Here is a 115,343-nt window from a genome sequence, read left to right as displayed (position 1 = left end):
CGTCTTCATACGGTCGCTGGCGTCGGAGACGCGCTTCTGGACGATGCCGGTCTGGGATTGGACCTGCGCGATGCCGCTCAGCGCTTCGCCAACCAGCACCTGCGAGTGGTCGACGATGCTGTCCTTTGCCGCCCGGCTGATATTGGTGGACATCAGGCTGGAGACCAAGGCCGCCGCCATGGCGAGCTTCCTGACGCCGTCGCTGTTGGCGCCGGTCGAGGTCTCGGTGGTTTCGTTGAGCGCGATGCGGCTGACGATCTGCTGGTCGGTGGCATTCGACATGTTGGTCTGCCAGCCCGCGCCGAGGAACTGCGGCGTGACATCGTTGGTGATGAAATCGTCCATTTGGGCCGCGGTGATGTTGGCTGCGGCCGGGTCATTGGGCGTGAAGCCGAATTTGGCGACGAAGGAGGCGTCGAAGGCAGCCTTGGCGGGAGAACCGGGGGCCGTGAAATCGTTGATGGGCTTGACGTCGGTGTTGGTGCCAGCGAACAGATATTCGCCGTTAACGCTGGTGTTGAGGATCGACGTAAGCTGCTGGATAGTTGTCTGGCCGGTCGATTGGGTCAGGCTGTCGGAGTTGTCGCCCGACGATGCGGTGGTCAGGCTGGACAGGAAAGTCTGCGCGACGTTGGAGAGCTGGCCGAGCGAGGTCTGGGTCGATGAGAGCCGGGCGGCCACCAGTCCGTTGGAATCGACAATGACGTTGAGCCGGTCGAGGTCGCGCGAAAAGGTGACGGACTGGGCGGTGCGCCCACCAAGTGCCAGACCGACATCGGCGACCTTGCCGGTCGAGGACTCCTTCGTGGCTTTGACGAGATCGGCTTGCATGCGCATCTGCTGATAGCGCATGGCATTCGTGAGGGCAGCAGAGGAGACAAAGGTCATGGCTTATCCCACCGCGTTCAACAGGGCCGTCATCATGTCGTCGACGGTCTTCATCATCCGGGCGGATGCCTGATAGGTGTGCTCGAGATCGAGCATCAGCGACATCTCTTGATCGACATTGACGCCGGTTGCGTTGGACAAGGCATCGGCACTGCGCTGTGCCAGGGCTTCCTTGGCGTCGGCGGCGGTCGAAGCCTGCTGACGAACGCCCTGCAACCAGCCGATCGAATTGGCGGCGTAGTCGGCAACGCTGGAGGTTGCCGAAATCCCGGCCGAGGAATCGAACGTCATCGGCTTGTCGAGCTGGTCGCCATAGGCGACCAGAAGGTTGGAGTATGAAGCTCCGCCAGTGTTGGCGACGTAAGCGGCGCCATTGGCGCCGCCGTCGCGCAGCAATGTCGGGTTGCCGCCGGTGCTGGGATCCATCGCGGCATTGATCTTGATCGTTCCAGCAAGGCCATCGACGAGCGTGCCCGCGGCTGGCACCGCCGGTGCGCCCGACCAGGTGAACAGGCCCGCCGCGTTGGGCATCGACGGTGCGGTTTCGGCAAAGGCGGTGATCAGGCCGCGCGCGGTTTCGTCGAGCTGGCTCTGCATGGTCGAGGCGATGCCGTCGCGCAATTGCAGCATACCGGCAATCGTGCCGCTGGCGGTTGTGTTGCCGCCGCTGCCCGCCGAGACCGGCACATTGTCGATATAGACCGTGTTGCCAGTCGAACCCGCGGCATAGCCCGAAGATGGGGCGAAGCTGACGGTACGTGGGATCGTCTCGAACAATGTCGTGCCGTCGCCCGTAGTGATGACCATGTCATTGTCGCCACGCGTGAAGGTCGATACCGGAATGTAATTGGCGATCTTCTTCAACAATGCGTCGCGTTGGTCGAGCGCATCTGAAACGTCGGTACCGGAACGGGTTCCGGACATGACCGCCGTGTTGGCATCCTGGAACTGGTTGAGCAGCGAGTTGAGATCTTTGACGGCGGTATCGATCTGGCCGTCGGTCTGGGTACGAAAATCCTGAATGGCCTTGGAGCCTTCATTCAGGGACCGCACGACCTGTCTGGCCGCGTCGATGACGCTCGAGCCCAGATTCTGGTTGGACGGCGAGGTGGCGTATAGCTGCAGCGCCTGCTGCAGATTGGCGATGGCGGTCGAAGGTGAGGAGGCGTTGTCGACGCCATTCACTGAAACGTCGAGCTGATCCATGCCGCTGTAGAGCGCATTCTGGCCGGCGTAGGCGGACAAAGCGCCGAGGTTCTGGCGAAACAGCAGGTCGTTGGCCGCACGCTGGACATCAACCGAACGCGCGCCGGGCGTCGTGCTGGTGACGAGCGCGATGCGGCGCGAATAGTTCGGATTGTCGGCGTCTGCCACGTTGCGCGTGACGACGCTTGTCTGCCGCGAGGTGGCCAGAAGCGCCGATTGGGCGATGCTCAGTGCAGAGGAAAGCGACATGCTGGTCTTTCACGGGCGGAGCCCGGTTTATCTCTTCAGGTTGACGAGGACGTCCATCAGATCGGAACCGGTCTGGAAGACTTTGGAATTGGCGGTGTAACTGCGCTGAGCCGCGATCATGTCGGTCAATTCCTCCGCGATATCGACGTTGGAATTTTCGAGCGCGCCGGAAATGATCGAACCAAGCTTGCCTTCATTGGCAAAACCGACACGGATGGCACCGGAGTCGGTGCCTTGGGCGTAGACATTGCCAGGCAGCGCCTTGAGCTGGTCGGGGCTCTGCACGTCGGCCAGCGGAATTTTGTAGAGCGGCTTGGAGGTGCCGTCCTTGTACTGGGCGTAGATGGTGCCGTCCTTGCTGATCTGCACCTTGTCGATGGTGCTCGGCGCGTTGCCGTTCACCTGGGCGTCGGAAACGGTGAAACCGGTGCCGAGCTGTGTGAGCGCCGACAGATCGAGATCGAGGCTGGCGCCGCCCGGCACTGTGAACGAAACGTCGGTGGGGGTGCCGCTAAGCTTGCCGGTGGTGGTATCGAAGGTCAGGTTGGCCGTGCCCAGTGCACCGCCGCCAGCGTAGGGGAAGCCAGTTCCGGCCGTCGCCTTCGATTGGTCGAAGACCGCCACCTGCCAGGTGCCGGCGCCGGTGTTGGTGAAATAGACGTCGAGCAGCCTCTTGTTGCCGAGATTGTCATAGGCAACCATCGACGATTTCGAGGTGTACTGCGCGCCTGCGGTGTTGGTGGTGGGCAGGTTGCCGGCGGCGACCGGTGTCGCACCTGCCGGCAGATTGCCACTGAAATTGCCCTGGGTGCTCGGCGTCGCGGTCAGTCCCTGGTCGGAGATGACAACCGGCTCGAGACCTTCGAAGCCGTTCACGGTCGCTGCCGGCGTGCCGTTGGCGTAACTGTAGGCCATCAGCTGGAAACCGGCGGCATTGACCAGCCGGCCCTGTGCATCGGGAACGAAGGCGCCGGCGCGGGTCAGGAAGGGCGTGCCGCTCGGGTCCTGGACGACAAAGAAGCCATCGCCGCTGACGGCAAGGTCGGAGACCGAGGTCGTGTATTGAAGTACGCCCGGATCGCTGACCGCCTGGCGGATCGTGGTGGTGACGCCGCCGGAATTATAGGCGCCGCCGGTCGACGGCATGATCAGCGTCGAAAATTCGGCCGAGGACCGCTTGTAGCCGGTGGTGTCGGAGTTGGCGATGTTGTCGGCCGTCGTCGACAGGCGGTTTGCCTGGGCGTTCATGCCGGAAACGCCAGTCCGCATCATTCCGTAGAGGCTCATCGAGATGTCTCCGCAATATCCTTGCCACTGGCTTCGAGGCTAGGCCTCCTGTCTTGCGCGAGGCTGGCGCGGTGCCGCATCAGAACACCAGCCGGTAGCCGAGGAAGCGCTTGGAATCGATCGGGTCGGTGCCCAGCTTCTCGCGCAGTTTCTTGCGCAGTTTGCTGATGTGGCTTTCCACCACGTTCTCCTCGACCTCTTCGTCGAAAATGCCGTAGATGGCGTTGAACACCTGGGTCTTGGTGACGCGGCGGCCGCGATTGCTCGCCAGATATTCCAGGATGCGGCGCTCGCGGCGTGGCAAGGGCAGCGGCTGGCCGTCGATCTCGGGATCGCGGCCGTCCATGAAGATGCGCATGGCACCGATCTCGGTATAGGCGACGTCCTCGCTGGCGCGTCGGCGGATGGCGGTGATGCGGGCCAGGATTTCGCGGATGTGCACCGGCTTGCGGATGACGTCGTCGACGCCGCTCTCGAATAACCGCAGCGTGTTTTCCAGCGAATGTTGCTCGCTGAGCGCAATGACCGGAGCTCCGGTGCGGTCGCGGATCTGGCGCGGCGAGATCGCGCCGTCGCGACAGTCGCCGATCAGGAAGGCCCGGACCGATCGCAGATCGGTGTCGGCGGCCGAGTTGACCCACTCGCCGAATTCGCCCGGTGCGAAACCGGCGCAGGCAATCCCCTCGCGGTCGAAAAGTGAATTATAGCCCTCTGTCACGAGCTCTCGCTCGTCAACGATAACGATCATCGGCCCCGCCTCCGAATCAGCACATTTGCCCCGTGGGGAAAGGCGTATCCGCTGGCGAGAATCCTGAACAACCGTCATTTCTTGTAACTAGTTTCTTGGGAGTCTGGAATCGGAGCGGTTGCATTAGCGCGCCGCCAGATATGTTTGTGAGCCCAGGTCGGATGGACCGCTTCGCATCCAGGGAGTTGAGGTATTAGAAGCAGAAAATGCGCTTATGGGTTGCAGAAGGCGCGAGCGTTCGTGGTCCATTTGCCGAAGCCGGTGGCCACCATGTTGGCGATCACCCTGCAGACATAGACCTTCTGCGCCGGATCGTTGTCGGGACCGGCATGATAGCGGGCGACGGCCATCGACCAGGTCACATGGCGGGCATGGAGGCTGGCCAGGAAGCTTGCCGCGTAGTCGACGTTCTGGCGTGGGTCGAGCATGTCCTCGACGCTGCGGAAATGCGAGGCATGGTAGTGATGGTTGATCTGCATGCAGCCCAGATCGATCAGCGTCTTGCCCTCGCGCTGGGCGTTGGCGAAGGCGGCAAGCGCTTCGGCCCGGCTTCTCGGGAAGACTGCTTTTCCCTCTATGTTCAAGGCATTAGGCTGAAGACTGCCCTTGTTGCCGGTTTCCGTCAATCCGACGGCATAGAGGATGCCGGCGGGTACGCCATAGCGGTCGGCGGCACGCAGGATCTCGGGTTCGCAAGGATTGGTGGCGGCGCCGGCGCTGCTCGCGAGGCTAGATAAATATATCGCCAGCGCGCTCGCGAGAAGGCGAAGCGGCGCGGCCGTGTGCTTGCGCTTCATCATGGTTACCCCTTGCGGATTGCTGACCCGACTGCTGGCCGCCGGCTCCATTATTGCCGCCGCCGGAATTTCCGGGCTGGAAGGATGATGGATCGCGGCCGGGTGCAGCGCTCACGGAGGCGGTTGTATCCGTCCTGGTTGTAGAGGGAATTGCGACCGAGGGTTGCATGATGGTGAGCTTATCAACCTCGAAGCCCAGCCCGCGCAGCGACTTGACGATCGCCTCGCTGTCGCTGGAAAGCCGGCGATAGGCATCGTGTGTTTCGGGCTTCAATTCAATCGACAGTTGTTCTCCGGAGAGCCGAAGATGAGCCGTGACCATGCCCAGTTCGGCCGGGTGAAGTTCGATCTTCAACACATGTGTCGGAACCGCAACAGAGCCCGTCAGTTGAGCGGTCGCGGAAGCCGTGGAAAGCGTCTTGTTCGGGCCCCCATCGGCTGAAATGGCGCCGATCACGTTGAGGGCTGCCTGGCTCATCGGTGCCTGCGGCGGCGCGGGAAAGCTGCGTTCGGAAACGACGTCGATGCGTGCCGCCGCCGACTGCTGTTTTCCCGGCTCGGACCGCAATGAGGACTGAAGGTCGGCGATGGATTTCAGCTGTGGCGCCGCCTGTTCCGTCTCCATGCCTGGCACCTCCGCGGGCGCCTCGGGCAGCGGGCCGGCCACGATGGCATTGTCGTGTTTCGGCGCGCCGGCGGCATCGCGGACGAGCCTGCCGTCGAGTTTCGTCAACGGCCCGTCGACGAGCGATACCCGCTCAGGCTCGGATATGGGTTCAAGACCGTCACGCCCCGCAGCGGATTTCTGTCGATAGGCCTTCGACGGAAGCTGTCCATCGATAGCAGAGCCCTGTCCTGTTTCGCTCGCGCTCGAGTCGGCCGACTTGGTCGATGTCGAGAAATGGCGCAGGTCATGAAACGCCATCAGCAGCGGCAGATGCCCGTCGAGCGGCGTTGCGCCCGGATCGGCGGCGGGCGCTTCGGCATCGGCATCCTTGTCCGTCCCGGCGTCCTTGCCGTCCTTCATGGATTTCGCGGCAGACGATCCGCTCGGCGTGGCCCTTGCCTTGCCGGCGGGCATCGGCTTGTCCTCGCCTGCCTTTGCCGCAAGCTCCGCGGCAAGCCTGGTCCACCGCGGATCGCGGGAGCCCGCCTCGGCCGGTGGCTGCTTCTCCGAATGGGCAGGGCTCGCGCCGCCGTGCACCATCTCTCCGAAACCGGTGTCGTCCTTCTTTCCGGACGCGGCCGGCTGCTCGGCCGTGCGCACGGCGGTGAATCCTTGCAGAGCCGGGCCGAGGCTGGGGGTCATTTCGGGGCGGCTCCAAGCATCTGGTCGATCAGGTCTAGCTGTCGACGGGTTTTCGTCATGGCGGCGTCGGTCGGGTCTGTCGTGTCGGCGCTGGCCGAGGCCGCCGGTGCCGGCAGGACGGTCGCCGTATCGGTTGCGGGCGTGGATGCGTTCGGCGCAGCCGCTGCTGTGTCCAGGGATGGCGCTACGGCGGTCTGTTCAGGGACGGCGCCCTCGACAGGTGGCAATCCGGCGGCATCGGTGGCCGCAACCTCGGGTTCGGGCGATGGCACAACCGCGGCGGGCGCCGGATTTGCGGCCGGAGGGGAGGCAGGCGGCGCCACCACTTCACCGGCGATGGTCTGGGCCGCGTCGAGCAAGGCGCGGTCGCCGTCCGACAACCTGCTGCGGTCGATCTTGCCCAGTTTGGCACGCACGTCCTCGATGGTATCGGAGGTCACCGTGGACAGGCTGGAATAGAGCAGGGCGCGCGGATCGCCCTGATTGGTGTTGCCGTCGCGACCCTGCTCGGCCCTTGCCGAGGCGAAGGCCGACAAGTCGCTCATGCCGTCAATCGCGGCGCGGCGGGCGATGCGCAGATAGATCACCTTCTCGCGCTCGGGATCCATCATCGAGGTGATGTCGGCAAGCTTGTCCTGGCTGATCGACATGTGCAGGGCGATGACGCCGGAGACGAAGGAGTCGGCGAACTGGCTGGCGTAAGGCGAATAGAGATAGCGCTCGACATACTGGGTGGAGGCAAGCGCGAACCGTGCCGCGTCGCCTTGCGTCACGGCAATGCCGACCGAGCGCCGCAACGCCGCTTCCTCGACCAGAGTGCCGGGGCTGAGCAGCTTGGCCTCGTCGAACAGCGTGAGTGCGGTCGCCGGCTGGTCCGTGGCAAGCAGCGAGCCTTTGACCAAGGCGAGGAACGCGCCGAGATCGCCTGGCAGAGCCATCGGATCGATCGGCCTCAGGGCTTCGATCGCCTCGCCGGGCCGGCCGTTCAGGTAGTCGATCACACCTTTGGCCATGGCAAGGTTGCGCGGATCGGAGGCGGCGCGCGACACGGCCGCCTCGACGGTTACCGGATTGCCGCCGCTCATGCCGTAGACCAGGAGCGCGCGAAAATTCCTGGGATCCTTGAAATCCTCGGCATCGGCCGCGCGCAACCGCGCATCGGTCATCTCGAGCAGCTTGGCCTGCATCGGCATCGCGGCGTGATCGCCGGCCGCGATACGGTCCTGGACGAGCTGCAATGAGCGCACCAGTTGATAGGGCTGCAGCGTATCCTGGGCAAAGCCCGCCGACGGATATGCCGTGGCCAGCAGCAACAGGCCCATCAGGCGGCTGGTCAGCGCCGCCCGCTTCATCCGCCGGTCGCCATCAGGATCTCGATGCGGCGGTTGGCCGCCGACATTGGGTCTGCCGGATCCTTGGGCTGGCGATCCGCGAAGCCGGCAACCTCCGTGATGCGGCGTTCATCGACGCCGCCGCGCACGAGCATGTAATAGGCGGAGTGCGCGCGCGCCGTCGACAGCCGCCAATTGTCGTAGCTGGCGCTGCGAAAGGGGCGCGCATCGGTGTGGCCGTTGATGCTGATGGTGCCCTTCTGGCTGTTGAGGATGTGGCCGATCTTTTCCATCGCCAGCACCAGCTCGCGGCTCGGCACCGCCGACCCGACCTCGAACATGCCGAAGTCGAGCTGGTCGGTGATGGAGATGACGACACCCTTGTCGGTGGCTTCGACCGAGACACCGTCATGCAGCTTGTCACCGGGCTTGAAGGCATCGGCGAGCTGCTGCTTGACGTCGGCAGCCGCCTTCAGCGCGGCGGTGGTCGGAGCCTTGTCCGCCGCCTCGGTTTTTGCGGCCTCCTGCTTTGCGACCGCATCAGCGGCCTTGTTGTCTCCAGCGTCGGCGTTGCCCGCCTTGGTATCCCCCGCCTTGGCATCGCCGGCCTTGGCATCGCCCGTCTTGGCATCGCCCGTCTTGACCATTGTCGCGGCGGTATTCCTGCCATCTCCGGCCAGGGGCTCGAGCGGTGCGTCCTTGACCGGCGGTGCGGGCGGCACGGCCTTGACCTTGGCGACCCGAGTCTCGGCCGCCTTGTCGCCGGACTTGAGCGGGTCGCCCTCGATCTTGGGCCGCTGGGCGCTCGCCTCGGCGCCGGGCGCGGCGACCTGCTGCGACCAGAAGTCCGGCTCGAAGGGATCGCGGTAGGACGCGCCGCCCGAGGCACCCGTCGCCGGGCCGGAATTCTGCGCGCCGCCATCGCCCTTCTGGCTGACATTCTGCATGACGCCGGTATCCGTGGCGATCTCCGAGAGCACCGCATAGGGGTCGGCGAAAAGATGCTCGTCGGATTGTGGCGACTGCTGCGGCTCCTGGTTTTCCTGCATGCGGTTGGATGAGCCCGCGGCGCCGCTGCCGTCCTGCCCGGCCTTGGCTGTCGCTTCCTGCGGGTCGTCGGCCATCAGCCCGACCGAGCGCGGCCCATTGCCGAGATCCTGGAGGCCCTTGCGGCTCGACTCACGGTCGACCAGCTTGACGGGATTGAAGTAGCTGGCGACGGCGGCCTTGGTCTGTTCGTTGGCGGCATTGATCAGCCACATGACCAGGAAGAAGCACATCATCGCGGTCATGAAATCGGCGAAGGCGATCTTCCAGACGCCGCCATGGTGACCTTCGTCGTGGTCGTCATGCCCGCGCCGCACGATGATGATCTCGTGCCTGCCATGATCGGCATCGGCGACGCTCATGACAGCACCTCGGAAAGTGTTGCCGACCATTCGGCCATGCGCGTCTCGAACACGGCCTCGTCGATGGTGACCGTCAGGTCGAAGCCGGGCGCCTCGATGAAGTCGAGATTTTCGGCACGCGGCCCAAGCGATGCCTTCAGCGTTTCGAACAGCGAGAGCGGCCCGCGGACCGTGATGCGCACGGCTTCGCCATCGCCGACGGCTTCGCGGACCGCGCCGGCGAGCGCTTCAAGCGAGCGCTTCCGCAGATCGTCGCTGACCACGCCGCCGATGATGCGGGCGACCGTGGCGCCGACAAGATCCGTCACGCGCGCCTCCATGGCGTCGAGCCGCGACGAGACCGCCTTGCCGACATCGCCACCGAAGCTGTCGAGAAAGGCCTTCGCTTCCTCGGCATTGGCCCGGCGTTCCGCTTCCAGCGCTGCTTCATGTGTCGCGGCAAGCCGTTCGCCGAGCGCTGCCTCCGCCTGGAAAACCGCTTCGGCGATCAGCGTGCCGATATCGGCCGGCGGTGCCGCCTCGGGTTTGTGCTCGGTGGCGGCCTGGGGCTGGCTGGCGCGTTGCGCGCGCGTGCCGAAATCAGGGAGAAGATCGAAGAGGGCTGCGGAGGGCATGGTCTACGCCGCGACTTCCTGGGCCGCCCATTTGCGCAGGATCTGCGCGGTGCGTTCCTCGTTGATGTCGACCATGCGGGCAAGCCGCTCCTGCGGGGCCGGCCTGATCTTCTGACGCAGATCGTCGAGCGGGGTGGCGCCGGCACGCGTGCCGGGCAGGGCGCCAATGGCGGCACCCGCATCGGCGGAAGCGGCTGCCTCCGGCGTCGGCAGAGAGCGCTGGACTTCATCGAAATTGGGGCCTGCTATGGCAGGCGTCGCCCTGGCCGTCAACGCGGCCGCCATCGGCCGCAGGCCAAAAAAGGCGACCAGGAACACCACGACGATGAAGGCGCCAGCATTGATCAGCGTGCCGGCGTGCTGGCCGATGGAATCGAGCATTCCCGCCTGGGGCACCGCCTCGCCGTCCAGCCCGTCGATGAACTCGACGGCCGAGACGTCGATGACGTCGCCGCGCTTGTCGTCGAAGCCGGTGGCGGAGCTCACCATCTTCTGGATTTCGGCGACGCGCTTGGCGATCTGCTCCGGTGTCGCATCCTTGCCCAGGATCGTCTTCAGCCGATCCTGGTTGACGACGACGGCAATCGACATCTTGGTCACTGAATAGCCGTTGGAGACGGTGGCGATCTTCTTGGAATTGATCTCGTAATTGGTGATCTCCTCCTTGCGGTCGTTGGCCGAGGAGGTCTGCGGACCCTCGGTGCTGGTCGCCTGGGTTTCGGGCAGGTTCTGCTCGACGCTGGCGGGAGTTGAAGCCTGCTTCTGGTTGCTGTTCTCATTGGCGCGCACCGATTGCACCGAGCGCTCGACGCGGGAATTCGGGTCGAAGATTGTCTCTTCCGTCTGACGGGTGTCGGTGTTGACCTCGGCCTTGACGCTGGCGCGGAAATTGTCCGGGCCGAGATAGGGTGTCAGAGCGCGGCGGATGTTGTCACCGATCTGCGCCTCCACGGTCTGCTCGATGCCGAGCGTGCGGGCGGCACTGGTATTGGAGGGATCATCACCCGCGGCCAGCAGATTGCCGTTGGAATCGAGCACCGTCACCTTGTCGGCCGACAGGCCAGGCACGGCAGCGGCGACGAGGTGGCGGATCGACATGGCGCTCTTCTCCGCGTCGATGCCGGCATAGCGGATGACGACCGAGGCGGAGGGCTGCTGTTCGTCGCGGCGGAAATTGGCGCGCTCGGACATGACGATGTGGACGCGCGCCGCCTTGATGCCGGCGATGGACTGGATGGTGCGGGCGATCTCGCCTTCCAGCGCACGCACGCGGGTGATCTGCTGCATGAAGGAGGTGAGGCCCATCGCGCCGACATTGTCGAACAGCTCATAGCCGGCATTGGCGCTGGTCGGCAGGCCCTTCTCGGCAAGCAGCATGCGCGCCTGCGCCGTGGTGCCGGCCGGCACCAGTACGGAGGTTCCGTCGGCGCCGACGTCGAAGCCGATGCCGGCTTCGCCCAATACTAGGCCGATCTGGTTCACGTCGGAGCGGTCGAGCCCGACATAGAGCGTGTCGTAGGCCGGGCGGTTGAGGTAGACCGAGGCAATGCCGATGACGCCCATCACCAGGACAGCGATGCCCGCCAGCATGGCGAGGCGCCTGACGCCAAAGCCGCGGAGATTCGAGATGATGCTCTGGATCTGTTCCGGCACGATTGAGCGACTCCCAGCATGACTGTCCGCCGGAACACTAATCCTCGAAGCTTGTGCGAAAATGAAATCGGGCCGCGCTTGCGACGCGGCCCGTGAATTGGAAATCGACGTATCCGTCGGCTAAGGTTGAATTAGCCGTTCTTGAACAGCGACAGGATCGACTGCGAGGAGCTGTTGGCGATCGACAGCGACTGGATGCCGAGCTGCTGCTGCACCTGCAGCGCCTGGAGGCGGGTTGATTCCTTGTTCATGTCGGCATCGACGAGCTGGCCGACGCCGCGGTCGATGGAGTCCATCAGGCTCTGCGTGAAGGTCTTCTGCAGGTCGATGCTGCTCTTGGCTGAACCGAGGATGGTGGCGGAGTCGGTCAACTGGCTCATGACCTTGTCGATTTTGCCGACCATCTGGGTGATGATGTCGTCGGTCACGCCGGCCGCCGTGATATCGAGATTGTAAGCGGAAACATTGTCGATCCTGGGAACCACCGCACCGGCCGCGGTCTGGCCGGCGGTGTTGGCGGCAATGTCCGTGCCGCCGCCGGCGATTGCGGCCGCATAAGCGGTATCATACAGGTTCTGGGCGGCCGCCGTGGAATAGACCGAGGTCTGGCGATCGAGCGTGCCCTGGTTCTTGACGGCGGTGGAGAGACCGGAATCGAACAGCTTGGTGCTCTCGACATCGATGTCGATCGTGCCGAGCGAAATGGCGCCCGAGGAGGAGCGATTGAAGGACGAGACGATCTTGGCGTTGGCCTGGACGCCATCATTGGCGGCGGCGACCTGTGTCGATGTCACCGAAAGGTAATTAGAACCCGAAAAGGTGGCGGCATCGGCAAAGGACTTCATCTGCGCCTGGAGGGCCGTGATTTCGGTCTGTGTCTTCGCCTTGGCAGCAGCTGTCTGGCCAATGGTGGAGAGCAACTTGGTCTTGATCTTGCCGATCGTGTCCAGCGCATTGTTCATGCCGGTATAAGCGGTATCGACTTTCGAGGCGCCGAGGCCGAGCGCGTCCTGCACGGTCGAGAGCGCCTGGTTGTCGGAGCGCATCGTCGTGGCGATCGACCAGTAGGCCGCGTTGTCGGATGCTTCGGAGACCCTGTAGCCCGTCGAGATGCGGGCCTGTGTCTGCTCAAGCGACTTGTTGGTGGCGTTGAGGCTCTGAAGTGCAGTCAACGCCGCAGCGTTCGTCATGATGCTCGCCAAGAAACTCGCTCCTTTTTTCCAGACCGGTCTTTCTCAAAAACCGGCGTTGCCCTCGCGAGCCGCTCGACCCGCCCGTGGATTGCCGCCGCCCCGATCGGACCGATTCGGTAATCCGTTGTAAGTCATTGGTTAACCATGACTAGCGCGTTATGGTTAACGGCCTGTTAAAAGCCGACTTTAGAGGGTTAAGGAACGAGAGTTGCGCGGGGCTGGAGCAAACGCGAAACGGACCGCGCTTCTGGCGCGGCCCGTTTGCCTGGTTTGGTCGGTCGAGAGCGATCAGCCGCGGAAGAGCGACAGGATCGACTGCGAGGAGCCGTTGGCGATCGACAACGCCTGGACGCCGAGCTGCTGCTGAACCTGCAGGGCCTGGAGGCGGGTCGATTCCTTGTTCATGTCGGCATCGACGAGCTGGCCGACGCCGCGATCGATGGAGTCCATCAGGCTCGAGGTGAAGGTCTTCTGCAGGTCGATGGAGCTCTTGGCGGCGCCAAGCTTGGTGGCGGCGGTCGTCATGCCCTTGAGCGCGGCATCGACGACGTTCATCATCTGCTGGATCTGGGTATCGCTGGCAGCAGTGGTGCCCGAGAAGATGGCCAGAGAGGCGACCGAATAGGTATCGGTGGCCGCAGCGGCCGCGCCCAGGGTCGGGTTCGATGCCGTGGTAACCGCGGCGCCGGTGGTGCCGAGACGAGCCGTGTCGAGGATGCCCTTCGCAGTCGGGGCAGCACCGGCGTCATAGAGCTTGATGCTTTCCACATTGACGTCGATCGTCGAGATCGAAACCGCGCCGGCGGCGCTGCGGTTGAAGGCCGAAACGACCTTCACGTCGGCCGCCGTGCCCGAAGCGGTGGACACCGACAGCATATTGGTGCCGGAGAAGGTGGCGCCATCGGCATAGGCCTGCAGCTGCTTCTGCAGAGCGGCGATTTCGACCTGGGTCTTTTCCTTGGAAGCATCCGTCTGGCCGTAGGATGCGGTCAGCTTCTGCTGGATCTGGTTAATGGTGGTGATCGCGCTGTTCATGCCGGTGTAGGCGGTGTCGACCTTGGAGGCGCCGAGGCCGAGCGCGTCCGAGACGGTGGACATGGCCTGGTTGTCGGAGCGCATCGTGGTGGCGATCGACCAGTAGGCGGCGTTGTCCGAAGCCTGGGAGACGCGATAGCCCGTCGAGATGCGGGACTGGGTGGTGTCGAGGCTCTTCTGGGTGGCGTTCAAGCTCTGCAGCGCGGTCAACGCTGCGGCGTTGGTCATGATACTGGCCATGGCTACTCGTACCTTGTTTTTACAGGTGTTTTTTGCATACCGGTTTGTCCGGTATGACGGAGCGGCATCATGCCAATGACCGTTGCGTTTGGGTCACCCGCCATCTGCGAGCGACTATGGCGGCGAGTCCCTACCAAAGGACTAAATCGGACGGTTAATCGAAAATAATTCGGAGAAAATTCGATGATGCTCGCGCCGCCCGGTTCCTCGGCGCGCGCGGTGCCTGATGCCGGGCGCGGGCGCTCAGGTGAAAGAGCGCACCAGGCTGCCGACGAGCAGGTTCCAGCCGTCGATCAGGACGAAGAACAGGATCTTGAACGGCAGCGACACGACCGTGGGCGGCAGCATCATCATGCCCATCGCCATGGTGATGGTGGCGACGATCAGATCGATGACCAGGAATGGCAGCACGATCAGAAAGCCGATCTCGAAGCCGCGCCGGATTTCGGAGATCATGAAGGCGGGCACCAGGATGCGCAGGTCGACGGTCTCCTTGGCAACGACCTGGCCGCGCTCGCGCGCGAGATCGGCGAAAAGATCGAAGTCCTTGTCGCGCACATTGTGCAGCATGAAGGTGCGGAACGGATCGGAAATCTTCTCGAAGGCCTCGGTCTGGCTGATCTGGTTGTCCATCAGCGGCTTGACGCCGGTATTCCAGGCCTGATCGAAGGTCGGCGCCATGACATAGAAGGTCATGAACAGCGACAGCGAAATGAGGATGAGGTTCGCCGGCGTCGATTGCAGGCCAATGCCGGCACGCAGGATCGAGAAGGCGATAACGAAGCGGGTGAAGCTCGTCACCATGATCAGCAGCCCCGGCGCCACCGACAAGACGGTAAGCAGGCCGAACATCTGGATGATGTAGCCGACGGTGGTGCCATCGGCCTTGCCGATGGCACCAAGGTCCAGTTGCTGGGCCGCCGCGACGGAGGTGGCGGCACCGATCAGTACCGCGGCAAGAAGGAATTTTCTCATTCGAGCAGCAATGTCCTGATAAGAACCTGTTTGACGTGCCCCTGGCTGCGGATCGAGGCGCGGTCGTCGAGATCGGCCTTCAGATGCTGGTAGCCGCTGGCGCCTTCGATCTGGTGCGTCTTCAGGGTACGTACGAAAGCCAGAAGATCCTGTTGAATGTTCTCCGCCATGGCCGGCGGCTGCGGCGCGTCATAGACCACGGATACTTCCATCCTGATCCAGGTATCCGCGGGCGAGGCGATGTTGGTGGTGATCGGCGCCAGTGCGACAAGCGTCGGGCCCGTGCCAGGCTGTTGTGCGGCGGCGGGCTGGGCGACCTTGCCCTCATTTTCAGGCGCAACCGGCACCGGTGGTGGTGCATCGACGCCTTTAAGGTAGCCGCCTGACATCCAGCCCATGCCGATGGCGGCGGCAGTCACCACGAGCAGCATGGCGCCCTGGATGGCAAGGGAAGGACCCTTGCGAGGCTGAACCTGTTCGACATCGGCCATGGCGCTTTGCTCTCCAATCCCCAGAATGCCAAGAACTAGAACGGAAGTACCTGGTCGAGGACCTGCTGGCCGTAGGCCGGCTGCTGGACCTCGCTGACGCGACCGCGGCCGCCATAGGAGATCCGCGCCTCGGCAATGCGTTCATAGGAGATGGTGTTCTCCGCGCCGATGTCAGACGGGCGCACCATGCCGGCGATGGTGAGCACCCTGAGTTCGTAGTTGACGCGCACTTCTTGTGAACCCCTGATCATCAAATTGCCGTTGGGAAGGACCTCGGTGACGACGGCGGCGACGTTGAGCTCGAGGTTCTCCGAGCGCTTGATTTCGCCATCGGCGTTGGTTTCGGTGCTGGAACTCAAGCCGGCGTCGCCCTTGCCGCTCGTGCTGCTGCCTTCCCATCCGAGCGTGACGTCATAGCCCAGCTTACGCGCGGCAGTGCGGCTCCTGTCGTTCTGGTTCTTGAAATTGGCCTTGTCGTTGAGCTTGATCCTGACGGTCAGGATGTCGCCTTCGCGCAGCGCCCTGGGATCGGTGAACAGCCGGCTCTGGCGATCGTCCCACAGAGAGAACTTCTTGACCGGCGTGGCGGGCGGCTGAGGATAGCTGTAGGGCGCTGCCCCGTCGCTGCCGATGCCCGATCCGACCGGCGACAGCGCCGGTTCCCTGCCGATCTCCTTGAAGTTGGTTCCACAGCCGGACAAGGCTGCCACCGCGCACAGGATGAGCATTCTGCGGATCATGACGGATCTACCCTTCGGGCTGCGCTGGCCATGATGCCGGTGAGCGTCGCCGCCGCCTTCTGGTCCATTTCGTTGAGGATGACGCCCGCCTTGCGTGAATCGAGCTTCATCAGGATGGCCGCGGCCAGGTCTGCGTTGACGATCGCCAAGCGTTCGGCCGCCGCATCGGGCTTCATGCCGGCATAGATCTTGACGACGCCGTCCTCGGCCCGGGCCAGGAACACTTCGCGCCGCTTCAGCCAGGTCTCGTATTCGGCTTTCTTTGTGTCCAGAGCTTTCATGCGCTCGTCGATGCCGGCCTGGAGCTGTTTCAACTCCTCGGCCTGCAAGGCATAGCGGCGGTCGCGAGCGGCGTCGGCGATATTGGAGCAGAAGCGCTCGATCTCGCTTTGGTCCGGCGCTTTCTGCCGCGTCAATTGCGGCGGCGCGACCACGGGCTGCGCACCGGGCAGAACCTGGCGCACGGTATCGTCCGCGTGTGCGCCACCAAAAACAGGCATGGCCGTGAGGGCGGCCGCAAACAGGAAGGTGCGGGAGCGGCGTCTTTCACGGGACGAGAGGGAGGAGATCATCGGCATCGCCTATTGGAGAACCAGATCGGCTTGCAGGGCGCCGGCCGACTTGATGCCTTGCAGGATGGCAATGATGCCGTCCGGCTTGACGCCGAGACGGTTGAGGCCGGAAACAAGGGTTTGCAGGTCGGGCCCGTCGAGCACGGCGACGCGGGCATCGGGCCGGCTGGCATCGATTGCGGTGAACGGCTCGATGGCGGTCTCGCCCTTGGAGAAGGGTTCGGGCTGCACGACGCGCGGCGCTTCCGTGATGCGCACCGTCAGCGTGCCGTGGCTGATGGCGACACGCGAGATCTTGACGTCGCTGCCGATGACGATGGTCCCGGTGCGCTCGTCGATAACGACGCGGGCCGGCGTGTCGGACTCGACCACCAGATTCTCGATCTCGGCATAGAAGCGGGCCGCCGAAACGCTCTTCGGCCGCCTGATCTGCACGGTTCGGGAATCGCGCTCTGCCGCTACACGCATGCCGAAGCGCTGGGCGGTGTAGTCGTTGATCGCGTCGGCGATGCGGATAGCGGTCGAAAAATCGGGATTGCGCAATTGCAGCGTCAGCGTCGACTGGTCGTCGAACTCGGCCTTCACCTGCCGCTCGACTATGGCCCCGTTCGGCACGCGGCCGGCGGTCGGCACGCCTTGCGTCAACTGCTCGGCCTGGCCTTTAGCGATGAAACCGGAAACGATGACCGCGCCCTGGCCGACGGCGTAGATCTCCCCGTCCGCCGCCTTCAGCGGCGTCATGATCAGCGTGCCACCGGCAAGCGAGGAGGCGTCGCCCATCGAGGAGACGTCGATGTCGATGCGGGCGCCGGACTGCACATAGGGCGGCATGTTGGCGGTGACGATGACGGCGGCGACGTTCTTGGCGCGTGCGCTGCCGCCTTCGGTGGCGATGCCGAGATTTTCGAGCATGGCGCGGATCGACTGTTCGGTGAACGGCGAATTGCGCAGGCTGTCGCCGGATCCGGCCAGCCCGATGACGAGGCCGTAGCCGACGAGCTGGTTGTCGCGCGAGCTCTGCAGCTGGGCAATGTCCTTGATGCGCGAAGCGACCTGGCCTGGTGGCAGCGAACTTGGCCCGGGCGAAACGCGGAACATGCGTGTGGTGGTGGCCGGATCATATTCCGGATCGTCGTAGACACCGCCATTCCTGGCGGCGAGCTCGCGTTTGGCCTTGGACGTCAGGCCATCGGCCAGCGCCGGCTGCAGGCCAAGTGCCGCCGCGAGCAGAAGGGCAAATGGGCGCATCATGAAGCGCCGACCTGAATTCTGCCGTCGGCCATCACCGTGCCGGAGAGGATCTTGCCGCTGTCGCTGTTGCGAACCTTGATGAAGTCGCCGGCCGAGCCCGGCTGCAAGGTCACGGCGGTGGCCGTTATCGTCAGCCCGCCGGCGACGAAGAAGACCTGCACGGCGGCACCCTGCTCGACCAGCCAGGCCTCACGGATGGCGGCTGAAGGAATGTAGCGGCCCGGCAGCAGCGTGCGCTTGGCGATCTTGCCCTGGAGTTCCTCGGAACGGGTCGCCACCGCATCCGGCTTTTGCTTGCCCGGGATGAGGGTCACCTGCTTCAGGGCGCCGAGTTCGATCGTCTCGCCGGGATAGATGACACGGTTGGGGATCAGCACGACCTCGCCGGCAGGCTGGTTGCTGGCGATCTGGGTGGCTGACTGGCTCGTCGATTGGCTGGCCGATTCCTGGGCGAAAGCCGGCATGCCGCCGGCCACCAGCGCAAGGGTCAGCGCGGCGCGGCGGAATGCGGAGCAGGAGATCGGCATGGCCATCATCCGTTACCTGATGTTCTTTGAGACGACGGAGGCCATGTCGTCGGCGGCCTGGATGACCTTGGAGTTCATCTCATAGGCGCGCTGCGCCGAGATCAGTTCGGTGATCTCCTTGACCGGATCGACGTTGGAAGCCTCAAGATAGCCTTGCTGGATGGTGGCGAAGCCGGGATCGCCGGGCACGCCGGCATTGGCCGGGCCGGAGGCGGTCGTTTCCTGGAACAGATTGTCGCCGAGTGGTGCCAATCCCGCCTCGTTGGCGAAGTTGACGATCTGAAGCTGGCCGAGAGTTTGCAGGTTGGTCTGGCCGTCGATACGGGCAAAGACCTGACCGGTCTTGTTGACGATCACCTCGACCGCATCGGTCGGCACGGTGATGGCCGGAATGACATTGGCCCCGTCGACCGTCACCAGCTGGCCGGTGGCGTTGGTGTTGAAGGCGCCGGCGCGCGTATAGAGCGTACCGCCATCGGCACCCTCGATCTGGAACCAGCCCCTGCCGGTGAGCGCCATGTCGAAGCTGTTGCCGGTGCTGGTCAGCTCGCCCTGTGTGTGGACGTTGCGCACGGCGGTCGTCTTGACGCCGAGACCGATCGAAACGCCTTCCGGTACCAGCGAGGCGTTGGAACGGTTCGGCACACCTTGCGTGCGGTCGACCTGGTAGAGCAGGTCGGAGAATTCGGCGCGGGCGCGCTTGTAGCCGGTGGTGTTGATGTTGGCGATGTTGTTGGCGATGACTTCCAGATTGGTCTGCTGGGCATTCATGCCGGTGGCGGCGATGGCGAGTGCTTTCATGGCCTGCTCCTCAGATGCCCATGCGACTGACTTCGAGATAGGCCGAGACCACCTTGTCGCGGATGGCGACGGCGGTCTGCAGCGCCTGCTGGGCGCTCATCACGGCATCGACCACCTGGCGGGTGTCGGCGTCGCCCTTGAGCGCCTGGAGCGACACCTGCTCGGCATTCTGCATGGTGCTGACGGTCTTGGAGGCAGCCTGGCTCACCGCTTCGGCGAAGGAGGTGCCAAGGTTGCCGGCTGTCGCGGGCGCGACACCGCCCTGAAGCAGGTCGGTGGCTGTGTCGCCCAGTCCAGGCTTCAGGTTGAGCGCGCCGATGCCGTTGACGATCATTGGTTCCTCATCAGGTCGATGGTCATTGAAATGAGGTCGCGCGCCTGCTTCACCACTTGCAGGTTGGCCTCGTAGGAGCGGTTGGCCTCGGTCATGTCGGCCATTTCGATCAGCACGTTCACATTGGGCATCTTGACGTAGCCCTTGTCGTCGGCAGCCTCGTTGCCGGGCTGAAATTCGACGGGAAAGTTGCTCGGGTCGCGGTCGATCGAATTCACTTCAACCGTCGAGCTGCCGGAAGCCCGGTCGAGTTCGGAGACGAAGCTGATGGTCTTGCGGCGATACGGGTCGGCGCCCGGCGTGGTGCCTGTCGACTGGGCGTTGGCGAGGTTTTCCGAGACCACGCGCAGGCGCTCGGACTGGGCGCCGAGGCCTGATGCTGCGACTTTGAGGGCTGCGGTCAGTGCGTCCATGATCAGCTCTTCACCGCCATCATCATCATTGAGTGGAATGCCTTGACGATGGCCGTGTTGAGTTCGAAGGAGCGGCGTACCTCGCCGGCCTTGAGAAGCTGGTCTTCAAGCACGACCGTGTTCTTGGACGGCATGATCACGCCGTCGTCTTCCTGCGGCTTGATGGTGAAGCCGGCATTGGTGGCAGCACTGCCGAGATGGCCGGGCTCGGTGATCTGGAGCGACACCGCGGTGCGGTCGAGCACCTTCTCGAACGGCTCGACATCATTTGCCGTGTAGCCCGGCGTGTTGGCATTGGCGATGTTGCCGGCGACCGCCGACTGACGCACGGACAGCCACTGCGCTTGCTTGGCGGCGAGATCGAAAAGGGAAACAGGCTCCATGGGAATCTCCGGGCATATGCCCAAAGACTAGGCCGCCAGTCTTGCGCGGACCTTGCGGACGGTCGCTAGAAAATGACGGCGAAAAGCATGAAGCGGCTTTTGGACGGCATCTTGCTCCGTCTCTTGAATTGGATCCAGCTCTGGCCAAAGCCGAACCGCCTTACCGGGAAAGCTCGATCACCTGGTTGGCGCTGGTGAGCATGACCCATTTGCCGTTGCGCTGTTCGATCGCCGATACCTTGCTGGAATCCGGCAGCGTCGAACCCCGCTGGACCATCCACAGGCCGGTGTCGTCCTCGATCATGGCGCGGCCGTTGGCGACATGGACCATGCGGAACTTCGCGATATCGGCGGGAAAGGGTTGGTCGCCAGGTGGGTCCGCTTTGGAATCGTCCTGCACCGTGCCGGTGGCAAGCAGGTCGACGCTGGTGTTGGGAACGTCCTTGGCGGTCAGCGGCGCGCTGCGTGCGGCGACCACACCGCCGCCCGCGCGTCCCGAATTGGTGCCGGTGCCGCCGAACTTGATCGCCTGCACGCCGAACTGGTCCTGGTTGAAGAAAATGTACCAGGGAAACAGGGCGCAGGTCAGGCCGAGCGTGATGCCGAGCGCGGCGATGACGACGTCGCTGCGACGGTCAGCCTTCTTTCTCAATTTTGGAAATTGCGCCTTTGGCGGTTGCGGCCATTCGGTGGCGGCGAACAGGCCATCGATCAGCGATTCGCGGCTGGCCTGCGCCATCTCGGGAGTATCGACGCCGGGAACCACATGCGTTGAGGAAAGGGCGGTCCGACCCAGAACAGGTTCGGATCTGGGGAGAGCCGGTTTGACGGCCCTGGCCAAAACAGCCGCGGTCCGGGCGGCCATGGCGCCGGCGGTGTTTGCCTTGGCGCCCCTGGCCTCCTCCGCTCGAGCCTGCTCCGCGGCGTTCGCCTCGGCGATCATCTCGTTCAGGAGGCGCTCGGTGTACTGGCGTTCAGTCTCCTGGTTCGGCATTCTGTTTTCCCTTGAGATAGCGGGCAAGGTCGGAGAACGGATCGGCGGACGGACGGTCCCTGGGCGATTGCGTCAGCGCCTCATAGATCAGGGGCACCTGGCGCACGGCCATGTCGAGTTCGGCGTCGACGCCGCCCTGATAGGCGCCGAGCAGGCGGATGTCGCGCGTGTCCTCGAAGCGGGAGATCATCGACTTCAGCCGCGTCACCAGGGCTCGCTGCTCGACGCTCCAGGCCTTGCCCGCAAGTCGCGATATGGACGACAGTGGATTGACGGGCGGATAGCGGCCCTGTTCGGCGATCGCGCGGTCGAGCACGACATGGCCGTCGAGGATGCCGCGCACGGAATCGGCGACCGGATCATTGTGATCATCGCCATCGACCAGCACGGAAATGATGGCGGTTATAGAGCCTTTACCTTCGGCTCCGGGTCCGGCGCGTTCGAGCAGCTTGGGCAATTCGGTGAAGACCGAGGCGGGATAGCCGCGGGCGACCGGCGGCTCGCCCGTGCCGGTCGCCACCTCGCGCAGCGCGTGGGCGAAGCGGGTGATCGAATCCAGCACCAAAAGCACGCGGTGGCCCTGGTCGCGGAAATGCTCTGCCACGCGCATGGCGGTGTCGGGCGCGCGCCGGCGCATCATGGCGCTCTCGTCGCTTGTGGCGACGACGGCGACGGTCTTGGCCATGCTGTCGCCGATCGTATCCTCGAGGAATTCACGGACCTCGCGGCCGCGTTCACCGATCAGCGCCACGACGACCGTGTCGAACGCATCGGCGCCGGCGAGCATGGCAAGCAACGTCGACTTGCCGACGCCAGAGCCGGCGAAGACACCCATCCGCTGGCCGAAGCAGAGCGGCGTGAAGATGTCGATGACCTTGACGCCGGTCATGAAGGTTGTGCCGACACGCTGCCGCGCCATGGCGCCGGGCGTCGCGGCGGTCGCCGACATGTCGTCGCCCCTGATCAGAGGCGGACCACCATCGATCGCCCGGGTGAGCGCGTCGATGGCGCGGCCGCGCCACGAGGCATGCGGCGCCACCGCGAGCGGACCCCTGCGGAACACGGCATCGCCGATGCCGGCGTCGGCGCTGCGTTCGAAGGGTGCTATCACAACCTCGTCCCGGCTGATCTTGACAATCTCGCCGCGGCGCGCGCCGGCCTGGCCGCGCTGCTCGACGATGTCGCCCAGCCTGGTGAAATCGGAAAGGCCGCGCACCTTGTAGTGCGTGGGTGTGACTTCGGTGACGAGACCGCCGCGCTTGACCAGCCCGTCGCCGTCGCCGAAGCGCCTGATAATCCGCTCCAACCCGGCAAGCCTATCCTTCGGCGCCGGCTGGAGCTGTCTTTCGGGTGCGCGGATGGATGGTTGCTCCGACGACATGCTACGACTTCGAGCCGAGCGTCTTTATCGCCTCGTCGGTGGAAGAATCGGTCTGCCGCATCAGCGCGGCGGTGTTCTCGAAGGCCCGCTGAACCATGATCAGCCGGGTCATTTCCAGCACCGGATTGACGTTGGATTCCTCGACGAAACCTTGCGCTATGCCGACATCGGAACGGTCGGTGACTGGTTCGGGCGTGCGTGCGGGCACAATGCCGGAATTGCCGTAGCGAACGAAATTCTGGCCCGGATCGAAATTGTAGAGGCCGATCGAGCCGACGAGCTGTTCGTTCTGGCGCAGCGAGCCGTCGGCGCCGGCCTTGGGCGGGCCGTTACGGGGATCGAGCTGGATCGGCGCCCCGCCGGCGTCGAGCACCGGATGGCCCTCGACCGACATCAGCTCGCCATTCTCGTTCATCGAGAAGCGGCCGTCGCGGGTCATGACGGTGCCTGCCGGCGTGTCGATGGCGAACCAGGCGTCGCCCTGGATGGCGAAATCGAACGGGTTGCCGGTTTCCGTCATGGCACCGTGAGCCCCCGACAGATAGGTCTTGCCGGAGGAAGCGAACGATACCGACTTCTGCCCTGCACCCGACACCACGTCCTCGAACTTCACGCCGGTGGCGCGAAAGCCGACGGTGCTGGCGTTGGCGACATTGTCGGCGATCGTATCGAGCCGTCGCTCGAGGGCCATCTGGGCGGAGAGGGCGACGTAGAGACTGTCTCGCATGATCAGAATTTCAGTTTCTGCATGGCCATCATCAGGTCGGTGGAGATGCCCGATGTGACCGGTTTGGCGAAGAGCACGCTGATCGATGTCACGGCCGTCGAGGTCGGATTGTTGATCTCGTACATGCTGGTGAAGCGGGTCAGGAACTTGTTGAGTTTCACGGGATCCGTGAAATCCGAGATGTCGAGCTTCTGCTCGAACAGTTGCGCCTGCTTGTCGATGTCGGCGGTGGCGAAGGAATCGGGCAGCCCCAGCGCGGTGCGCACCACGCTGGCCAGCGCGGTGTCGGCCAGCACGTCGTACCAACTGGTGATGTCAGGAGCCTTGCGCTGGAAATAGAGCGCCAGCCGCACACCCTCATTGGTCTGGCCGGCATCTTCCTCCAGCGTCTGGCGCATGTAGCTGTCGACAGTCGGTTGCTGCGCCGGATTGATGGTGGTGGCGTTCTCGCCGTACTGCTCGAAGTTGAAAGCCGAGGCCAGTGCCGCGTAAGCCGGATTCGTCTGTTTGTTGGCGACGCTGTCGGGATCGCGCACTCCGCCTTGCAGGACCTGCTTGATGAGGTCCTTGTCCTCGGTCGCCGAATCGAGACCGAACGCCGCCAGGGCATAGGTGTAAAGCCGGCTGTTGCCCATCAGATCGTCGACGGACTTCACCTTGGTGATGTTGGCGAGATAATACGTCGTCTCGCCCTTCACATAGTCTGAATTCGGATCGAGGCCTGCGATTTGCGCCTGCGTGGCATAGTTCTTCGTCACCAGTTGCTGGGCCTTGTTGTAGATCGTCGCGTCGGCGCCGTTGGCAGCGAAGTTGAAGGCCCTGACGAACGCGGCGTAGCGCTTGTCGGTCAGCTTGTTCGCGAAACTGTCGGGATTGGTGACGCCTTCCTTGAGCGCCTTGATCATGAACGCCTTGGCGTAGTCCATGTTCTCCAGCCCGTAGGCCTTCATGGCATATTTGAACAAGCGGTCGTTCTTGACGAAATCGTCGATCGATTTCACCTTGGTGATGTTGGCGAGGTAATATTGGGTATCGCGATCGACCGTCGGCTGCTGCTCGATGCGGTCGATCGACTTGTTGATGTCTCTGGTGATCAACTGGTAGCTGGTATAGGTACTGAGCAAGGACGCGCCTCCGGCCGAAGCTATGCCAGCACAATAAGCTCACTTCCTTGCGCGAAACTGAATCGCCAACTTTCGGTTCCATGGCGGCTCCGATTCAAGCCTCACACAAGGCACAGGGACTATCCATTCTCCGACGTGAAATGCGGAAGGACCGGTCGTGGGCATTCTGATTGGACTTGTGGTGACGCTTGGCTGCGTCCTTGGCGGCTTCATGGCCATGGGCGGGCATCTGCACGTGCTGGTGCAGCCATGGGAAGCCGTGGTCATCTGCGGTGCCGCGCTCGGCACTTTCCTGGTCGCCAATCCGATGAAGACGGTCAAGGATACCGGCAAAGGCATACTGGAGGCCTTCAAACAGGCTGTGCCGAAGGAGCAGGACTATCTGGAAACCCTTGGCGTTCTGCACAGCCTGATGCGCGAGTTACGCTCCAAGTCGCGCAGCGAGGTCGAGGCGCATATCGACAATCCGGAGGAATCGGCGATCTTTCAGGCCTTTCCGACCGTGCTCAAGAACCACGATTTGATGAATTTCATCTGCGACTACTGCCGCATCATCATCATCGGCAACGCCCGCTCGCATGAAATCGAGGCGCTGATGGACGAGGAAATCCAGACCATCAAGTCCGACAAGATGAAGGCCTATCACGCGCTGGTCGCGGTTGGCGACGGCCTGCCGGCGCTCGGCATCGTCGCCGCCGTGCTCGGCGTGGTCAAGGCGATGGGTGCGCTTGACCAGTCGCCGGAAATCCTCGGCGGCCTGATCGGCGCTGCGCTGGTCGGCACTTTCCTCGGCATCTTCCTGTCCTACGCGGTGGTCGGACCTGTCGCCACCAAGATCAAGACGGTGCGCGAGAAGAAGAACCGCCTCTACATCATCGTCAAGCAGACGCTGCTCGCCTACATGAACGGCGCGCTGCCGCAGGTGGCGATCGAGTTCGGCCGCAAGACTATCTCCTCCTATGAGCGGCCGAGCATCGACGCCGTCGAACAGAGCACGATGAACACCGGCAGCGCCGAGAAGAAGGCCGCCTGAGCGATGCACGACAGACCGGTGCCAAAACTGTCATGACCAGTCCGGGCAGCCCCTCGCAAGCGCGTTCGTTGATCATCGAGCGTCTGGTCGGCGACAGCGGCGAGGCCGATCAGGTCATAGACGCCGGACGTGCCATGGCCGAACGCGCCGTGCCGCTGCTGCAGAAGGCGATCTCGGGCGAGCTCGGCATTCCCGTAATCGTCGACCTCAAAACCGTCGAGGTCAGCCGCGTCTCGGAGGCGCGCTCGCGCGCCGGCGACAATTTCGCCATGACCGTCGTCGGCTCTCCGGCGTCCTCGGACGCGATGACCCTCGTCATCGACGCTCCCGCGATAGCGATCATGGTCTCGACGCTGTTCGGCGGCGATCCGGACATGCCGGTGTCGCCGATCGAGCGCGACCTGTCGTCGATCGAGGCCGATGTCTCGACCATGGTGTTCCAGGAGGTTGCGCAGGCTCTGAACGGATCGGGACGTCGCTCGCTCGAACTGCGGCTGCCGGCGCCGCGGGCCATGTCGGGCATCGAGGCCAGGCGACACGTGTTGCGCGACGGCGCCGCGATCCGCATCGTCCTCGGCATCTCGACGCCGGTCGACAGCGGCTCGATCACGGTGACGATGCCGCAGCGTATCGTGCTGGCCGGCCGCGACGGTACGGCAAGCGTCAGCGACGACGATCACAGCACCAGCTGGCGGGCACGCTTTTCGGAAGAGGTGATGCGCTCGACCGTGGCGCTCGAAGCCACCATGCCGCTGGCACGGCTGACGCTCGGAGACCTCGCCAATCTCGAAGTAGGCCAGGTCATCGACTTCGAAGAAACGGCGCAATCGCGCGCCCGCCTCGGCGCGCGCGGCCAGACGCTGTTCGTATGCGAGTTCGGCAAACTGGGGCAGAATTACACCGTCCGAATCAGGCATCCTTTCGATGCCGGGCAGGACTTTATCGACGGGCTCATGCCGGCTGGTGCCGGGCGCGCCTGAGCATTTGGAGACGACGCATGGCCAAGACCAAGATAGAACCAGAGCTCGACCAGCCGGACGAGCAGCTCGATCGCGCCATCGAGGAATTGCGCGGGGTCCTGCACGAAGAAGAGCAACGCCCTGATGCAGCGTTCAGGGCCGGCGCGGCAGCCAATTCGAGCGTCATCATGAACATCCCAGTCGATGTTCAGATCATTCTCGGCAGCACCGAGATGGCGGTTGCCGATCTGATGGCGCTGCAGAAGGGGTCGACGGTCGCGCTCAACCGGCGCATCGGCGAGCCGGTCGATGTGGTGGTGAACGGCCGCAAAATAGCGCGCGGCGAGATCACCGTGCTCGAAAGCGACCCTTCGCGCTTCGGCATCAGGCTGACCGAAATCATCGCCGGCACGAAGGGCGCCTAGACATGGCTGGCGGGGCTTGCCGATGGCAGCGGAGGCGAAAGGCATGACAACGCCGCTGACGACCCTGACGCGCGCACAAAAGGCGGCAGCCATACTGGTGGCGATGGGCAAACCGTCCGCCAGCCGCCTGTTGAAATTCTTCAAGCAGGAAGAGCTGAAGGCGCTGATCGAGGGCGCCCGGCTGCTCAGGACCATTCCGCAAAGCGATCTCGAGCGCATCGTCGCCGAATTCGAGGCCGAGTTCACCGAGGGCGCGGGCCTGCTCGATTCCGCCGACAGGATGGACACCATCCTCAACGAGTCTCTCTCGCCCGAAGAGATGAACGCCATCATGGGCAACAAGAAGCCCGAGGCGGCTCCCGAAGGGCCACCGCCGATCTGGCCCGATCTCGAAAAGCTGGAGCCCTCGCGGCTGGGCGCGTTCCTCGCGGGCGAACATCCGCAGACGGCGGCCATGGTGCTGTCGAAATTGGCGCCACAAGCGGCGGCGAGCGTGCTTTTGACGCTGACGAAGCCGATGCGCGGCGAAATCATCAAGCGCATGGTGACGATGGCCAATGTTCCGGCCGCCGCCACCAGGATCGTCGAGAACCGGCTGCGCGCCAGCGTGCTGTCGGACACCACGACCAAGGATACTTCGGCCGGGCAGGCGCGCGTCGCCAGCGTGCTCAACGAGCTGGAAAAGCCCCTGCTCGATGAGGTCATGCAAGATCTCGAAGCCGCCGGCACGCCCGACCTCGACGGTGTTCGGGCCCGGCTGTTCGCTTTCGACGATTTGCCGCTGCTCACCCAGAAGGCGCGCGTGCTTTTGTTCGACGGGCTATCGACCGAGCTTGTCACGCTGGCGCTGCGCGGCACGTCGGCGGCACTGGCCGAAGCGGTGCTGTCGGCGATCGGCGCCCGCTCCCGGCGCATGATCGAGGCCGAACTCGGGCAAGGGTCGGAGGGTGTGCCCGCCGCCGACATCATGGCGGCACGCAAGACGATCGTGACGACGACGATCCGGCTGTCGCGCGAAGGCGCCTTCGAACTTCCCTCGACGCAGAACGCCGCCTAAGGCATGTCCGACGCCGTCGACAAGGACTCGAAAACCGAAGAGGCGACGGAAAAGAAGATCCGCGATACCATCGAACAGGGCAAATTGCCCCATTCGAGGGAGACCGCGATCCTGGCCTCCTTTGTCGCCATACTGGTGTTCACGGTCTTTTATGCCAAGGACGCCATCATCGAGCTCGGCATGTTCCTGTCGATGTTCCTCGAGAAGCCCGAAGCCTGGCCGATGGACACCGAGACCGATGTCATCGCGCTCTACAAGCTCGTCATGCTGGAAGTGGGCAGCGCCATACTCAGCCTGCTGGTGCTGCTCACCGTTGCCGGCATCGGCGCCTCGGTGCTGCAGAATATGCCGCAACTCGTCGGCGAGCGGATCAGACCGCAGATGTCACGCATCTCGATCGTCAAGGGCTGGAACCGGATGTTCGGCGCCCAGGGCTGGGTCGAGTTCCTGAAGTCCCTCGCAAAAATCGGCTTTGCCATCGCCGTGCTCACCTTCACGCTGTCGGAGGATCACCGCAAGCTGCTTGCCGGGATGATCACCAATCCGGTCGCTTTCGGCCTCGTCATCCGCGGCATCGCCATCGACATACTGGTGGCGATCGTCTTCGTCATGGGACTGATCGCGGCGATCGACATCGTCTGGTCGCGCTTCCACTGGAAGCAGGACCTGCGCATGAGCAAGCAGGAGGTCAAGGACGAGTTCAAGCAGTCCGAGGGCGATCCGATCGTCAAGTCGCGGCTGCGCTCGCTGGCGCGAGACCGGGCGCGCAAGCGGATGATGACGGCGGTGCCGCGCGCGACGCTTGTTATCGCCAACCCGACCCACTTCTCGATCGCGCTGAAATATGTGCGCGACGAGGACTCGGCGCCGCTCGTAGTGGCCAAGGGGCAGGATCTCGTGGCGCTGAAAATCCGCGAGATCGCCAAGGAGCATAACATCCCGATCTTCGAGGACGTGGCGCTCGCCCGCTCCATGTACAAGCAAGTTTCGGTCGATAATGTGATCCCGTCGCAATTCTACCAGGCCGTCGCCGAACTGGTGCGGATCGTCTACTCGAAAAAGGCTGAGCGCAGACAGATTTCATGAACCGTCAACCGCACGCAAAATCCCGCGAGATCATCGTCGCCAGCGCCATCGAGCAGGTGGTGGTGGAACTCAGGCTGATCGACGTCGCCGACTATATCGCTTTCATCCGGCTGGAGCACTTCGCCTGCCTGTCGGATCTGGTCGATTCAGCGGCGGAGCTGTTCTTCATGCCTGGTACGCTGCGGCTCGGCCATGGCGGCGAGGCGCATGTCGACTGGAGCGGCAGCCCGCGCATCGTGCTCGACCTGGAGCTCAGGCCACCCGGCGTGACCGTCTATTTCCAACTGACGCTGAACGAGACCGGCAACACGGTCGTGGTCAATTACGTGTCGTTTGAAAAACCGGGCGAAGACCCCCAGCACAATACGGCGCTGCTGGAGGCGGTGATCGAACAGGCTCGTATCCGCAAGGTCGAACCGCTGGCGTTTTAAAGCGCTTCGGTCAGCCGATAGCGGCTACTCGATAAGCCCCAGCCGCAGCGCCTTGGCGACCGCCTGGTTGCGGTTGACGGCGTTGAGCTTCTGGGTCGACTGGGTGAGATACTGGTTGGCGGTGTGCACCGACAGTTTCAGGAGCCGCGCGATCTCCTCGCTGGTGTTGCCATTGGCGGTCAGCTTCAGGCATTCGAGCTCGCGCTTGGAGATCGACCGCATTCTGCCGACATCGCCCGGACGCATCCGCGCGACGGCGGCGAACAGCGAAAAGCAGCGAGCGTGGATTTCGTAGAGCGCATCCTGCGGCAGCGCGATCTCCGATCCCAGGAAGACGACAAGGCCGCATTGGCCGCGATCGGCATGGACGGGAAAGGCAATGCCACTCGATCCGGGTGTCAGCGGCGCCATCTGCCCGGTCCAGGCCAGATTGCCGAACATGTCGGCCATCGCCGCCACGCCATCATCCGTCCACCAGCGCGGCTCGGTCGAAATCCGGCTATGGCGAACGATCTCCTCGCCATTGGCGCCTGAAATGAATTTCGACGCCACCGCGACGCTGGGATAATCGGAATCAAAGCACGGGACCAGCCGGGCGCGCTCCGGCGACGGGCTGACGAAGAACAGGCCGAAGGCCGAGGCGTTAATGTCGACTGATATCCAGCGGCAGCGGCGCACCGCATCGGGAATGGTGACGGCGTGATGTGTTTCGGATCCCAGCGAGAAGGCGCCGAAAGGGCTGCGCTGCTCGTTGAAAAGGGCTTCCGCTGCGTCCTTGATCTCGGCGTGTTTCAAATGATGCCACTCCTGATCGCCGTGGCGATGGCCATCGCACGGTTGCTGGCCGCGAATTTCTGGATGGCGTGGGTGATGTAGCTGTTGACGGTGTTTGAGGAGACGCCGAGGATGACGGCCACCTCGTCGGTGGTCTTGCCTTCCGAGACCCAGAACAGGCATTCGCGCTCACGGTCCGACAGCGGATCCTGCATGGCCGCGGCGGCGATCAACTGCGGAATGTGCGAGAGCGCGTAGCAGCATTTCAGTTGCGCCTTCATCAGCGCTGGCGGGTCGATCCGGCCGGCGGCCACCGCCGAGAACAAGGCGAACAGGCGCTGACGGCCGACATTCAGCCGCAGTGAATAGATCTCGGCATGGCCGAGCACGTCGAGCAGCCGGGCCTCTTCACCCGAGACCAGCCCGTCGGCATCCGGCGCCTGGGCCGCCACCAACGGTGTCGGACGGATACCGGGTGCGGCGGTGAGTGGTCCCTGGGCGAGGCCGGCGATCAGCCGCTTGCCGATCAGCTCGATGGCGTCGAAGATCCAGTTCGAGGAGACGATACGCGCATCGTTGCGGTCCTGGTCATGGACGATGGCGACCAGCATGTAGCTGTCGGCGCCGATCTCGGCGGTCAGCTCCATGAAGAAGCTGGTGAGATCACCGCGCGACGTCAGGCGCGAGCCCAATGTATCGGATTGAAGAGGCGCGGCGGGACTGCTCATCTGCTGCTTTTGGCCGGAATCGATGCTGATGTCCGGTTGCTGGAGAGTCAGCCGCCGAACCCGAAAACGCATTACTTTTACGAGACACACACGAGGCGCGGGGCCGCGCCCAATCAGACGGAATCCATTCAGGGAACGCGAAAACATCCGCGTCTGGCGCCGGAGAAGTCCGGAACGTGAGACTTTGGGTGGTCGCCGCGCCCCCCGCGGACCGGCTGATTCGGGTCTAATCTACCCGCAGATGAATCCGACATCAAACGCGATTTGACAAAATCGAATCTGGGGGACTCTGCTTGCGACTCAGGGGAGCTTTCGAAGCCATTGAGGGGCGAAAATACCGGGACTGTGCGCGTAGGCCATATCAGCGTCCGGCCCGTTGCGGTAGCTTCGCTCGTGCCGAAGGGGTGGGCACCCCCGGCAGTCGAGCGCAAGGTCGGCAGCGCGGAATGCGGTTATCCGCTGCGGCGCTACTCGGGTCTTGGCAAGGTTGGTTTCGGGGGAAACAATGAGCGATTCATTTCGGGAAGTTACTTCAATCTCGTGGTTCGGGCGGATCAAGCGCGCGGTCGGCGGGGTTATCTTCGGCCTGCTGTTGATCGTGCTGATGGTGATTGGGCTGTTCTGGAACGAAGGCCGTGCGGTGCAGACGGCGCGCTCGCTGGCCGAGGGCTCTGGTGCCGTGGTCTCGGTGGAGGCTGATAGTTCCGATGCCGCCAATGAAGGGAAACTGGTGCATGTCAGCGGGCCAGTGACGGCGGACAGCAGCTTGGCGGATCCGGATTTCGGCATCACGGCGCAAGGGCTGCGCCTGTCGCGCGGCGTCGAGATGTATCAGTGGAAGGAAGAATCCAAATCGGAAACCACCAAGAAGCTTGGCGGAGGCGAGGAGACGGAGACGACCTACAGCTATTCGAAGGTGTGGGACAACAACCAGATCGACTCGTCGGATTTCAAGAAGCCCGACGGCCATCAGAATCCGCCGATGGCGATCCACAGCCATGCCTTTCAGATTCCACAGGGCAAGCTTGGCGCTTTCGATCTCGATACGCCGGTGCTGGATCGCATCGACGGCGACAAGGGTCTTTCGTTGTCGGCCAGCCAGTCAGCCGCGATCAAGGCCGCCTACACCGGAACGAAGCCGCTCAGCATCCTCGATGGGAAGATCTATCTCGGCAGCGACAACACGACGCCCGCGCTAGGCGACTACCGTATCGGCTACGAGTTGGCGCCGCTCGGCGTGGTCAGCATCGTGGCGCGCCAGGCCGGCAGCCGATTCGAGCCCTACCAGACGCAGGCGGGCGATGCGCTGCTGATGGTCGACACCGGCTCGGTGCCGGCCGACAAGATGTTCGCCGAGGCGGTCAGCGCCAACACGCTGATTACCTGGCTGCTGCGCGTTGCCGGCCTTTTATTGCTGACCATCGGCTTTGCGCTGTTCCTCAGCCCGATCAGCGTGATCCTCGACGTGATTCCGTTCCTTGGCAGCATGGCGCGGATGGGAACCGGCATCATCGCCTTCTTCCTGGCGATCCTGGTCGGCGCCACGACAATCGCGATTGCCTGGTTCTGGTATCGGCCGGTTCTGGCAGCGGCCATCCTGGCGGTCGGCGTCGTCGCGGCTGCGGCGGTCTATTATCTCGGACGATCACGCGGGGCAGCCACGCCAATGGCCGCGCCGAGCACCGGCATCGCAACGTAGCTTGCAAAAAGGGCGGCCACGCCGCCCTTTTACTGTCTGTCGTTGCTCGCCTGGATTTGCTGGCAGGCTTACCGATCCTCGAAGCCGGTCAGCACGCCGACGGCGTTGATGCCGATCTCCTCGACGGCATAGCCGCCTTCCTGGACGAACAGCGTCGGCAGGCCGAGTTTGGCGATGCGCCGGCCGATCTTCGGATAGTCGGGGCTTTTCAGCTTGAACTGGCTGATCGGGTCCTTCTCGAAGGTGTCGACGCCGAGCGAGACGACGACGATGTCAGGCGCGTATGCGGCGAGCCTGGCGCAGGCATCCTCGAGTGAGGCATTCCAGGTATCCCAACCGGTGCCGAAGGGCATGGGATAGTTGATGTTGAAACCTTCGCCCGCGCCCGCGCCGCGCTCATCGGAATGGCCGAGGAAGAAGGGGTACTCGACCATCGGATCGCCGTGCAGGTTGAGAACCTGCACGTCGGCGCGGTCATAGAATATCTCCTGCGTACCATTGCCGTGGTGATAATCGACGTCGAGGATCGAGACACGTTTGGCGCCCTGGTCACGGAACCATTGCGCGGCGACCGCGGCGTTGTTGATGTAGCAATAGCCGCCCATGAAGCCGGCGCCGGCATGGTGGCCGGGCGGACGGCAGAGCGCGAAGGCCGATCTCTCGCCGTCCTTGACCAGGCCGGCTGCGGTCAGCGCCACGTCAAAGGACGATTTGATCGCGGTCCAGGTGCCCTCGACGAAGGTGGCGCCGCCGTCGAAGGAATAGTAGCCGAGCAGGGCATCGATGCGCTTGGGCGGCACGTCGCCGCGCAGGCCGCGCGTCGGCCAGGTGAAGGGCATGGCCGAGCCCGTGAAGCCGGATTCCACCCATTGCGGCCAGACGGTCGGCAGGAAGTCGATGTAGTCGGCCCTGTGGACGCGCTTGGCGGAGGCAAGGTCGTGCTCGACCGGTGCTATGATCGGGCCGAGCTTCTCGCTTTCGACCCGCGCCTTGATGAACTCCGCGCGCGAGGGCTTTTCAAAGCCGGGCACGATGGCTGAGGTAACCAGTTCCATTTGGCCGGCATGGCCGGCGTGAAGCGGCGAATAGACAGTCTTCATGAAATTCCTCTCAAAGTGCGCAACTAAGGCAATTCCGGGATAGGTGGGAAGCGGTTTTCCGTCCGGAATTGCGTTGAACCCGGTCAGCCAAGATTGAGATAGGGGCTCAGCAGAGCAAGCCACATGGTTTCGACATCGTCCTCGATGAGGTCGAATGTCCTGCGGTCCTTCTTCAACCCCACGAGCCTGCAGGCATGCCCGACCTCCATCATCACCACCCCGAGCCGGCTGGCGATCTTGCCTTCGAGTGCCGGGTTCACATGCTGCAGCCATGCGGCATAAAGGGCGATGATCTGGTCGTCATATTCGTTCTGGATCGGCCGCAGGTCCGCATTGCCTGAAATGGCCTCGATCACCGGCATCAGGGTGGCGTTTTCGAGATAGAGCTTCGATGTGTCGATGAAGAGCTTGCGCACTTCCCGCCGGAACTCTTCGCGGTTGGTGGGCGGGGCGACCTTGATGCGCCTAGCGATCACCTCGGGAAAGGATGACAGCCAGCGCCGGGCGAGATCCAGAAGAATGGCTTCCTTGTTGGGAAAGTACTGGTAGATCGAACCGACCGACAGCCCCGCGCGCTGTGCGATGGCGAGCGTCGTCGGCGTCTTGGTTCCTTGCTCCCGCGTCAGGATCAGCGCCGCGTCGAGAATCCTGTCGACGACCTTGCTGGACCGTTGTTGCCGCGGCTGCTTGCGCGGCTCGAGCGCTATCCTGGTTTTGCGGTCGAGACTGCGCTTCACTGCTTGATGCCCTCGTTCCCGCCTGGTCCCAACACAAGCGAAGCGCTTCTGTCCACAATACATTCTAAATCCGGCATGTTGACAAACGCGAATAATCAGTCGCATTCTTTATCCACGCTGTCTCTTGGGATAACAAGGGGAATTTCGAAGACAGCGCACTGGCATCATTCGTTGTCCGATAGCGCCGCCGTGGTGCGCAGGTCGTTGGACGCGAGCTTTGCCGGTCTCAGTCAGTCGTCAAAAAAACGCGGAGTCGCGATGTCGGTCACGGGTGCGGGTGGTAGTGCGGATCTGATTGTCGTCAACGGTCGCGTGCTGACCATGGACGGTGACAATCCCGCCGCCGAGGCCGTTGCCGTCAAGGACGGCGCCATCATCGCCATCGGCAGCCGCACCTCCATCGAAGAGTTCAAGGGATCGGGTACCAAGGTCATCGACGCGCTTGGCGGATCGGTCCTGCCCGGCTTCATCGAAGCCCACATGCATCTGTTTTCGGGCGCCGCCGAACTTGCCCATCTGCAACTGGCCGGCGTGCATGGGTTCGAGGCGCTGCAGAAGGCGATCCGCGACTATGCAGCGACGCACCCCCACGCGCGGATGCTGGTCGGGCAGAGCGTCGACTACACCGTGCTCGACGACGAGCGGGTGACGCGTCATCATCTCGATGCGATCCTGCCGGATCGGCCTTTTGTCATGGCCGCGCCCGACCACCATACGATGTGGGCCAATACCAAGGCTCTTGAAATGGCCGGCATCCTCAATGGACGCACGCTTGGTCCGGGCAATGAGATTGTCATGGGCGACGACGGCCTGGCAGCGGGTGAACTGCGCGAGGGCGAGGCCTTCGGCCCGGTTCTCGACCTTGCCGGCGAAGGCCGCGTGCGGCTGGGCCTGGCGACCGGCGGCGAGCCCGACCCGATGCCTTCGGCCGCCGAACGCGCCGCCGACCGCGATATCATGCGGCGCGGGCTTGCCTGGTGCGCGCGCCACGGCATCACCTCGATCCAGAACATGGACGGCAATCTCTACCAGCTCGAACTGCTGGCCGAGATCGAGGCCGGGGAAGGCCTGCCCTGCCGCGTGCAGATCCCTTTCCACTACAAAAATTTCATGACGCTCGACATGCTCGACAAGGCATCCGTGATGGCCGAGCGCTATAACAGCGAGTGGCTGTCATCGGGCATGGTCAAAGTGTTCTACGACGGAGTGCTCGATTCCTGGACGGCTGTCATGGTCGAGCCCTATGCCGATCGGCCCGACTGGGTCGGCGAGCCGCTGTTCACGCCGCAGCAGTTCATCGATCTGGCTATCGCCGTCGACAGGCGCGGGCTGCAGATCGCGGTGCATTCGATCGGTGACGGCGCGGTGCGTGCCGTGCTCGACGGCTACGAGGCAGCGCAAAAAGCCAATGGCAAGCGTGACAGCCGGCATCGCGTCGAGCATATCGAGGTCACCACCACCGCGGATGTGCCGCGTTTTGCGGAACTCGGCGTCATCGCTTCCATGCAGCCGCCGCATCCGCCCGGCGCCATGGATTTTCCGCTGGAGCCGACCGTGTCGCGCATCGGCCCGGCCCGCTGGCCGCTGAGCTATGCCTGGCGGACCTTGAAGAACGCCGGCGCCCACGTCGTGTTCGCCTCGGACTGGCCGGTGTCGCCGATCGATCCGATCCTGGGCATCCAGGCGGCAGTGCTGCGCAAACCGTGGGCAGAAAGCGACCCGGACCAGCGCTTCTCGCTGCATGAATCGATCGCAGCTTACACGGTCGAGGGCGCCTATGCCGAATTCGCCGAGCACCGCAAAGGCATGCTGAAATCAGGCTATATGGCGGATCTGGTGGTGCTGTCGGCCGATATCGAGAAGACGGCGCCGGCCGATCTGCACAAGCTGCGGCCGGTGACGACGATCTGCGGCGGCAAGATCACCTATCAGGCCCGATAATGGCATGAGGCTTGCTGGCTGAAAGACCGACTGAACTGTGATTCAATGCCGGGCTTGCCAACCTACCGGCCGTGTGGTCACATCCAACAGGGGACAAGCTCCGCCAGCAAGAGCGGGGTCAACAGTGAGGCGTAATCGTGCCGGACAAACCGGATCGGAATGCGATTGAGGTAGTAAACGTCAGCAAAATTTTCGGATCGGGTGAGGGGCAGGTCGCTGCCCTCGACAAGGTTTCGGTGTCCATCCGCGAGAACGAGTTCTTCACGCTGCTGGGACCATCCGGCTGCGGCAAGACCACCTTGCTGCGGCTGATCGCCGGCTTCGACTTTCCAACCGCCGGCGAGATCCTGCTCTACGGCCAGGACATCGCGCCATTGCCGCCCTTCAAGCGGCCGGTCAACACCGTTTTCCAGTCCTACGCGCTGTTCCCGCACATGACGGTCGCCGACAATATCGGCTTTGGCCTGGAAATGCTGGGCAAGCCGAAGGCCGAGATCAAGGCGCGCGTCACCGAGATGCTGAAGCTGGTCAAGATGGAAGCGCTGGCCGGCCGCCGCACCGGCCAGATTTCGGGCGGCCAGCAGCAGCGCGTGGCGCTGGCAAGGGCATTGGCGCCGCAGCCGAAAGTGCTGTTGCTCGACGAACCGCTCTCGGCGCTCGACTACAAGCTGCGCAAGGAGATGCAGATCGAGTTGAAGCGGCTGCAGAACGAAACCGGCATCACCTTCATCTTCGTCACTCATGACCAGGAAGAAGCGCTGACGATGTCGGACCGCATCGCGGTGATGTCGTCGGGCAAGATCCTGCAGGTCGGCTCGCCCTGGGACATCTACGACAAGCCGGCGGAACGCTTCGTGGCCGACTTCATCGGCGAAACCAATTTCCTCACCGCCGCCATTTCAGGCGCCGGCAATGGCAAAGTGCGCGCGACACTCAAATCCGGTGCGGTCATCGATGCCACCGTCGCCGAAGGCTTCCAGCCGAAGGAAAACGCCACCGTGGTGGTGAGGCCCGAGCATGCCAAGTTGTCGAAGGACAAGGGCGACCTGTCGGGCACGGTCGAGAACATCGTCTATTTCGGCACCGACACGCATATCCATGTCCATCTCGACAGCGGCGAGGCCTTCACCGTGCGCCAGCAGAACACGCGCAGCGCCGGCTGCGGTTTCGAGCGCGGCGACAAGGTTGGCATCATGATCGGCAACGATGCCGCGCAAGTGCTGAGGGACTGATGGCGACCGCGGAAGAAGTCGCCAAGGCAGCGGAACGGCGCGATGTCCGTGACCGCTGGCTTCTGTCAGCGCCGGCGCTGCTGGTCATTCTGTTTGCCGCGACCGGCCCGCTGCTGATCGTGCTGGTCTATTCGTTCCTCACCCCCGGCGCCTATGGCGACGTGAAATGGCAGTTCTCATCCGACGCCTGGACATCGGTCTTCCTGGAACGCGATATTTTCGACGACACGCTGTCGCTCGCGGCGGCGCATGTCACCATCGTCTGGCGCTCGATCAAGCTTGCGGTGGTGACGACGCTCGCCACCTTGGCGCTCGGTTTCCCGACGGCCTATTTCATGGCGACGCGCAGCGAAAAGACCAGGGATCTCTGGCTGTTCCTGATCACCATCCCGTTCTGGACGAACCTTTTGATCCGCACCTTCGCCGTGCTGCAGATCATCCGCAACGAAGGCATTGTAAACACGATCCTGCTCAAGCTCGGCATCGTCTCGGCGCCGGTCCAGATGCTCTACACCGACACGGCGATCCTGATCGGCATGGCCTATGTCTACCTGCCGCTGATGGTGCTGCCGATCTATGCCAGCATGGAGAAGCTCGACTTCCGGCTGGTCGAGGCTGGCTATGACCTTTACGCGACACGCTTCAAGGTGCTGCGGAAGATCATTTTCCCGCTGGTCAAACCCGGCGTCATCGCCGGCTCGATCCTGGTCTTCATTCCGGCACTGGGCGCCTACGTGACGCCGAGCGTGCTTGGCGGCGGCAAGAACATGATGCTGTCCAACCTGATCGAATTGCAGTTCGGACAGGGCCGCAACTGGCCGCTGGGCTCGGCGCTGTCGATAACGGTGATGATCATAGTCATGGTGGCGCTGCTTGCCTATGTGCGCAATGCCGGCAAGTCGGGGATGCGGCATGGCTAAGAACTTTTCCATCAAGCATCAGACCGGCTTCACAGCGATCGCGGCGACCTGCTTTGTCATCCTCTATCTGCCCATCATCGTGCTGGTCATCTACGCCTTCAACGCGGCGAGCTCGACATCCGAATGGGGTGGCTTTTCGCTGAAATGGTTCCAATCGGCATACCAGAACACGCAGGTCATCGACGCGACGCTGCGTTCGTTCCAGATCGGCTCCATCGCGGCGGTGCTGTCGACCATCTTCGCCACCATGGCCGCGCTAGCCACCACACGCACGGCGTCCTATCCCGGCCTCACCTTCAAATACGCGGCGATCAACCAGCCGCTGATGGTGCCCGAGATCGTCACCGGCGTGGCGCTGCTGATCTTCTTCTCGCGCATCAAGATCTTCACCGGCTATTCCGGTATCGGCTACCTGGTCGCCGCGCATACGGCGTTCTGCATTCCCTTTGCCTACCTGCCGATACGGGCGCGGCTGGAGAATATGGACCTGACGCTGGAACGCGCCGCGGCCGACCTCTACGCCCCGCCGTGGAAAACCTTTCGTCGCATCACGCTGCCGCTTTTGTGGCCCGGTATCCTGGCCGGACTGATGCTGGCCTTCGTCATCTCGCTCGATGACGTCGTCATCACCGAGTTCGTCAAATCGGGCGGCCAGGACACGCTGCCCACCTACATGCTCGGCCAGATCCGCCGCGGCATAACGCCCGAGATCAACGCGATATCGACCGCCTTCCTGCTGCTTTCGGTCGCGATCGTCACGTTGTTTTTCTTCGTCAGCAGGAAACGAGACTGAAACCGATAATGGGAGTTAAAACCATGAACTGGAAGACAACAGCGAGCGCCATAGGGTTGGCGCTGCTCGCTTCGACGGGCATTGCCCGCGCCGATGGCGAACTGAACATCTACAATTGGGGCAACTATACCAGCCCCGACGTGATCAAGAAGTTCGAGGCCAAATACAACATCAAGGTGACCATCACCGATTACGATTCCAACGACACCGCGCTGGCCAAGGTTCGCCAGGGTGGCACCGGCTTCGACATCGCGGTGCCTTCGCAGACCTACGTGCCGATCTGGATCAAGGAAGGCCTCGTCCAGGAGACCGACCCGGGCCAGATGGAGAACGCCAAGAACATTGCGCCCGAATGGGCCAATCCTGACTTCGATCCAGGCCGCAAATACACTGTTCCGTGGGCTTGGGGCACGATCGGCGTCGTCGTCAACACCGACGCCTACAAGGGCCCGACCAATAGCTGGGGCATCATCTTCAATACGCCTGACGAGTTGAAGGGCAAGGTCAACGTCGTTCCCGAGATGAATGACGTCATCTTCGCGGCGATCAAGTATCTCGGTGGCCAGCAATGCACCGACGACAAGGCGGTTCTGAAGAAGGTGCGCGATACGCTTGTCGCGGCCAAGCCGAATTGGATCTCGATGGAATACAACACCATCGAGAAGATGGGCGCCGGCGACTTCAAGGCAACCAGCGACTGGAACGGTTCGGCCCTGCGCCAGCGGCTGGCCAACCCTGCCATCCACTTCAACTATCCGAAGGAAGGCTATGGCCTGTGGAGCGACAACGTCGTCGTTCTCAAGGAGGCCAAGAACGTCGAGAACGCCAAGCTGTTCCAGAACTTCATCATGGATCCGGAAAATGCGGCGGGTCTCTCGGCCTTCCACCGCTACGCCAATGCCATCGCCGGTTCGGACAAGTACATGCCGGCCGACATGAAGGACGCGCCGGAAGTCGTCATTCCGGCGGACGCCAAGCCGCTTGGCGAACTGCAGAAGATGTGCGCTCCGGAAATCCAGGACATTTACACCAAGATCTGGACCGAACTGCAGAAATAGTCACAGACACAAGGGCCCGGCGGCACATGCCGCCGGGTCTTTTCTTTTCCGGGAATGGCCCTTCATGACATCCTACCGCAACAGCGATCCGCGGCCGCCGATCATGCAGGGTTCGCCGCCCGCCATGGTGCCCCCCAAGCTCGACTGGGACAGGGCGCCCTGGAACCGCTGGGCTTTCCAGCACATCAGGGAAATTCTGCCGACCGTCGAAGTCTGGCGCGGCGCTGGCCATCGCCACCGTCTCGAACGCGCCGAGGTCGATCTCGACGGGTTGGCGGTCGAGGACAGCGGGGGCAGGCCTTCGACGCTCGCCGGTCTGCTCGACGAGACCTATACGGACGGCCTCCTGGTGCTCAAGGACGGCAGGATAGCCTATGAGCGCTATTTCAACGGCATGGACGAGCGCACGCTGCATCTGTCGCAGTCGATGGCGAAGTCTGTCACCGGCTCGGTGTTCGGCATATTGGCGGGGCGCGGCCTGATCGATCCGGCGAAGCTAGTGACGGACTACCTGCCGGAACTGAGCGCGACCGGCTGGGCCGGCGCCAGCGTCCAGCATGTGCTCGACATGACCACCGGCGTGCGGTTCTCAGAGGAATACACCGACCGCTATTCCGACATCGGCCAGGTCGATGTCGCCACCGGCTGGAAGCCGGTGCCGCCGGGCAGCAATCCGGATTTTCGCTGGCCCTCGCACATGTTCGAGCTGATCCTGGGCTTGAAAGAGACGGTGCGCCCGCATGGGGCTGCGTTCGAATATCGCTCGATCGAGACGGACGTGCTCGCCTTCATCATGGAACGGGTGACGGGCAAGCGGCTGGCGCAGCTGGTTTCCGAGGAACTCTGGCAAAAGCTCGGTGCCGACGAAAGCGCCTGCTTCACCGTCGACAGCGCCGGCTATGCGCTCGCCGATGGCGGCTTCAACGCGACGCTGCGCGACTACGCCCGCTTCGGCCAGCTGATCCTCGACAATGGCGGCGGCATCGTGCCGGCCGACTGGATCGAGGCGACGCGCACTGGCAAGCATGGTCCGGATTTCTCCGCCAGCCTGCCCGAGGGCAGCTACCGCAACCAGTTCTGGATCGAGGATCCCAGCTCGCGCGCCCTGATGTGCCGGGGCGTGTTTGGACAGTTGATTCATATCGACTGGAACACAGGAATGGTGGTGGTGAAGCTGTCGACCTACCCGGATTTCAGCAACATGGCCTATTCCGTGGCAACGCTGAAGGCCGTGCACGCCATCGCAGCGGCGCTTAGCTGAGCTTCAAGAACAATGGACTGGTAGGAAACGCGATGGCCGGCAAGACCGCGTTCGAGACACGGTACGGATTCGGCCGTAACGAGGTGCTGCTCGCCAACTGGCGCGTGGCCCCGTTCAACCGGTGGTCATTCCAGAACCTCGGCGAACTGGTGCCGACGGCACGCGTGGCAGCGGCGCCGGGCGTCATCGAGGCTCCTGTGCGGGACTTGGGCGGCTTGCTCGGGGAAAAGGTCACGGTCGCGAGCGCGCCGGAGACGGTGGCCGAGTTTCTCGTCCGCTCCAGCACCGACGCATTGACGGTGATGAAAGGCGGCAAGATCATTGGCGACTGGTTCGCGCCGCATATGGAGTTCGGCGCGCGTCACATCATCTTCTCGATCAGCAAGTCGGTGACGGCGATCGTCGCCGGCATACTGGAAGGCGAGGGGGTGTTCGACCCTGAAGCGCCGGTGACGCGCTACATCCCCGAAGCCGCCGGCTCGGCCTATGGCGATGCAAGCGTGCGTAATGTGCTCGACATGAGCGTCAGCCTCGATTTCGAGGAGGCCTATCTCGATCCGGAAAGCGCCTTCGCCCGCTATCGCCGCGCGACGCTGTGGAACCCCGGCGGCGGCACCGAAAGCCTGCGCGAATTCATCCTGACCCTGCAGCGGCTTGCCGAGCCGCATGGCCAGACCTTCCGCTACCGTTCGCCCAATTCCGACCTGCTCGGCCTTCTCCTGGAACGCGCTTCAGGGCAGCGCTTCTGCGACCTGATGCGCGAAAAACTGTGGCTGCCGCTTGGCGCCGTCAGTGAGGCCTCCGTCGGTGTCGACATGGAAGGCACGGCACGCACCGCAGGCGGCATTTCGGTGACGCCGCGTGACCTGGCGCGCATCGGCGAGATGATGCGGCAAGGCGGCAAGGCCAATGGCCGCCGCATCGTGCCCGAGGCCTGGGTGCGCGACACCACCAGCACCGGCGGCAGCTCGGAAGCCTGGCAGCGCGGTGCCATGCTGCCGCTGTTCCCGAAAGGCCGTTACCGCAATAAATGGTATCAGACCGGTTTCGAAAATGGCGCCTATTGCGGCATCGGAATTCATGGGCAATGGCTTTATGTCGATCCCGGGACCGAAGTGGTCATCGCCAAGATGTCGTCGCAGCCGGAGCCGGTCGACGATGCACTGGACCTCGAAATCGTTGCCTTTTTCGAAGTGCTGAGCCGCATGGCCTGACCAGCCCGGACAATCCAATCTTCCGCGCTTTCCTGTGGACCTCCGCTGCCGTTGAAAACGCGGTGGTTGGCGGACCTGATCTCTGCGCCTATGGTCGCCGCTCTTTTCGACGAGAGTGGGAACGACATGGCATCCGACATCAAGCGCATCGCAGCCATCATCGCAGCCGAAATCAAGGCGCGGCCCGAACAGGCGGCCGCGGCGATCGGACTGCTCGATGAGGGGGCGACGGTGCCATTCGTGGCACGCTACCGCAAGGAGGTGACCGGCGGGCTGGACGACACGCAGCTGCGCGACCTTGCCGAGCGTCTCGTCTATCTGCGCGAACTCGACGCCCGCCGCGACACCATCCTGGGTTCGATCCGCGAGCAGGGCAAGCTTACGCCAGACCTCGAAGCGAAGATCGGGGCGGTGGCTACCAAGGCGGAACTCGAAGACATCTACCTACCCTACAAGCCGAAGCGCCGCACCAAGGCCGAGATTGCCAGGGAGCGCGGGCTGGGGCCGCTCGCCGAAGCCATTCTCAACGACCGCTCGTTGGTGCCCGCGGAAGTCGCGCTCGCCTATGTCACCGAAGAGGTGGCCGACACCAAGGCGGCGCTCGATGGCGCGCGCGACATCCTGTCGGAGCAGTTCGCGGAAAATGCCGATCTGGTGGGCAAGCTGCGTGGCTACATGAAGGAGCGCGCCTTCCTGCGCGCCAGGGTGGTCGACGGCAAGCAGGAGGCCGGCGCGAAATTCTCGGACTATTTCGACCATGTCGAGCGTTGGTCCACGGCGCCAAGTCACCGCGCGCTGGCCATGCTGCGCGGCCGCAATGAAGAGGTGCTGTCGCTCGATATCGAGGTCGACGCCGACGATGCCTCACCGGTGAAGCCGGTCGAGCGGATGATCGCCAATGCCTACGCCATCGGCGCCAGCCTGCCGGGCGACCGCTGGCTGATGGAGGTCGCCGGCTGGACCTGGCGGATAAAACTGTCGTTGCACCTCACGCTCGATCTGATGCGCGACCTGCGCGAGCGGGCCGAGGAAGAGGCGATCCATGTCTTTGCCCGAAACCTGAAGGATTTGCTGCTGGCGGCTCCCGCCGGCTCGCGGCCGACGATGGGGCTCGATCCCGGCATCCGCACCGGCGTGAAGGTTGCGGTGGTCGACGGCACCGGCAAGCTGCTGGCGACGACGACGGTCTATCCGTTCCCGCCGCGGAACGATGTGCGCGGCACGCAGGCCGAGCTTGCCGCGCTGATCCGCCAGCACAAGGTCGAGCTGATCTCGATCGGCAACGGCACCGGTAGCCGCGAAACGGAGAAGCTGGTGGCGGACATGCTGTCGGACATGCCAGCGGGTTCAGGCCCGAAGCCGCTCAAGGTTATCGTCAGCGAGGCGGGTGCCTCGGTCTATTCGGCCTCGGCGACGGCGGCGGCGGAATTTCCCGGCCTCGACGTGTCGCTGCGCGGCGCGGTGTCGATTGCGCGGCGCCTGCAGGATCCGCTAGCCGAATTGGTCAAGATCGAGCCGAAATCCATCGGTGTCGGTCAGTATCAGCACGATGTCGACCAATACCGGCTCGGCCGTTCGCTGGAGGCTGTCGTCGAGGACGCCGTCAACGCGGTCGGTGTCGACCTCAATACCGCCTCGGCGCCCTTGCTGGCGCGCGTTTCGGGCCTCGGGGCGTCGCTTGCCGAGGCGATCGTCGCGCATCGCGATGCGACCGGCCCGTTCGCCAGCCGCAAGGACCTGCTGAAGGTGGCGCGGCTTGGGCCGCGCGCGTTCGAACAGTCCGCCGGCTTCCTGCGCATTGCCAATGGCAGTGAGCCGCTCGATGCCTCGTCGGTGCATCCGGAAGCCTATGGGGTGGCTAAGAAGATCGTCGCCGCCTGCGGCCGCGATGTGCGTTCGCTGATGGGCGACAGCGCCGCGCTGAAGGCGCTCGACCCGCGCGTCTTCGTCGACGAGCGGTTCGGCCTGCCGACGGTGCGCGATATTCTTGCCGAGCTGGAAAAGCCCGGCCGCGACCCGCGCCCCGGCTTCAAGACCGCGACCTTCGCCGATGGCATCGACGACATCAAGGATTTGAAGCCCGGCATGCTGCTGGAAGGCACCGTTACCAACGTGGCGGCGTTTGGCGCCTTCGTCGATATTGGCGTCCACCAGGACGGGCTGGTGCATGTCTCGCAACTGGCCGACCGTTTTATCAAGGACGCGCATGAGGTGGTCAAGGCCGGCGACGTGGTGAAGGTGCGCGTCGTCGATGTCGACATCAAGCGCAAGCGCATCGCGCTCTCTATGCGTAGGGATGCCGGTGAGGGCGGCGCGCCGAGGAGCGGGCCGCGCGACAATGGCGGCGGCAGGCCGGCGCCACGCTCGCCGGCGCCGCAGCGCCAGCCCGAGCGGCCGGCACAGCAAGGTGCGTTCGGCGCTGCGCTGGCGGACGCACTGAAGCGGAAATAGCTACCACGCCAGAACAGCCGGCTCCTTCTCGAGCTGGCCTAGCAGCCAATCTCGAAAGCTGGCAACCGGTGGATAGCCGCGCTTGTCGTGGGGAATGACGAGGTAATAGGCGCTGCGGCTTTGCATCGGCTGGCCGGGTGCTGGCACAAGCTGGCCGCGCTGTAATTCGCCAGCGATGAGGAGCAGCGGCAACAGCGCCACGCCGAGCCCCGCCATGCAAGCCTGGGCGGCGGTGCCGAACTGCTCGAACTGCATGCCCGGCCCGGTCGGCGCGCTCAGTCCCTGATGCTCGAACCATTCCGTCCAGGCGCCGGGGCGCGTCGTCATATGCAGCAGCGGCAAACGACCGATGTCGGCCGGCGTGGCGATGGCGCGGCCGGCGAGGAACTCGGGCGACACCACCGGTGCCACCGTCTCACGCACCAGCAGTGTCGAGTCGGCGTCCGGCCAGTCCGGCAGGCCGTAGTGGATGGCTGCATCCAACCTCTCCCTGGCGAAGTCGAACCGGCCGACGCGCGTGACGAAGTTGATGGTGATGTCGGGATTGCTTTCGACGAAATTGGGGATCATCGGCATCAGCCAGCGCGTGCCGAAGGTCGGCAATATGGCCAGGTTCAGGATGCCGCTATGCCGATTGCTCATCAATCCAAGCGCTGCGTCGCGCAATTGGCCAAGCGCCGAACGTACCGCCTCGGCGTAGATTTCGCCTGCCGTCGACAGGCGGACGTTGCGGCTGTCGCGCTCGAACAATCGGCGGCCGAACTGATCTTCCAGCAAGCTGATCTGCCGGCTGACGGCGCCCTGGGTTAGATCCAGTTCCTGGGCGGCAGCGGTGAAACTGCCAAGCCGGGCCACCGCCTCGAAGGCGGCAAGGGCGCTGATGTTGGGTAAAAGGCGACGCTGGACACTCATGATCCATTCCTAACGCTCATTGATCGGTGAAGCAATTTCGTTTGATTTTTTCAGGCCACGGGCCGATAAGCCGGGCTTCACCCTTCTGAGGATCAAGCCATGGCCGCCGACAAGAATGCATTCGTCTGGGAAGACCCGTTCCTGATCGAGGGCCAGCTCTCGGAAGACGAACGCATGGTGCGCGACGGCGCGGCGGCCTTTGCCGCCGACAAGCTCGCGCCGCGCATCGAGGAGGCGTATCTCAACGAGACTTTCGACACGGCGATCTTCCGCGAGATGGGCGAGGCTGGCCTGCTCGGCATCAACATCCCGGAGGAGTTCGGTGGCCTCGGCGCCAACTATGTGACCTACGGGCTGGTGGCGCGGGAAGTCGAACGCGTCGATTCCGGCTATCGCTCGATGATGTCGGTGCAATCATCGCTGGTGATGTATCCAATCTACGCCTATGGCTCGGATGAACAACGCAAGAAGTACCTGCCGAAGCTCGCCAGCGGCGAATGGATTGGCTGCTTCGGCCTGACCGAGCCGGATGCCGGCTCCGACCCCGGCGGCATGAAGACGCGCGCGGAAAAGACCGCCAGCGGCTATAAGCTGACCGGCTCCAAGATGTGGATTTCCAATGCGCCGGTCGCCGACGTGTTCGTCGTCTGGGCGAAGTTGAAGGGCGAGAACGGCGAGGACGAGATCCGCGGTTTCGTGCTGGAAAAAGGCATGAAGGGGCTGTCGGCGCCGAAGATTGGGGGCAAGCTGTCGCTGCGGGCGTCGATCACCGGTGAAGTGGTGATGGAAGGCGTCGAGGTCGGCGAGGAAGCATTGCTGCCCAACGCCAAGGGGCTCGGCGGACCGTTCGGTTGCCTCAACCGGGCCCGCTACGGCATTTCCTGGGGCTCGATGGGCGCGGCGGAAGATTGCTGGCATCGCGCTCGCCAGTATGGCCTCGACCGCAAGCAGTTCGGCAAGCCGCTGGCCGGCACGCAGCTCTACCAGAAGAAGCTCGCCGATATGCAGACCGAGATCGCTTTGGGGCTGCAGGCTTCGTTGCGCGTCGGGCGTCTGCTCGATGAAGGCAAAATGGCGCCGGAAATGATCTCGATCGTCAAGCGCAACAATTGCGGCAAGGCGCTCGACATCGCCCGCCAGGCCCGCGACATGCATGGCGGCAACGGTATCCAGATCGGCTACCACGTCATGCGCCACGCGCAGAATTTGGAGACCGTCAACACCTATGAGGGCACGCATGACGTGCACGCGCTGATCCTGGGACGGGCGCAGACGGGGATACAGGCGTTCTTCTGACCGTTCGATAGCCGTTTAATTTAGGTGCACCGCAACATCCGCTTGGAGAATGGCGGCCGGATGTGTCAGGGTTCAGCGAAATCGTCTGAAACGCTGAATTCCGGGGCCCCATGGCAATTCTGGCAGCCGTCTACCACCTGACCCACTACAAATACGACCGGCCGGTGGTTCTGGGTCCCCAGGTGATCAGGCTTCAGCCAGCACCGCATTCCCGCACCAAGGTGTTGAGCCATTCGCTCAAAGTCGAGCCGGCGAACCACTTCGTCAATCTGCAGCAAGACCCCTACGGCAACTTCCTCGCCCGTTTTGTCTTTCCCGAGCCGGTGACGGAGCTGAAGATCGAGGTCGATCTCGTCGCCGACATGACGGTCTACAATCCGTTCGACTTCTTCGTCGAACCGTCGGCGGAGGCGTTCCCGTTCGATTATCCCGAGGAAATCAGGGCTGATCTGGCCATCTACCGGGCACCGGAGCCGGCGGGGCCGCTTCTCTCAGCTTTCCTGGAAACCGTCGACCGCAGCGCGCCGAACACGGTCAATTTCCTCGTCGACCTCAATGCGCGTCTGCAGCGCGAGATCGCCTACATCGTGCGCATGGAGACCGGCGTCTTCTCACCGGAGGAAACGCTGGCGGCGGCCAAGGGCTCCTGCCGGGATTCGAGTTGGCTTCTGGTGCAGATCCTGCGCAATCTCGGCGTCGCCGCGCGCTTCGTCTCGGGCTATCTGATCCAGCTCAAGCCCGACCTGGTCGCGCTGGACGGGCCGGCCGGCACATCAGTCGATTTCACCGACCTGCATGCCTGGTGCGAGGTCTATCTTCCCGGTGCCGGCTGGATCGGTTTCGACCCGACTTCCGGCCTGCTCACCGGCGAGAGCCATGTGCCGCTGGCCGCCACGCCGCATTTCCGCAATGCGGCACCCATTTCAGGCATGGCGAGCTTTGCCAATGTCGAGTTCGGCTTCGAGATGCGGGTCGACCGCATCGCCGAGCATCCGCGCATCACCAAGCCGTTCTCGGATGAAAGCTGGCAAGCGCTCGACGCGCTCGGCAACAAGGTCGATGCCGCGCTCGCGGCCGGGGATGTGCGGCTGACCATGGGCGGCGAACCGACCTTCGTGTCGATCGACGATTTCGAGGCCGCCGAGTGGAACACCGCCGCCGTCGGGCCGAGCAAGCGTGAAAAGGCCGACGCGCTGATCCGCCGCCTGCGCGAGCGCTTCGCGCCCGGCGGCTTTCTGCATTACGGCCAGGGCAAATGGTATCCCGGTGAAAGCCTGCCGCGCTGGACCTTCTCACTCTTTTGGCGCGCCGACGGCGAGCCGGTGTGGAGCGATCCGTCGCTGATCGCGCCGGAGAAAAGCTCGGCTGATGTCGGGCCGAAACAGGCCGAAAGCCTGCTGACGGCGATCGCCGGCGAGCTCGGCATCGACACGTCCATGGTCAGTGAAGCCTATGAGGATCCGGCCGAATGGCTGCTCAAGGAAGGCAAGCTGCCCGAGAATGTCGACCCGTCCAACTCCAAGCTGGAAAACCCCGAGGAACGCAGCCGCATGGCGCGCGTCTTCGAGCGCGGGCTGACCAAGCCGTCCGGCTATGTGCTGCCAGTGCAGCGCTGGAACAGCCAGGCGTCCGATCCGCGCTGGCGTTCGGAGAGGTGGACGACGCGGCGCGGCCGGCTGTTCCTGGTGCCGGGCGATTCCCCGGTCGGCTACCGCTTGCCGCTGGGAACGCTTCCTCATGTGCCGCCCGCGCAGTTCCCCTACATCGTGCCTGTCGATCCGTCGCTGCCGCGTGGCCCGCTGCCCGTGCGGGAAGCAATCTTGCCTGCGGCGGCTCCGGCCGAACTGGAAGGTGCCGACGAAATGGCCCGCCGCCAGCAGGCGGTGTCGTTCACGGCGGCGACCGGCCAGCAGGAGCGGGTCGAGCAGGAGATCACCGAGATCGGCGGCGCGGTGCGCACGGCACTTTCGGTCGAACCGCGTGACGGCAGGCTGTGCGTTTTCATGCCGCCGGTCGAGGCGCTGGAAGACTATCTCGAACTCGTCGCCGCTGCCGAGAACGCGGCAAAGGCGATTGGCCTTCCCGTGCATATCGAGGGCTACGGCCCGCCGCAGGACCCGCGCCTCAACGTCATCCGCGTGGCACCCGACCCCGGCGTCATCGAAGTCAACATCCATCCCGCCTCGAATTGGCAGGATTGCGTGGCGACGACGACGGCGATCTATGACGAGGCGCGGCAGACGCGGCTTGGCGCCGACAAGTTCATGATCGATGGCCGCCACACCGGTACCGGCGGCGGCAACCATGTCGTGGTCGGTGGCGCCACGCCCAATGACAGTCCGTTCCTGCGCCGGCCCGACCTGCTGAAGAGCCTGGTGCTGCAATGGCAACGGCGTCCCTCGTTGTCCTATCTGTTCTCCGGCCTGTTCATCGGGCCGACCAGCCAGGCGCCACGTTTCGATGAGGCGCGGCACGATTCGCTCTATGAGCTCGAGATCGCCATGGCGCAGGTGCCGCATCCCGACCAGGGGGCCGCACCCTTGCCATGGCTGGTCGACCGCCTGTTCCGCAATCTGTTGAGCGACGTCACCGGCAATACGCATCGCTCGGAAATCTGCATCGACAAGCTGTTCTCGCCCGATGGACCGACCGGTCGGCTTGGCCTTGTCGAATTCCGTGGATTCGAGATGCCACCCAATGCGCGCATGTCTCTGGCGCAGCAATTGCTGGTGCGGGCTATCATCGCACGCGCCTGGAAGAACCCGCTCGACGGACGCTTCGTGCGCTGGGGCACTTCGCTGCATGACCGCTTCATGCTGCCGCACTATGTCTGGGCGGACTTTCTCGATGTGCTCGACGACCTCAAGCTCAATGGTTTCGAGTTCCGGCCCGAATGGTTCGACGCCCAGCTCGAATTCCGCTTTCCCTTCTGCGGCGAAGTCCAGCATGCGGGCATCAAGCTGGAGCTCAGGCAAGCGCTGGAGCCATGGCATGTCATGGGCGAGCAGGGCGCGATCGGCGGCACGGTGCGTTTCGTCGATTCCTCGGTCGAACGGCTGCAGGTCAAGACCGAAGGTCTCAATCCGGAGCGCCATGCGATCGTCTGCAACGGCCGCATCGTGCCGATGAGGGCTACCGACAACCGCGAGGTCGCGGTGGCGGGCGTGCGCTTCAAGGCCTGGCAGCCGGCTTCGGGCCTGCATCCGGCACTGCCGGTCAACACGCCGCTGGTGTTCGACATCTACGACCGCTGGTCGGGCAGGGCGGTCGGCGGCTGCGTCTACCATGTCGCCCATCCCGGCGGACGCAACTACGACACCTTCCCGGTCAATGGCAACGAGGCCGAGGCACGGCGGCTCGCCCGCTTCGAACCGCGCGGCCATACCCCGTCCGGCTATGTGTTGCGTGAAGAACAGCCGGGGGAAGATTTCCCGATGACCCTTGACCTCAGGCGTCCGCCAAGACTGTGATCTGACCATATGGCAAAGGGGAATCACAAAAGGGTACGCGGCAAGCCGCAGGCCCATAGCCTGCTGGAGCACTACCAGCCGATTGACGGCGTCGTCGACGAGATGGTCGACGCGTCGGGCAATCCCCGCCCGGTCTGGAAGGATTTTGTCGAAGCGCTGGACGAACTCGGGGCCGAAAAGCTCGGCCAGCGCTTCGCCCGCGCCGACCAGTATCTGCGCGATGCGGGCGTTTACTACCGCGTCTATGACAAGGCGGGCGCCAACGAGCGCGAATGGCCGCTGGCGCATATTCCCGTGCTCATCGAGGACAGCGAGTGGCAGGCGATCAGCGCCGGCCTGGTGCAGCGCGCCGACCTGCTCGAGGAAATTGTCGCCGATATCCATGGACAGAACCGACTGGTCGAAAAAGGCATCCTGCCGGCAGGGCTGATCGCGGCGAGCCCTGAATATTTGCGGCCCGTGGTCGGCACCAGGCCGGCCGGAGGGCATTTCCTGCACTTCTGCGCCTTCGAGCTCGGCCGCGGGCCCGATGGCCGCTGGTGGGTGCTTGGCGACCGCACCCAGGCGCCTTCGGGCGCCGGCTTCGCGCTGGAGAACCGGGTCGCCACCACGCGCGCACTGTCAGACATCTATGGCGAGATGCATGTGCACCGGCTCGCCGGCTTCTTCCGTCGCTTCCGCGATGCACTGATCGGAATAGCAAAGGAGAGCGACGGCCGCGTCGCCATCCTCACGCCGGGGCCGCTCAACGAAACCTACTATGAACACGCCTATATCGCCCGCTACCTCGGCATCATGCTGCTCGAAGGCGAGGATCTGACTGTTTCCGGCGGCAGGCTCATGGTGCGCACCGTGTCGGGCCTGATGCCGATCAGCGTGCTGTGGCGGCGGCTCGATGCCGCGTTCGCCGATCCTCTCGAGCTGCGTCCGGATTCGCAGATCGGCACGCCGGGCCTGGTCGAAGCGATCCGGCAAGGTACGGTGTCCACCGTCAATGCGCTGGGATCGGGCCTGATGGAGACGCGTGCGCTGCTTGCGTTCCTGCCCAAGATCGCGCGCGAATTGTGGGGCGAGGAGCTGCTTTTGCCCAGTGTGGCGACATGGTGGTGCGGGCAGGGGACGGAGCGCGCCCATGTCCTCGCCAATATCGACCGCATGGTGGTCGGCCCGGCGCTGTCGACAAGACTTGCCTTCGAGGATGACGGACAGACAAAGCTCGGCTCGGCGCTGTCGGTCGGGGAACGGGCGGAACTGGTGGCGCGCATCGAACGCGACGGCGAGGCCTTCGTCGGCCAGGAAGCGGTGACACTTTCGACGACACCCGTCTATGTCGGCGGCTGGCTGGAACCCCGGCCGGCGAGCTTGCGCGTCTATCTGGCGCGCACGCCCGATGGATGGACGGTGATGCCGGGCGGTTTCGCCCGCGTCGGCCTGTCGCTCGACCCGACGGCGATCGCCATGCAGCGCGGCGGCCAGGCGGCTGATGTCTGGGTGGTCAGCGACAGACCAGTCGAGCGCGAGACGCTGCTGCCGCAGGAGGGCGACAGCTTCAACCGCACCAGGCCGGGTAGCCTGCCCAGCCGCGCGGCGGAAAACCTGACCTGGCTCGGCCGCTACATCGAACGCTCGGAAGACACCGTGCGCATCCTGCGCGCCTATCATGTGCGGCTCGCCGAAACGTCCGATCCCGACATGCCTCTGCTGGCAGATATCAGGGACTATCTCGAGCCGTTCGGCATCGATGTCGAAACGGCGATCCCGCCAGGGCTGATCGGCATGCTCGACAGCGCTGTCTACAGCGCCGGCCAGATCCGCGATCGTTTCTCGCCGGATGGCTGGCTGGCGCTCAAGGATTTGTCGAAGACGATCCATCGGTTCGCCACCACCGTGGCGCCCGGCGACGACGCGACGCGGGCCATGACCGTCATTCTGCGCAAGCTTGCCGGATTCTCCGGCCTGCTGCACGAGAACATGTACCGTTTCGCCGGCTGGCGCTTCCTCGAGATCGGCCGGCGGCTGGAACGTGGCATCCAGATCGCCGGCACGCTGGCCCGACTGACCGGCAGCAAGGCGCCGGATGGCGCGCTGGACATGATGCTGGAGATCGGCGACAGCGTCATGACCCATCGCCGGCAATATCCGGTGCAGGCCGGCCGGCGCACGGTGGTCGATCTCCTGGCGCTCGATCCGCTCAATCCACGCTCCATCCTGTTCCAGCTGGAAAGGCTGAAGACCGAGATAGGGTTGCTGCCGGCGACCGGCGGCGAGGGGCACATGTCGGCGGCGGCCAAGGAGATCCTGCAGCTCAATACCGCCATCGCCATCAAGGAGCCGGCTGACATGACTACGAAGGCGCTGAACGAACTCGCCAGCGAAATCGGCGGCCTCTACAACAGCCTCGCCAAAGCCTATTTCGGCTAGAAAGCAATGGCCATGCTGTACGACATCCGGCTTCTGCTCCATTACGACTACGCCGCCGCTGCCGGCGGCGGCCGGCATCAGATGCGGGTGCTGCCGCCGACCATTGGCGGCGTGCAGCGCGTCATCGCCGCTTCGCTGTCCTTTGAACCGGCACCCAATGAACGATCCGACTTTACCGATTTTTTCGGCAACAACGTTACCTCGATCGCGTTTCGCGACGCGCATGAAGCGCTCGACATAAGGATGAGCGCGCGCGTTTCGGTGTCGCGGCCCGAGCCTGGGCTCGACGTGTCGCCCGATATCGGCCGACTGAGGCGGGAGCTGGCGGCCGTGCGGTCGCTGGCGCCGGTGTCGCCGCATCACTTCCTGGTGGCAAGCGGCCACGCCGGCATGGATGCGGCGATCACCACCTATGCGCAAGACAGCATCGGTGGCTCGACCGCCGGCACGGCTATGAGCCTCTGCCAGCGCATCCACCATGATTTCACGTATGATGGCGAAGCGACCACGGTGCGGACCCTGGCCAGTGATGCCTTTCGGCTGAGGCGGGGCGTCTGCCAGGATTTTTCGCACATCATGATCGCCGGGCTGCGCGGACTCGGCATTCCGGCCGGCTATGTCAGCGGCTTCCTGCGCACCATTCCGCCCAAGGGCAAGCCGCGGCTGGAAGGTGCGGATGCCATGCATGCCTGGGTCAAGGTCTGGTGCGGGCGTGATGCCGGCTGGCAGGAGTTCGACCCGACCAACGGCATGCGGGCGTCCAACGACCATATCACCGTCGGTTACGGGCGCGACTATTCGGATGTGGCGCCCATCGTCGGCGTGCTGAAGACGACCGGCGGACAGGTCGGAGAACAGGCTGTCGACGTCATCCCGGTGGTGCTCGAAAAGGCGTAAAAAAGGCGCGCGCAGCCGGCTGTCCTTTCCGCCGACACAGATGCAGCGCATTGCCTCGCCGACGCCACCGGATCCTGCTTTCCAGACGGGGTGTGGAACCAGCAGTCAGCCCGCAGCTTATCTACGGACATTTTGCGTGGAGCCGTCATGCTGCAGAGAACCGGATCGTCGCGTAGCCGATTGGCTGGCGGTGATAGCGTACCCAAGAATCGACCACAGATTTCCGCCCGGGATACCGCGCTCACCTATGTCAGCGATGCCGAGCCCGGCATCCGCCGGCTGAAGGCTGGCAAGGGCTTCGCCTACAAGGGACCGGACGGGAGAGCGGTCTCCGATGCCGACAGGGCGCGCATCGCGGCCATCGTCATCCCCCCGGCCTGGACCGATGTCTGGATTTCGCCCGATCCGAATGGGCATATCCAGGCGACCGGGAGGGATCAGCGGGGGCGCAAGCAGTATCGCTATCATCCGCAATGGGCCGAGGAGCGCGACGGTGTCAAATATTCCAGCCTCGTCGCTTTTGCCGAAAGCCTGCCGGACCTTCGGCGCAGAATCGACAGCGACTTGCGCCGTCACGGCCTGCCGCTCGAACGCGTCGTCGCAGCGGTGGTCTGGCTGCTCGACAACACGATGATCCGCGTCGGCAACGCGGCCTATGCACGCGATAACAAGAGCTTCGGCCTGACGACGTTGCGCGATCGGCATGTCGACATCAAGGGATCGAGCCTGCGCTTCGCCTTCAAGGGAAAGTCCGGCAAGGAATGGAGATTGAAGCTGGTGGACCGCCGCATCGCCGGGATCGTTCGGGGCGCGCAGGACCTGCCGGGCCAGAAACTGTTCCAGTATCTCGACGAGAGAGACGACAGACGCCCGGTCCGCTCCGACGACGTCAACCGCTATATCCGGGACGCCGCCGGCGACGCGTTCAGTTCGAAGCATTTCCGCACATGGGGCGGCACCATCCATGCCGCGTCGCTGTTTGCACAGACGGAACTGCCTGAAAGCCAGGCACAGCGAAAGCGGGCGATGAACAACATCATCGACAAAGTGGCCGAACGGCTGGGCAATACGCGCGCGGTCTGCCGCAAATGCTATATCCACCCGCAGGTCTTCGAGGCCTGGAGCGAAGGACGGCTGCTTGCCGAAATGGCGGAAGCCAACAAGCGCAAGCGATCCATAGACGGTCTCGATGAGGAGGAAGCGCTCGTGCTGAGATGGTTGAAGACGCAGGAGAGTCGATCGGCGGCAATCAGCGGCCGCTGAATCCGCGGCGTCTCGATTTTTTTTATCGACGCCATGTCGGGATCGGCCCTACTGTTTCGTCCTTTGCTACAGAAAGGACCCTCCATGCTCTATGCCATCCTCTGCTACGCCTCCGAAGATGTCGTCTGCTCCTGGAGCAAGGAACAGGACGACAAGGTCATGGCCGACCTGCTCGGTGTCCAGGAGAAGTATGCCAACGCCGGCCGGCTTGGGCCCGTGGCGCGGCTTTTGCCGACAACTGCGGCAACGACGCTGCGGAAAGTGAAAGGCGAATCGCTGGTCATCGACGGGCCGTTCGCCGAAACCAAGGAACAGTTCCTCGGCTTCTATACGCTCGATTGCGCTGACCTCGACGAGGCCGTCGAATTCGCCCGCGAGCTTTCCGAGGTCAACCCGAGCGGCGGTTCCTATGAGATCCGGCCGGTATCGGTGTTCCATCCAACCAGGGTTCCAGCATGACCGAATTCGCCTGGATAAGCTCCGCGATCAGCGCTGCCCGCCCACAAGCGATGGGCGCACTGCTGCGCTATTTCCGCGATCTCGATACCGCGGAGGAAGCTTTCCAGGATGCTTGTCTCAAGGCGCTGAAGAACTGGCCGCAGAACGGGCCGCCACGCGATCCCGCGGCCTGGCTGATCTTCGTCGGCCGCAACAGCGGCATCGACGCGGTGCGCAAGCGCGCCAAGCAAGCGCCGATGCCAGAGGAAGACCAGATATCCGATCTGGAAGACGCCGAGAGCGATATCGCGGAGCGGCTGGACGGCGCGCATTACCGCGACGACATCCTGCGGCTGCTGTTCATCTGCTGTCACCCTGATTTGCCCGCAACACAGCAGATCGCAGTGGCGCTGCGCGTCGTCTCCGGCCTCACCGTCAAGCAGATCGCGCGCGCCTTCCTGATCGGCGAGAGCGCGATGGAGCAGCGCATCACCCGCGCCAAGGCGCGCATCGCGGACGCCGGCGTGCCGTTCGAGACGCCAGGCGCGGTCGAGCGCTCCGAGCGGCTCGCGGCGGTCGCGTCCATGGTCTACCTGATCTTCAACGAGGGCTATTCGACCAACAGCGGCGAGGCGCCGGCCCGCGCGCCTCTGTGCGAGGAAGCGATCCGGCTGGCACGGCTGCTGCTCAGATTGTTCCAGACCGAGCCGGAGATCATGGGGCTGACGGCGCTGCTTCTCCTGCAGCACGCACGCGCACCGGCACGTTTCGACGATGATGGCGAGATCGTGCTGCTCGAGGACCAGGATCGAAGCCTGTGGAGCCGCAAGATGATCGACGAAGGGCTGGCGCTGGTCGACAAGGCCCTGCGCCACCGCAAGCCCGGCCCTTACCAGGTGCAGGCGGCGATCGCGGCGCTCCACGCGCGGGCCGAGAAGGCCGAGGACACGGATTGGGTGGAGATCGACCTGCTCTATGGCCTGCTCGAACAGATGCAGCCGTCGCCGGTCATCACGCTCAACCGTGCGGTCGCGGTGGCCAAGGTGCGCGGACCGGAAGCGGCGCTGGCGATGATCGAGCCGCTCGAGCAGAGACTATCCGGCTATTTCCATTTCTTCGGCCTCAAGGGGGGGCTCTTGATGCAACTCGACCGGGGCGAGGAGGCACGCATTGCCTTCGACCGCGCCATTGCGCTCGCCAACACGGCGGCGGAAGCAGCCCATATCCGCATGCATATCGACCGTCTGATCAAAGACGGCGCCGTGCGCGCGCCGGCCAAAAAGGCAAACTAGACTAAGCGCCCTCTGCCAGTTCTGCTCCAAGGGTCGTCTGGCTCAATCGTGCAGCCTGGGCTTGGACCATGCCGGGGTGGCGATTTTCCCCTGAAACAGGTAATGGCACGCCATGATAGCCCCTTCCAGCCGCAACGGCGCGGGAAGGCATGGCGCAAGACGTTGACCCACGCCACACGAGCGGCGGGATCTGAAAGGGACAAAAATGACGATAGCGAAGGAAACGGCCGAGCTTCTGGCGAAATTGGGCGTGGCCAAGGAGGCGCTTGTCGGCGGCGACCTGATCGTGCGCAGCCCGGTGACGGGTGAGCAGATCGCGGCGCTGAAGACGATCTCGCCAGTCGACGCGGCAAAGACCATTAATGACGCCCACCAGGCATTCCGGTCCTGGCGGCTGGTGCCGGGTCCCAAGCGCGGCGAACTGGTTCGGCTGCTGGGCGAAGAACTGCGCGCGCACAAGACCGAGTTGGGCCGGCTGGTGTCGATCGAGGTTGGCAAGATACCCTCCGAAGGGCTCGGTGAAGTGCAGGAAATGATCGACATCTGCGATTTCGCCGTCGGTCTCTCACGGCAATTGTACGGTCTGACCATCGCCACCGAGCGTCCCGGCCACCGTATGATGGAAACCTGGCATCCGCTCGGCGTCGTTGGTGTCATCTCGGCTTTCAACTTCCCGGTCGCCGTGTGGTCGTGGAACGCAGCGCTGGCGCTGGTCTGCGGCGATGCAGTGGTATGGAAACCTTCCGAGAAGACGCCGCTGACGGCGCTTGCCTGCGAGGCGATCTTCAAGCGCGCGGTCAAGCGCTTCGGCGCGGACGCACCGCAAGGCCTGGCGCCGGTGCTGATCGGCGACCGTGCCGTCGGCGAGATCCTGGTCGATCATCCGAAAGTGCCGCTGGTTTCGGCCACCGGCTCGACCCGCATGGGCCGGGATGTCGGTCCGCGCCTGGCCAAGCGTTTTGCACGAGCGGTGCTGGAACTGGGCGGCAACAATGCCGGCATCGTGTGCCCGACGGCCGATCTCGACATGGCGCTGCGCGCCATCGCCTTCGGGGCAATGGGCACGGCTGGCCAGCGCTGCACGACGCTGCGCCGCCTGTTCGTCCATGACAGCGTCTACGACGCCTTGGTGCCGCGGCTGAAGAAGGCCTATCAGAGCGTTTCGGTCGGCAATCCGCTGGAGACCTCGTCGCTGGTCGGGCCGTTGATCGACAAGGCAGCGTTCGATGCCATGCAGAAGGCCCTGAGCGAAGCGACCGCCCATGGCGGCAAGGTGACCGGCGGGACACGGGTCGAGAATGGCCATCCGGATGCCTATTATGTCCATCCGGCGCTGGTCGAAATGCCAAAGCAGGTTTCGCCAGTAACGGAAGAAACCTTCGCGCCGATCCTCTACGTGATGAAGTATTCGGATTTCGACGCTGTGCTTGACGAGCACAATGCGGTCGGTGCCGGCTTGTCGTCGTCGATCTTCACCCGCGACCTGCAGGAATCCGAGCGCTTTCTCGGTGTCGACGGTTCGGATTGCGGCATCGCCAATGTCAATATCGGCACCTCAGGCGCCGAAATCGGCGGTGCCTTCGGCGGCGAGAAAGAAACCGGCGGCGGACGCGAGAGCGGCTCCGATGCATGGAAGGCCTATATGCGCCGCGCCACCAACACGGTGAACTATTCCAAGGCGCTGCCGCTCGCCCAAGGCGTCTCGTTCGACATCGATTGAGAAAGCCGCCCGCGATCAGTGTCGATCAAGCTCGGCGAGCATCAATCGACACAGGTGGAGGGTGTACACGCGGCAGTAACGCCGGACAGGCTCTGACGCCTGTCCAGCGTCGGCTTTTCGTGACTGGGCGCTGGCCGAGCCAGCCGACGCTGCCGAGGTCCTTGGCGTCGCGCAGCCACGCAAACGCGGAACCGGTCAATCCACCTGTTCTGGCACAATTCCGGACGGAAAACGCTTCACAGTTTTCCTGGAATGACTCTCATGCGCGGCGCTGCTCAGCCGTCGCCCTGCGATGCCGGAAAACAGGCCTTGAAGGCGGTGTCGACGACGGCCAGCTTGGCGGCCTGGACGGTCATGTATTCCTCGTAGAATCCGTGCGACACCCACATCACCGAATGGCCACGCTGACCAAGCCAGCCAATGCTGCCGAGTTCCTCCGCCGTGCGCAGTTTGCGGCCGAGATGGGTCCGCGACAGCTTGAGCCATTTGGCGAAGTCACCTATCGAAACCACGCCCGTCGGAATCCGCTCCAGGCCGGCGTGGTTGGGGTCGATGCCCGACATCAGCCAGTCCATGACGATGCCGCCATTGTTGAGCCAGATGAACAGGGAGAAGGTCTGGTTGGGTTCGCGCACCGGCTTGGACGCAAGCAGGCCGTCAGCCACCAGCGGCTGCAGCGTGGCAAGCATCTCGGGCCGCTCCAGGAATCTGGCCAGCCGGTCGCCGCCGTCGATGTGGTCGAGCGTGCGCAGATGGGCTGTTACCCAGCCGGTGAATCGCTCGATGGTGGCCGCTGTCGGCTGCAGGGGATGCGTGCGGCCGTCGCCGCCCGCCACATACTCGGCGATGTTGTAGTGCAGCATCTCCTTGATGAAGGCGTCCGCCGTGTTGCGGCTGGCCACCGCGTTCTTGTGCACGACCTCGATGAAACGCGATACGGTCAGCTCCTTGCGGCGGTCATTCGGGTCTCGCCTGAAGTGCATGGCAAGGCCGACATGACCCAAAAGCCAGCGCTGCTGTGTGGCAAAGATGGAAGCCAGGCGCGGGCTTTCCTCATAGATGCGGATCAGGGACTGCGACTGTTCCTGAACGTAGCGGTGCAAGGCCGGATGGCCGGCTATGTCTTCCAGATTCAGCGCTGATCTCCCGATGCTTTGAATCAACTCGGATGGCGAGGTTGCGTTCCCCATTTTTCAGTCTTCAACACGCGTGTCCAGACGTACCAATTGCGGAGGACAGCGCCAGTCGAGCCACAGATCCACGGCGACGATTTCATGGCGCATTTCGCCAACTGCTTGCTATGGCTTGGAAAACACCTCCCAACAATGGTCAGCCGAACGGTGGGATCCAGCCACGCGAGCGGCGTCACGCGACGGTCGCCTGCAGGGGCCGGTTGCTGGCCATGGCGGCGTCTTTCACCCCATCATCCGCGAAGTCGATTTCTGCTGGAAAGGTTCGATCCCAACTTCCGGCCGGAGCTCAGCCCGGCCTGGCGGGTCGCCTTCACTCGGCGGCCTGAACCTGGTTGGCCGCGATAATCGCGCGAATCTCGGACCGGCAGGAGCCGCAATTGGTGCCTGCCTTCAGCGCGGCGCCGATGGCGTCCACGGTGGTGCAGCCAGCGGCCGCGGCAGCCGTGATCTGGTTGACCCCGACGTTGAAACAGGAACAGACGGTCGCGCCGGCATCGGGCCGTCCGGCACCGGCGCGACCGGCAACGATCCTGAAGCGCTGACGCTGGCTGGCGTGGACCTCGCCGAGTTGCTCGGCCGCCCAGCCGCGCGACACCGCGACCGGACCTGGCGCGATGAACAAGGCACCCGTCAGATGCTCGCCATCGAAGGCGGCGATGCGGTGTTGGCCGGCCTCGCGGTCGTGATAGGCGAGAACTTCGGCATCCGCGGTATCGAAGAGCGAACCGGCGAAGGCCGTCCAGTCGACATCGTCATTGGCAAAGGCAAGCTCGACCCGCCAGCCGCCCCGGCATCTGGCTACCGCCCAGTAGTCGGCGGCCATCGTCGTGGGTCTTTTGCGTGTCACGGCAAAGCCGAAGGTCCTGGCGGTGAATTTCTCGATGCTGGCCGCGACATGCTTCAACGCCGGCTGGCCTGACACCGGATCGGTAAGCGATGCGGTGAGCGTGTCGAGCCGGGCCCTGGCGGCGAATAGGTCCGTCCAGTGCATCGGCGCGAACAGGCTGCCCCGGCGCTGGCGCGTGGTCACCAGCGCGCGGACCAGCACCTCGCCGCGCGGGGTCGAGACGCGTGCGATGTCGGCATCGCCAATGCCGTGGCGGTGCGCATCCACTGGGTGGATTTCGACAAAGGGCTCGGCGATGTGCTGGGACAGGCGCGGGCTTTTGCCCGTACGCGTCATAGTGTGCCAGTGGTCGCGGATGCGGCCGGTGTTGAGGATGAGCGGGAAATCGGAGGTGATGCGGGTTTCGACGGTTGGGCGGATGGCGATGAAGCGTGCCTTGCGGTCGGGCGTGTAGAAGTTGCCGTTGGCGAAGAAGCGGATGGATTGGTGCCCGGTCGGGGTGAGGGGGGTGCCTGGGCTCGGCCCTGGCCATTGGAAAGGCGCTAGCGCGTCGTAGTCTTCTCTATCGACACCAGCATAAGCGCCAATGTCGAAATCGCGCTCGCCGTCATTCTCGAATGCCGACAACGCGGCGTGCTCGGCAAAGATTTCCGCCGGCGTCTCATGCGCAAACGCCCCGTCAAAGCCCATGCGCCGCGCCACCTCGGCAATGATCCACCAGTCGGGCCTCGCCTCGCCGGGGACCGGCAAGAACGCGCGCTGGCGCGAGATGCGGCGCTCGGAATTGGTGACGGTGCCATCCTTCTCGCCCCAGGCCGTCGCCGGCAGCCGGACATGGGCATGGCGGACCGTGTCGGTCTCGGCCAGCACGTCCGACACTACGACGAAGGGACAGGCCTTGATCGCCGCTTCGACGGCGCCTGCATCCGGCATCGAATCGACCGGGTTGGTGGCCATGATCCACAGCGCCTTGATGCGTCCGTCGGCAACCGCCTTGAACATATCGACCGCCTTGAGGCCCGGTTTCCCTGCAATCGCCGGCGCATTCCAGAAGCGCTGCACGCGTTCGCGATGCTCGGGGTTTTCGATCTCCATATGGGCGGCGAGCATGTTGGCCATGCCGCCGACCTCGCGGCCGCCCATGGCGTTGGGCTGGCCAGTGACAGAGAACGGCCCGGCGCCCGGTTTTCCGATACGGCCAGTGGCGAGATGGCAGTTAATGATCGCATTGACCTTGTCGGTGCCCTGGGACGACTGGTTGACGCCCTGGCTGTAGACGGTGACTGTCTTTTCCGTCCTGGCGAACAGGCTGTAGAAACGGCCGAGTTCGTCTTCGCTGAGCCCCGTGGCGGCAGCGACGCCGGCAAGGTTGAGCGCCGAGGCGGCGAACAGTGCTTGTCCAAAGCCGGACGTATGCGCCGTGATATAGGCACGATCGAGCGCATTGTGCTGGCCGAGCCAGGCGAGCAGGCCGGTGAACAGGGCGACGTCGCCATCCGGCGCGATCGCCAGATGCATGTCGGCGATGTCAGATGTCACGGTGCGGCGCGGGTCGACCAGCACCACCTTCATCTCGGGCCGTTTTTCGCGGGCGGCCGCGATGCGCTGATAAAGCACCGGATGGCACCAGGCGAGGTTGGAGCCGACCAGCACGATGAGATCGGAGAGTTCCATATCCTCGTAGGTTCCCGGCACGGTGTCCGAACCAAACGCGCGGCGGTGCCCGGCGACCGAGGACGCCATGCAGAGACGCGAATTTGTGTCGATGTTGGCCGAGCCGACAAAACCCTTCATCAGCTTGTTGGCGAGGTAGTAATCCTCGGTCAGCAACTGGCCGGAGACGTAGAAGGCGACCGCGTCGGGACCATGTTCGGCAATGGTTTGGCAGAAGGTCGAAGCGACGAGGTCGAGCGCCTCGTCCCAAGACGAGCCGTGGTCGTGGATTTGCGGATGGAGCAGCCGGCCGTCGAGGCCGATGGTCTCGGCGAGCGCGGAGCCCTTCGAGCAGAGCCGGCCGAAATTCGCCGGATGATCGGGGTCGCCACGGACGGACACCTGCCCGTCCGTGGCGATCTTTGCCAGTACGCCGCAGCCCACCCCGCAATAGGGGCAGGTGGTCCTCACCTCGCGTGCTTCGTCAATCTCCATGGTTCAGGCCGCGCGGCTGGCCAGCGCTTCCAGCGCGATGAACAGGCGCTCGCCTTCCCGCTTCACCGGGATAGTGCGCACGGCGCCCTCGTCGGCGCCAAGCGCCTTGCCCGTCTCCAGCGAGATCACCCAATTGTGCAGAGGACACGTCACGGCCGCGCCATGGACGATGCCCTGGCTCAGCGGTCCGCCCTTGTGCGGGCAATGGTCCTCGATGGCGAAGACCTCGTCGTCCGCCGTGCGAAAGACGGCGATCTTGCCTTGCGGTGTGGCGACACAGCGCGCGCCGCGCCGGGGAATATCGGAGATGGTGCCGATCGCGATCCAGTTCATGATTGTCACTCCGCCGCCTGCGCAAACCCGACCGAGGCCATGGGCCGGAACTCGTGCTTGTCCTTGCCGGAGACGCGCTCGGACCACGGATCGACCTGGGCGAATTTCTGCGAAAAGACAAAGCGCTCGTAGTAGGCCTGGCGCTTCTCGCCGTCGTCCATGATCTGGCGCTTGACCTCGGCTATGCCGACGCGCTTGGCCCATTTGTAGATGCGTTCGAGATAGCGGCCCTGCTCGCGATACATCTGCGTCAGCGCCACGATGTGCTGCAGCGCTTCGTCTTCGGTCCTGACCAGGCCGAGCACTTCCGTGCCCTTGATATCGAGACCGGCGGCACCGGCGAAGTGGATCTCGTAACCACTGTCGACGCAGATCACGCCGACATCCTTGCAGGTCGCCTCGGCACAGTTGCGCGGACAACCCGATACCGCCATCTTGACCTTGGCGGGGGTCCACGAACCCCACATGAATTTCTCGATGCGGATGCCGAGCCCGGTCGAATCCTGCGTGCCGAAGCGGCACCAGTCGGAGCCGACGCAGGTCTTCACTGTTCGCAGGCCCTTGGCATAGGCATGGCCCGAGACGAAGCCGGCCTGGCCGAGATCGGCCCACACCGCCGGCAGGTCCTCCTTGCGGATGCCCAGCATGTCGATGCGCTGGCCGCCGGTGACCTTGACCATCGGGATCTCGAATTTGTCGACGACGTCGGCGATGGCGCGCAGTTCGGCCGCATTGGTCACGCCGCCCCACATGCGCGGCACCACCGAATAGGTGCCATCCTTCTGGATGTTGGCGTGGACGCGCTCGTTGATGAAGCGCGACTGGTAGTCGTCGGCATACTCGTCCGGCCAGTCGCAGACGAGATAGTAGTTGAGTGCCGGCCGGCATTTGGCGCAGCCGCAGGAGGTCTTCCACTCCAGTTCCTGCATGACCGCCGGAATGGTCTTCAGGTGCTTGGCCTTGATCAGCCGGCGTACTTCGTCATGGCCGAACGTGGTGCAGGAACACATAGGCTGCACCGCGGCCGGGTTGTAGGTGTCACCAAGGGTCAGCACCATCAGCTTTTCGACCAGCCCTGTGCAGGAGCCGCAGGAGGCCGACGCCTTGGTGTGGGCGCGGACGTCGTCGAGCGAAGTCAGGCCCTTGCCCGTGATCGCGCCCGTGATCTTGCCCTTGCAGACGCCGTTGCAGCCGCAGATTTCCGCATCATCCGGCAAGGCTGCAACGGCCGCCATAGGGTCCAGCGGGGCACCCCCCTGGTAGGACTGGCCGAAGATCAACGTATCGCGCATTTGCGATATGTCGGTCTGCTTCTTCTTCAGGTCGTTGAACCAGGCGCCGTCAGCCGTCTCGCCATAGAGCACGGTGCCGATGATGCGATCATCCCTGAGCACCAGGCGTTTGTAGACGCCGGCGGAAGCGTCGCGCAGGACGATCTCCTGGCGGTCGTCGCCATCGGCGAAGTCGCCGAGCGAAAAGAGGTCGATGCCGGTGACCTTGAGCTTGGTCGGTGTGTCCATGTGGACGAAGGCGGCGGTCTCGTCGCCGGCAAGCTGATGAGCGGCAACACGCGCCATCTCGTAGAGCGGCGCCACCAGCCCGTAGACAGTGCCGCCCACCTCGGCGCACTCGCCGAGCGCGAAGATGTCGGGGTCGTTGCTGCGCATCCCGGCATCGACGACGATGCCGCGGTTGACGGCGATGCCTGCATCCTTGGCCAGCGCCGCATTCGGCCTGATGCCGACCGCCATCACCACCAGGGTCGCCGGGATGATTGTGCCGTCGGCGAGTTCCACCTGCTGGACCTTGCCATTGCCTGTGATCGCCTGGGTGTTGGCCTTGGTGATGACCTTGATGCCGCGTTGTTCGACGGCGCGCTGCAGGAGATAGCCGGCGGCCGGATCGAGCTGGCGCTCCATCAGCGTCGGCATGACATGGAGCACGGTGACATCCATGCCTTGCGAATTCAGCCCGGCCGCGGCCTCGAGCCCGAGCAGACCGCCGCCGATGACCACGGCCTTGGCGCGCGACTGGGCGGCAAGCATCATCGCGCGGACGTCATCCAGGTCGCGATAGGTCAGCACGCCCGGAAGGTTGTGGCCCGGTACCGGGATGATGAACGGCACCGAGCCGGTGGCGATGACAAGCTTGTCGTAGGGCTCGGTCACGCCGTGATCGGAGGTGACGGTCTTCGCTTGGCGGTCGATGGCTACGATCTTGTGGCCCTTGTAGAGGGTGATGCCGTGCTTGATGTACCAGCCGTCGCCATGGATGATGATTTCCTCATAGGCCTTTTCGCCTGACAGCACGGGCGACAGCATGATGCGGTCATAGTTCACGCGCGGCTCGGCGTTGAAGATGGTGACGGCGTAGCGGCCCGGCGCCTGTTCCAGCAGATGCTCCAGCATGCGCCCGGGGGCCATGCCGTTGCCGATGATAACGAGTTTTTCGGTCATGTGCTTACTCCGCTCCCGTGTCACTCTGCGGCGTAGGAAAGGTCTGGAGCTTCGGCGGCTGTCGCGCGCTCCATGCGCCGGATGGAAAAGTGCATCCAGGCAAAGCAGGTGACGACGATCAGGAAGAGCAGCATGAAGCAGCTCGACCAGACGCCGGTGAGGTCGTTGAGCGCGCCAAAGGCGATCGGCAGGATAAAGCCACCGAGACCGCCGATCATGCCCACCACGCCACCAACCGCGCCGACACTCTGTGGATAATAGGCGGGAATGTGTTTGTAGACGGCGGCCTTGCCAAGGCTCATGAAGAAGCCGAGCACGCAGGCAACGGCAATGAAGGCGAGCGGGCCGATCTCGAAATGGAAGGCGATCGGCCCGCTGATGCCGCGTACGACGTAGTCTGCCGAGGGGAGAGACAGAATGAAGGTCGCGACGGCACTGACCGCGAAAGTCCAATAGAGCACGGTGCGGGCGCCGATCCGGTCGGAGAGCACGCCGCCATAAGCGCGGAAGACACTTGCGGGAATTGAATAGGCCGCGCCGATCATGCCGGCGGTCGCGAGACCGAAGCCGTAGACGCCGATCAGATAGCGCGGAAGCCACAGCGACAACGCCACGAACGCACCGAAGGCGAAGAAATAGTAGAAGGCGAAGCGCCAGACCTGCAGGTTCTTGAGCGGCGCGAATTCCTGCCAGAAGCTCCTCACGGGTGTCGCCTTGCCGGCACGGCGCTCGCGAATGACGGGGTCATCGCCGGTGGTGAACCAGAAGACGACAGCCATGACGACCAGTGCCGCCGCCCAGATCAGCGCAACCGACTGCCACCCCCAGGAAAGAAGCACGAACGGCGCCAGGAACTTAGTGACCGCGGCCCCGACATTGCCGGCCCCGAAGATGCCGAGGGCCGTACCCTGCTTGCCGGCGGGGAAGAAGCGCGAGACGTAAGACACGCCGACGGCGAAGGAGCCGCCGGCTAGCCCGACGCCGAGCGCGGCGACCAGCATCTGCGCGTAGGTGTGCGCAAAAGCCAGCAGGAAGGTCGCGATTGCCGCCGCAAGCATGGTCGCGGTGTAGACCAGCCGCCCGCCAAAGCGGTCGGTCCAGACGCCGAGCACCATGCGCACGAGGGAACCGGTGAGGATCGGCGTGCCGACGAGCAGGCCGAATTCCGTCTCATTCAGCCCGAGATCCTGCTTAATGCGCACGCCGATGATCGAAAAGATCGTCCACACCGCGAAGCAGACGGTGAAGGCGATGGTGGACATTACGAGCGCCTGCCGGGGAGCAGTGTCCTGGCTGGGCGCGGCTGGGAGATTTGCGGTCATGTCAGGCTCCGGTTTGCGGCATCGCCGCGCTCGTTCTTGGGTGGTGAATGCGGTGCGGCATAGGTCAGCGCGAAGAGGCCGCGCCTTGCGCGATCACTTGCGGAGCCTTGCCCTCTGGTTTGGTGCCGGTGGGAAACAGCAGGAGCGCCACGGTGAACAGCACCGCGGTCATCGCGCTGCTCACCAGAAAATCGCGGCGGGTGAAATCCTTCAGGGATGTTGTTCCGATCCGTTTCGTCATCGTCGTCTCCGGTTGGGCGCCTTGGGAACGGCGCTCCGTTGATTGCGTGTTCGGGTCCAAAACAAAAAAGCCGCCGTCCAGGCCCTCGCGTCCGTACATCCGGGATCGCGTGTAGACCTGAGCGGCAGCTTTGCCTGTGGCGCCCGCCATTGGACGCCTGTTCGATTGCCCGAGAAGGGCTCGTTTATTTCAATGCAGGAACCGTGCCAGTTTCCGAACTGGCTGGAATGTCTAACGAAATCAGTTAGATCGCCGACTCATGGTTCGGTCGCGCCAGCAACGGATAAGGTCAAACATTGACCAATCCGGTCGATGGATCGCATAAATTTTGTGCAATGCACAAGAATGGCGCGCGAATGATCAGCGGCGCGACTGGCTCGCAATATAGGCGTCGATCTCGTCGGGATCGAAGATCTGGCCGTCGAAGAAGCCGTCCGGGCCAAGCACCAGGCTCGCGCCCGCCGAGCCCACCGGCGTCGCCACCTTCAGCGCGCCCTCGACCTTGGCATTGGCGCCGGGCAGCGCGACGCCGAGCGGCTTCAGCGCCGAGCGGTACAGATCTGGCCGGTAGCAATCGCGGGCGATGGCAAGGTTTTCCGGCGTGTGCGCGACATGCCCCCAGCGGACCATCTGCGTGTAGAACCACAGCGCATGGCTTTTCCAGGGGAAGTTGGCCGCCTTGTCGAACGGCACGAAGAAGTCGTCGATGTCCAGCTCCGCCCCGCCGCCCAGCCGGAGACGGCCAGTCAGGATCGGCATCTGGACGGCCGGCGGCAGGCCAAGGAAGCCACGTTGCGCCATCACCGCGGCCAATTCGTCGCGGTTCGCGGGATCCTGGCACCAGCGCGCCGAGTGATGCAGTGCGCGCAAGAGCGCCGCCAGTGCCTCGGGGCTCTGTTCGGCCCAAGCCTTGCGCGCGCCGATCACCTTCTCGGGGCTGTTGCGCCAGAGCAGCGCCTTGACGGTGACGATATGGCCGGTGCCGGCTGCCACGGCGGCGCTGTTCCAGGGTTCGCCGACGCAATGGCCGTCGATGCGGCCGGCTGCCAGCGCGTCGGCCATGAAGGGCGGCGGCACGATGACGATCTCGATCTCGCGAGAGGGATCGATGCCGCAGGCGGCAAGCCAGTAACGCAGTTCGTAATTGTGCCCGGAATGCGGATGCACGACGGCAAAGCGCAGTGGGTCGCGGCCGGCGGCCGCCCGCTCGCGGATGAACGCGCCAAGGGCCGCGCCGGCGCGCATCGGATCGAGATCGGGCACGGCGCCGTGCGCCTCCATACCGGCCCAGACGGCGTTGGAGATGGTGACGCAGTTGCCGCCGAGCCCCAGCGAAAAGGGCACGATGGTCTCGGAGGCGAGGGGGGTGAGGCCAAGATTGCAGGCGAGCGGCATCGGCCCGAGCATGTGCGCGAGGTCGAAATGGCCGATGGCGATGCGGTCGCGGATGTTGGCCCAGGAGGTCTCGCGGTGTAGCGTGAGATCGATGCCTTCGCGCGCGGCAAAGCCCAGTTCGCCGGCAGCGACCAGGACGGCGCTATCGAAAAGCGGCATGAAGCCGGCGGTGATCTGGTGCTCGGCGCCCATGTCTATTCGTCCTCCGCCGGTCCGAGAAGCCCGGCGGCAGTCACCAGGCTCTGGGCGATATCGCTGATCTTGCGGTTCTGGTTCATCGCCGTCTTGCGCAGCAGCGTGTAGGCGGCCTCTTCGGTCAGGCCGCGCGACTTCATCAGGATGCCTTTGGCGCGGTCGATCACCTTGCGGCTCTCGAGCTCGCTGCGCGCCTCTTCCAGCTCGCGCGCCATGCGCGAGAAAGCGTTGAAGCGGCTCACCGCCATGTCGAGGATCGGCTTGACGCGCTCCTGCCTCAACCCGTCGACGACATAGGCCGAAACGCCGGCATCGACCGCCGCCTCGATCGAGGCCTGGTCGGAACGGTCGACGAACATGGCGATCGGCCGCTTCACCGCGCGCGACAGCTGGAACATGTTTTCCAGCATGTCGCGGTTGGGGTTTTCCAGGTCGATGACGATGACGTCGGGCTCGATCTCGGCGATGCGGCGCGCAATGCCGCTGACGTCATGGATGACGGTGACCCGCTCATGGCCCGCCTCGCGCAAGCCGGCCTCGATTATCGAAGCGCGGATGCGGTTTTCGTCGATCACCAGGACGGCGAGTGAAGTTCGGATCATGCCGGCATTGTGGGCATGCTGGGGAATTTGTGCAATGCGGCAATAGCCGCGTCCGTGGAAAGGCGACGGACGTCAACGGCTATCCTTGGCGGCAATCCGCCAAGGATAGGATCAGGAGACGGAGCGGCCTCAGCCGCAGACGCGAACGTCCTCGAACACCCTGTGGTGGTGGCGCCAATGCACGATCGTTTCCGTGTGGCAGCGGTGGTGCCGGCGGTGCCAGCGGTAGCCGCCATTATCGTAGTCTTCGTACTGAGCGTTCCGGTCGCCATCGTATTCGTTGTCATAACGGCGCACATGATGACGGCGAACGACAATCCCGGAATCGTCATCCGAGGAATATTGGTTGTCGTCATCGGACTGGATCGTCAAACTTGCGGCTTGCGTTGGCGCAATGACTGAAGCCGTCGCGGCAAACGCCAATAGGGAAGCCAAAATCACCTTCTTCACGTTTCGTCCTCCTGGGGTTGACTGGCATCAACTCGCAACAGGAGGAGCTTGTTCCAGGGTACATACCACACGCTTTCCAACGCGGCGGACATCAAGACGTGACCGACGCGCGGCAAAAATCATTACAAATGGACGAAGGCGGTCAGCGGCAGATGATCCGAGGCCACGCGCGACAGCGGCGTGTCATGCGCTTCGACGGCCGCGATGATGCCGTGCCGGTTGGCCATGATCCGATCGAGCGCCAGCAGCGGCAGGTTGGACGGGAAGGTGGGGACTGCCGGTGGCTGCGGGCCGAAGGTCGCGTGCAGCGTGTTCAGCGCGGAGCGGTTTCCGAGCCGCCATTCGTTCAGATCGCCGAGCAAGAGCGTCGGCTTCTCATCGGGGCTGTTCATGAGATCGAGCACAACCTGGGCCTGCTGCGAGCGGGAGCGGCGCAGCAATCCGAGATGGGCCGCGATGATGCGCAATGATTGATTTCCGTCGAAATCGATCTCCGCCACCACGGCGCCGCGCGGTTCGAGACCCGGAAGCCTGATCTGATGCACGTCGCGAACGACGCCCCTTTTGAACAGCAGGACATTGCCGTGCCAGCCATGGCCTTTGCCTGTTGCGGAAATGGGCACCGGCACGAGGCCGGTTTCCAGTTCGAGACGGTGCAGGTCGAGAAGCCCGACACGGTCGCCGAAACGATTGTCGGCCTCCTGCAGGGCGATGACGTCGGGGGCGATCTCGCGGATGACGCGGCTGGTGCGGTCGGGATCGAATTTGCGGTCGACGCCGATGCATTTGTGGACGTTGTAGGAGGCGACCAGCGTCCCGGTGACGCCGTCCTTCTTCGGCGACAAGGCGTTGGCCTTGCGCATCCGCCTGTCGCGAATGGACAGGAGCATGCTGGCCGGCAGGCTGCGCCCGCTCATTCGCATAACGCGCCCATCATCCCTAGGGTTCTCACCATGCACCTGGAAATAGAGTCTTTCGGCCGATGTTCCATCATTGGTGACATGCTACCGGGCAAACACGTCGTTTTGTTAAAGATAGGATTTTTCTCGGAGATAATGGTTTTTTCTAGAGATAGGGCGAACCCAGCCAGAGGATGCGGTCGAACAGGCGGATGATGAAGGGACGCGCCCGTAAGGAGGCCAGCGTGACTGGAACAGCCGTTTCGATCGCCGTTTCGATCCGCCTCTCGATCTCGGTGGCGAAGCCTGCGTCGAGGACCTCCAGGTCGATCTCGAAGTTGAGCCGCAGCGAGCGGGCGTCGAGATTGGAGGACCCGACATAGGCCCACACGCCGTCGATCGAAAGCAGCTTGGAATGGTCGAAGGGTCCTTCCGTGCGCCATATGCGGCAATAATTCTTCAGGATCTGGTCGAATTGCGCGGTCATGGCGCGGTCGACAAGGAAGAGATTGTTCACCGCCGGCACCACGACATCGATCTCGACACCGCGCCTGGCCGCGGTGACCAGGGCACTGATCAGTTCCCGGTCTGGCAGGAAATAGGGCGACATCAGGCGTATCGACTTGCGCGCCACCGAGAAGGCGCCGATCAGCAGTTTGTGGTTGGTTTCGTTGCTGGCATCCGGCCCGGATGCGACCGCACGCACCAGCATCGGCTGGCCGGCGGGCGGCGAAACCGGTGTGATCCGCCAAGCATCGCCCTTCAGCGCCTCCTTGGTGGCGAAGCGCCAGTCTTCCGCGGCGACCGAGAAGAGGTCAGCGACGACGGGTCCGGTGACCTGGAAATGCGTGTCCCTGGCGCTGTTCGACCCGGCGAACTCCGACGAAAAACCCTTGCGGATGTTCATGCCGCCGGTAAAGGCAACCGTGCCGTCGATCACCAGGATCTTGCGGTGGGTCCGCAGGTTGGCATAGGGCAGGCGCAGGCCCATGACGATGTTGCCGTTGAAGACATCCGCCGTGATGTTGGCGCGGCGCAGATGTGCCAGGATGCTGGGGACGGAGTAGCGGGCGCCGACGGCATCGATCAGCACACGCACGGTGACGCCGCGCCGGACAGCGCCGGCCAGCGCTTCGACGAAAAGCAGGCCGACGCCGTCATTGTCGAAAATATAGGTCTCCAGCAGGACGCTGCGCTCCGCCCCATCGATCGCCGCGCACATTGCGGGGTAGGCCTCGTCGCCGCTCTCCAGCACGTCGATTGCATTTCCCGGGTTGAGCGCGCGCCGCGCCACCCTGTCGCCCAGCGTCCTGAGGCCGGTGAAGCGCTGTCCATAGCGCTCGACGATCAAGGCCTCTTCGGCGGCGACGTCGCGCTCATGCTTGGCCGACACCAGGCCTTCGGCAAGCGGGCGCTGGGCGCTGATCGTGGCGCGGCGGATGCGGTTGATGCCGGCCACCGCATAGATCAGCACGCCGAGGATCGGCGACAGCACCATGACGCCGACCCAGCCGGTGGCGGCGCGGACGTCCTCCTTGGTCATGACGGCATGGGCAATGCCGATGGTCGCCATCACCACCGAGATGATCGCCAGTATTTGGGTCCAGTGAATCACCAGGGTCTCGAACATTGCCGGGACTATCCAGCGAGCGCCCGCGGAAGGCAATGCAGCCGGCGATGTCCACATCCCTGCATGTGCAAGAACGGCCGGCGCACGGTTATTTGAGCAACTCAACCAGGACGCTGAAAGCGGCGTTCACCCCTGACCCCGGGGAAGCATAAAGCCGTTGTGATCCGGCGCCCCTCCCATTCTGCTTTGGTCTTCCAGGGCTTCCTGTACTTTGGTACCGCATCCGTTGTATATAAGGGGGAATGAAATTGCCGATGTAACACTTCGGCTGAAGGCGAGGGGGGCGCCGGATGATCACGTTCAACTTCGAAGGGCCGGGCGACGGCGATATGTCGGCCGATTGCCAGGACCAGTTGCTGCCTCTCGTCAACGGGATCGTCCTGGCTGCGGTGGCTGCCGGCTGGAACCGGGACGACGTTCTTCTGACTATCGTGGAACTCGCCTGGGATCTGTACGAGAACCGGCGCGGAGATCTCTAGCCGTTCATTTTTCCATCTTTATCTCGAATAAAGATTTTTATTTGCGCGTGGGAGTTCTTCCCAAGCCAAGGTGCGTGCGTTACGCTATCTTCCGGGTCGGGAAAGGGGATTTGAGGCGGCGTCGGACGGCTGAGGCAGTGCGAATGAAAAATGCGGACGAGGCACGGGAAAGCGGCGTTTCCCGAGGCATCGATCGGGAGCGAGCAGCTCGATACGTCCTGGACATCATTCCTGAAAGTGCAGGTCCGCGCAGGGCCACAGCGCAAGGAAGCGTGATTTATTCCGTTCGCGGGCCCGGCTCGCAGACATTCCTGGCCAAGGAGTACTCCGTAGGGATCGTGCTTGCGCCCATGCAGCCTGCGCATCGTTCGCCGTCTGGACGGATCGCTCACATGAACGGGCCTAGCGATGCAGGCCCGCTTCGCACAATCACGAATTATTTTCTAGAGGAACTGAGAAGGAAGCCTCGGGTTGAACTTCATCTTGGACGTATCAGGAGGCCGAAGAATGCCGGGCGATGAAGGTTTTCCCGGGTCAGTTTCTCGAATCAATTCGGCGCGGCAGCCGGCGCTCAATGCAAAAGGCGGGCTTTCTCCCCGCGCCGCACGCAAGGTGCAAGACTTCCTGCACGAGAACTTCACCCGCAAGCTGGCGCTTGCCGAAATGGCCGCGGTGTGCGGGCTGTCGTCCTATCATTTCGTGCGGGCTTTCTCGCGGACGTTCGGGGTGCCGCCGCATCAATATGTTCTCGACCTGCGCCTGGACCTCGCCGAAAGGCTGCTTGCCGACAGCCGCATGACGATCGCCGACATCGCTCATTCCAGTGGATTTTCAAGCCAGAGCCATTTTACCACCGTGATGAAGAAATACCGGCAGGTGACGCCATTGCAGGCGCGGGTAGGTAAGCTTAACGCCAAGGTTAGATGAAGGTCGACTTGCGGCGTTATTTCACTGCTTGGTATTAAAGCATCGTCTAAAGTAACGAGCCGTTAACCTCTGCCGGGTTGCTCGACTCTTTTCTCACAAGACAGCAATATCGTGAAATACCGCAAGCAGGAATCATGTCTTCCTGTCGTGGATTGGAATTGTCAGACGATTCCATGCCGGCCAGCGGAGAGGGCACCATGACCGACACCAAGACTTCGAGCGGCTCACTTGTTGTGCAGCGTCGCGCGGCGCGTTTCGCCGGCAACTGGATCGCGAATGCCGATCCTCGCTCTCGCTCGGTTCGCCGTCGTTTGATGGCGGTCCTGCGCATGGCTCATCGCGCGCAGGGTATGGGGCGCAAGCGCCTGGGGCTGGGAACGCTCGGGGTCGGCGGGATGCCGGCGGCGGCCGCGATGCTGGGCGCCTTCGCGATCGGCATGGCTGCGATGCCGGCTCAGGCGCAATATCAGGCTGGCGGCGGTTCAGCGACCGGTCCCGAGACCGTGGCCATCGGAAATGGCTCAACCGCCAGCCTTAACTGGGCCATAGCAGTCGGTTTCCAGGCCAATTCGGCGGCCCAATATTCGATTGCCATTGGCCGGACCGCGTCGGCCACGGGCCCCGGCGGCGCGGTGGCGCTGGGCTCTGGCACAATCTCAAATAACGTCAACACGGTGGCGATCGGCGTGAGCGCCAGTGCCACCGGCGCCGGCGACAGCGCCTTGGGCACCTTCTCCGTTGCTTCCGGAGGTAACTCCACCGCGGTCGGCGTCAGTTCCTTGGCCAGCGGTTCCCTGTCATTCGCCGGGGGTTGGTCATCTAAAGCCACCGGGACGCGCGCCATCGCGCTCGGGAGTAACGCGGTCTCGTCGGGACTGGACACCATTGCCCAAGGTACCAACACGAACGCAGGCGCCCAGAATGCCGTTGCAATCGGCTTTCAGGCGACTGCAACCACGATAAACTCAGTCTATCTCGGCTCGCGCACTGCCGCCGGAACGGGAGCGCTGGCCCAGAGCGCCATCGCTATCGGTACTGATGTGACGGCGTCCCAGGTCGATACGATCGCGATGGGCCGCCAAAGCAAGGCGACTGGCACGAACGCCGCGGCGATCGGCCTATTTGCCAATGCTGCGGGGACAAGCTCCGGGGCGTTCGGTCGCTCTGCCACCGCTTCGGCCGACTTCTCGCTGGCACTGGGCAATTTGGCCGTGGCGAGCGCTACCGGCACGGTCGCGGCGGGGTCTGGAGCCCAGGCCGCGGGCGTCAACGCCACGGCGATCGGCAACAATGCCGCTGCGAGTGGCTTGAATGCAGCTTCGCTGGGAACGGCTGCAAACGCGAGCGCTCAATCTGCCATCGCCATAGGCACCACCTCCGTTGCGAGTGGCGCCGCCAGCACAGCGGTTGGTAACGTCGCCGTTGCCAGCGGCCAAAATGCCTCCTCATTCGGGTCCGGATCCAAGGCGACGGGAGACAATTCCCTCGCTGCCGGCGTCAGCGCCAACGCCAGCGGGGTCGCCAGCACCGCACTCGGCATCGGCGCCGCGGCGTCGGCCACGAGCGCCATCGCCATCGGCAACAATGCCGCGGCCAGTTCCACCAACGCGGTTGCCATGGGCACCAACGCGGTGGCGACCGGCGGCCAAGCCATCTCCATCGGTGCGAACAACACCGCCTTTGGTGACGGCGCGGTCGCCATCGGCGATCCGAGCTACGCCAGCGGCACCGGCGCCTTCACCGGCGGCGCCAACAACATCGCCAACAGCGACGGCACGGCAACCGCCACCGCCGCCAACCAGGCCGCCGGCGCGGTCGCCATCGGCAACAACAACAAGGCGATCGGGCAGGGCTCGGTGGCGCTGGGCAACGGCTCGACGGCGGGTGCCGCCGGCCTCGCCGGCAATGTCGCGCTGGGCAACGGCGCGACGGCGGCGGCAAGCTCCGGCGACGTGGCGCTCGGCTCGGGCTCGGTGACCGCCGTGGCGGTCGGCACCGCCAGTGGAGTGGTCAACGGCACGACCTATGCCTTCCAGGGAACCAATCCGACCTCGACGGTCAGCATCGGCGCGCCCGGAGCGGAACGCACCATCACCAACCTGGCGGCGGGGCGGATCAGCGCGCTCTCGACCGACGCCATCAACGGTTCGCAGCTCTTCGCCACCAACCAGGCGGTCGATGCCATCGGCGCCGTCGTCAACAACATCAATGTCGGCGGCGGCATCAAGTATTTCCATGCCAATTCGGCCCTGCCTGACTCCCAGGCGCTGGGAGCCGATTCCGTCGCAGTCGGCCCGAACGCGGTGGCAAACAATGCCGGCGACGTCGCGATCGGCCTGAATTCGACGTCGGGCGCAACGACCAATGTCGGCGGCACGACGATCGGCGGCGTCAACTACACCTTCGCCGGCGGCACGCCGGCGGGCGCCTTCTCGGTCGGCTCGGCCGGGGCCGAGCGCCAGATCCAGAACGTCGCGGCCGGGCAGTTGAACGGCGGTTCGACCGATGCCGTCAACGGCTCGCAGCTCTTCGCCACCAACCAGCAGGTGACGCAGAACACATCAGACATCGCCGCCATCGGCGGCAACATCACCAATCTCGGCAACACGATCAACAACATCGCCGGCGACACCTCGGCAATCTATACCACCACCAATGGCGAGGGCATTCGCTACGCCCGCACCAACGAGACCGGGCTGGCGCAGACCGATTCCTTCGCCCAGGGCGTCGGCTCGACGGCCGTCGGCTACCAGGCGACCGCGACCGGCGTCAGCGCGCTGGCGCTCGGCCGCGACAGCAACGCCAGCATCGACGGCGGCGTGGCGCTCGGCTCGGGTTCGGTCTCCGATCGCGCGATCGCTCCGGCTACCGGGCAACTGCCCGCCGGCCCATCCAACTTCATCCAGTACAACACCACCGACAAGACGCTGCTCGGCGCCGTGTCGGTCGGCAACGCCACATCCTATCGGCAGATCACCAATGTGGCCGACGGCACGCAGGACCAGGACGCGGTGACGGTGCGCCAGCTCGCCGGCGCCATCGCTGCCGTATCGGCCACCTCGACCAAGTATTTCCATGCCAATTCGGTGGCGGGCGACTCGCTGGCGGTCGGCGCGGAATCGGTCGCGGTCGGTCCGACCACGGTCGTCAACGGCGATAACGGCATCGGCATCGGCAACGGCGCCGTCGTCGACCAGACGGCACCCGGCGGCACGGCCATCGGCCAGAACGCCCATGTGATGCTGGCCGACGGCCTGGCGCTCGGCACCAATTCGCTCGCCTCCGGCATCCAGTCGGTGGCGCTCGGCGCCGGCGCCCAAAGCAGCTTCATCAACAGCGTCGCGCTGGGCGCGCAGTCCGTCACCACGGTCGGCGCACAGGCCGGTTACACGGCCTTTGCCGTGACCACCCCGCAGACTTCGGTGGGCGAGGTGTCGATCGGCGGCGCCGGGGCCGAACGCAAGCTCACCAATGTCGCGGCGGGTTCGGCCGACACCGACGGCGTCAACGTCTCGCAGTTGCGCGGCGTGTCGCAGAACGTAACCAACCTGTTCGGCGGCGGCACCACGGTCAATCCCGACGGCTCGATCACCGGCCCGACCTATAATATCCAGGGCAACAATTATTCGACCGTCTATGATGGCTTCACCGCCGTCGACAATGCGCTGACCAACATCAACAATGGCGGCGGCATCAAGTATTTCCACGCCAATTCGGGACTGGCAGACAGCGTCGCCGGGGGCACCAACGCCGTGGCGATCGGGCCGGAGAGCGTGGCGAGCGGCACAGACAGCCTGGCCGCCGGCCATGGTTCGACAGCCGCGGGCCAAGGCGCCGTCGCGCTCGGCCAGGGCGCACAGGCCAACAACGCCAGCGATGTGGCGCTCGGTTCGGGTTCGGTGTCGCAGACCGCGGTCGGTACGTCCAGCACCACCATCAACGGCAAGACCTACGCCTATGCCGGCACCACCCCGACCGGAACCGTCAGCGTCGGCGACGCCGGCTCCGAGCGGACGATCACCAATGTCGCCGCCGGACGCGTTTCTTCCGGCAGCACCGATGCGATCAACGGCTCGCAACTCTACGCCACCAACACGGCGATCGAGGACCTGACCAAGACGATCGGCGGCATCGGCGGCACTGTCCAAAACACCGTGCAATACGACACCGTCAACAATCCGGACGGATCGACGACCAAGACCAACAAGATAACGCTGCAGGGCGGCGATCCGAATGCGCCTGTCGTCATCTCCAACGTCGGCCCCGGCGTTGCCGGCACCGACGCGGTCAACGTCAACCAGCTGAACCTGAACCTGGCCCAGAGCAAGACCTATACCGACCAGGTGGCGGTCACGACGTTGCAGCAGGCCAACAATTATACCGACCAGAAACTGGGCCAGCTCAATTCCGACATCAGCGGCATCAGGGACGAAGCCCGGCAGGCGGCGGCAATCGGACTGGCGGCGGCCTCGCTGCGCTATGACGACCGTCCCGGCAAGCTGAGCGTGGCGGCCGGCGGCGGCTTCTGGCGGGATTCGAGCGCCTTTGCCTTCGGCGCGGGCTACACCAGCGAGGACGGCCGCATCCGTGGCAACGTGTCCGGCACGGCGGCGGGTGGAAATGTCGGTGTCGGCGCCGGCCTGAGCTTCACCTTGAACTGAGGTGGGCAGCAGGGCGGCAATGAACAGGCGAACCGGCCATGACAGGCTAGACGCTGATCCGGGAAGACCGTCTGGTTTTCCCGGATTCGCCTTGGCATGCCTGACCTGCCTGGCGCTTGCCGGCGGGCTGGCGCCAGCTGTCGGGCAGGTGGCTTCGCCCTACAGGATCAAGCCCTCCGACGTGGTCTTGCCTCCCGACGTGAAGCTCGGACAATACCAGCGCACCATCCGTCCGTTCGAGAACTGGACACTGATCTGCGACGAGAACCTCAAGGCGCGCAAGAAGGTCTGCAACGTCTCGCAGGTGATCGAGGACGGCGCCGGCAAGATGGCGTTCAGTTGGTCTCTCGCCGCCACCCAGGACGGCAAGCCCTACATGATCCTGCGCACCGCGCCGAACGCCAGGAGCGATGGGCTGGTGTCGCTGAAGTTCGATGGGCGCGCCGAACCGATCGACGTGCATCTGAATGGCTGCAACGAGATGGTCTGCGTCGGCATGCTGCCGGTGGGACCCCTGATGCGCCAGGAGATAGCGCAGAAGGCGACGCCGGCGATTTCCTACCCGACCGTCGATGGCCAGACCATTACCGTCACCGCAACGCTCAAGGGGCTGTCAGAGGCCCTTGCGCCAATCAAATAACCGAGGCAGCACCGTGAGCCAGCAAGACCCGTTCATCTCCGCGACGCGCAGCAATCCGACCGTCGATCCGGACCGCAAGAGGCCCGTCGAGCCGCCGCGGCGGTGGCCGCGCATCGTCGGATTGTCGCTGTTGGGCCTGGCCATGATGGGCATCGGCTTCGCCGGCGCGAACTATGCCGCGATCGCCGGCCTGGTCGGCAGCCCGACGGCGGCACAGGCCGAGGCCGCCGCCGCTCCCGCGCTGCCGGACACGCCCTTCCTCCAGCACGTCAAGCAGGCGGGCGTACAGGCCTGCTCGACCGTTTTTCCGGTGCTCGGACAGCTTTTGACAACCGGCACGAAATACAGCGTCAAATCCCTCTGGAACGACCAGGCCGCGGACAAGCACGCCGTCCAGGCTTTTGTCGGCATGGACTATGCCACGGACCGGTACAGCGGGCCGGCCGCCGGCGTGGTCTTCGCATCGCCCACCGCTTCGGGCTGCGAGGGCGCGATGGTGCGGGTGGCGCCGTTCGCCAGTCCGTGCGCGGACATTCCGTCCATTCTTCCGCAAGGCAGCAAGATCACGGATCATCTCGGACAGGTCGAAGTGTATGAGCTTGGCGGCAACACGGGTGAAGCGCTTCTGCTGCCGACGGGCAACACATGCGTGGTGATTTCCATCGCATCGGCGGCCAAGTGAGGATGTCAGGCGAATGGGCGAGGCGCCCTGGAAAGGATTGCGGACCATGAAATCGCGACGTTTGACAATCTTGTGCATGGCCTTGCTGTGGAGCGGGCAGGTGGTCTCGGCCGATCTGGCGGAGCCGTCCGAACCGCCACAGGAGGAGAAAGGCATCTGGGCGGCAATCGCCTACTCCCAGACCGATACCAAGTACGGCTTCTTCTGGGGCGCCGACAAGCGGCAGGAAGCCAAGGACATAGCGCAGAAATATTGCGAGAATGCCGGTGGAAAGACCTGCAATGTCGTTGCCGTGTTCCGCAATCACCGCCATTGGACGGACGACGACGAGACCGGATTTCCCTACAAGCATTGCGGCGCGCTCGCCGTGGCCGACAAGGTGGAGCACCGGTTCACCCCCTGGGGCGTGAACTCGGCCGAGACCCGCCGGGAGGCGGAGGACCTCGCGCTCCAGGCCTGCGAGGCGGGGGGGATCCAGTGCAAGATCCGCGAATGGGTCTGTACGTGAGAATAACGGCGTCTCGAAGCCGACACTTTGGGCATTTGCCCGGCACAAAAGAGAAGGCCGCATTCATTGGTTCATAGACATTTTTCGCTGAAGGCAGCCGCCATCTGCGCGGCTGCCTTCTCCGCTTCGCTGCCGGCTGCTTTCGCCCAACAGCAGCAGGCGGCGTCGCTGCCGAACGGCGCATCGTCGCTCCAGGAAATCTATCAGGACTGGCAGCTGGCCTGCGGCATGCAGGACAATGCCCGGGTCTGCACGGTCACGCAGGACCAGACGCAGAAAAATGGCCAGAGGCTTCTGGCCGTGGAACTGCGCGTCGGGCCGAAGGGCGGATTGACCGGAACCTTGCTGCTGCCCTTCGGCATCCTGTTCGAGCCCGGCGTGGCGGCGCAGATCGACGACCAGCAGCCCGTCGGACCGTTGAAGTTCAGGACCTGCCTGCCGAATGGCTGCGTGGCGCTGTTTCCGATCGACCGGGCGCTGACGCAGAGGCTCAAGGCAGGCACCGAGCTCAAGCTCAACGTCACCACGGCGGCCGAAACCCCGCTGAGTTTCCCGGTGTCGCTGAAAGGCCTTGGCGCCGCCCTCGATCGCATGGTCGCGCTCAGCGCACGTTGAGGTGCAAGGCGATGGGGCCATCAAAAGGCCCATTGCAGCGCGAGGCCGACCACGGACAGTCCCATTGTGATTGTCGCGAGCCATCCGAGAAAGCGCAGCCAACCCTCAACGGGGAATTCGCCCATGATGTCGGAGCGCCCGGTCATCAGCATCATGACGACCATTACGGGGACCGCGCATATGCCGTTGATGACGGCGCTCCAGTAAAGCGCCTTGATGGGATCGATCGGCGTGAGCATGATCCCCATTCCCAGCGCCACGGCGGCGGCCAGGGTCGCATAAAATGCCATCGCTGCCTTCGGCTTGCGCTCCAGTCCCACTGGCCAGCGGCACGCCTCGCCCACGGCGAATGCGGCCGAGCCCGCGAGAACCGGCACCGCGAGAAGGCCGGTGCCGATAATCCCCATTGCAAAGATCTCAAATGCGAATTTGCCCGCGACCGGCTCCAGGGCCTTGGCCGCATCAGAGGAAGAATTGATGTCGGTCACTCCGGCCTTGTGCAGGGTGGCAGCCGTTGTAACGATGATCGCGATGGCTATCAGGTTCGAAAAAGCCATGCCCACCAGGGTGTCGGCGCGAATGCGCTGGAAGGCACCCGGCGCTTGCCACGGTGCCCGCTTCAGCGGCTTGGCCTTGGGGTCGATCGTCTCCTCTTCGACCTCTTGCGACGCTTGCCAGAAGAACAGGTAAGGAGAAATCGTGGTGCCGAGTATGGCCAGAAATGTCGTGAAAAAGGCCCGGCTCCATTCCATGTGCGGAAGAACGATCCCCTTGAGGGCCTCGCCCCATGGGATATCAGCCAGAAACGCAGCCACCACGTAGGCAAAAAGGCTCAGCGTTGTCCATTTCAGGACCGTGACGTACCGGCGGTAGTCGAGAAAGACGATCGCCAAAACGCAAGCCAGGCCGAACGCAACGACGTAAAGCGAGCTTGGGCCGCCCACCAGCAATCGCAATGCATCAGCCATCGCGCTCAGGTCCGCCCCGATGTTGATCACGTTGGCGGCGAACAAAAGCAAGGCTACAAAATATATCAGGGGAGACGGGTAGTGTCGGGCCAGATTGCCGGAAATACCTCGACCTGTCGTGCGGCCTATCCGCGCTGCTATCTCCTGGATCGCGACCATGAGCGGAAGAGTGAACACCATGGTCCAACCGACATCGAAGCCCAGCTGAGCGCCCGCTTGGCTGTACGTGCCGATGCCCGAAGGGTCATCGTCCGAAGCGCCTGTGATGAAACCAGGTCCGATTGTGCGCAGGAATCGCTGAAAGGGCCCTTTTGCCCGAATATTGCTCTGTTTTTCAGAGACTTCGGCGCTTATGTCCCTCATGGAGGTGCTCCAAAAACGCGGTCCCTTTCGATATCCGCTTGAAGCAAAATTCAGCGCTCGCCGTTCGGTTCCTTTAGCTATCGCTGAAGCATCATTGGTGCTTCCTTTGCCGGAGACATGATATTTCTCGCGCGGGTCGGTTTCCGCGACATGTGAGGGCCATCATCAAATTCATCGGCAAAGAACCCATAAGAATTTCGCTGAAGATCGTTTCACTCGGAACATATAAGCGAGCGACTGGTTTGGTGGAGGCAGCACACACAACCAAGGGAGATTCTCCATGATTGTCAAATTTCTCTCCGCCACGGTGCTTGCGGTCGCTCTGGCCACATCGGCCATGGCACAGTCGAACGGCACCGGAACCAACAGCGGTTCAGGCTCGACATCCGGCATGACCAATGGCGCAAATGGGACCGGCACCGGCACCGGCTCTGGTGCAGGGGTAACGCCCACCGATCCGAACGCTACTAATTCGACAAAATCGTCGAGCGGCATGACCGACCGCTGCAAGGACGCCGCGGGCAACGACATCGACAACAACACCGCCTCCGGCGCGACAACGTCGAACATGCAGAACTGCAACAAATGAGCCGGTGGCTAGGAGCACCGCCCGAAGTCGCTCTTCTCTCCGGGGCGACCAGTCGGGCGGCGTTCTCGTTGCAACGCTGCAGGCGCAGATGAGCCGACAGGCTGTCAAGCAGGCGCCATCGGCCCTGCCGTGGGCGGCAGGCGCTTTGGCGGCTACCCTTATTGCGTTGTCGGTCTGCGCGATCGGCTTGATGCGCAGCAGCAATCTGCGAGAAACCACCATCCTGCAGGCGGTTGGTGGAGATCCTGACCGCGCCGTCCCGGCAATGATCCGCAATGGCTGTGGCGGATGCCACGAAATTCCGGGAGTCCCTGGTGCCCGTGGCACCGTCGGTCCGTCCCTGCGAGGCGTCGCCGAGAGAGAATATGTCGGGGCGTCGCGAACGTCCCCAGACGCGATGATGCGTTGGATCAGCAGGGCGCGCGACGTCGATCCCAAGACGGCCATGCCCAACACAAATCTGTCGCCCCAGGAGGCGCGCGACATCACCGCCTATCTCTATGCCCGAACGTGAGACGCGTTGAGCGCAGTGCTGGGCGCAGTCGTTTTGCCAGCAGAAACAGTAGACCAAGGAGCAATCCGGCGCCTCCAACCGCCAGCGCCTGTCCCGCCAGAACCAGGACTGTCTGCGCCGTTGACGTGCCGGCCCGCATCTGACGCACGTCGGCCGCCGTAACGCGCGCTTCCGGATTTCCGAATTGCGCGGTCACATAATTTGCAAGTATCGCCACCTGGGCGTCGTCCAACCAGCCGGCGAAGGCCGCCATTGATTTGCGTTCCGCGACGTCACCAGCCTTGACGCCTTCGAGGATCGTCATGACGACATTGTCAGGCACGGCCGCGCCGGGGGAGGTGTTGTGGGTCAGTGATGGGGCGGAGCCGTCCGCTGATCCGCCTCCATTTGCTCCATGACACCCCGAACAGAGCGATCGATAGAGATCGCCGCCGGCCGCAGTTCCGCTACCTTGCGCCTTGCTTCCAGCATTGTCCGCGATCGTGGGCACATTGCCCCATGAAAAACGCGGCTGCCTTTCGTCCCCGGGTTGTGCGGGCACATCCCTGAGATAGACGACCATGGCACGGATGTCGTCGTCCGACAGATGTTGCAGGCTGTTCATGACCGTTTCCGCCATCGGGCCGCTTGCATATGCCTTTCCGGGCACGGCGCCGGTCTTGAGAAACCGAAACAGCTCTTCATCGCTCCAGCCGCCGACGCCTGCGATCTTGTCACTGGTGATGTTGAAGGCTTGCCAGATGCCGGCGCTGCCGCCGGCAAGCTTGCGATTGTCATCCATGCCGAACGTCGTATTTCGCGGCGTGTGACAGGCACCGCAGTGACCGAGCACTTCGACAAGATAGGCCCCTCTGTTCCATGCGGCGGTTCGGCTCCGATCCGGGATGAAACCGCCGCTGTGCAAGTTCGCGAGCTTCCACAGCGCCAGAGTCCATCGCTGGTTGAACGGAAAAGGCAGGATGTTTGCTGGGCGCGGCTGGGAGATCGGCGGCTGCGCCAGTAGATAGGACCGGATCGCGAGCACGTCCTCGCGGTTCATCGCTGCGAAGCTGTCATAGGGCATGGCGGGATAAAGGTCGGCCCCGTCACGCCTGACGCCTTGCTGGACGGCTCGTATGAACTCATCCGCGGAATAGCGCCCGATGCCCGTATCGAGGTCCGGTGTGATGTTGGTGGAAAAGACGTCGCCAAACGGCGTTGGGACGCGATAGCCTCCGGCGAATGGGCGGCTGGGATTGGACGTGTGGCAGCCGATGCAGTCGGCCGCCCGGGTAAGATATTCACCCTTCTGGATTTCGCTCGCCTGCAGGTGCGTGCAAAACGCCAACGATGCCAAAACGGACGCGATCGCATAAGAGATGGCGGCCGGGACTGGAGCGCTCACCGCATGCCGAAGCGCACGGCGGCGCACGGCCAATAGCCCGCTCCGTGGCGCCATCACAGTTCGCACCCGCTGAAGGTCAGCCCTGCCAACATTTGTGTCAGCATCACGAGCGTGAACAGCGCTCCAATGCCGACCGAAGTCCTGGCCAGAAACATGCGAGTGCGCGCTTTAAGGGGCGGGCTCGTGCCATGGCCTCGGTCATGAATCGCGCGCCACGACAGCAGCGCGCCTGCCGTGGCGGCGGCGGCACCTATCAACGAGAACAAGGCAGTGGGCCAAAAGCTGGCGTGGCATTGCCAGAACGCGGTTGAATAATCGAGCTGCAGCGTTATGGCCCACGCGGCTGGTCCACTGACCAGGCCTGCCCAGGAAACGCCGGTGCGGATCGCCTGCATCTCACATCCTCGGGGCCCAGTAGATGATAAGATAGAGCACGACCCATGAGACGACCACGAAGTCCCAATAGAAGGCGTTGTCCGAGACGTCGCTGAAGCGTCGGCCGGCCTTGCCTTTTTGCGTGAACATGAGAGCCGCAAGGACGATCGTGTCCCCGACATCGGTAAGGAGATGCGTTGTGTGCAGCCCGAGCAGGAACCAGACGATCGAGCCGTAGGCGTTCTGATCCCAGGAAATCCGCAGCGCCGGAAATTCCCAGACACGAACGATCAGCGGAAGAATTCCGGCGATCGACATGATGATCATGCCAAGGCGAACTTTCGCGAGGTCCTGACGGCGCGCCCAAAGTTCGAGCAGATGGTTGGGCACGATGCTCGCCAGCAGAATAACCAATACTGTCGTGCCTGGCAGCAGATCTGGTGCCGGCGCCCCGATCGGCCAATGCGGGGCCAGCACAGCCAGATAGAAATAGGTGCCGATCGCCAAGGCGAAACCCGTCGCCTCAAGGGCGATGAAGGCAAGGGTTCCCCACCACATCGGGCTCGCCGCCCCGAAATCATATGTGGGCAGGTGACTGACATCGGCGACAGGACGCTGCCTCATTCCTCGTCCTCCGGTTCGCCTTTCGGCCAGAACCAACAGATGAAACCAATCGAGACCGGTATAGCGCCCCAGACCACCGCCCATGGCGTGAATATCGAGCCGAGAAATGCGCCGCCAACCGCGATGGCCGAGAGCAGCGGCCAAATCGAATTGTCGGCCGATGGCACCCTCAGTTGCGGCACCGCGTCGGCGACCGTGCCGGCGAGCACCTCGCGGGCATCGACGCGCAGGCCTTCGACGACGAGGAGCATGTCGGGTTCGGCCCAGAGCGGTTCGCGGTGGTTTACCACCGGCAGCCGCGAAAAATCGTAGGAGGGCGGCGGAGAAGTCGTCGCCCATTCGAGCGTGCTCGCCTGCCAGGGATTATCTCCGGCAATGCGGCCGTTGCGAAGGCTGAGCAGGATGTTCAGGAAGAAAAGCGCAAAACCGGCGAACACCACCAGCGACGAGAGGCTGATGAAGAGGTTCATCTCGCCCCAGCCGCTCGCCGGCGGATAGGTGTAAACACGGCGCGGCATGCCTTGCAGACCCAGAATGTGCATGGGGAAGAAGGTGAGATTGAACCCGAGAAAGACCAGCCAGAAGTTCCAGCGGCCAAGCCTTTCAGACAGCATGCGGCCGGTGATCTTGGGGAACCAGTAATAGACGGCGCCGAGCAGGGGAAAGACGGCGCCGCCGACCAGCACGTAATGGAAATGGGCAACCACGAAATAGGTGTCGTGCACCTGCAGGTCGAGCGGTACCGAGGCGACCATGACCCCGGTCAGTCCGCCGATCACGAAGGTGAAGATGAAGCCGAGCACGAAAAGCATGGGCGTGCCGAAGCTCGGCCGGCCGTCCCAGATCGTCGCGATCCAGCAGAAGATCTGAATGCCGCTCGGAATGGCGATCATCATCGAGGAAGCGGTGAAGAAGCTCTCGCCGAGCTGGGGCAGACCGGTGGCGAACATGTGGTGCACCCACAGGCCAAAGGAGAGGAAGCCGATCGCGACCAGCGACAGCACGATCCCGAGATAGCCGAAGACCGGGCGCCGGGCGAAGGTCGGCAGGATCGCGGAGACAAAGCCGGTCGCCGGAATGAAGATAATGTAGACCTCGGGATGACCGAAGAACCAGAACAGATGCTGCCACAGCAGTGCATCTCCCCCCGCGGCAGCATCGAAAAATTTCGTGCCGACCAACCGGTCGAGGATCAGCATCGTGCTCGATACCATCACCGCGGGCATGGCGAACAGTATGACGAAAGCGGTGACGAGGACCGACCAGACATAGAGCGGGATGCGGTCGAGCGACATGCCCGGCGCGCGTTGTTTGAACACTGTCGCAATGATCTCGACAGCGACCGCGAGTGCGGACACTTCCGTATAAGTCACCATCTGCGCCCAGAAATCGGGCCGCTTACCGATGCCGTATTCAGGTCCGGCGAGCGGAACATAGGAGAACCAGCCGGCGTCGGCGCCAGTTTCGAAGGCAAAGGCGATCCAGATCATCAGCCCGCCAAAAAGATAGACCCAGTAGCTGAAGGCATTGAGGCGCGGGAAGGCGACATTGCGGGTCCCGATCATCAGCGGCACCAGGTAGATGGCGAACGCCTCCATCACCGGTACGGCGAACAGAAACATCATCGTCGTGCCATGCATGGTGAACAGCTGGTTGTAGAGATCGGGACCGATGTAGCCGGCTTCGGGCCGGGCAAGCTGGAACCGCATCGCCAGCGCGGACAGACCTGCAAGGATGAGGAACAGGAAAGCCGTCACGATATAGCGCCGGCCGATCAGCTTGTGATCGACAGTGACCAGCCAGCCATAGAGGCCTTTCGGCGTTCGCCAGGCATGCGCCAGAAAGGCGCGCAGCCTCGCCTCATCGAGGCCGGTGTCCCGCACGCCTTTCAGCACCTCCTGTTCATGCTCGGCTGACGTTCCCGCAACGCCGCTCATTCAAGGCTTCCAAGATAGGTGACGACGGCATTGAGATCGTCGGCGCTGAGGGCAATGCGCGGCATCTTGGCGCCGGGCTTCATGGACTGCGGATCGGCTATCCAGGCAGCAAGCGCCCCTGGGGTGATGGCCAACGTATCCGCAGCCAGTGCGCGGCGGCTTGCGAGATGGGTAAGATCAGGTCCAAGCGTTCCGCTGGCCGGTGTGCCTCTTATCGTGTGGCAGAGTGCACAGCCGGTAGAAAGAAAAGCCCGCTGGCCGCGGCGTTCTTCTTCGCCGGCGGGCGCGGGCGCCGCGGCGTCCTGCCTGGATCGCCACGCATCGAAAGCTTCGCGGCTTTCCGCAACGACGGTGATGGCCATATGGGCGTGCTGATAGCCGCAGAACTCGGCGCATTGGCCGCGATAGGTTCCGGGTTTGTCCGCAATAAGCGTGAGCTCGCTTGGCCGGCCCGGGATGAGATCCCTTTTGCCGGCGAGGCTTGGCACCCAGAAGCTATGAATGACATCGAGCGAATCGAGCTCGACCTTGACCGGGTCGCCAACGGGAATATGGATCTCGTTTGCCGTGACGATCGCTTGCGACGGTTCATTCCCGAAGTAACGGACCTCCCACCACCATTGATGCCCGGTGACCCGGACGGTGAGCGTTTCCGTTCCGCTCAGCGAAGCAATGGATTTGCCCGCGAAAAAGCTCATCGTCGTCAGTATGACGAGCACGAGAACGGTCAAAGCGATGGCGCTTGCGACAAGGCGCGTAAACCGACGTTCCTGCCGGACATCGATCTCAAGTGGCAAATGCGTTGTCTCGGTCGGAGGGCGACGCAGAAGCGCTGCCGCCAAGACCAGCATGACAAGCAGCCATGTGCCCGTCGCAACCGCACTGAAGGACCAGATCAGGTCAAGGATCCTTCGGGCATTCGCACCGTGTGGATGAAGCGCGGACTGCCAGTCGCTGCATCCAGCCAGGACCAGCATTGGCGCTGTGCTGGCCCACTGTTTTGGCCATGTGCAGGTGAGCGGCATCAGCGGTCGTTTCCGCGTACGAGGGCGGGCCGCCGGACTCACGCACCTTGCCATGAAGGATCCACCATCGTTGTCAAGGCCATAACGCGGTTGGTTGCAAAAGGATGCTTGGCAACGCTACCGTCCCTGGAAAGAGCGCGAACTCAGGGAATACTTTGTCGAACCAAGGCGAGGGGCGGCCGTTCTTCAGCATACGGCGGAAGCGCGGCTCTAGATGATGGGCAGGTGGGAAGCGTGGCGCCGCCCGCTTGTTCCAATCCAGAAAGCGGCCAGGAGCAGTGCGGCTCCGCCATAGATCAGGCCGGCCGGAATCCACATCAACAGGCCCGCCAATTGCTGATCCTCGAGTGGGCTGAGGCCCCACAGTTTCGAGCCGATGGCATTTTCCGGGTACCACAGCCTGCGCGAAACGACAAACAATGCCCCGAGCAAGCCGGTGTGCAGCGAGGTGAAGAAAAGATGCATGACCGCACCGCCACAGTCTTGTTCGCGGCCAGGGCGGGGCAGCAGCACCCACCAGAACAGAAGCCCGGTGCCGAGAAAACTCGCATGCTGGGCATAGTGCAGAAAGCCCTGCTGGAGCGCAGCCTCAAACAGCGCTGGAACATGCCATGTCCATATCGCGATTCCGTGCAGTAAAGTCGCGACCACAGGGCGGCTCATGACAGCCCAGATCACCTGAAATATGTTTGCGTGCCCAGCCGCGCCGAGCGTCTGGCGCAGCCGCGCGGGCAGCGCCCACATCATTGCCGCCATCGGTCGGGAAGCGACCAGCAGCGGTGCCGCGATGGCCATCAGCAGTTCGTGCTCGACCATGTGAGCGGCAAACACATGTTCGCCCAATGCGTGGATCGGGCTTACAAGCGCGACCGCCAGTGCGGCCCAGCCGGCGAAAAACAGCAAGGCCTGCCGCGACCGCAAAGGACGTCCGTGTCCGCTCCGACGCCAGAGCCGGCTGGCGCCAGCAATGTACAGCGACACAGCCGCCGCGAGCGGAAATGTAATCGGAAACGCCAGCGTCCAACCGGCTTGCGGGGCGCCGCTGCCATAGCAGATAGAAGTCGAGAAGAGTGCGTCGAAGCTCATGGCACGCCTCTGGGGCATTGCTCTCCTGGCTGCATTTCGCGGCTCCAGAGTATTTCCGGCGAAAACAGGTTCGCCTCCAATGCTCTATATGTTTGTTACGCAATTCCGAACGCAAAACCGCTTCGCATTTTCGCGGGAATTGCTCTAGGCATCCATCATCGACTTCGCCGGCTCCCGGGCGATATTTTCTTCGATGCGCTCGTGCCCCGGCGTCTGCGGCAAGGCCTGGCGGAAATTCTTGGCATAGTCGGGCGGCATCCTGGGCGGCATCAACGGCTCATAGGCATCGACCAGCGCTTCGATCACAACCGGACCTTCGGTTGCAAAGGCCTCGTCGAGAATAGTCTCGATCTGATCGGCCCGCTCGATGCGAAAACCGCTTGCGCCCATCGCTTCCGCCGCCTTGGCAAAATCGATCGGCTGCAGTTCGCAACCGAATTGCGGATTACCCAGAAACATCATCTGCTCCCAGGCGATCTGATTGAGCATGTTGTTCTTGATGACCAGAATCTTCAGCGGAATCTTGTAGCGCACCGCCGTCGAGAATTCGCCCAGCTGCATGGCAAAACCTCCGTCTCCCACGATAGCGGCGACCGGTCGACCGGGAAATGCAATGCCGGCGGCGATGGCATAGGTAAGGCCGCAAGCCATGGATGCCAGCGATCCGGATACGCCAAACGCCTGGCCGCTTCGAAGATCGACATGGCGGGCGGCAAGCTCCGTGTTCTGACCGGAGTCGGTGGCCAGCACCGTGTCGTCGGCCAGTCTTTGGCCGAACGCCCGGGCAATCGTTTGCGGCTTCAGCGGATGCGTCCGCGCGTCTTCGGATTGCCTCATCATCTGGCGCCATCTCGTCATGGTTTCCTGGGAGTGTTGCAGGAATTCACCGGAAGGCTTTTGGGTCAGACGTTGATTGAGCGCGCGCAATGTCTCGGCGGCGTCCCCGACAAGGCCGGCCTCGACCGGAAAGCGCAGGCCAATGCGCTGCGCATCGCAGTCGATCTGGACGCCACGGGCCTGCCCGGGCTTGGGGTAGTATTCGATGTAGGGGAAGGTGGAACCGACGATCAGCACCGCGTCGCAGGTCTCCATCGCTTCTTGTGAAGCCAGGGTTCCGAGGATGCCTATCCCGCCGGTCGTGTGAGGATGGTCGTCCGGCAGCACCGCCTTGCCCAGCAAGGCCTTCGCGACAGGTGCCTGCAGCAGATGCGCGGCATGTTCGAGTTCCGCGGCCGCGCCGATGGCGCCGCGTCCGGCCAGGATCGTCACTCGCGAGGCGCGGTTCAGAATGGCGGCTGCTTCGTCAAGCTCGGCGTCCGGCGGCATGGTGTGGCCGGCGAACATTTGCTGCGGCGTGTGCGCCGGGCGGTTGCGTTTGCTGCGCTTTGAGGGATTGCCCTCTTGCTCCTGCACGTCACTGGCAATCGAAAGATGGGCGACGCCCTTACGCGCCAGCGCGGTTCGGCAGGCGAGGCTGGCAACATTTTCCATATGCGCGGCATCGGAGACATGGGCGTTGTAAACGGAGACATCGTTGAACACGCGCGTCAGATCGACATCCTGCTGCGTGAACGTCTCGATCAGATCGTGGAACTGCATGCCCGTGATCGCAAGCACCGGAGCCTGGTCGAGCTTGGCGTCATAAAGGCCGGTCAGAAGATGCGTTCCGCCGGGACCGGACGTTGCCAGGCAGACGCCTAGCTTTCCTGTCCATTTGGCGTAGGCGCACGCTATGAAGGCAGCCGACTCTTCGTGCCGGACCTGCACGAAGGCTATCTTGTCCCGCCGGGTGCGCAGCGCCTCCATGACGCCGTTTATGCCGTCTCCCGGCAAGCCGAACACCACGTCCACGTCCCAGGCGATGAGTGTGTCGACGAGAATTTCTGCTGCATTTGCCATGTCAGGATCGCTCCGGTGATAGGGCCGAACCGGTGAAGCACAGGTTGGTTCCTTCATCACAAGAAATCGTGACATGTCGGAAGCGGCGGCCGGGGCGGCTGTCGGGACCCCGACGCTCTCCAGGAACAAAAAGCCTTACCAGTGGTTCGAGCCGCGTCTTGGCGCAGCTTCAATCCCGCTTTGTCGGCACCTGGTTGGAATGTTTGTCATGACGTTTTGCATGCCCTCGGTAAAGATGCGCTTCCAATGAGCGAGCCACTGGATAGTGCCGGCCAGAGGAAAAGCGAGCGAAAGGAAGGCGGCGTTGTCCGGGCCCTCGGGCTTGGACTGATTACCGGCGCGGCTGACGACGATTGTTCGGCGATCGGTACCTACGCCAGTGCCGGAGCCCGATTTGGGCCCGACCTGCTGTGGACGGCACCGGTTACTCTGCCGATGATGTATCTCGTCGTCTATCTTTCATCCAAACTTGGTCAGGTTTCGGGTCGTGGGCTATTCAAGGTCATATCCGATTTCTATCCGCGTTGGCTGCTATGGTCTGTTCTGACGGGCGTGCTGATTGGCAATACGATCGAGGCAGCCGCCGACCTTGGCGCCATGTCGGCGGCCGTTATGTTGTTCGTTCCGATGTCTGGTCCACTGATCGTCATTGTCGTCGCGATCGTCATTTTTGCCCTGCAGGTATTTGGATCCTACACCTTGATCCGCAATGTGTTCCGATGGCTGGCGCTGGCGCTGCTTGCCTATGTGGTCTCCGCCCTGCTTGCCAAACCGGATGCAGCTTCGGTCCTGCGCGGCACGCTGCTGCCAAGGATCGAGTTCAGCCGCGAATACCTGTCCATCCTGGTCGCCATCGTCGGAACGACCCTCTCCGCATACCTTTACACATGGCAGTCGAACCAGGAGGTGGAGGAGGAGATTGCCAAGGGCAGAACGACCCTTGAAGAGCGCAAGGGCGCCACCGAGGGCGAGCTCCGCCGATCCCGCCGCGATATCCTGATCGGCATGACGTTCTCCAATCTGATCATGTATTTCATCATTCTTTCGACAGGGTCGACGCTCTACAAGGCCGGCCAGACTCAGATCGACACCGCGGCGCAGGCCGCCGAAGCGCTGCGGCCGCTTGCCGGCGATGCGGCGGGAATTCTTTTTGCCGCAGGCGTAATTGGCGTCGGCTTTCTGGCTGTGCCGGTCATGACGGCTGGCGCTGCCTTCGATTTCGCCCAAGCGATGGGATGGAAGAATGGGTTGAATGCCAAACCCCGGCAGGCCCCTAAATTCTACATGGCGATCGGGACAATCACATTGGTGGCGGTGGGTCTCAATTTCCTCGGCTTCAATCCGATGAAAGCCATGGTCTGGTCGGGCATCGTGCAAGGGTTTTCCACGCCTCCGCTCCTGCTTCTCATTCTCATCATGACGAACAATCGCAAGATCATGGGTGACAAGGTCAACAGCAAAAGCACGAACATCCTGGGTGGCGCGACGACCCTGGCGATTTTTTCGGCGTCGGCGGGTCTGGCGGCAAGCTGGTTCCTGTGATTCGCGGGACGTGAAGTATCTTCAGGCGTGGCGGAACATCGGCGATCAATTGTCGTTGACACGCTTGTGAGAGAGAGGACACCGCCATGTCAAACTTTCAGGCCGCCACTCCGGATCGTCTGCGGCAACTCAGGCTTGAGGCTTCAGCTCATTTCACTCCGATGATGCTGCACGAAGCATTGCTGCGGCTTTCCCACGCCTGTGGAGGTGAAAGCCTTGAGCGGTTCGAGAAGACCATGGTCGCCCAGATCGAAGCGACGAAGGACGACCGGGCCGATTTCGAAACGATCAAGGAATTCGCGATCGAGCAGCTTTATGCCGTGATCCGGGAAGCGAACGATTCGCCAAAGAAGAAACAGTCGCTGGAAAAGACAGAAACCCGCAGGACGCCCGGCCGCTCCGAAGAACCGCAGACGCTCGAGGATCAACTGCAGGCCGGGTTGGAGGATTCTTTTCCCGCGAGCGACCCGCCAGCGGTCGTGTCCACAGCCATTCCAGGCGGAGCAAAGAAGCTGGTCGGGACCGACGAGGTGCTGAAAAAGCAGCGAGAAGAGGCGGCCAAAGAGACCGGCCAATCATAAGGCCGCAATGTGAGCCAAAGGCGTGGCTGCAAACCAGGCCCGCAGGGCTTTTAACTGCCGGTGTGCGGCTTTGTTCCCAAAAGAACGGGTGCGCCGCCGATCCATCACTGAAGCAGGCGTCATCGTTGCGGCCTGTCGAATTTCTGAAGAGTTGTCCTCGGCGCGAGGAACGAACCAAACTTCCATGCATTTAGCAGGGGCTGCATTCGTACACTCTTTCTTCTGGGAGCTGGACCATTGTCATCCGGAGGCTACATTTCGGCCGATCAGGAAACCAATGAAGTTTCCATCGTTGACCTCATACCCGCCCTCCGGGCTTTCGCGCGCACCTTCTGTCGCGTCCCCGACGATGCCGACGATCTGGTGCAGGAGACGCTGACCAAGGGGCTCGCCAACATCGACAAGTTCGAACCCGGCACACGCATGAAATCGTGGCTCTTCACCATCATGCGCAACACTTACTATACCCGGATCAAGATTGCTGCCAGGGAAGCGCCAGGCCTGCTCGACTGTGCATCTTCAAGGCCGATTTCGGAAGCGACCCAGGAATGGAGCGTTCAGAGCAAGGAAGTTCACGGCGCCATTCAAAGGCTACCCGAACACCAACGCGAGGTTCTGATGCTGATCGGCGTTCTGGGAGTAAGCTATGAGGAAACGGCCGAGATATGCGGCTGCGCGGTAGGGACGGTCAAAAGTCGGCTGAATCGTGCCCGCGCCAATATTCTCGAGTTGCTTGGGGAGAGTTCACTGCAGACATTGATGGAGAGACGAAATCATCTATCGGATGGTCAACTCGGTATCGAGGGTGACAGCCGCAGATAGTCAGTTCTTCACGTCACGTCGACGCTTCTCGATCAGCGCGTTTTGCAACTCCATCGCCAGCCTGGTCAGCCGGTCTGGAATTTTTTCCTGCTCTATGGCGTCGAGGAGAGAAGTGATCTCCTGGTCCATAGCCAGACCGAATTGTGGGTCCACCGTATCATCCCTCGAACGAGACATCCAAATTCTCTTGATAATAGCAGTCCCTTGACCTTAGTGTGGTGACAAATGCTCGAGATTACAAGGCGATGTCCACCGCCGGCATGATTACCGGCGGCCCTTGCACAGGTTTATTTCCTTAATCTTACATCGCCGCGGGCCAAGAATGCGGCGTGACGCCGTTCAATCCTTCGGCAACTGGTTCGCTGCATGGTCCTGATATTGATCGGACTTGATGCGATTGCCATCCAGTCCGCGCTCCTCGCTGTGCTGTTTCTTGTCGCGATTGGACAGAACCGCGTTTCCTCCGACCTTGTCCTTGGGCAGGTCGGTCATCGCGCCGGCGCCGGTACCCTTGCCCTGGGTGCCGCGGCCGAAATGTTTTTTGTCGCCGGATGCCATGATTTCCTCCTTCGGATCGGTGACGCTCTTCAGCGCCTCTTGTTCGACGTCCGAACTGGCGGCGCGCGGTAATGTTCCGCCGTCACGAGCAAGCAGGAAGGCGTCGCCATCCCATGACCGAAACGGCTTCTCGCCATTGATGACGACCCGCAATTGGTGAGCTTCCGCCAGACGGCCGATATCGGCGCGGTCCAAAAAAAGCGATCCGCGATAGGAATAGTTCAGCAGGGCCAGCCAGCCCGGTCGTTTCAGAATGCGTGCGATCTCATCGAAATGCCGCTCGGCCATGCCGGCCAGAACCAGATAAGGAAAGCTGTCGACCGCCAGCACGCAATCGAAACTGCTGTCGTCGAATTCGGTCAGATCAAGACCGCAGGTTTGCCGCAACTCGACATTGCCCAACGCGGCGCATCGGTCGGAGGCAACGGAGATCATCCGCGAGGATATATCGATGCCGACCATCCGGTTGAATGATTTGGCAAGCGCACGCTCGAAACGGCCGATGCCGCAACCAATGTCCAGAATGTCCCGGCCGGTTCCGGTGAAGTCCTGCTCCTTGAGCCATGCAGCGACTTCCTCGGTCGTGGCCGACAGCTTTTCCTCATCACCGAGCGATGCGAGCTGGACACTCGCTGTTTGCGAAATCGCTGCGGCCGCATCGAAGCTCAACGCCAGCCGCCTGACGACAGCGGCATCGGTCTCGTCGTCGTCGCGTGCATGCCGAACGGCCGCTCCCGTCGCTCGCAAGGTGGCAAAGGCGCCGGGTTTGCGGCGAAGCAGCCCGGCTACCTCTTGCAGCCGTTCCGTTTCTTGCGAATTCGAGGGAACGACCTCCAGCACGATCTCCGCCAATTCCGCCACCCTGATCTCCATCCCCAGGTGAAGCGCCAGCCTGGCGACGACGGCTTCGGCGCAAACACCATCGGCCATGCAGCCTTCTATGACCGATCTAATCGCCATCCGGCGCTGGGCGGATTTTGACCCGGCTGCACTCATGCTATCAGCTCCGCGTCCAGACCCTGCGCATCGTCCACCTGTCGATGGCGCCCCAGCCGTATTTGTAGGCCTCCTGACCACGCAGGAAATCGAACTCGCGGGCACCCTCGCGGATCGACTCCGCGATCGCGTGGCCGATCAGGATCGCACCTGGACTCTCCTCGGCATAGGCAGGGTCGAAGCCGCCGAGATAGGCATAGGCGCGACCGCGATGGTGGAAGCCGTAATAGGCGCCGACGGTCTTGCCATCGATTGCCAACAGCCAGCATCGGACCAGGCCGCGAGCGTCGAGCAAGGGTACTGCGCGCCTGTGGAATTGCTCCACGGCGACATCGGCCAACACGCCACCTCCGTGTCCGGCCCAGCGCGCGTGGTGCAGGCGGATCAACTGGTCGAGGAAACTTTGGGCATCGCCTCGTGCCGACGACAACGCAGTCCGGCCGCGTCTGGACGCCGCCTGGCGCGCCCGTCGCAACTGCCGCCTGCGTCGGGAGGGCACGCAGCCCGCAAGGGTTTCGTCGCCGGCGATGGCGAGCACGGGGCAAGCGCCATGTGCGGCTGGCCGCCCCGCCTTCAGACCGGGGTGTGTAACCGCAAGACCGGCACCGCCTTCCGGCAAATCCGACAGAATCCATTGCGACCAGCCGACCGAGAGGATCTTTTCGGCAATGATCGCGACGACCTGAGCCTCGGTGCCGGGGACACACAGGATGTCCAGATAGTCGCTGAGCGAGATGCCGACCGGAAGAAGTTTCGACCCAGCGGTTCCGTGCTCGAGATAGAGCGGCGCCAGCCCAATCAGATCGCCTCCGCGCCAGACCGCGACCGTCGCCAGGTCACCGGGCGCGAATGTGCGCCACCATGGCACCAGCCAGGCGGGAGATTGAAACGGCGTCGCCGAGGAACTCTGCTCCCACAATCTCCACCAATGCGGCGCAAGGGTATCGAATCGCGCCGGATCATCGATGATCTCGCTGCGCAACACAGGCTTGCTCACGGTGTGGCGGCGAGGCGCCCGGCATCGGTGCCGAGTCGTGCCAGCGCTTGATAGGCGTCCATGTAAGACGAGATCATTCGTTCCAGCGAAAACCGCCGCCGCGCCTCGGCCCGGCATGTCTCGGCGTCCAGGCTGGACGCCGCAATGATGGCTTGCGCCATCTCGTCGATCGTATTGACGAGAAAGCCTGTCCTGCCGTGCTCGATGACATCGGGAAGCGCACCTTTCGGAAAGGCGACAACCGGTGTGCCGCAGGCCAGCGCCTCCATGGCGACAAGTGAGCTGGTCTCGGCGGCAAGGCTCGGAATGACCAGACAGCGCGCTGCGTTAAGAAAGCGCCGCTTGGCGGTGAAACCGAGCGGACCAAGGAAGCGGCGGCGGCCATCGAGGCGAGGTTGGACCTCGTCGCGAAAGTAGCGCGCGTGCGTTTCATAGGGATAGACCTTGCCGCCGACAACCAGCGGCACACCTGCTTGCTTGGCTGCGTCCAACGCCAGGTGGATGCCCTTTTCCGGGCAGATCCGGCTGAGAACCAATGCGAACTCGCGCTTCGCTTGCGGCAGGCTGAGCGCCTCTATGTCGACGCCGTTCGGAATCGGCGCCGCCAGTCTGGCGCCTGATGGCGCGGTTTTCTGCTGGGCGGCCGAGACCGCATGAAGCCACAGGTCGTCGCGCGTCGGGCGCAGTGCCTCGGCCGGATACCAGTCCAGCGGCAGGTGAAGCGTCACCAAGGTCGGGCCATCGTCTGGCAGATAGGCATCGAAATCGATGCCATGCAGATGAACCACATCGATCGGCCAACTGGCGCGGGCAGCGGCTATTGCGGTGCGATGAGCCTGCTGCGCGCGGCTCTTGGCCGCCTCGTCGAGCACGCCACTTTCCGCCGGTGTCTCCACAAGCGTGCCGCTCGCGCTGGAGCCCCGGCAGCCGACGACGATCGACCGGTGACCCATGCGAACCAGTGCCCGATCGAGCATCGACAGGACCTGCTCGGCACCCCCGACCGCATCAGGTCCGACAGGCGCAAGGGGATAGGCGACATTGAGGACGGTGAGCGTCATGGCCGGCCGAGCCACGGTGCCAGAGGCAGTGAATTGGTGGACCCGTGAGCTTCCACTTCGGTCAATGCATCCAATGATCGCGGACCGGGTCGCATGAGAGCCTCACGCAGCCGAGGCCCGCTGCGTCGGGCGCGAGGCGGATGTCATGACGGGCGCGTAGCGGCGGACCATCGTTGCACAGAACTCGGCGAATTCCTCGGGCACCAATGGAGGGCTGGTGTGGTGAGGCATCATTCCACGATGTTCAGGCGTGAAGCAGAAGGTGACCGTGACGTCGAAATCGGCAAGTGCCTCCATCTGTCGATCGAACCAGTCCAACGCATTCGGCCTGAAGCTGTCGGCCCAGGAAAGCCCCGTGCGCATGTTGGTGACGCCGAGCCGCTTCATCCAGGCGACGGCGTCGTCAAGTCGCGGGTCCTCGAAATGAAACCACTGCACCAGCCCCATTGCGGGTGTGTAGCGCAGGAATTCCTCCAGCGCCGGCTTCGGCGTGCCGTCCTGGCGCAGCAGCCCCATGTGGAAATGACGATAGTAGGAGGATCCCTCCGCTTCGCGATGCCGCGTCGTTGCTTCCCATTCACGCGGAAGGTCGTAGAGGCTGTACCACTGGATGCGCGGTGCGTTGCCGAGCAGCAATTCGGCGGTGCGCTTCAGTCCCCAGACCTGTATTTCCTCGGCCCCGAAGGTCGATACGCCGACCTCGCTGACCCAGATGGGAAGATCGGTGACGGTCGCGATCTCGCCGATCTTCTGCGGCCATTCCTGGATTTGCCACAGGTTCCAATCGAGAGGAAAGCCGTGTACCGCGACGGCATCGACATGGTCCAGCACGCCGTATTCCTTCATGCGCGTGATAAAGCCGGGATCTATCGGCGAGATGCCGCCAAGCACTTTTGTCAGAGCCGGGTTCTCGGACGCGATCGCGTCCGCCGACAGGACCGCCATCCTGGCAAAGCGGCTCCAATCGGGGTCGAGCTCTGGGTCCCAATGCGATTTGTTGTTGGGCTCGTTCCAGATCATCGCGGCTTCAATCATGGAGCTTTCCTTTCGACGGGTAAATCGCGCCGCCGCCGGCCGGCGCGCCGGCAGCGCGGCAGAAATAGACCTCCTGCTCGGGATGTAGAACGATCTCGAAACCGGCGCTGCGCAGCATCGCTTCGGTGCAGGCCCGGTTCGGTATCCACCAGTTGGTCGGATCGTCGGCATAGCGGTGTTCGATGAAATGCAGCTTGGGAAATTCCGGCCGGTCGAACAAATCATGCGTCCAGAAATGATAGTTCTCTTCCAGCTCGGGCAGCTCCTTACTGCCTCGTTGCATCGACTGGAAGATCATCAGATCGCCGGCGACGTGCTCACGGATCAGGTCGAGGGCGAGCAAGGGGTGGCGCAGATGGTAAAGCACTCCCATGAACAGCACGACGTCAAATGTCTCGCGCAGGGCACCGACGTCGTAGACCGACAGTTTCTGGAATTCGATCTCGCAGTCCGCGATCTCGGCGGCAAAGCGGGCCTGCGCCAGATAGGCCTCGTCGAAATCGATGCCGAGGACATGGGCGGCGCCTCGCCGTTTCATCTCGATCGAGTAGAAGCCGGCGTTGCAGCCAATATCCAGCACGGTCTTGCCAGCCAGATCGGCGGGTATGGCGTCGGCGAATTTGCGCCATTTGATCAGTGGGTAATTGCCGAGAAAGTGGTCGGGCGCGGTTTCGACGCCGGCCAGTTCCATGTTGTGGAACCACGGGCCGAGCGCGTCGATGCGCCGGCGGATTTCGGCATGGGAATGCAACATGTTCAGGCTCCTTCGCCCGGAACGACGGGTACATGCGAATGCGTGCCGGGCATGATCGTTGCGGACTGTTGATGAGCTGACGGGACGCCGTTTTCAAGCAACCGCAGGGCTGTGCGATAGCCGTTGAAAGTGCCGACATCGACATAAGCGGAGCCGGCTTTGATCCCGTAGGCTACACCCCCGGCCGCAAGGTAGGCGTTGATCAATGTACCGATATATTCGTCACGACCATCCCGCTCGCGCCAGAGTGCCGCAAGCCGATGCAGGATCTGGCCGGGCATCTTGAACGCGCCCCAAACCCAGTTCGTGGAGGCATCCTGTCGTTTGACCTGGATTTCGATCACGCGCTCGTCGTCTCCGGTACAGACGGCATCGAAGAATTCCGGGCTGTCAACGGGGAAGAGCAGAAATGAAAGCTGATCGTCGGGCAAATGACAGAATCCGTCCTCGGGAAACCAGATCGTATCTGGAAGGCCGATCAGGACGACCTCGTCGGGCGCCACGAGGGGCGCTGCCCGGAAAATCGCATCGCAGAGACCGATAGGGTTGGGCTGCACCACAAAAAGCGCCGCCGCGTCGCCGTAGCCGGCTGCGTAGTATTCGAGAATGTCGGATTTGCCCGATCCGATGATGAAGCAGATCTTGTCGACGCCGGCCTGGACCATGCGCCGCACCAGATACTCGCTTACGGCGCAGGGACGTTCGGTCTGGCCGTCGATCCGGCTGCCAACCGGCAGCAGCTCCTTCGAGAAACCGAGCGGTTGAATGCGGCTGCCGCGTCCGGCAGCGGGCACAATGCCCAACATCAGACTGCTTCCTCGATCGGTTCGCCGACCGGATTTTGCAAGGTGTCGGCCAGCATTCTATCCAGTTCCGCCGCACGCCTGGCAGACGTGTGCTCGCTCAGGACCCGCTCGCGGGCACGCCTTCGGATGCCATCGAGTTGGTGCTCCGGCAATTGCAGCGCGGCGACCACGTCATCCGTGTCATGCGCCAACAGGACTTCGCGGCCGGGTTCGAAGAAGTCCGCGAGGCCTGGCCATGCGTCGGTGATGATGGCAGCCCCACACGCGGCCGCTTCGAAGAGCCGTCCCGACGGGCACCAGCCCTTTTGTGCCATGGCTTCCCGGGTGACGTTCAGCGTCAGCCGCGACGATGAGAAGAACGCCGGATGGTCGGCGGGCGGCAGATGCCTGACGAAGAAGATGTTGTCGCTCCACGGGAATTCCTGCGGATACTGTGCGCCGCCAATGATGAAGCGCTGATCGGGCAGGCGCATGGCCGGGCGGACCAGCAGCTCTTCGACGCCGGCCTGGCGATCTGCCGCGTAGGTCCCGAGATAGGACAGATCGCCGGCGAATTCGGCCCGCTTCTCGGCCGGCCGATGCCGGTCCGGATCGACATGCCCGTAGAGCGGCATCACCTGGCGCGCACCCAGAACCGTCTTGAGCGCCTCGAGCGCCGAGCCGCCGGTGTAGCTCAGGACGAGGTGGTAATCGGCAAGGCCCTCTGGTCCGAAATAGGGCGGACGCTCACCGTGCTCGACGCGGGCAAGCGTGACCGGAGTATCGAGATCGTAGAAGACACGCAGCCCGCGACTTGCCTGCTGGGCCAGGCGCGAAGCCTCAACGGCGTCGGGGCAGTAGGAGGTGACGACGACGACATCCGCTTGCTTCATCGCCCGCTCCGCAACGCGGCGGATGTCCTCCCAGTCCGGATAGATGACGACGTTGCCGCCGTCGAGCTGATCCAGATCGCGGGCCCCGGCATAGTAGGGAGTGTCGCGTTCGAAAAAGGTGATGGACCAGCCCAACCGGGCGAGAGCGCGGATCAGCCCGCGCCACAGCGTGGCGTGGCCGTTTCCCCATGAAGACGTGACGGTGAGACCGAAAATGACCATCCGCATCCGGAATTTCCTCGTCAGGCCGCTTCATTCATTCGCAGGAGCTTGGAGCCCCAGTCGCCCGACACGATGGTCGTGATCGAGGCGGGATCGATGTCGAAGCGGAAGCAGTCGCCGACCGGCAAGCCAAGCACATTGCAGACGGCGGCCTTGATCACGTCGGCGTGGCTGACCAGGGCGACGCACTGGTTCTGATGCAATTCGCGGACGCCGTTCATCAGCGAGACCATGCGCTGCTGGACATCCAGCATGGTCTCGCCGCTCGGGGTCCTGGCCTCCTGGCGCTGGTCGTTCCAGGCGCGCCAACCGGCATCGCCGTTCAATTCGTCGAAAGTCTTTCCCGACCAGTCGCCGAAGTCGATCTCGTCGAGTTCGGCGCAGATCGCGATTTCGCCGACGCCGCAAGCGAAAGCGATTGGCAGCGCCGTCTCCTGCGTGCGCTCGCGCGGGCTGCACAGGATGGCTGCAATCGTCTCTTGGGCCATGCGGCGGCCAAGCTGCTCGGCCTGAGCCTTGCCGGCCTCGCCGAGGCAAACGCCGGCCATGCGCCCGGCAAGATAGGAGCCGACATTGTCGTGCGCCGCGTGGCGGATCAGGAAGAACGTGGTGGTCATTCCGCGGCATCCAGCAAAGGCTCATCCTTGCCGGCGATGAAAGCGAGCGTGCGCTGCCGAGCTTCGGCGTCGGTGAACTGTTCGGGAGGCGACTTCATGAAATAGCTGCAAGGACCCGTCAGCGCCCCGGCGATGCCGCGGTCGAGCGCCAGCTTGGCGCAGCGCACCGCATCGATCACCACGCCGGCTGAATTGGGCGAATCCCACACCTCCAGCTTGAGCTCGGCATTCAGCGGCACGCCGCCGAAGGTGGTGCCTTCGACACGAATGTAGGCCCATTTGCGGTCGGTGAGCCAAGGCACATGGTCGCTCGGTCCGACATGGATGTTGCCCGGCTCCAGGGGAACATCGAGCTGGCTGGTCACCGATTGTGTCTTGGAGATCTTCTTCGATTCCAGCCGCTCACGTTCCAGCATGTTGAGAAAATCGGTGTTGCCGCCGAAATTCAGCTGATAGGTGCGATCGATGCGCACGCCGCGCTCGCGAAAGAGGTTGGCCAGCAGCCGGTGCACGATGGTCGCGCCGACCTGGCTCTTGATGTCGTCGCCGACCAGCGGCAGCCCGCGTTGCTCGAAGCGCCGGCGCCATTCCGGACGCGACGCGATGAAAACCGGAATGCAATTGACGAAGGCGCAGACGGCCTCGAGCGCGCATTCAGCATAGAAGCGTGTCGCCTCTTCCGAACCCACCGGCAAGTAGGAGACCAGCACGTCGGCTCCGCTGTCGCGCAGGATATCGCTGACATTGGCAACCGGTTCGGGCGCCTCTTCGATCTCGTCGCGCAGATATTTGCCGATGCCGTCGAGCGTCGGTCCGCGCTCGACGCGAACACCGGTCGCCGGCGCGTCGGCAAAGCGGAACGTGTTGTTCGGGGCAGCGTAGACCGCATCCGCGACATCGCGGCCAACCTTGCTTTTGGCGACATCGAATGCGCAGACAATTTCGATGTCGTCGACATGATAGCCACCGAGATCGGCATGCATCAGCCCCGGGATCGGTTCGTTGCTTTTTGCATGACGATAATAGGAGAGGCCCTGCACCAGGGAGGATGCGCAATTGCCGACTCCAACGATGCCAACACGAACCTTTTTCGATCCCACGAAACTGCCGCCCTATGCTGTTCAAAGGTAAGTTCCTTGCGCCGAACCACCACCGTGCCGGAATGTTCCTTGGTCGCTCGAATAATTGCGCGGGACGGCATGGATCGAAGCTGCACCCGCCGCGTTGCCCGCATGGCAAGCACTGGAAATCGATCGATGATCGTCTACGGCGACCACAAGCGGACCGAGAACGCACGACAACTTCAGGAGGCAGCGATCGAACTGGCCCAAAGCCTCGATCGGATGTCTCGCGGCATCCGGCGCCATGCCGCATTGGTCGGGCTATTCATCAGCGCGTCACAGCTGGTTCAGGGGCTCGCCGATGTCGACTTCAAGGTCCTGGGCGTCGACACCAATTCGCCTTCGCAACGGCAAGGCGCCGAGTTGCTGGTCGGGCTTGCGGCAGAGGTGGCGAAGTCGTGGCGAAGCGGTTTCGCCTTAGGCGGTGGCATCGATCCGCGACTTCTCCAATTGCTGGCGGCGCTCGATTGCAAGGCAGAGGTTTTGACCGGTTCGGCCGAGGGTTACGCGCATTATGCGCTTTATCCCGAGAGCTATCTGGGCGCGGCGCAGGAATCAGGTCTCGACGCGAACACATGTGTGATCGGCATCCGCAGTATCGGCTTGGGGCTTGCGGCCATGGTGGCCGCCGCCATCGGTGCGCCGCCGCCGATCAGTCTGCGTCCGATCGGCCATCCTTTCGATCGGCGGGTCAATGCCGATCCGCGGTTGGTCGCTGCCTGGAGGAACGAGCCGTCGGCTCGGTTCGCTGTCGTCGACGAAGGTCCCGGCCTGTCGGGAAGTTCTATCCACGCCGTCGTCACGTGGCTGCGGGACCTGGGTATCGATAGGAGCCGCATTCACCTGTTCCCCAGCCATTCGGGCGATCCAGGCGCAGAAGCGTCGCAGGACGTCCGGGAGACATGGATGCGCTGCCGCAAACATGTGGCGATGACGTTTGAACGCACCTTTCCCGAAAGCTCGCAGATTCCAACGCTGCGCGATTGGGTAGCCGAGGCGGTCGGCAGTCCGGAATTGCGTTTGACCGAAATATCCGGCGGCGCGTGGCGAACCCTTCACTATGCCGACGAAAAGCGCTGGCCACCGAGCACTCGCGGCACCGAACGGCGAAAGTTCCTGGCGTCCGCGGGTCCAGATTGCTGGCTCGTCAAGTTTGTTGGCCTCGGCGAAACCGGGCAGCGCAAGATGCGGGCCGCGACGATGTTGCATCAGGCCGGATTCGGATCGCAAGTCGTCGGACTCTGCCACGGCTTCCTGGTTGAACGGTGGGCCGACGGCACCACGATGGATCAGCTGCCGCTGCCCAGACAAAGACTTGTCGCGGAGTTCACGCGCTATCTGGCCTGGCGAGCGATCAATCTGCGAGCCCGCGAACCGGGTGCTTCATTGTCCGCCCTCGCGGAGATGGCCGTTCACAACGCTTCCGAGGCTTCGGGCAAAAACCAGGCGGCGAAACTATGGAACTGGTTCTCGAAACAGACTCTCCCGCAGGTACTGGAACGCGTCGAAATCGACGGCAGGCTTCACCCCTGGGAGTTCCTGATCGGTGCAGACGGCACGCTGGTCAAGACGGATGCCGTCGACCATTGCCGGGGACACGATCTGATCGGCTGCCAGCCGATAGAATGGGACATTGCCGGCGCTTGCGTCGAACATGGTTTGTCCGAAGGCGAGGCGGCGTCGTTGATCGGCGGCATGGGTGACCGCATTGATGTCGGGCTCGTCGAGTATTTCCAACCTTGCTACCTGGCGTTTCAGCTGGGGCTGTGGAGCATGGCCGCTCAATCCGAGGACGGACGGGAACGAGCAAGGCTGGCAGGGACAGCCAACCGATATGAGGCAGGACTGACACGGTTCCTGGACAACAAGGCCAGGGCGTGACAGTTCCCCTCAATCCAGGCTTCGCAGCATGTCGGCTTCCTGCTCGAGAATACTGGCCACTTCTTCCCGCTGCAGGTGAGTCATCATCAGGCTGACGCAGCACTCCAGATAGGTGATCGAGGCTCGCCGCAAATAGGCGGCCGTCTCCTGTTCCGCCATCTCGTCGATATCCGGTGCGGATCGCTTGGGTCGCATGAGGATGTCCTCCATATCTGGTCCTCTCGCCAAACCACAAGCTTGAGCGGATGTTCCGCCGGAATCGACCGCGAAGGGGTGGCTGCGGTCCAGCATCAGACAGGGAGGTTCTGCAGCCCACCTGATGTGGACCTCGCCCTCGTGGCGCGACCTGCTATTTGGTTGCCGATCGGAACGCCTTCGAGGCTCGCGAAATAGCCGATCGTCCGGGCGAGCCCCTCGTTGAGAGGCACTCTTGGCATCCAGCCGAGCAGCGCTTTCGCGCGCGAGATGTCGGGCTGCCTGCGTCGAGGATCGTCCTGCGGCAGCGGCAGAAACGTCATCTCCGACTTGGTGCCGGTCATCGCCTTCACCAATGCCGCCAGCCGCATGATGGTGAACTCTCCGGGATTGCCCAGATTGATCGGCTTGCCCGGATTGGGATCGAATTCCATCAGACGCATCAACCCGTCGATCAGATCGGAGACGTAGCAGAAAGATCGTGTCTGCAAGCCGTCGCCGAAGATCGTCAGCGGCCGCTTCTCGAGCGCCTGCATGATCAGGTTCGAGACGATGCGGCCGTCCGCCGGATCCATTCTCGGCCCGTAGGTGTTGAAGATACGTGCGACACGAACGTCGGCCTTGGCGGCTCTCAGATAGTCGAAGCAAAGTGTTTCGGCGGTGCGCTTGCCCTCGTCGTAGCAGGCGCGTGGGCCGGTGCAGTTCACATGGCCGACGTAATCTTCCCTCTGCGGATGTTGCTCCGGATCGCCATACACTTCACTCGTGGAGGCCTGCAGCAATCGGGCATCGTTGCGGGCGGCGAGTTCGAGCAGATTCAACGTTCCGATGACACAGGTTCGCGTGGTGTGGATCGGATCGGCCTGGTAACGCGGCGGCGAGGCGGCGCATGCCAGGTTGAAGATGCGATCCACCGGCTCACCAAGCTCCAATGGACGGCAGATATCCTGCTCGATCAACCGGAACCCCGGCTTGTCCATGATCGCGTTGATGTTCTCCATGCGACCGGTGAGAAAGTTATCGGCGCAGATCACGCGCCAGCCATCGCGTAACAATGCTTCGGAAAGATGCGAACCGAGGAAGCCCGCGCCACCGGCGACAAGCACCGTCTTTGCCCTTTGCGCCTTTTTTGTTCGTCGCATCGCGATTTTCTCCTGTCTGCCAGTCATGCTGCACTTCCGATGTCAAGGTCGAGGACCTCCGCCTCCTTTTGCGTAAGCGCCGTGATGAATTCGCGAGCCCTGGCCACACCGGTGTGGGACGCAAGGACGAGTTCGCGTGCCCGGTCGGCCATGGCGAGACGTGTACGAGCCGATTCCCGGGAAAGAATGACGACGACATCGTCCGGCTTCTTGGCCGTGTGGATCGTCGATGCGGGAAAGAAACTGTTGAGGCCTGGCCAGCGGTCGCTGATGATCGGCGTGCCGCAAGCGGCTGCTTCGAAAAGGCGCACGCTGGGCGACCATCCCGCTGCAATCATTGAACGGCGGGTGACGTTCAGCGTGTAGCGTTGGCGGCTGTAGAACGCGGCGTGCCCGGCCGGCGGCAGATGTTCGATGCGCTCGACATTGTCGGGCCAATCGATGTCGGAGGGATATTGCGAGCCGGCGACGACGAAACGGCGGTCCGGCATGCGCCGTGCAGGTTCGAGCAGGAGCGCGTTGAGCGTGGCTTGCCGGTCCCCGCTATAGGTGCCGAGATAGCCGAGGTCCCAGCGGACCGGGTCGGCGGTGCGGTGATGCCGTTCCGGATCGACCGAACAGTAGAGCGGCTCGGCGCGGCGTGCGCCGAAGGTCTGCGCCAGATCGTTAAGCACCGGGCCGCCGGCGAAAGAGAAATAGATGTCGAAGTAGGGGATCTGGCGCCAGCTCAGATAGTCGCAATCGTCCGCCGACAGCTTTGCCAGGGTCACCGGCGTGTCGATGTCGTAAAAGCAGAGTTGTCCTTTGCAAAGTGAAGCGACGATGTCGATAACCGCCCGCCCTTCCGGCACGAAGGAGCCGATGACCACGATATCGGCCTGTTCCAGGCACCGTGCATGGTCGCGCTGAAGTTCCGGTACGGTTTCGTAGTAGCGCAAGGCGCAGAAGTCCGGATCGCGCAAATCGCGGTGATTGGCGTACCACGGCACATCGCGCTCCAGGAAAGTCACGCGATGGCCGAGTTCGTGAAGACCTTTCAGCAGACCTCGAAAAGTGGTGGCGTGGCCGTTTCCCCAGGACGAGGATAGCGACAGGCCGAGAAAGACGATGTTCAACTGCTTGGTCATTCGGCCGCCTCCACGGTCCCCTGCGTCAAGTGGCGTTTGAAGACTGCATCGGTCACGGCCGCGCGCAGTGCGTAGGTATGGTCGGCGAGAACACGGCGAAGCGCTGCTTGGCCGATTGCCTTTGCCCGACGGGGGGTAAGCGCCTGCATGATTTCGGCGACATCGTCGCCGTCGCGCGCCACAAGGATCTCCTCGCCGGGTTTCAGGAACAGCTCGACGCCCAACCAGGCATCGGTGATCAGGCAGGCGCCGGCGCCGGCCGCCTCGAAGACACGCGTGGCCGGTGAAAAACCGTTCGCGGCCATGCTGTCGCGGCTGATGTTCAAGACGGCCTTTGGCGTGACATTGAGGGCGTTGTGATCGCGGGTGCCGACATGGCCGAGCCAGCCGACATTGGCGGGGAGCGGCTTGTCGCCCCAGCCCGATCCGCCAAGCAGAAAACGTTGTTCCGGCAGTCGGCTCGCAGGATCGAGGAAGAACGATCCGACACGGGCTTCACGATCCGGCAGCCTGTTTCCGAGGAACGCCAGATCGCAGGCAAAACGCGCATTGCCGGCGACCGGGTGGTGCGTTTCGGGATCAAGCGCATTGTAGATGGGCACGCATTCGTTCGCGCCCATGGCACGATAGGCCCAGACGACGGGGTCGCCGCCGCCATAGGTCAACACAAGGTCTATTTCTTGCAGCGCACGATGGAGCGGGTGGTCCGGCTCGTCGCGCAACCGGGCGAGCGTGGCCGGCGCGTCGACGTCCCAGAATACGGTGAGCGCGTCGCCGCGGGCGTGGTCGAGCACGGCGCGCAGCAGCGCCTCATCCTCGAAGCCGACGCCACTCGCCTTGACGACGATATCGGCCTCGGCGGCCCGCGCCGCCGCCTGCATCAGCGCATGCCGGGTCGCCTCATAGACGACGACGGAGCACCAGTCCGGCGCCTCGATGTCGCGGTTTTTCTGCCGGTCATAGACGTCAGGCTCATAGAAGGTGATTTCATAGCCCAGTTGCGAAAGCGCCTTCAGCAATCCACGGTAATAGGTCGCGGCACCGTTCCAGTAGGACGACAAAAGGCTCGATCCATAGAATGCGATCTTCATTCGGCGGCTTCCTTTGCTGCGGTCGGGTCGACGGTGTGCAGGTTGGTGCATTGCCAGAGCACGTCGAACAACTCGTCGACGCGGTGACGACAGGTGTGTCGCGAGAGGATGGTCTCAAGACCCGAGGCCACCAGGGAGGCCGCGAAATCGGCATCGGCCAGCACCGCCTTTAGGTGTTGCCGTATTTGCGAGCCATTCTCGGCAAACAGGAAGTCGACGCCGGGCCTGAAAAGCCGCTCGACATCCGACCATGGTGCTGAAATCAGCGGGATGCCGCAGGCGAGTGCCTCGAACATGCGGATCGTCGGAATTCCAGGCAATCTTTCACGATAGGGGCGCCGCGGGATGTGCACCGTGACACGATGCGTGGCAAAGGCCTTCGGCACGTCGGCATTGGCGATCCACCCCTCGTAGCGCAGACCGGCGACGGCCAGATCGGCAAGTGCCGGCTTGGGATAGCGGACACCGTGAACAGTGGCCCGAAGGCCGAGATCGCGCACCGGTTCGATCAGGAACTCCCTGAGTTCGGCGGTCCGCTCGTCGTCGCCCCAGTTTCCGATCCAGACCAGATTGGACGTAGCGTGGATTTCCGGGTGCGGCTTGAACAGGCGATCGTCCGCCGCTTCATGCCAGGTGAAGACACGCTTGCCCCAGCCGGCGCGCAGATAGCTCTCGCGCAACGCTTCGCCAAAGGCGAGAACGCCATCATAATACTCCAGATGGAGCGCCGAGATAGCCTCGGTGGCCGACACGGCCCGGTGATGGGTATCGTGAAACAGAAGGATGAAGTTGCCGCCATCGGCCCGGGCACGGCCGATTCGAGCGACAAGCTCCGGGTCGGTCCATTCGTGGACGATCACCACGTCGGCCTCGGCGATCCAGGCTTCGTGGTCGAACTCGGCATCATAGGTCACGGGCATCAATTCGGGGAAATCCTTGCGGAAGCGTTCGATCGCGAAGGATCCCTTCTCGGCCAGCAGGTTTGACCGGCTCCAGCCGTCCGCGGGCTCCAGAGCGATGGCCTGATGCCGGCGCGCCACCAGTTCGCGCATGACGCCGCGAAGGAAATGGGCATTGCCGTGGTTCCAGTCGGAGACGAGCGAGTGGGTGTAGAACAAGAAGCGCATGATCAGCGCTCCGCCACGGCTAGCGCCGCCTTTTCGTAGACATCGCGCATGGCCGCGGCCTGCCTCGCCAGCGTGTACCTGCGGCTTCGGCGAAGGGCGGCCTGGCCGAGCTCTCGCCTATGCCCGGCATCGCTGGAAAGACGATTGACGCAGGCAGCGAGATCGTGCGGGACGCGCGCGTCGAAGAACATCGCGGCCCCATCCCATATCTCGCGATAGGTCGAGATATCCGAGAGCACCAGGGGCGTTGCCGACATAGCCGCTTCCAGCGCCGCCAGACCGAACGGTTCGTAAAGCGACGGCGATACAAAAATGCCGGCGCGGGCCATCAAGGAGCGCACCTCGCTGTACGGTAGCGCCCCGAGAGAAACGGCGTGATTGACGGTGGCACGCTCGCCGTTCGGGCCGTGAATCGAACCGGCTGTAAAGATGGGCCATTGCGTCAACGAGGCGGCCTGGTCGACCGCCATCACGTTCTTTCCCTCGTCCCACCAACGGGCGGCGGCGAAGACCAGCGGCTGGCGGTTTTCGACGTTCGGGACGGGACGGGCGCCATTTCCGACGATGTGCAGGCGTGCGACCGGGCCATAGCAGGTCTCGAGCAGCTCGGCATGGCTGCGGCTCGGCGCGATGACGGCGTCGGCCCTGTCGAACCCGCGCTTGTTGCGCTCTTTCTGCCAGGTCCATGCGCTGTCCAACGCCTGCCCCCTGACGGAGTGGAACCATGTCGTTACGCATGAATGCGAGACCGCTATGACAGGGCAGGGCGCATCCAATCCCACTGCCTGCGTCGGCGCGTTGAGATGGACGACGTCGATGGCGTGGTCACGCATCAGCGCACGCAATTCCCCCGGCAAACCGTCGAGATCGCCGGCGTCGTGGGTCATCCAATCCAGCGGCGTGTTCAGCCAGATCAGCGTCGCGAAGGACCGCGCCTCTTCGGCCTGTCGCCCGGATGGTTGCGGTCCTAGCCCGGCGAACACGATGCTGTCGCCGCCGTTGACCAGTTCCCGGCCGAGATCAAGCGCATAGCGCCACACCCCGCCCATGGCGTCGACGGTCATCAGGATGCGGCGCTTGCGCGGCCTTAGTGTCCGCAACATGCCGCCTCCAGCTCCGCCAGCGGACGCGGGCGCTTTTCCTGGATGTCGCTGAACTTCTGGAACGAGGCGAGGTAATGGTCATGGGCGCGCTCCCAGGCGAGATCGTCGGGTTCGCCCCAAAGCTCGCGATAGCTGGGCGAACTCGGATAAGGATAAAGCGGTACGGGTTCATTGGCCCACACGCCCTTGTCGATCAGATGGGCTCGCCAGTAATCGACAAGGGCAGGATCGTCCTCGACGACACCGATCAGATTGGCCTGGACGAAGGGAACGTGGCGTCTGGCCTTGACCAGCAGCGCGGCCAGTTCCTCGGTGCCCAGCCGGCAGCGCTTCGCGAGCATCGCCCGCCCTTCCACCGTCAGGCTTTCGAGGCCGGCTTCGATGGAGACGCAGCCTGCCGCGCCCAGCAATTCCAGCAGCTCGGGTTTCCATAGATCGATGCGGGTCTGTACGCCGAATTTCACATCGCGCTCGACCAACGCCTCCAGCAACGCTTTTTGCGGCAGGAAAATCTCGTCGATGAAGTAGATATAGCCGACGCCTTGGGCAATCAGCCGATCGATTTCGGTCACCACCGTTTCGTGGTTCCGGCGGCGATAGGCATCGCGGAAATCGATCTTGGCGCAGAAGCTGCAATTGTAGGGACAGCCGCGTGACGCCTCGACCTCGGCGCCGAACCCATGCTGTTGGTCATCGAACCTATGATGGTGATGCGAATGGGCGGCGATCCAGTCGGATGGCCATTCAAGCGGGGGATGATCGACAAAGGAACTGACATGAACGCCGCCGTTCGAAACCAGACTGGCGTCCCGCAGATAAGCGGTCGAGTGCACCGCGCTCCAATCGTCGCGCAGGGCAAGTTCCGCGACGATTTCCTCGCATTCGCCGCGCACGACAATGTCGACGCCAAGCTTGCGCAGCGTCGGCGCCGGCGTCGCCGAGCCATGCGGCCCGACCGCGACGGTGCGTCCGCCACGCCCGGCCAGACGATTGAGGAAATCGGCCGGCACGCGCAGCTCCGGCGGTGCGCAGCGCCAGAACAGATAAGTCGGCGCGGTGCTGACGACCGTCATCGCCGGCGCGAACTCAGTCACACGTTCGCAGAGCCCGGAATTGTCGAGCTTCTGTAACTGCCCGTCCAGCAGCAGCACCTCATGGCCCGCCGCTTCGAGCATGGCTTTCGAATAGCCGAGTTCCAGCGGCAAATGGGGTTGGCGGCAGCCGAAATAGATGCTGTCGTCATACGTCCAGAAGGGATTGACCAGGGCTATTCTCATGCGACGTACCTCACGGCTTCAGGGCGAGGCTCGAGCCGGTGGCGCTGCAGCCAGTCGGCAAGATCGCGAATGCCCTCGCGCCACGCGACCTGCGCCTTCCAGCCAAGCGCGGCCTCGATCTTGCGGGTATCGGCGACGAAGAAGGGCTGGTCGCCGGTCCGTTCCCCATCGTGGCGGATCGAAAGCTCACGGCCGGTCAGGCCGCCGATCTCGCTCAACAGCATACGCAAACTGAGCGCATTTTCTGGTCCGCCGCCAAGATTGAATGCCTGGCCCCTGGCGGTCTCGATCTGGTCCAGCACGGCCCTGTAGGCGGCGACCGCATCCGAGACGTGCAGGATGTCGCGCACCTGCCTGCCGTCGCCGTAGATGGTGATTTGCCGTCCCGTCAGGGCGCTGAGCAGGAAGTGCGCCACCCAGCCCTGGTCCTCGGTTCCAAACTGGCGCGGTCCGTAGATGCAACTCATCCGCAGCACCGCCGTCGGCATGCCGTAGGATTTGGCATAGTCGAGCACATACTGGTCCGCCGCACCCTTGGAGCAGCCATAAGGTGTGCAGAAATCCAGGCCGCGGGCCTCATCGATGCCGCCGGCCTGGATGGCGCTGTCGCAAGGTGTGTAGCGGTCGCCGTCCTCGCGAACCGCGACATCGGGAAGGCTGCCATAGACCTTGTTGGTGCTGGCGAAAACCACCGGGATGCGCTCGCCGCTCAGTCGCGCCGCTTCCAGCACGTTGAACGTTCCCCGAAGGTTGATGTCGAAATCCTCGTCCGGCCGGACCAGGCTCGTGGTGACGGCCGTTTGCGCGGCCAGATGGAAGATCGCCTTGGCCCTCATCAGAACCGGCGCCAGGGCATTGGCGTCCCGCACATCGATGGTCTCGACGGTAAGGCGGTCGCCATGTTTCTGGGCCAGCCATTCAAGGTTCTGTTCGACGCCGGGACGGCTGAAATTGTCGACCACCAGCACCGGTTCGCCATCCGACAACAGGCTGTCGGCCAGGTTCGATCCTATGAAGCCGCTGCCGCCGACGATGGCGACCGGCGCTTCGCGACGGTTGCGTGCGCCCGGGCTCATGACACCAACCCACGCTCTTCGAGCTCGCGCTTCATTTCGGCGCCGCGGTCGATGGCCGCCGTGTTGCGCACCCAGGAAACGAAATCGCCGAGAGAGTTCTCCAATCGGCGGCCCGGTTCGAAGCCGAGCAGCTCACGTGCCTTGGAAATATCGGCGAAGCAGTTGCGTATATCGCCGGAGCGCGCCTTGCCGAGCAGCTCAGGCGAGCGGTTCGGGGTTCCCATGGCCTCTGCCAGCAATCGCGCGACTTCGCTGATCGCATAGGCCCGGCCGCTGCCGATGTTGATGACGTGGCCCTTTGCCTGACGTTGCTGCAGCGCAAGGCGAAAGGCGCGGGCGACGTCCTGCACATGAACGAAATCGCGCTTCTGTTCGCCATCCTCGAAGATCATCGGCCGTTGGCCATTGGCGAGACGTGAAGCGAAGTTGGCCAGCACGCCGGTATAGGGATTTGATAGTGCCTGGCCGGCACCGAAAACATTGAACAGGCGCAGCGCGACCGCATCGATGCCGTACGCGTCGCCGAAGATCAGCACGGCGCGCTCCTGGGCGTATTTTGTCAGCGCGTAGATCGAGGCGAGATCGACCGGTTTTTCTTCGTCTGTCGGCACCGGCGAAAGGGGTTCCCCTTCCGGCGACAGCGGATTCCACTGTCCGCTTTTGATGTCGCTCGGCTTGCGCCGGGCATTGTCGATGCGCCGGCCGTCGGGCGTGGCATAAAGACCCTCGCCATAGACGCTCATCGAGGAGGCGACGACGATCCGCTCGACCGGGTGTTTGATCAACGCCTCGAGCAGCGTCGCCGTGCCGAGGTCGTTAGTGCTGACATAGCGCGCGATCTCGTACATCGATTGTCCGACGCCCACTTCCGACGCCAGGTGAATGACAGCGTCGACGCCTTCCAGCGCCTCAGTAACGGCCTCGCGGTCGCGGACGTCGCCCTTGATCAGTTCGGCTCCGGCGGGAAGCGCGATCGCTTCGCCCGCATGCACCTGCTCGAGCAAGGCGTCGAGAATGCGAACCGAATAATCCTGAGCGATGAGTTCTTGTGTGACGTGGCGGCCTATGAAGCC

At 63.5% G+C, this 115,343-nt stretch carries 105 protein-coding genes and 1 pseudogene (2 of these 106 cut by a window edge); 36 read left to right on the top strand and 70 right to left on the bottom strand.

The annotated features are described in order from the left end of the window. The 26 genes from FJ492_RS13015 to FJ492_RS12890 form a co-directional block, all read right to left on the bottom strand. A protein-coding gene (locus tag FJ492_RS13015; protein ID WP_140504158.1) for a flagellar hook-associated family protein crosses the window boundary here: on the bottom strand, window positions 1–888 show its 5' portion. It extends 156 nt beyond the left edge of the window; only the first 888 of its 1,044 coding nucleotides appear in the window; its start codon is at window positions 886–888; the stop codon falls past the left edge of the window. A 3-nt stretch (window positions 889–891) separates the two neighbouring features. Beyond that, window positions 892–2,343 carry a flagellar hook-associated protein FlgK gene (flgK, locus tag FJ492_RS13010; RefSeq protein ID WP_140770192.1) on the bottom strand — a complete coding sequence of 484 codons (1,452 nt, stop codon included), beginning with the start codon at window positions 2,341–2,343 and terminating at the stop codon, window positions 892–894. A gap of 27 nt (window positions 2,344–2,370) precedes the next feature. After that, complete coding sequence (locus tag FJ492_RS13005) at window positions 2,371–3,630, bottom strand: flagellar hook protein FlgE (RefSeq protein WP_140770190.1); 1,260 nt, start codon at window positions 3,628–3,630, stop codon at window positions 2,371–2,373. A 79-nt stretch (window positions 3,631–3,709) separates the two neighbouring features. Next, window positions 3,710–4,378 carry a response regulator transcription factor gene (locus FJ492_RS13000; protein ID WP_015315897.1) on the bottom strand — a complete coding sequence of 223 codons (669 nt, stop codon included), beginning with the start codon at window positions 4,376–4,378 and terminating at the stop codon, window positions 3,710–3,712. 212 nt (window positions 4,379–4,590) lie between these two features. After that, window positions 4,591–5,175 carry a transglycosylase SLT domain-containing protein gene (locus FJ492_RS12995; RefSeq protein WP_181166653.1) on the bottom strand — a complete coding sequence of 195 codons (585 nt, stop codon included), beginning with the start codon at window positions 5,173–5,175 and terminating at the stop codon, window positions 4,591–4,593. Continuing rightward, complete coding sequence (locus FJ492_RS12990) at window positions 5,108–6,484, bottom strand: flagellar hook-length control protein FliK (RefSeq protein WP_140770187.1); 1,377 nt, start codon at window positions 6,482–6,484, stop codon at window positions 5,108–5,110. Before FJ492_RS12990 ends, FJ492_RS12995 begins: the two co-directional genes overlap by 68 nt. Continuing rightward, complete coding sequence (locus tag FJ492_RS12985; protein ID WP_140770185.1) at window positions 6,481–7,836, bottom strand: chemotaxis protein MotC; 1,356 nt, start codon at window positions 7,834–7,836, stop codon at window positions 6,481–6,483. Before FJ492_RS12985 ends, FJ492_RS12990 begins: the two co-directional genes overlap by 4 nt. Further along, window positions 7,833–9,224: a MotB family protein gene (locus FJ492_RS12980; protein ID WP_140770183.1), complete on the bottom strand. Its 1,392-nt coding sequence runs from the start codon at window positions 9,222–9,224 to the stop codon at window positions 7,833–7,835. The genes FJ492_RS12985 and FJ492_RS12980 overlap by 4 nt, the downstream gene beginning before the upstream one ends. After that, window positions 9,221–9,838: a hypothetical protein gene (locus FJ492_RS12975; protein WP_140770181.1), complete on the bottom strand. Its 618-nt coding sequence runs from the start codon at window positions 9,836–9,838 to the stop codon at window positions 9,221–9,223. Before FJ492_RS12975 ends, FJ492_RS12980 begins: the two co-directional genes overlap by 4 nt. A 3-nt stretch (window positions 9,839–9,841) precedes the next feature. Beyond that, entirely contained in the window at window positions 9,842–11,491 is a 1,650-nt protein-coding gene (gene fliF / locus FJ492_RS12970; RefSeq protein ID WP_140770179.1) for a flagellar basal-body MS-ring/collar protein FliF, read from the bottom strand. 131 nt (window positions 11,492–11,622) lie between these two features. Then, complete coding sequence (locus FJ492_RS12965; RefSeq protein WP_027144759.1) at window positions 11,623–12,693, bottom strand: flagellin; 1,071 nt, start codon at window positions 12,691–12,693, stop codon at window positions 11,623–11,625. A 279-nt stretch (window positions 12,694–12,972) separates the two neighbouring features. After that, complete coding sequence (locus tag FJ492_RS12960; protein WP_140504145.1) at window positions 12,973–13,959, bottom strand: flagellin; 987 nt, start codon at window positions 13,957–13,959, stop codon at window positions 12,973–12,975. 243 nt (window positions 13,960–14,202) lie between these two features. Further along, window positions 14,203–14,934, bottom strand: a complete 732-nt coding sequence (fliP, locus tag FJ492_RS12955) for a flagellar type III secretion system pore protein FliP (RefSeq protein WP_140504143.1) — start codon at window positions 14,932–14,934, stop codon at window positions 14,203–14,205. Continuing rightward, entirely contained in the window at window positions 14,931–15,425 is a 495-nt protein-coding gene (locus tag FJ492_RS12950) for a flagellar basal body-associated FliL family protein (RefSeq protein WP_140770177.1), read from the bottom strand. Before FJ492_RS12950 ends, fliP begins: the two co-directional genes overlap by 4 nt. Window positions 15,426–15,460: 35 nt before the next feature. Then, window positions 15,461–16,165 carry a flagellar basal body L-ring protein FlgH gene (flgH, locus tag FJ492_RS12945; RefSeq protein ID WP_140504140.1) on the bottom strand — a complete coding sequence of 235 codons (705 nt, stop codon included), beginning with the start codon at window positions 16,163–16,165 and terminating at the stop codon, window positions 15,461–15,463. After that, entirely contained in the window at window positions 16,162–16,743 is a 582-nt protein-coding gene (locus FJ492_RS12940) for a MotE family protein (protein WP_181166647.1), read from the bottom strand. The genes flgH and FJ492_RS12940 overlap by 4 nt, the downstream gene beginning before the upstream one ends. A gap of 3 nt (window positions 16,744–16,746) precedes the next feature. Then, window positions 16,747–17,988 carry a flagellar basal body P-ring protein FlgI gene (locus FJ492_RS12935; protein ID WP_140770173.1) on the bottom strand — a complete coding sequence of 414 codons (1,242 nt, stop codon included), beginning with the start codon at window positions 17,986–17,988 and terminating at the stop codon, window positions 16,747–16,749. Continuing rightward, entirely contained in the window at window positions 17,985–18,521 is a 537-nt protein-coding gene (gene flgA / locus FJ492_RS12930) for a flagellar basal body P-ring formation chaperone FlgA (protein WP_181166646.1), read from the bottom strand. Before flgA ends, FJ492_RS12935 begins: the two co-directional genes overlap by 4 nt. A 6-nt stretch (window positions 18,522–18,527) precedes the next feature. Further along, complete coding sequence (flgG, locus tag FJ492_RS12925; protein ID WP_010911276.1) at window positions 18,528–19,316, bottom strand: flagellar basal-body rod protein FlgG; 789 nt, start codon at window positions 19,314–19,316, stop codon at window positions 18,528–18,530. 10 nt (window positions 19,317–19,326) lie between these two features. Then, entirely contained in the window at window positions 19,327–19,650 is a 324-nt protein-coding gene (locus FJ492_RS12920; RefSeq protein WP_027144750.1) for a flagellar hook-basal body complex protein FliE, read from the bottom strand. Next, the gene (gene flgC / locus FJ492_RS12915; RefSeq protein WP_015315914.1) at window positions 19,647–20,063 is read right to left on the bottom strand and encodes a flagellar basal body rod protein FlgC; all 417 of its coding nucleotides are present in this window, start codon (window positions 20,061–20,063) and stop codon (window positions 19,647–19,649) included. The genes FJ492_RS12920 and flgC overlap by 4 nt, the downstream gene beginning before the upstream one ends. A gap of 2 nt (window positions 20,064–20,065) precedes the next feature. Beyond that, entirely contained in the window at window positions 20,066–20,446 is a 381-nt protein-coding gene (flgB, locus tag FJ492_RS12910) for a flagellar basal body rod protein FlgB (protein WP_027144748.1), read from the bottom strand. Between the two features lie 160 nt (window positions 20,447–20,606). Beyond that, window positions 20,607–21,440: a hypothetical protein gene (locus FJ492_RS12905; RefSeq protein WP_140770169.1), complete on the bottom strand. Its 834-nt coding sequence runs from the start codon at window positions 21,438–21,440 to the stop codon at window positions 20,607–20,609. Further along, the gene (gene fliI, locus FJ492_RS12900) at window positions 21,421–22,821 is read right to left on the bottom strand and encodes a flagellar protein export ATPase FliI (RefSeq protein WP_140504131.1); all 1,401 of its coding nucleotides are present in this window, start codon (window positions 22,819–22,821) and stop codon (window positions 21,421–21,423) included. The genes FJ492_RS12905 and fliI overlap by 20 nt, the downstream gene beginning before the upstream one ends. A 1-nt stretch (window position 22,822) precedes the next feature. After that, on the bottom strand, window positions 22,823–23,548 hold the full coding sequence (gene flgF / locus FJ492_RS12895; RefSeq protein WP_027144745.1) for a flagellar basal-body rod protein FlgF: 726 nt from the start codon (window positions 23,546–23,548) through the stop codon (window positions 22,823–22,825). Between the two features lie 2 nt (window positions 23,549–23,550). Then, window positions 23,551–24,672, bottom strand: coding sequence for a DUF1217 domain-containing protein (locus tag FJ492_RS12890; protein WP_140504128.1), 1,122 nt, complete (start codon window positions 24,670–24,672; stop codon window positions 23,551–23,553). Window positions 24,673–24,829: 157 nt separating this feature from the next. Here FJ492_RS12890 and motA point away from each other — a divergent pair, with 157 nt between their 5' ends. The 6 genes from motA to FJ492_RS12860 are packed head-to-tail and all read left to right on the top strand — an operon-like array spanning window position 24,830 to window position 29,663. Further along, window positions 24,830–25,705 carry a flagellar motor stator protein MotA gene (motA, locus tag FJ492_RS12885; protein ID WP_140504127.1) on the top strand — a complete coding sequence of 292 codons (876 nt, stop codon included), beginning with the start codon at window positions 24,830–24,832 and terminating at the stop codon, window positions 25,703–25,705. A gap of 32 nt (window positions 25,706–25,737) precedes the next feature. Then, window positions 25,738–26,685, top strand: a complete 948-nt coding sequence (locus FJ492_RS12880; protein ID WP_140770167.1) for a FliM/FliN family flagellar motor switch protein — start codon at window positions 25,738–25,740, stop codon at window positions 26,683–26,685. Between the two features lie 17 nt (window positions 26,686–26,702). Next, window positions 26,703–27,089: a flagellar motor switch protein FliN gene (gene fliN, locus FJ492_RS12875; protein WP_140770165.1), complete on the top strand. Its 387-nt coding sequence runs from the start codon at window positions 26,703–26,705 to the stop codon at window positions 27,087–27,089. 43 nt (window positions 27,090–27,132) lie between these two features. Next, window positions 27,133–28,146: a flagellar motor switch protein FliG gene (locus FJ492_RS12870; RefSeq protein WP_140712698.1), complete on the top strand. Its 1,014-nt coding sequence runs from the start codon at window positions 27,133–27,135 to the stop codon at window positions 28,144–28,146. Between the two features lie 3 nt (window positions 28,147–28,149). Continuing rightward, complete coding sequence (gene flhB, locus FJ492_RS12865) at window positions 28,150–29,232, top strand: flagellar biosynthesis protein FlhB (protein WP_140770163.1); 1,083 nt, start codon at window positions 28,150–28,152, stop codon at window positions 29,230–29,232. Beyond that, on the top strand, window positions 29,229–29,663 hold the full coding sequence (locus tag FJ492_RS12860; RefSeq protein WP_140504119.1) for a hypothetical protein: 435 nt from the start codon (window positions 29,229–29,231) through the stop codon (window positions 29,661–29,663). The genes flhB and FJ492_RS12860 overlap by 4 nt, the downstream gene beginning before the upstream one ends. Window positions 29,664–29,687: 24 nt before the next feature. Here FJ492_RS12860 and FJ492_RS12855 read toward each other — a convergent pair whose 3' ends face one another. Continuing rightward, window positions 29,688–30,458 (bottom strand): helix-turn-helix transcriptional regulator, encoded by a 771-nt coding sequence (locus FJ492_RS12855; protein WP_140770161.1) that lies wholly within the window; start codon window positions 30,456–30,458, stop codon window positions 29,688–29,690. Next, on the bottom strand, window positions 30,455–31,165 hold the full coding sequence (locus FJ492_RS12850; protein ID WP_140504115.1) for a helix-turn-helix transcriptional regulator: 711 nt from the start codon (window positions 31,163–31,165) through the stop codon (window positions 30,455–30,457). Before FJ492_RS12850 ends, FJ492_RS12855 begins: the two co-directional genes overlap by 4 nt. 505 nt (window positions 31,166–31,670) lie before the next feature. Between FJ492_RS12850 and FJ492_RS12845 the strand changes: the two genes are divergently transcribed. Next, complete coding sequence (locus tag FJ492_RS12845) at window positions 31,671–32,864, top strand: TMEM43 family protein (protein ID WP_140770159.1); 1,194 nt, start codon at window positions 31,671–31,673, stop codon at window positions 32,862–32,864. Window positions 32,865–32,932: 68 nt separating this feature from the next. Here the strand turns inward: FJ492_RS12845 and FJ492_RS12840 are convergent, their stop codons facing one another. Then, a complete protein-coding gene (locus FJ492_RS12840) occupies window positions 32,933–33,964 on the bottom strand; it encodes a histone deacetylase family protein (RefSeq protein ID WP_140745467.1) in 1,032 nt (343 codons plus the stop codon). 83 nt (window positions 33,965–34,047) lie between these two features. Next, window positions 34,048–34,701, bottom strand: coding sequence for a TetR/AcrR family transcriptional regulator (locus FJ492_RS12835; protein WP_027144733.1), 654 nt, complete (start codon window positions 34,699–34,701; stop codon window positions 34,048–34,050). Between the two features lie 258 nt (window positions 34,702–34,959). Between FJ492_RS12835 and FJ492_RS12830 the strand changes: the two genes are divergently transcribed. The 8 genes from FJ492_RS12830 to FJ492_RS12795 all read left to right on the top strand — a co-directional run bounded on the left by FJ492_RS12830 (window position 34,960) and on the right by FJ492_RS12795 (window position 45,571). Then, complete coding sequence (locus FJ492_RS12830) at window positions 34,960–36,642, top strand: amidohydrolase (RefSeq protein ID WP_140770157.1); 1,683 nt, start codon at window positions 34,960–34,962, stop codon at window positions 36,640–36,642. 137 nt (window positions 36,643–36,779) lie between these two features. Further along, window positions 36,780–37,874: an ABC transporter ATP-binding protein gene (locus FJ492_RS12825; RefSeq protein WP_140770155.1), complete on the top strand. Its 1,095-nt coding sequence runs from the start codon at window positions 36,780–36,782 to the stop codon at window positions 37,872–37,874. Next, window positions 37,874–38,794 (top strand): ABC transporter permease, encoded by a 921-nt coding sequence (locus FJ492_RS12820; RefSeq protein ID WP_140504104.1) that lies wholly within the window; start codon window positions 37,874–37,876, stop codon window positions 38,792–38,794. Before FJ492_RS12825 ends, FJ492_RS12820 begins: the two co-directional genes overlap by 1 nt. Continuing rightward, the gene (locus FJ492_RS12815) at window positions 38,787–39,587 is read left to right on the top strand and encodes an ABC transporter permease (RefSeq protein WP_140504102.1); all 801 of its coding nucleotides are present in this window, start codon (window positions 38,787–38,789) and stop codon (window positions 39,585–39,587) included. Before FJ492_RS12820 ends, FJ492_RS12815 begins: the two co-directional genes overlap by 8 nt. A gap of 23 nt (window positions 39,588–39,610) precedes the next feature. Further along, entirely contained in the window at window positions 39,611–40,645 is a 1,035-nt protein-coding gene (locus FJ492_RS12810) for an extracellular solute-binding protein (RefSeq protein ID WP_140504100.1), read from the top strand. 64 nt (window positions 40,646–40,709) lie between these two features. Beyond that, entirely contained in the window at window positions 40,710–41,906 is a 1,197-nt protein-coding gene (locus FJ492_RS12805; RefSeq protein WP_140770153.1) for a serine hydrolase, read from the top strand. A 32-nt stretch (window positions 41,907–41,938) separates the two neighbouring features. Further along, window positions 41,939–43,120: a serine hydrolase gene (locus FJ492_RS12800; RefSeq protein WP_140770151.1), complete on the top strand. Its 1,182-nt coding sequence runs from the start codon at window positions 41,939–41,941 to the stop codon at window positions 43,118–43,120. A 126-nt stretch (window positions 43,121–43,246) separates the two neighbouring features. Next, the gene (locus FJ492_RS12795; RefSeq protein WP_140770147.1) at window positions 43,247–45,571 is read left to right on the top strand and encodes a Tex family protein; all 2,325 of its coding nucleotides are present in this window, start codon (window positions 43,247–43,249) and stop codon (window positions 45,569–45,571) included. Here the strand turns inward: FJ492_RS12795 and FJ492_RS12790 are convergent, their stop codons facing one another. Continuing rightward, complete coding sequence (locus FJ492_RS12790; RefSeq protein WP_140504094.1) at window positions 45,572–46,483, bottom strand: LysR family transcriptional regulator; 912 nt, start codon at window positions 46,481–46,483, stop codon at window positions 45,572–45,574. It abuts the gene before it with no gap. A 99-nt stretch (window positions 46,484–46,582) separates the two neighbouring features. Between FJ492_RS12790 and FJ492_RS12785 the strand changes: the two genes are divergently transcribed. From FJ492_RS12785 to FJ492_RS12750, 8 genes are all read left to right on the top strand, one after another. Next, the gene (locus FJ492_RS12785; RefSeq protein WP_140770145.1) at window positions 46,583–47,779 is read left to right on the top strand and encodes an acyl-CoA dehydrogenase; all 1,197 of its coding nucleotides are present in this window, start codon (window positions 46,583–46,585) and stop codon (window positions 47,777–47,779) included. 110 nt (window positions 47,780–47,889) lie between these two features. Continuing rightward, a complete protein-coding gene (locus tag FJ492_RS12780; RefSeq protein ID WP_140770143.1) occupies window positions 47,890–51,249 on the top strand; it encodes a transglutaminase family protein in 3,360 nt (1,119 codons plus the stop codon). A 9-nt stretch (window positions 51,250–51,258) separates the two neighbouring features. Next, window positions 51,259–53,670 carry a circularly permuted type 2 ATP-grasp protein gene (locus FJ492_RS12775; RefSeq protein WP_140770141.1) on the top strand — a complete coding sequence of 804 codons (2,412 nt, stop codon included), beginning with the start codon at window positions 51,259–51,261 and terminating at the stop codon, window positions 53,668–53,670. Between the two features lie 12 nt (window positions 53,671–53,682). After that, a complete protein-coding gene (locus tag FJ492_RS12770) occupies window positions 53,683–54,567 on the top strand; it encodes a transglutaminase family protein (RefSeq protein ID WP_140770139.1) in 885 nt (294 codons plus the stop codon). 147 nt (window positions 54,568–54,714) lie between these two features. Next, entirely contained in the window at window positions 54,715–55,830 is a 1,116-nt protein-coding gene (locus FJ492_RS12765) for a DNA topoisomerase IB (RefSeq protein ID WP_140770136.1), read from the top strand. 84 nt (window positions 55,831–55,914) lie between these two features. Continuing rightward, the gene (locus FJ492_RS12760; RefSeq protein WP_015315946.1) at window positions 55,915–56,289 is read left to right on the top strand and encodes a YciI family protein; all 375 of its coding nucleotides are present in this window, start codon (window positions 55,915–55,917) and stop codon (window positions 56,287–56,289) included. After that, window positions 56,286–57,560: an RNA polymerase sigma factor gene (locus tag FJ492_RS12755; protein ID WP_140770134.1), complete on the top strand. Its 1,275-nt coding sequence runs from the start codon at window positions 56,286–56,288 to the stop codon at window positions 57,558–57,560. The genes FJ492_RS12760 and FJ492_RS12755 overlap by 4 nt, the downstream gene beginning before the upstream one ends. A gap of 205 nt (window positions 57,561–57,765) precedes the next feature. After that, window positions 57,766–59,280, top strand: a complete 1,515-nt coding sequence (locus tag FJ492_RS12750; RefSeq protein WP_140770132.1) for an aldehyde dehydrogenase family protein — start codon at window positions 57,766–57,768, stop codon at window positions 59,278–59,280. Between the two features lie 275 nt (window positions 59,281–59,555). Here the strand turns inward: FJ492_RS12750 and FJ492_RS12745 are convergent, their stop codons facing one another. The 11 genes from FJ492_RS12745 to FJ492_RS12695 form a co-directional block, all read right to left on the bottom strand. After that, the gene (locus FJ492_RS12745) at window positions 59,556–60,470 is read right to left on the bottom strand and encodes a hypothetical protein (protein ID WP_140770128.1); all 915 of its coding nucleotides are present in this window, start codon (window positions 60,468–60,470) and stop codon (window positions 59,556–59,558) included. Window positions 60,471–60,783: 313 nt separating this feature from the next. Beyond that, window positions 60,784–63,468, bottom strand: a complete 2,685-nt coding sequence (locus FJ492_RS12740) for a nitrate reductase (protein WP_140770126.1) — start codon at window positions 63,466–63,468, stop codon at window positions 60,784–60,786. Window positions 63,469–63,471: 3 nt separating this feature from the next. Continuing rightward, on the bottom strand, window positions 63,472–63,801 hold the full coding sequence (gene nirD / locus FJ492_RS12735; protein ID WP_140504078.1) for a nitrite reductase small subunit NirD: 330 nt from the start codon (window positions 63,799–63,801) through the stop codon (window positions 63,472–63,474). A gap of 5 nt (window positions 63,802–63,806) precedes the next feature. Continuing rightward, the gene (gene nirB / locus FJ492_RS12730) at window positions 63,807–66,257 is read right to left on the bottom strand and encodes a nitrite reductase large subunit NirB (RefSeq protein WP_140504077.1); all 2,451 of its coding nucleotides are present in this window, start codon (window positions 66,255–66,257) and stop codon (window positions 63,807–63,809) included. Between the two features lie 20 nt (window positions 66,258–66,277). Beyond that, window positions 66,278–67,579, bottom strand: coding sequence for a nitrate/nitrite transporter (locus FJ492_RS12725; protein WP_140712656.1), 1,302 nt, complete (start codon window positions 67,577–67,579; stop codon window positions 66,278–66,280). Between the two features lie 64 nt (window positions 67,580–67,643). Continuing rightward, a complete protein-coding gene (locus FJ492_RS28760; RefSeq protein ID WP_181166645.1) occupies window positions 67,644–67,970 on the bottom strand; it encodes a hypothetical protein in 327 nt (108 codons plus the stop codon). A gap of 210 nt (window positions 67,971–68,180) precedes the next feature. Next, window positions 68,181–69,407 (bottom strand): CmpA/NrtA family ABC transporter substrate-binding protein, encoded by a 1,227-nt coding sequence (locus FJ492_RS12715; protein ID WP_181166644.1) that lies wholly within the window; start codon window positions 69,405–69,407, stop codon window positions 68,181–68,183. Window positions 69,408–69,409: 2 nt separating this feature from the next. Continuing rightward, complete coding sequence (locus tag FJ492_RS12710; RefSeq protein ID WP_027144304.1) at window positions 69,410–70,012, bottom strand: ANTAR domain-containing response regulator; 603 nt, start codon at window positions 70,010–70,012, stop codon at window positions 69,410–69,412. Between the two features lie 129 nt (window positions 70,013–70,141). Further along, a complete protein-coding gene (locus FJ492_RS12705; RefSeq protein ID WP_140712650.1) occupies window positions 70,142–70,462 on the bottom strand; it encodes a hypothetical protein in 321 nt (106 codons plus the stop codon). Window positions 70,463–70,584: 122 nt separating this feature from the next. Next, complete coding sequence (locus FJ492_RS12700) at window positions 70,585–71,385, bottom strand: endonuclease/exonuclease/phosphatase family protein (protein ID WP_140504068.1); 801 nt, start codon at window positions 71,383–71,385, stop codon at window positions 70,585–70,587. A 142-nt stretch (window positions 71,386–71,527) separates the two neighbouring features. Then, window positions 71,528–72,991, bottom strand: coding sequence for a phosphatidylserine/phosphatidylglycerophosphate/cardiolipin synthase family protein (locus FJ492_RS12695; RefSeq protein WP_140504067.1), 1,464 nt, complete (start codon window positions 72,989–72,991; stop codon window positions 71,528–71,530). 290 nt (window positions 72,992–73,281) lie between these two features. Between FJ492_RS12695 and FJ492_RS12690 the strand changes: the two genes are divergently transcribed. The 7 genes from FJ492_RS12690 (at window position 73,282) to FJ492_RS12655 (ending at window position 81,503) form a co-directional block, all read left to right on the top strand. Beyond that, window positions 73,282–73,470: a hypothetical protein gene (locus FJ492_RS12690; protein ID WP_140770120.1), complete on the top strand. Its 189-nt coding sequence runs from the start codon at window positions 73,282–73,284 to the stop codon at window positions 73,468–73,470. 507 nt (window positions 73,471–73,977) lie between these two features. Next, window positions 73,978–74,397, top strand: coding sequence for an AraC family transcriptional regulator (locus FJ492_RS12680; RefSeq protein WP_140745499.1), 420 nt, complete (start codon window positions 73,978–73,980; stop codon window positions 74,395–74,397). A gap of 197 nt (window positions 74,398–74,594) precedes the next feature. Continuing rightward, the gene (locus tag FJ492_RS12675) at window positions 74,595–79,058 is read left to right on the top strand and encodes a YadA-like family protein (RefSeq protein ID WP_140770118.1); all 4,464 of its coding nucleotides are present in this window, start codon (window positions 74,595–74,597) and stop codon (window positions 79,056–79,058) included. Window positions 79,059–79,149: 91 nt separating this feature from the next. Then, the gene (locus FJ492_RS12670; RefSeq protein WP_140712642.1) at window positions 79,150–79,698 is read left to right on the top strand and encodes an invasion associated locus B family protein; all 549 of its coding nucleotides are present in this window, start codon (window positions 79,150–79,152) and stop codon (window positions 79,696–79,698) included. A gap of 13 nt (window positions 79,699–79,711) precedes the next feature. Continuing rightward, window positions 79,712–80,380 (top strand): hypothetical protein, encoded by a 669-nt coding sequence (locus FJ492_RS12665; protein ID WP_140770116.1) that lies wholly within the window; start codon window positions 79,712–79,714, stop codon window positions 80,378–80,380. A gap of 46 nt (window positions 80,381–80,426) precedes the next feature. Further along, window positions 80,427–80,888, top strand: coding sequence for a DUF4189 domain-containing protein (locus tag FJ492_RS12660; protein WP_140770114.1), 462 nt, complete (start codon window positions 80,427–80,429; stop codon window positions 80,886–80,888). A 66-nt stretch (window positions 80,889–80,954) separates the two neighbouring features. Further along, the gene (locus FJ492_RS12655) at window positions 80,955–81,503 is read left to right on the top strand and encodes an invasion associated locus B family protein (RefSeq protein WP_246676014.1); all 549 of its coding nucleotides are present in this window, start codon (window positions 80,955–80,957) and stop codon (window positions 81,501–81,503) included. 20 nt (window positions 81,504–81,523) lie between these two features. Here the strand turns inward: FJ492_RS12655 and FJ492_RS12650 are convergent, their stop codons facing one another. After that, window positions 81,524–82,834 (bottom strand): divalent metal cation transporter, encoded by a 1,311-nt coding sequence (locus tag FJ492_RS12650; RefSeq protein ID WP_140770112.1) that lies wholly within the window; start codon window positions 82,832–82,834, stop codon window positions 81,524–81,526. A 280-nt stretch (window positions 82,835–83,114) separates the two neighbouring features. Here FJ492_RS12650 and FJ492_RS12645 point away from each other — a divergent pair, with 280 nt between their 5' ends. After that, window positions 83,115–83,423 (top strand): hypothetical protein, encoded by a 309-nt coding sequence (locus FJ492_RS12645; RefSeq protein WP_140770110.1) that lies wholly within the window; start codon window positions 83,115–83,117, stop codon window positions 83,421–83,423. A gap of 88 nt (window positions 83,424–83,511) precedes the next feature. Further along, window positions 83,512–83,937, top strand: coding sequence for a c-type cytochrome (locus tag FJ492_RS12640; RefSeq protein ID WP_140770108.1), 426 nt, complete (start codon window positions 83,512–83,514; stop codon window positions 83,935–83,937). On the opposite strand, the gene FJ492_RS12635 is transcribed toward FJ492_RS12640, so the two are convergent. From FJ492_RS12635 to FJ492_RS12605, 7 genes are all read right to left on the bottom strand, one after another. Beyond that, window positions 83,909–85,348 carry a cytochrome c gene (locus tag FJ492_RS12635; protein WP_246676017.1) on the bottom strand — a complete coding sequence of 480 codons (1,440 nt, stop codon included), beginning with the start codon at window positions 85,346–85,348 and terminating at the stop codon, window positions 83,909–83,911. The two genes, FJ492_RS12640 and FJ492_RS12635, sit on opposite strands and share 29 nt — an antisense overlap. Before the next feature lie 26 nt (window positions 85,349–85,374). Then, entirely contained in the window at window positions 85,375–85,716 is a 342-nt protein-coding gene (locus tag FJ492_RS12630) for a hypothetical protein (RefSeq protein ID WP_027144317.1), read from the bottom strand. A gap of 1 nt (window position 85,717) precedes the next feature. Beyond that, window positions 85,718–86,320, bottom strand: coding sequence for a cytochrome c oxidase subunit 3 (locus tag FJ492_RS12625; protein WP_140504051.1), 603 nt, complete (start codon window positions 86,318–86,320; stop codon window positions 85,718–85,720). Then, window positions 86,317–88,257 carry a cytochrome c oxidase subunit I gene (ctaD, locus tag FJ492_RS12620; protein WP_140770106.1) on the bottom strand — a complete coding sequence of 647 codons (1,941 nt, stop codon included), beginning with the start codon at window positions 88,255–88,257 and terminating at the stop codon, window positions 86,317–86,319. Before ctaD ends, FJ492_RS12625 begins: the two co-directional genes overlap by 4 nt. Then, a complete protein-coding gene (coxB, locus tag FJ492_RS12615) occupies window positions 88,254–89,282 on the bottom strand; it encodes a cytochrome c oxidase subunit II (RefSeq protein WP_140770104.1) in 1,029 nt (342 codons plus the stop codon). The genes ctaD and coxB overlap by 4 nt, the downstream gene beginning before the upstream one ends. Before the next feature lie 210 nt (window positions 89,283–89,492). Beyond that, on the bottom strand, window positions 89,493–90,368 hold the full coding sequence (locus FJ492_RS12610; protein ID WP_140770102.1) for a cytochrome c oxidase assembly protein: 876 nt from the start codon (window positions 90,366–90,368) through the stop codon (window positions 89,493–89,495). Window positions 90,369–90,512: 144 nt separating this feature from the next. After that, on the bottom strand, window positions 90,513–92,267 hold the full coding sequence (locus FJ492_RS12605) for a thiamine pyrophosphate-dependent enzyme (RefSeq protein WP_140504044.1): 1,755 nt from the start codon (window positions 92,265–92,267) through the stop codon (window positions 90,513–90,515). A 141-nt stretch (window positions 92,268–92,408) separates the two neighbouring features. Here FJ492_RS12605 and FJ492_RS12600 point away from each other — a divergent pair, with 141 nt between their 5' ends. The 3 genes from FJ492_RS12600 (at window position 92,409) to FJ492_RS12590 (ending at window position 95,212) form a co-directional block, all read left to right on the top strand. Continuing rightward, window positions 92,409–93,809: an Nramp family divalent metal transporter gene (locus FJ492_RS12600; protein WP_348640739.1), complete on the top strand. Its 1,401-nt coding sequence runs from the start codon at window positions 92,409–92,411 to the stop codon at window positions 93,807–93,809. A gap of 86 nt (window positions 93,810–93,895) precedes the next feature. After that, a complete protein-coding gene (locus FJ492_RS12595; protein WP_140712624.1) occupies window positions 93,896–94,390 on the top strand; it encodes a hypothetical protein in 495 nt (164 codons plus the stop codon). Between the two features lie 237 nt (window positions 94,391–94,627). Next, complete coding sequence (locus tag FJ492_RS12590) at window positions 94,628–95,212, top strand: sigma-70 family RNA polymerase sigma factor (protein WP_181165831.1); 585 nt, start codon at window positions 94,628–94,630, stop codon at window positions 95,210–95,212. Here FJ492_RS12590 and FJ492_RS28755 read toward each other — a convergent pair whose 3' ends face one another. From FJ492_RS28755 to FJ492_RS12545, 11 genes and pseudogenes are all read right to left on the bottom strand, one after another. Continuing rightward, window positions 95,213–95,365: a hypothetical protein gene (locus FJ492_RS28755; protein WP_181165834.1), complete on the bottom strand. Its 153-nt coding sequence runs from the start codon at window positions 95,363–95,365 to the stop codon at window positions 95,213–95,215. A gap of 186 nt (window positions 95,366–95,551) precedes the next feature. Then, entirely contained in the window at window positions 95,552–95,770 is a 219-nt protein-coding gene (locus FJ492_RS28750) for a hypothetical protein (protein WP_181165832.1), read from the bottom strand. A gap of 222 nt (window positions 95,771–95,992) precedes the next feature. Next, a pseudogene (locus FJ492_RS29215) lies at window positions 95,993–96,643 on the bottom strand (methyltransferase domain-containing protein); the annotation flags it as partial. 127 nt (window positions 96,644–96,770) lie between these two features. Then, window positions 96,771–97,763, bottom strand: a complete 993-nt coding sequence (locus FJ492_RS12580; RefSeq protein ID WP_140770098.1) for a GNAT family N-acetyltransferase — start codon at window positions 97,761–97,763, stop codon at window positions 96,771–96,773. Continuing rightward, complete coding sequence (locus tag FJ492_RS12575; RefSeq protein WP_140770096.1) at window positions 97,760–98,824, bottom strand: glycosyltransferase family 4 protein; 1,065 nt, start codon at window positions 98,822–98,824, stop codon at window positions 97,760–97,762. Before FJ492_RS12575 ends, FJ492_RS12580 begins: the two co-directional genes overlap by 4 nt. A gap of 102 nt (window positions 98,825–98,926) precedes the next feature. Then, window positions 98,927–99,859 (bottom strand): beta-xylosidase, encoded by a 933-nt coding sequence (locus FJ492_RS12570; RefSeq protein ID WP_140745522.1) that lies wholly within the window; start codon window positions 99,857–99,859, stop codon window positions 98,927–98,929. After that, complete coding sequence (locus tag FJ492_RS12565) at window positions 99,852–100,613, bottom strand: TIGR04290 family methyltransferase (RefSeq protein ID WP_027144330.1); 762 nt, start codon at window positions 100,611–100,613, stop codon at window positions 99,852–99,854. Before FJ492_RS12565 ends, FJ492_RS12570 begins: the two co-directional genes overlap by 8 nt. 2 nt (window positions 100,614–100,615) lie before the next feature. Continuing rightward, window positions 100,616–101,419: a sugar phosphate nucleotidyltransferase gene (locus tag FJ492_RS12560; protein ID WP_140770094.1), complete on the bottom strand. Its 804-nt coding sequence runs from the start codon at window positions 101,417–101,419 to the stop codon at window positions 100,616–100,618. After that, entirely contained in the window at window positions 101,419–102,519 is a 1,101-nt protein-coding gene (locus FJ492_RS12555; RefSeq protein WP_140770092.1) for a glycosyltransferase, read from the bottom strand. The genes FJ492_RS12560 and FJ492_RS12555 overlap by 1 nt, the downstream gene beginning before the upstream one ends. A 14-nt stretch (window positions 102,520–102,533) precedes the next feature. Next, complete coding sequence (locus tag FJ492_RS12550; RefSeq protein ID WP_027144333.1) at window positions 102,534–103,130, bottom strand: histidine phosphatase family protein; 597 nt, start codon at window positions 103,128–103,130, stop codon at window positions 102,534–102,536. Beyond that, window positions 103,127–104,230, bottom strand: coding sequence for an inositol-3-phosphate synthase (locus tag FJ492_RS12545; protein WP_140770090.1), 1,104 nt, complete (start codon window positions 104,228–104,230; stop codon window positions 103,127–103,129). Before FJ492_RS12545 ends, FJ492_RS12550 begins: the two co-directional genes overlap by 4 nt. A gap of 156 nt (window positions 104,231–104,386) precedes the next feature. Between FJ492_RS12545 and FJ492_RS12540 the strand changes: the two genes are divergently transcribed. Further along, window positions 104,387–106,132, top strand: a complete 1,746-nt coding sequence (locus tag FJ492_RS12540; protein ID WP_140770087.1) for a hypothetical protein — start codon at window positions 104,387–104,389, stop codon at window positions 106,130–106,132. Window positions 106,133–106,141: 9 nt separating this feature from the next. Here the strand turns inward: FJ492_RS12540 and FJ492_RS12535 are convergent, their stop codons facing one another. From FJ492_RS12535 to FJ492_RS12495, 9 genes are all read right to left on the bottom strand, one after another. Further along, entirely contained in the window at window positions 106,142–106,342 is a 201-nt protein-coding gene (locus FJ492_RS12535; protein ID WP_246673710.1) for a hypothetical protein, read from the bottom strand. An 80-nt stretch (window positions 106,343–106,422) separates the two neighbouring features. Next, window positions 106,423–107,469: a UDP-glucuronic acid decarboxylase family protein gene (locus FJ492_RS12530; RefSeq protein ID WP_140504027.1), complete on the bottom strand. Its 1,047-nt coding sequence runs from the start codon at window positions 107,467–107,469 to the stop codon at window positions 106,423–106,425. Window positions 107,470–107,492: 23 nt separating this feature from the next. Further along, entirely contained in the window at window positions 107,493–108,596 is a 1,104-nt protein-coding gene (locus tag FJ492_RS12525) for a glycosyltransferase (protein WP_140770085.1), read from the bottom strand. Further along, window positions 108,593–109,687: a glycosyltransferase gene (locus FJ492_RS12520; protein WP_140770083.1), complete on the bottom strand. Its 1,095-nt coding sequence runs from the start codon at window positions 109,685–109,687 to the stop codon at window positions 108,593–108,595. The genes FJ492_RS12525 and FJ492_RS12520 overlap by 4 nt, the downstream gene beginning before the upstream one ends. Next, window positions 109,684–110,814: a glycosyltransferase gene (locus FJ492_RS12515; protein WP_140770081.1), complete on the bottom strand. Its 1,131-nt coding sequence runs from the start codon at window positions 110,812–110,814 to the stop codon at window positions 109,684–109,686. Before FJ492_RS12515 ends, FJ492_RS12520 begins: the two co-directional genes overlap by 4 nt. 2 nt (window positions 110,815–110,816) lie before the next feature. Next, window positions 110,817–111,917, bottom strand: a complete 1,101-nt coding sequence (locus tag FJ492_RS12510; protein WP_140712608.1) for a glycosyltransferase family 4 protein — start codon at window positions 111,915–111,917, stop codon at window positions 110,817–110,819. After that, window positions 111,902–113,194, bottom strand: a complete 1,293-nt coding sequence (locus FJ492_RS12505; RefSeq protein WP_140504018.1) for a TIGR04295 family B12-binding domain-containing radical SAM protein — start codon at window positions 113,192–113,194, stop codon at window positions 111,902–111,904. The genes FJ492_RS12510 and FJ492_RS12505 overlap by 16 nt, the downstream gene beginning before the upstream one ends. Next, window positions 113,191–114,270, bottom strand: coding sequence for a GDP-mannose 4,6-dehydratase (locus FJ492_RS12500; RefSeq protein ID WP_140770079.1), 1,080 nt, complete (start codon window positions 114,268–114,270; stop codon window positions 113,191–113,193). Before FJ492_RS12500 ends, FJ492_RS12505 begins: the two co-directional genes overlap by 4 nt. Next, window positions 114,267–115,343, bottom strand: partial view of an SDR family NAD(P)-dependent oxidoreductase gene (locus FJ492_RS12495; RefSeq protein WP_140745543.1) — the 3' portion only. The gene runs 30 nt beyond the window's last position; the window shows 1,077 of its 1,107 coding nt (coding positions 31–1,107); its start codon lies beyond the right edge, outside the window; its stop codon occupies window positions 114,267–114,269. Before FJ492_RS12495 ends, FJ492_RS12500 begins: the two co-directional genes overlap by 4 nt.

The organism is Mesorhizobium sp. B2-5-4, from assembly GCF_006441095.1.
Lineage (GTDB): Bacteria > Pseudomonadota > Alphaproteobacteria > Rhizobiales > Rhizobiaceae > Mesorhizobium > Mesorhizobium salmacidum.
Note: the sequence above shows the minus strand (reverse complement) of the source record. Positions and strands in the feature narration are given on the sequence as shown.

Excerpts from the sequence above, each read along its gene's own strand:
- FJ492_RS12550 (WP_027144333.1), bottom strand. The coding sequence starts at position 103,130 with ATGACCACCACGTTCTTCCTGATCCGCCACGCGGCGCACGACAATGTC.
- FJ492_RS12795 (WP_140770147.1), top strand. The coding sequence starts at position 43,247 with ATGGCATCCGACATCAAGCGCATCGCAGCCATCATCGCAGCCGAAATC.
- FJ492_RS12780 (WP_140770143.1), top strand. The coding sequence starts at position 47,890 with ATGGCAATTCTGGCAGCCGTCTACCACCTGACCCACTACAAATACGAC.
- fliN (WP_140770165.1), top strand. The coding sequence starts at position 26,703 with ATGGCCAAGACCAAGATAGAACCAGAGCTCGACCAGCCGGACGAGCAG.
- flgK (WP_140770192.1), bottom strand. The coding sequence starts at position 2,343 with ATGTCGCTTTCCTCTGCACTGAGCATCGCCCAATCGGCGCTTCTGGCC.
- FJ492_RS12770 (WP_140770139.1), top strand. The coding sequence starts at position 53,683 with ATGCTGTACGACATCCGGCTTCTGCTCCATTACGACTACGCCGCCGCT.
- FJ492_RS12555 (WP_140770092.1), bottom strand. The coding sequence starts at position 102,519 with ATGCGGATGGTCATTTTCGGTCTCACCGTCACGTCTTCATGGGGAAAC.
- FJ492_RS12710 (WP_027144304.1), bottom strand. The coding sequence starts at position 70,012 with ATGATCCGAACTTCACTCGCCGTCCTGGTGATCGACGAAAACCGCATC.
- FJ492_RS12700 (WP_140504068.1), bottom strand. The coding sequence starts at position 71,385 with ATGCGAATGAGCGGGCGCAGCCTGCCGGCCAGCATGCTCCTGTCCATT.
- coxB (WP_140770104.1), bottom strand. The coding sequence starts at position 89,282 with ATGCCGCTCACCTGCACATGGCCAAAACAGTGGGCCAGCACAGCGCCA.
- FJ492_RS12845 (WP_140770159.1), top strand. The coding sequence starts at position 31,671 with ATGAGCGATTCATTTCGGGAAGTTACTTCAATCTCGTGGTTCGGGCGG.
- FJ492_RS12560 (WP_140770094.1), bottom strand. The coding sequence starts at position 101,419 with ATGTTGGGCATTGTGCCCGCTGCCGGACGCGGCAGCCGCATTCAACCG.
- flgF (WP_027144745.1), bottom strand. The coding sequence starts at position 23,548 with ATGCGAGACAGTCTCTACGTCGCCCTCTCCGCCCAGATGGCCCTCGAG.
- flgA (WP_181166646.1), bottom strand. The coding sequence starts at position 18,521 with ATGGCCATGCCGATCTCCTGCTCCGCATTCCGCCGCGCCGCGCTGACC.
- FJ492_RS12610 (WP_140770102.1), bottom strand. The coding sequence starts at position 90,368 with ATGAGCTTCGACGCACTCTTCTCGACTTCTATCTGCTATGGCAGCGGC.
- FJ492_RS12820 (WP_140504104.1), top strand. The coding sequence starts at position 37,874 with ATGGCGACCGCGGAAGAAGTCGCCAAGGCAGCGGAACGGCGCGATGTC.
- FJ492_RS12920 (WP_027144750.1), bottom strand. The coding sequence starts at position 19,650 with ATGATCGTCAACGGCATCGGCGCGCTCAACCTGAAGCCTGGACTGGGC.
- FJ492_RS28750 (WP_181165832.1), bottom strand. The coding sequence starts at position 95,770 with ATGGCATCCGGCGACAAAAAACATTTCGGCCGCGGCACCCAGGGCAAG.
- FJ492_RS12870 (WP_140712698.1), top strand. The coding sequence starts at position 27,133 with ATGACAACGCCGCTGACGACCCTGACGCGCGCACAAAAGGCGGCAGCC.
- FJ492_RS12535 (WP_246673710.1), bottom strand. The coding sequence starts at position 106,342 with ATGGAGGACATCCTCATGCGACCCAAGCGATCCGCACCGGATATCGAC.
- FJ492_RS12960 (WP_140504145.1), bottom strand. The coding sequence starts at position 13,959 with ATGGCCAGTATCATGACCAACGCCGCAGCGTTGACCGCGCTGCAGAGC.
- FJ492_RS13005 (WP_140770190.1), bottom strand. The coding sequence starts at position 3,630 with ATGAGCCTCTACGGAATGATGCGGACTGGCGTTTCCGGCATGAACGCC.
- FJ492_RS12630 (WP_027144317.1), bottom strand. The coding sequence starts at position 85,716 with ATGCAGGCGATCCGCACCGGCGTTTCCTGGGCAGGCCTGGTCAGTGGA.
- FJ492_RS12980 (WP_140770183.1), bottom strand. The coding sequence starts at position 9,224 with ATGAGCGTCGCCGATGCCGATCATGGCAGGCACGAGATCATCATCGTG.
- FJ492_RS12510 (WP_140712608.1), bottom strand. The coding sequence starts at position 111,917 with ATGTTGCGGACACTAAGGCCGCGCAAGCGCCGCATCCTGATGACCGTC.
- FJ492_RS12605 (WP_140504044.1), bottom strand. The coding sequence starts at position 92,267 with ATGGCAAATGCAGCAGAAATTCTCGTCGACACACTCATCGCCTGGGAC.
- FJ492_RS12810 (WP_140504100.1), top strand. The coding sequence starts at position 39,611 with ATGAACTGGAAGACAACAGCGAGCGCCATAGGGTTGGCGCTGCTCGCT.
- flgB (WP_027144748.1), bottom strand. The coding sequence starts at position 20,446 with ATGGAGCCTGTTTCCCTTTTCGATCTCGCCGCCAAGCAAGCGCAGTGG.
- FJ492_RS12775 (WP_140770141.1), top strand. The coding sequence starts at position 51,259 with ATGGCAAAGGGGAATCACAAAAGGGTACGCGGCAAGCCGCAGGCCCAT.
- FJ492_RS12525 (WP_140770085.1), bottom strand. The coding sequence starts at position 108,596 with ATGACCAAGCAGTTGAACATCGTCTTTCTCGGCCTGTCGCTATCCTCG.
- flgH (WP_140504140.1), bottom strand. The coding sequence starts at position 16,165 with ATGATCCGCAGAATGCTCATCCTGTGCGCGGTGGCAGCCTTGTCCGGC.
- FJ492_RS12565 (WP_027144330.1), bottom strand. The coding sequence starts at position 100,613 with ATGTTGCATTCCCATGCCGAAATCCGCCGGCGCATCGACGCGCTCGGC.
- FJ492_RS12840 (WP_140745467.1), bottom strand. The coding sequence starts at position 33,964 with ATGAAGACTGTCTATTCGCCGCTTCACGCCGGCCATGCCGGCCAAATG.
- fliI (WP_140504131.1), bottom strand. The coding sequence starts at position 22,821 with ATGTCGTCGGAGCAACCATCCATCCGCGCACCCGAAAGACAGCTCCAG.
- flhB (WP_140770163.1), top strand. The coding sequence starts at position 28,150 with ATGTCCGACGCCGTCGACAAGGACTCGAAAACCGAAGAGGCGACGGAA.
- FJ492_RS12575 (WP_140770096.1), bottom strand. The coding sequence starts at position 98,824 with ATGACGCTCACCGTCCTCAATGTCGCCTATCCCCTTGCGCCTGTCGGA.
- FJ492_RS12975 (WP_140770181.1), bottom strand. The coding sequence starts at position 9,838 with ATGCCCTCCGCAGCCCTCTTCGATCTTCTCCCTGATTTCGGCACGCGC.
- FJ492_RS12990 (WP_140770187.1), bottom strand. The coding sequence starts at position 6,484 with ATGACCCCCAGCCTCGGCCCGGCTCTGCAAGGATTCACCGCCGTGCGC.
- FJ492_RS12680 (WP_140745499.1), top strand. The coding sequence starts at position 73,978 with ATGCCGGGCGATGAAGGTTTTCCCGGGTCAGTTTCTCGAATCAATTCG.
- FJ492_RS12760 (WP_015315946.1), top strand. The coding sequence starts at position 55,915 with ATGCTCTATGCCATCCTCTGCTACGCCTCCGAAGATGTCGTCTGCTCC.
- nirB (WP_140504077.1), bottom strand. The coding sequence starts at position 66,257 with ATGACCGAAAAACTCGTTATCATCGGCAACGGCATGGCCCCCGGGCGC.
- FJ492_RS12935 (WP_140770173.1), bottom strand. The coding sequence starts at position 17,988 with ATGATGCGCCCATTTGCCCTTCTGCTCGCGGCGGCACTTGGCCTGCAG.
- FJ492_RS12785 (WP_140770145.1), top strand. The coding sequence starts at position 46,583 with ATGGCCGCCGACAAGAATGCATTCGTCTGGGAAGACCCGTTCCTGATC.
- FJ492_RS12505 (WP_140504018.1), bottom strand. The coding sequence starts at position 113,194 with ATGAGAATAGCCCTGGTCAATCCCTTCTGGACGTATGACGACAGCATC.
- FJ492_RS12715 (WP_181166644.1), bottom strand. The coding sequence starts at position 69,407 with ATGGGCGCCGAGCACCAGATCACCGCCGGCTTCATGCCGCTTTTCGAT.
- FJ492_RS12675 (WP_140770118.1), top strand. The coding sequence starts at position 74,595 with ATGACCGACACCAAGACTTCGAGCGGCTCACTTGTTGTGCAGCGTCGC.
- FJ492_RS12515 (WP_140770081.1), bottom strand. The coding sequence starts at position 110,814 with ATGCGCTTCTTGTTCTACACCCACTCGCTCGTCTCCGACTGGAACCAC.
- FJ492_RS12745 (WP_140770128.1), bottom strand. The coding sequence starts at position 60,470 with ATGGGGAACGCAACCTCGCCATCCGAGTTGATTCAAAGCATCGGGAGA.
- fliP (WP_140504143.1), bottom strand. The coding sequence starts at position 14,934 with ATGAGAAAATTCCTTCTTGCCGCGGTACTGATCGGTGCCGCCACCTCC.
- FJ492_RS12790 (WP_140504094.1), bottom strand. The coding sequence starts at position 46,483 with ATGAGTGTCCAGCGTCGCCTTTTACCCAACATCAGCGCCCTTGCCGCC.
- FJ492_RS12830 (WP_140770157.1), top strand. The coding sequence starts at position 34,960 with ATGTCGGTCACGGGTGCGGGTGGTAGTGCGGATCTGATTGTCGTCAAC.
- FJ492_RS12815 (WP_140504102.1), top strand. The coding sequence starts at position 38,787 with ATGGCTAAGAACTTTTCCATCAAGCATCAGACCGGCTTCACAGCGATC.
- FJ492_RS12880 (WP_140770167.1), top strand. The coding sequence starts at position 25,738 with ATGACCAGTCCGGGCAGCCCCTCGCAAGCGCGTTCGTTGATCATCGAG.
- FJ492_RS12695 (WP_140504067.1), bottom strand. The coding sequence starts at position 72,991 with ATGTTCGAGACCCTGGTGATTCACTGGACCCAAATACTGGCGATCATC.
- FJ492_RS12645 (WP_140770110.1), top strand. The coding sequence starts at position 83,115 with ATGATTGTCAAATTTCTCTCCGCCACGGTGCTTGCGGTCGCTCTGGCC.
- FJ492_RS12725 (WP_140712656.1), bottom strand. The coding sequence starts at position 67,579 with ATGACCGCAAATCTCCCAGCCGCGCCCAGCCAGGACACTGCTCCCCGG.
- FJ492_RS12570 (WP_140745522.1), bottom strand. The coding sequence starts at position 99,859 with ATGATTGAAGCCGCGATGATCTGGAACGAGCCCAACAACAAATCGCAT.
- FJ492_RS12995 (WP_181166653.1), bottom strand. The coding sequence starts at position 5,175 with ATGAAGCGCAAGCACACGGCCGCGCCGCTTCGCCTTCTCGCGAGCGCG.
- FJ492_RS12805 (WP_140770153.1), top strand. The coding sequence starts at position 40,710 with ATGACATCCTACCGCAACAGCGATCCGCGGCCGCCGATCATGCAGGGT.
- FJ492_RS12530 (WP_140504027.1), bottom strand. The coding sequence starts at position 107,469 with ATGCGACGAACAAAAAAGGCGCAAAGGGCAAAGACGGTGCTTGTCGCC.
- FJ492_RS12520 (WP_140770083.1), bottom strand. The coding sequence starts at position 109,687 with ATGAAGATCGCATTCTATGGATCGAGCCTTTTGTCGTCCTACTGGAAC.
- FJ492_RS12985 (WP_140770185.1), bottom strand. The coding sequence starts at position 7,836 with ATGAAGCGGGCGGCGCTGACCAGCCGCCTGATGGGCCTGTTGCTGCTG.
- flgG (WP_010911276.1), bottom strand. The coding sequence starts at position 19,316 with ATGAAAGCACTCGCCATCGCCGCCACCGGCATGAATGCCCAGCAGACC.
- FJ492_RS12750 (WP_140770132.1), top strand. The coding sequence starts at position 57,766 with ATGACGATAGCGAAGGAAACGGCCGAGCTTCTGGCGAAATTGGGCGTG.
- FJ492_RS12850 (WP_140504115.1), bottom strand. The coding sequence starts at position 31,165 with ATGAGCAGTCCCGCCGCGCCTCTTCAATCCGATACATTGGGCTCGCGC.
- FJ492_RS12765 (WP_140770136.1), top strand. The coding sequence starts at position 54,715 with ATGCTGCAGAGAACCGGATCGTCGCGTAGCCGATTGGCTGGCGGTGAT.
- ctaD (WP_140770106.1), bottom strand. The coding sequence starts at position 88,257 with ATGAGCGGCGTTGCGGGAACGTCAGCCGAGCATGAACAGGAGGTGCTG.
- FJ492_RS12595 (WP_140712624.1), top strand. The coding sequence starts at position 93,896 with ATGTCAAACTTTCAGGCCGCCACTCCGGATCGTCTGCGGCAACTCAGG.
- FJ492_RS13000 (WP_015315897.1), bottom strand. The coding sequence starts at position 4,378 with ATGATCGTTATCGTTGACGAGCGAGAGCTCGTGACAGAGGGCTATAAT.
- FJ492_RS12640 (WP_140770108.1), top strand. The coding sequence starts at position 83,512 with ATGAGCCGACAGGCTGTCAAGCAGGCGCCATCGGCCCTGCCGTGGGCG.
- FJ492_RS12625 (WP_140504051.1), bottom strand. The coding sequence starts at position 86,320 with ATGAGGCAGCGTCCTGTCGCCGATGTCAGTCACCTGCCCACATATGAT.
- FJ492_RS12660 (WP_140770114.1), top strand. The coding sequence starts at position 80,427 with ATGAAATCGCGACGTTTGACAATCTTGTGCATGGCCTTGCTGTGGAGC.
- FJ492_RS12690 (WP_140770120.1), top strand. The coding sequence starts at position 73,282 with ATGATCACGTTCAACTTCGAAGGGCCGGGCGACGGCGATATGTCGGCC.
- nirD (WP_140504078.1), bottom strand. The coding sequence starts at position 63,801 with ATGAACTGGATCGCGATCGGCACCATCTCCGATATTCCCCGGCGCGGC.
- FJ492_RS12860 (WP_140504119.1), top strand. The coding sequence starts at position 29,229 with ATGAACCGTCAACCGCACGCAAAATCCCGCGAGATCATCGTCGCCAGC.
- FJ492_RS12500 (WP_140770079.1), bottom strand. The coding sequence starts at position 114,270 with ATGAGCCCGGGCGCACGCAACCGTCGCGAAGCGCCGGTCGCCATCGTC.
- FJ492_RS12740 (WP_140770126.1), bottom strand. The coding sequence starts at position 63,468 with ATGGAGATTGACGAAGCACGCGAGGTGAGGACCACCTGCCCCTATTGC.
- FJ492_RS12950 (WP_140770177.1), bottom strand. The coding sequence starts at position 15,425 with ATGGCCGATGTCGAACAGGTTCAGCCTCGCAAGGGTCCTTCCCTTGCC.
- FJ492_RS12650 (WP_140770112.1), bottom strand. The coding sequence starts at position 82,834 with ATGAGGGACATAAGCGCCGAAGTCTCTGAAAAACAGAGCAATATTCGG.
- FJ492_RS12755 (WP_140770134.1), top strand. The coding sequence starts at position 56,286 with ATGACCGAATTCGCCTGGATAAGCTCCGCGATCAGCGCTGCCCGCCCA.
- FJ492_RS12940 (WP_181166647.1), bottom strand. The coding sequence starts at position 16,743 with ATGCCGATGATCTCCTCCCTCTCGTCCCGTGAAAGACGCCGCTCCCGC.
- FJ492_RS12800 (WP_140770151.1), top strand. The coding sequence starts at position 41,939 with ATGGCCGGCAAGACCGCGTTCGAGACACGGTACGGATTCGGCCGTAAC.
- FJ492_RS28760 (WP_181166645.1), bottom strand. The coding sequence starts at position 67,970 with ATGGCGGGCGCCACAGGCAAAGCTGCCGCTCAGGTCTACACGCGATCC.
- FJ492_RS12540 (WP_140770087.1), top strand. The coding sequence starts at position 104,387 with ATGATCGTCTACGGCGACCACAAGCGGACCGAGAACGCACGACAACTT.
- flgC (WP_015315914.1), bottom strand. The coding sequence starts at position 20,063 with ATGGACGCACTGACCGCAGCCCTCAAAGTCGCAGCATCAGGCCTCGGC.
- FJ492_RS12905 (WP_140770169.1), bottom strand. The coding sequence starts at position 21,440 with ATGCCGAACCAGGAGACTGAACGCCAGTACACCGAGCGCCTCCTGAAC.